Genomic DNA, 115343 nt, shown 5'->3' with positions numbered 1-115343 from the left:
TCTATCTTCTTCTTTTAAAGTATCTACAGTTTTTTGTGAGCTCACCGGCTTTGAAATCCTCCAAAACATTTGATTCGGCGATCACTGCAACCATTGCCCTTTGCTGAGTGCATCTTCCTCTTTTGGAATTCTTTTCCTTCGTTGATGTTGCCTTTCTAATATCAGCTAAATCATATTGAATCATGTCTTCAAGCCTATACTAATCATCGGTTTTGCCCATAACCACCTTTAACTTATGACACAAGCAAACTGTCTGATAACGGGTAAACCCATCTAATGCTGAATTTCTAAGGCACTGAAGCCTTGCTTGGTTGCACTGATGAAAGTGATTTTGCTAATAACCAATCTCTAAGGAAGAGATTACTGTTTTCCATCACTCTACCGCTTTTAAGACTAATTCTAAAAAAGCAACTTTTGCACTGAAAGATGTTTTTCGAGTGAAGCCAGTAATGATCAGTACCTTTACACTTCTTACAGATAACGCCTTCATTAATCCGCTTGAACGTGAAATATTCAATGAATGCTGCTTCATCAGGGAATCTTTCATTAAACTTTAATGAATTCATAATCAGAACTTTTTTTTGATCACAAGTACTATATCTAATCACTACAAATTAAATTATTGTCACAGGCTGTCAATATTAGATTTGGCTACTGGCATAATTCCGTATTTACATAATTATTAAAATCAATTGTGTTAGATATTGAAAATTTACTGCTTTAAATTATTCTTGCTTCAATGTGGAAACTAAGATTTATTGGTTTTAAACTCTCTTTTGAAAAAATAGAATGAGTATCAAAAACAGAAAGTTTAGAAATATTTATTATTTTCTTATTGTCTTCTTGTACATCTTCACCCTTCTAAGGTAAAGGATAATATCAAACACATTAAAAACTTTCAATGAAAAAAAATATAAAATAAAAATTAATGGGAGAAAATAAAAAGCTTCTAACCCTTCAATTTTATTAAAATTAAAAATTATTTCACATAATGATATTATAAAAGATATCACAAAAATTATTTTAATAATAAAAAACAATTCTATTCTAAATAAACCTCCTATAATTTTATTGGATTGATATGTATTCAATAAATAACTAATGACATTAGAAAAAACCAATCCTAGCATAAGGACATTAATATCAGTTTTAATTATACCTAAAACTATTGTTAATGACAATATTATTTTTTTAACAACCTCTAAAACAAGTATCTTTCTCGTTTTATTAAAGACTTTAAAAATCACTCTATTAAGCATTTCATGAAAATAAAAAAAAGACGCGACAGTTAAAAATTTTAAAAACAAAGTAGCTCCAAGCCATTTTTCACCTAACAATAAACTCAGAATATTTTTAGCATATAAAAAAAACAGTAAAGTTATAATTCCCAATATAACTGAAAAAAAAACCATAATTGTTTTGTATTCTTTGATGAACTTATTTTTGTCATCCTGAAGTTTAGACATTGATGAAAAAATAACACTCTGCAAAACACGGCTAATTATATTTCCTGGAACGTCTTGAATTTTTTTTGCTTGAAAAAACAAGCCAACTTGTAATATAGAAAAATATTTACCTAGAATTAGTTGATAAATATTATCAAAGGCAGTATTCAAAAGAGAAGCTAAAGTTGTATTTACACCAAAGGAGTAGAGAGATGAAAATGAGTCAAAACTAAACCTCAATCTTGGCAAAAAACCCTCAAAAGAAATCAGCAATACAGTTGTAATTACGGAAGTTAAAACATGCATGGTTACAAGAGACCATACTCCATATCCAGTTTTGGCAAGTATTACTCCAACAATTGAAGAAAAAAAAACAGCAATGAAATTGTAAAGTGACTTCTGTTTAAATCTCATACTCCTTACCAAAGAAGCATTTTGAGTAATATGAAAGGCATTTACTATTAGAATAATACTGGCAAAAACTAATAGATTTTTAATGACTGGATCACTATAAAATTTTCCAATTGATTCTGAAATTAAATAAATTATACAAAAACATAAAAAACTTACAAAAATGTTAAAAACAAATACTGTAGAATAATCAATTTTTGTTACCTTCTCTTTTCTAATAATTGCACCTGCTAATCCTCCTTCTGAAAAAACATTAGAAATAACAATAAAAAACATGACAATTCCCATTTGCCCAAATTCCTCTGGAGATAATTGTCTTGCCAAATATATATTTGCTAGTAAAGAAATTGCTAGCGAAGATAATTGCCCACCAATTGACCAAAGTGTACCTGAAATTAATTCATTTTTTAAAGATTTAGGCATTTTTTAAGTCCTTAAATAAACTTAAACAAGACTATTCCAATACCAGTCAACTGCACTTGAAATACCTTTATTAATATTAAATAATGGCCTGTAGTTCAAAAGAATTTTACTCTTTTCTATTGAAGCTAGCGAATGAGGAATATCCCCATTCCTTTTAGGTCCATGAATCACTTCAATTTTAGCTATCTCGGGATCTAATTTAGCTAAGTTTTCTTTAAGCAAATTTACCAAAGATACTAATGTGGTCCTATCTCCAACTGCGGTATTATAAACTTGATTAAGTGCCTCTTTATTCTCTGTTGTTAGGCAAAGGAGATTCATTTGAATTACATTATCTATATAGGTAAAATCTCTAGAAAATGTCCCATCTCCATTAATTACCGGACTTTCATGATTCATTAGTTTCTTTACAAATAAAGGGATAACAGCGGCGTAGGCACCATTAGGATCTTGTCTTCTTCCAAAAACATTGAAGTATCTTAAGCCAATAGTATCTAAACCGTATGCCTTGTTGAAAATATCCGCATACAATTCATTTACATATTTAGTAATGGCGTAAGGAGAAAGCGGTTTGCCAATTTCATCTTCTACTTTCGGGAGTTTTTCTGAATCTCCATAAGTGGATGAACTGGCTGCATAAATGAATCTATTTACGCCATTGTCTCTTGCTGCAACAAGCATGTTTAGAAATCCAGAAACATTTACTTCGTTTGAAGTAATAGGGTCATTTATCGATCTAGGTACTGAGCCTAGCGCAGCTTCATGTAATACAAAGTCAACTTCTTGACAGGCTTCTTGACAAGTTTCTAGACTTCTAATATCTCCTTCAATCAATTTGAAATTTGAGTTATTGAAAAACCCTTCAATATTATGTCGGTGTCCTGTTGAAAAATTATCCAAGCAAACTACTTTAGCACCAAGATCCAATAATGCTTCACATAAGTTTGATCCAATGAAACCAGCTCCTCCAGTTACTAAAACTACTTTTCCTTCAAGTTTTCTAAATTGAGGATTCTCCTTAAAGTCTTGCATCAACATCTTCTTTAGATAAAACAGATTTCACATCAAATATTACTTTATCATCTGATTTCTTTAAATCCCATGATTTAAATTTCTTGTGGGCTACTGCAAGAATGATCGCTGAATATTGCGCCAAATTCTGTTGTGTATCTCCATTAACAATTTGAATCCCATATTCATGCATGACTTCAGCAGGGTCTGCCCACGGATCATAAACATCTACTTCCATATCAAAGGATTTTAATTCATTATAGATGTCGATTACTCGAGTGTTTCTTACATCCGGACAATCTTCTTTGAAGGTAAATCCTAGAATTAGAACTTTTGAATCTATCACCTTTAAGTCTTTGCGCATCATGTGTTTGATGGTCTCCGTCGCCACATGCTTGCCCATGGAGTCGTTGAGTCTTCTCCCAGCTAGGATAATCTCTGGGTGGTACCCAACTTCTTGTGCTTTTTGGGCTAGGTAGAATGGATCTACACCAATACAATGACCTCCTACTAAGCCTGGTTTGAATGGCAAGAAGTTCCATTTTGTTCCTGCTGCTTCTAAGACTTCTTGGGTATCGATGTTTAGTAAGTTAAAAATTTTGGATAGCTCGTTGACAAAGGCAATGTTGATGTCTCTTTGGGAGTTTTCGATTACCTTGGAAGCTTCTGCTACTTTGATTGAAGAGGCTTTGTGTGTACCTGCTGTGATGACAGACTTATAAAGGTTATCTACATAAGTAGCAACTTCTGGGGTTGACCCTGAGGTGACTTTTAAGATCTTGGTTACTGTATGTTCCTTGTCCCCTGGATTGATTCTCTCTGGAGAGTATCCTGCAAAGAAATCTTCATTGAACTCTAATCCAGAAACTTTTTCTAAAACAGGAACACATTCTTCTTCTGTAACTCCTGGATAAACTGTGGATTCATAGATTACTACATCCCCTTTTTTCAAAACTCTACCAATAGCTTCTGAGGCCTTGAGCATTGGGGTGAGTACTGGTTTGTTATGTTTGTCTGTGGGTGTGGGTACAGTTACTACATAGATATTGCAGGAAGAAATTGGAAGCACAGCATCAGTAACTTGAAGGCCAAATCCTTTTTCATCTAATTCAACAGGTGTTTTTACTAAGACTTTTTGAAGGTCTTCATCCTCGACTTCCAGAGTTCGATCATGACCTTTTTGCAATTCATCTACTCGTTTGGAGTCGATATCATAGCCTATAGTTTTGTACTTTTCAGCAAAAGCTACTGCCAAGGGAAGGCCTACATAGCCGAGGCCTATGATGGCGATTTTTGATTCATTAAGGGGTTTGAGCATAATTGTATTTGAAAGTTAAAGGCTCTCGCTAAGAGTGCTAAGGTGCAGAGGGAGCGAAAGATTAAGAAATGTTAAGCGTTAATAGTTAAGTGTTAACCGTTGGAGTATGTGTGAATGATAGACTTCCACGTTTTAACGATGAACGATTAACTTTTAACGGTTTCTTACAGCTTCGCCCTTTCAGTCACAGACTTAGCGGGAATGTAAGTTAAGCGTTAATGCTTGCTTCGCTGCGCGTTAAGCGTTAAATGTGGGAGCATGTGTGAATGATAAGGACTTCCACGTTTGAACGTTTAACATTTTAACACTTAACGGCTCCTTTTCGTATTTCTTTAATTTAAAATATTCCTTGTTAAGAGGAGCCCTTAAAGTGAGTAACAAAAGTACTCGGTCGGTTTTGAGAATGCAAGTTTTTAGGGGAAAGGTTATAAAAAAATTGTATGAAGTACGAAGAAACATTTAATGGTTATTTGGTTATTTGCCCCGAGGGGTCGGGGTTGCTTATTTGAAGTGCTGTTTGTCAGAATCAGTTAAACTATTAAACAATTCATTTAGGAGAAAGGAAAAAAGTAAAAGGTGAAAGGTTGGGTTTGAGGGTGGGTAGCGTTAAGCGTTAAAAACGTTAAGCGTTAAGCGTTAAGTGTGGGAGTATGTGTGAATGATAAGGACTTCTACGTTTGAACGATTAACATTTAACGTTTAATGGAAAGATTGTTATGCCTAGATGGACGAGAGACTCAGTTAAGCGATTAAGCAATCCAGTTAGGAGAAAGGTAAAAAGTGAAAGGTGAAAGGTTGGGTTTGAGAGGTTTTGTGGGTTTTGTGACGCTTTCTTTTTTTTGGGGTAACCAGGAGCTTTAAAGTGGTTAGTTGCCCCGAGGGGTCGGGGTTGCCCCGAAGGATCGGGGTTGCTTATTTGAAGTGCTATTTAAGAAGTTCGGTTAAACAGTTAAGCACTTAATCGATTAAACTATTAATGGTTATTTCATATAATTTTTTGTCGAATTTGCTATTTGATTCTTTATTTTATCCCAGTTTGCATCTTTTAGCATTAATGGCGTTGGCTCGGTATCAGCGTCAGCAAAGTAAGAAAGGCTCTTTAATACCAAGAATTCAGATCCATCTTGATATTTATCTCTATAGAACCCAATCAGCTCTTCAAGAGAAAATTCGTTAAGCAGAAAATATAGATCGATGAAATCCTTTTTGCTCCCACGACCAGCTATTGCGTTTAGCTTCATGGCTCCTATATCTTCTTTTGAAGCAAGTCTAAATTCATTAAAAAGTGGATCAGTCATGATCTTGCTTAATAATTCCAGAAGTGCGGGCTGGACTGTCTCCGTGTGTAGCATTTGAAATCTTCTTTCTTTTGTTCAAAAATTGTACATAAAAAGTTAATCGTTACATCGTCTAAGGAATTTAGTTTTTTTGCCAGCTCTAAGATTTTATCTATTCCATAATAGGATTTCAATAAATTCCAATCTTCAAGTTGTCCCAATTGTAAGACTCTCTCGACTATAAAAGGTGCTGATGTATCCAAATCGAGTCTATCGATAGCAACATCCCAAAATAAATAAGAAGAAAAGTTGGTGGGTTTGATTTCTGTTTTTTGAAGATTCATTTGAGAAAATTAATTAAATCTAGGGAAAAAGTAAAGTGGAGTAGTAGATTGACTTATCAAATTTATGGGGATTCCCGAAGGGAATGAATTTTATTAACCCTGCATGGGAATGCGGTGGAGGTGTGAAGTGGGGATTATTACTATCTTTAACTCTGAAGGAGTTGAATTTATCTTATTTAAATTGAAGTTAATTCTTTAGTGAGAGGAGCTCTCTTAAGACTTCAAAGGTTGTTTCTCTTACTTTTTCTCCCGCAATTCTGCGGGACAGGCTATTGATGAAAAAGTAACAAAAAATCTAGGCCTGAGGTGATGCTTTTAAATTGGGATTACTAATGTATTTATTGTTACAGTTGTCGACCCAATTTAATTTTAAGCCAATTGTTACAACCTAAAAATGGGTGGATCTCGCTGCAAGCTTCGCGAGCTAACCCATTTTTTTAACGGTTTCCACAATTAACTTAAAACCAGCCTCACCAAGGGCCGTCTTGATGCTTCTACATCGGTGCGTTAAGCGATAAGCGTTAAACGTGGGGGAATCGAGAGTTTACTAATTTCCCACGTTGAACGATTAATCCGCCGCGGCGGACAAGCTATTTAACGTTTAACGGAAAGAGCGTTAAGCCTAGGTGGACGAGAGGTTCAGTTAAACGATTAAACTTTAAGCGAATAAACTATAAATGGTTATTCTATATACTTTTTTGTAGCATTGAGAATAAGTTGCTTGATACTTGACCAATTATAATCCACTAGCATGACTGGATCAGGTTGAGATTCAGCATCCTCAAAATAAACCAAACTTCTCAAGACCATCATTTTCATTCCGTCTGGATATTTTTCACTGTAGTATAATATCATATTATCCAAACCTACTTCCTTTATCAATAATGCAATATCAATGAAGTCTTTCTTAGATCCTCTATTTGTAATTGCAGCCAATTTCATTGCTGCTATATCTTTTATACTTGCCAACTTGACAGGATTTTCTAGGATTGGATCATCAATCCACTTATATGGTAAAGAAACAAAATCTACTTTGACATCATTTATAAAAAATGAATTGATAAATTTTGACTTAGAGACTACTTCTACTTTTCCTATTGTCTTGATTGAAAATAAGATTTCTTCGTGATCCAACGGTTCTGTACTAAAGAAATCTAAATCTATAGATAACCTATGACCAAAGATTAATGCCAATGCGGTACCTCCAACCAATCTATGTTTTGAAAATAATGGTAAGGAAGAAATACTTTTTAATAAATCCAGTGTCTTGGGTTCGACTGTTTGATATTGTAGCACTTGAATTCAGTGATAGGTGTATCTGAAATTTGGGCTAGAAAGTTTGCTGCTTTAATATCTAGTGACTTCAATTCTTTGGCAACCCTAACGATCTTTGCAATGCCATATTCTGTAACTATCAATTTCCATTCCTCGAGTGTACCTCTTTCTACAACCCTAGCAATTATAAATGCAATATCTTTTTCTGCATCTAGTGATTGAGGATTTACATCCCAAAACAACCGATTTGATAATTTATTGAGCATGACTCATTTAATTTTTCGGATAAGTTAGGTAATAATAAGTAAAAATAAAAAGGTCTGTTAAAGACAGAAAAAAGAGTGTTTAAAATGGTTATTTGCCCCGAAGGATCGGGGTTGCCCCGAAGGATCGGGGTTGCTTATTTGAAGTGCTGTTTGTCAGAATCAGTTAAACTATTAAACAATTCATATAGGAGAAAGGAAAAAAGTAAAAGGTGAAAGGTTGGGTTTGAGGGTGGGTAGCGTTAAGCGTTAAAAACGTTAAGCGTTAAGCGTTAAGTGTGGGAGTATGTGTGAATGATAAAGGCTCCTACGTTTGAACGATTAACATTTAACGTTTAACGGAAAGAGCGTTAAGCGTTAAGTGTGGGAGTATGTGTGAATGATAAAGGCTCCTACGTTTGAACGATTAACATTTAACGTTTAATGGAAAGAGCGTTAAGCGTTAAGTGTGGGAGTATGTGTGAATTATAAAGGCTCCTACGTTTGAACGATGAACATTTAACGGTGAAAATAAAGAGTGTTAAGCCTAAAGGGAAGGCAATTAAACGATTAAGCAGTTAACCAATTAAACATCATTGGTTATTTGCCCAGAAGGATCGGGGCAGTTAAGCGATTAAACATTATTAATCGCTTAACTTTTAACATTTAACCTCTCCTAAACTCCTATTCCGTAGTGTAGCCAGCCGAGGTCTTGGAGGTATTTTTTGTCGTAGATGTTGCGGCCGTCGAAGATGACTTTGTTGTTGAGGAGTTTGCCGAGGGCTTCCCAGGAGGGGATGCGGAATTCGGACCATTCGGTCACCAGCAAAAGGGCATCTGCATCTACGCAGGCATCATAGGCGTCTTTGGCATAAGCGATCTTGTCTCCTACATAGATGTGCTGGGCTTCTTTCATGGCGATGGGGTCATAACCTTTGACTTTGGCACCGGCAGCAATGAGTTCATCGATGATGACAATGGCTGGAGCTTCGCGCATGTCGTCCGTATTGGGTTTGAAGCTTAGTCCCCAGATGGCGAAAGTCAGGCCAGAGAGGTCTTCCCCGAAGTGTTGCTTGATTTTCTTTACAAGGACATGTTTCTGTGCATCGTTGACATCCTCAACAGACTGCAGCACCTTGAGTTCGTAGCCGTATTGCTTGCCTGTTTTGATGATGGCTTTGACATCTTTGGGGAAGCAAGAGCCTCCATAGCCTACACCAGGGTAGATGAATTTGGTACCGATTCTTGGATCAGAGCCTATCCCCTTGCGGACCATGTTGGCATTGGCTCCTACGAGTTCACAGAGGTTGGCGATGTCGTTCATGAAGGAGATTTTGGTAGCGAGCATGGCATTGGCCGCATACTTGGTCATCTCCGCAGAAGGAATGTCCATGAAGATGATGCGGTCTCCATTGAGTTGGAAGGGTTTGTAGAGTCTTTTCATGATGGCCTCTGCCCTTTCGTCATCCACTCCAATGACAATGCGATCCGGCTTCATAAAATCTTCAACTGCAGCCCCTTCTTTGAGGAACTCAGGGTTGGAGGCTACTGCAAAAGGTAGGTCAGACCCTCTCTTATCCAAAGCAGCTTTGATGGCTGCGCGGACTTTTTCACCCGTGGTGACTGGAACGGTGCTTTTGGTAGCTACTACAATGTAGTCAGACATCTTTGCTCCTATCTCGTCTGCTACGGCAAGGACATATTTGAGGTCAGCAGAACCATCTTCACCAGGAGGGGTACCTACTGCGATGAAGGCTACTTCTGATCCTTGGATGGCTTCGCCAAGGTTTGTGGTGAATTGCAGTCTGCCAGAGGCGTAGTTTCTTTTGACGATCTCTTCTAAGCCAGGTTCATAGATGGGCATGATGCCATTTTTGAGGCCTTCGATTTTCTTTTGATCGACGTCTACGCATACTACATTGATTCCTACTTCGGCGAAACAAGCGCCTGAGACTAGTCCGACGTAGCCGGTACCGATGACTGTTATTTTCATACCTTATTCTAGATTATTTAAGTTTGGAAGGGATTTTTTGAATGTTAAGCGTTAAACGTTAAAAACGTTAAGTGTGGGGGTATGTGTGAATGATAAAGACTTCTACGATTGAACGATAATTTCGTTAAGCGTTAAGTGTTAAAACGTTAAACGTGGGGTATGTGTGAATGATAAGGACTGCTAGGTTTAAACTATTAACATTTAACGGTGAACGGAAAGAACGTTAAATGTTAATGCTGCGCGTTAAAAACGTTAAGCGTGGGGCTATGTGTGAATGGTAGGGACTTCTACGTTTGAACGATAATTTCGTTAAGCGTTAAGTGTTAAAACGTTAAACGTGGGGTATGTGTGAATGATAAGGACTGCTAGGTTTAAACTATTAACATTTAACGGTGAACGGAAAGAACGTTAAATGTTAATGCTGCGCGTTAAAAACGTTAAGCGTGGGGCTATGTGTGAATGGTAGGGACTTCTACGTTTGAACGATAATTTCGTTAAGCGTTAAGTGTTAAAACGTTAAACGTGGGGTATGTGTGAATGATAAGGACTGCTAGGTTTAAACTATTAACATTTAACGGTGAACGGAAAGAACGTTAAATGTTAATGCTACGCGTTAAGCGTAGGGATAATCGTAAACTTTGCTTGTACTCTACGTTGAACGCTTAACGAGGAACTTTTAACAATGAACGAACTTCACTTATACCCTTTACCTCCACTATTCTTTAACGTCATTATTAATCCGTTGATTTTGAATTTCAGTGTTTCTGTTATTTTCAAGATTGAATTCAATTGCTCTTGATTGAAAAAATCAGCATCAAATGCCCTGTAAGCTTGAGATCTTACTTCTCCACAAGATCCTTTAGCTATATAAAGGAACTGAATAAATTCTCTGTTTCCATCTCTTTCAAAACCTTCAGCGATATTATCCATTACCGAACCAGCAGCACTATTTATCTGGGATACAAATCTAAAATCATTCTTAAATGACTGATTTGTTGCATTAACTCTAATGAAGCTAGCCAATTCTCTGGCCATTTGCCAAATCTCAAGGTCTTCGAAGGAGTTTATTGCCATGAGGTGGAGGAAGGTTTGTCGTTAAGTGTTAAGCGTTAATACTTGCCTGCGGCTGCGTGTTAAGTGTTAATGCTTGCCTGCGGCTTCGCGTTAAATGTGAGAGTATGTATGAATGGTAAGGACTTCTACGTTTGAACGATTAACATTTAACGGTGAACGGAAAGAACGTTAAGCGTTAATACTTGCCTGCGGCTGCGTGTTAAGTGTTAATGCTTGCCTGCGGCGGCGCGTTAAGCGTTAAACGTGGGAGAATTGTGAGTTTACTGAGTTCTTACGTTGAACGGTTATTTCGTTAAGCGTTAATGCTGCGCGTTAAATACGTTAAGCGTGGGGATAATCGTAAACTTTGCTTGTACTCTACGTTGAACATTGAACGGTTAACGATTAATATCTACACGCTACACTTCCTTCCACTGTTCTTTCACTCCTTTGAGGAATTCGGAGCCGAAGATGTAGGCTAGGGCGAGGATGAGGCCGAGGATGGTGAAGATGACAAGGATGAGGGGTCGCTTGGGGGCGGATTTTTCTGTTGGGATGGTTACAGGTTGGATTACTGAGAATATGGGGGTGTCTTTGGAGACTTGGAGTTTGGCTTGCTCGAGTTGCTTGGCTAGTTCTGTGTAAATGTTGAAGGCAAAGTTGTATTCTGCTTCTAGTCTTTGTAGTTGGTTCATGGCCGTGGCAGAAGAGATGTTTTGGTTCCGGTCACGGAAATTTGCCAGTCGAGCTTGAATTTGATCAAAATCAGCCTTTTTCTCTGCGAAGCGTTCTTCTGTAAAATTCAATTGCTCTCGTGCATTTGATATTTTGTAAGCGATTACCTCGTTTTGCAGGAGTTCTTGGGCGTACTTGGCCATTTGTGCTGCCATCAATGGTTCTGGCATCACGAAAGAGATGGATACAAAGCCTTCTTTTTCGTTTGGAGAAACAGATAATTGAGATTCTAACCTTTTGAAATGCTCTACCTCAGCTTCCGTGAGTTTAATCAAATCACCTTCTTCAGTTTGCAATAGCGTTTCTTCCGACGTTCCACGCAGTGCTTTTAAAATCAGACCTGGAAGACCAATGGTGTATTTTTTGATATTTGCTAAAAGTCCGGGCTGAGCCACTTCTTCATAGTACTTAGCATAGCTGACAGATTCTTTAATTCCCTCCACATTGATAGGTGCTTGAAGCAGGGCTTTTCTGAATTTGACAGAAGAGGTAAACTTTGGATACAAAGCCGGAGGAATTTCAGAGCCACCGCCCATGGAGCCTAGGTTGATTCCTGCTAGGGATGCTAAACCACCGAGGGATCCACCACCTTTGGCAGATTCGGAGGTTTGGGGGATGAAGGTAGAGGATGCTGTAAATTCCTTGGGGGAAAGTATGGCAACCGCTAGGCCAATTAGCATGAAGGTGATGGTGATGGAGATGACTTTCCTGCGTTGGGACCAGATGGTCTTGGCTAGGGCGAGGAGGTCTATTTCGTCGTCGTCTTTTTGGGGAGTTTGGGAAGGGTTTGTTGACATAGATTTGTTTTTTTGAGACGCTTATTTTTTGGGACACAAAGAACTCTAAGGAGCACAAAGACCTCAAAGATTTTTTGTGTGCTTTGAGGGGCTTTGGGAGCTTTGTGTTGCTTTTTTTCTTTTTGGGACCATCCCTAACGGGAGGAAATCCATCCCTTGCGGGAGGCAGGCACGAAGAGCGCTAAGAATCCTCCCTGAAGTGAGGCAGGCACTAAGAGCTCAAAGATTAATTTTTTTTGTGGGCTTTGGGCTTCTTTGTGAGTTTTGTGACACTTTCTTTTATTTAGGGACACAAAGAGCGCTAAGAAGCACTAAGAGCTCAAAGATTAATTTTTTTTTGTGGTCTTTGGGCTTCTTTGTGAGTTTTGTGACGCTTCTTTTTTTTGGGACACTAAGAACACTATGAAGCACTAAGAGCTCGAAGATTATTTTTTTGTGGGCTTTGAGCTTCTTTGCGAGTTTTGAGACGCTTTCCTTTTTTTTGGGACACTAAGACCTCTAAGGAACACAAAGAACACGATGAATTATTTTTTGTGTGCTTTGTGGATCTTTGTGGGCTTTGTGACGCTTCTTTTTTTGGAACACTAAGAGCTCCAAGAGGCACTAAGAGCTCAAAGAATTTTTGTGAGCTTTGTGGAACTTCGTGGACTTTGTGACGCTTATTTTTTGGGATTTTAAAGGATTACTCTTTTAATATTACCTTTTAAAATTTTTGACTTCCAATTTATAATCAGTCCCAATTTATTCTCTGTTAATTTTAAATATGTTAATAGTTGAGCTATATGAACGTCCGTTATTTTTTCTACGGTCTTATTTTCTATGATTAACTTATTTTCAATCATCATGTCAATTCTATAAGCTTTTTCCAGCTCAATTTCTTTATATCTCAGCGGTAATAATACTTCTTCCTCTACTATAAGTCCAACTTTTGTCAATTCATAAGAAAGACACTTTTGATAAGTTGACTCCAGTAATCCAGGACCTAAATTCTTATGAACTTCAATAGCACAACCTATGGTGGTATGAGCTATGTCTTCAGTATTTAGAGATAGGGGAAACATGTTTTTTTTGGGACGCTTTTTTCTTTATTTGGAACACAAAGAACTTAATGAATCACGAAGATCTCAAAGGGTTATTTTTTTTGTGAACTTTGGGGGACTTAGTGGGCTTTGTGGCGCTTTTCTTTTTTTTTGGGATACAAAGAGCGCAATGAAGCACTAAGAGCACGAAGGATTATTTTTGTGGGCTTTGTGCTTCTTTGTGAGTTTTGTGACGCTTCTTTTCTTTCTTGGGCCACAAAGAGCACTAAGTATCACTAAGAGCACGATGAATTAATTTTTTGTGAGCTTTGAGGGACTTTGTGAGTTTTGTGGTGCTTTTTTCCACCTACTCTATATAGCGTTTTTTCTTAGTTCAAGAGGTTATTCACGATTAGGGCTAGGGTGGCGAGGCTGGTTCCTAGGCCGATCCAGGCTTGAGGGGATAATGGTTCTCTTTCTGGTTTTCGGGGAACGATGATTTCGGCACCGGGTTCGATGTGAGGGTAGAAATTGAAGAAAAGGACTTTTCTTGTTCGCTGCACATCTCCATTGGCATAGACTACATAAGAACGGGATTTTCTAGATTTCTCTGTGAAGCCTCCAGCTCGGGAGACGTAGCCTTTGAAGCCTGTGTTGTCTCTATATCTGGCTGTAGTTGGGTAGAGTACCTCACCTCGCATCCTTACTGTTTGCAATTCTTTAGGAATGGACAACACATCCCCTTCTTGGAGGATGAGGTCATTTTTTCCTCCTGGGTTGTTGAGGATGGCTACTAAGTCTATCCCCACCATTTCTTTGGTTCTAATTACAAATTCCTCTGTACTATCACCTTCTACAATTTCCTCGATGGTTTCTTTCCTAAAATCATCAGCCATTAAACCTCCTTTTTTATTGGCTTGATCTCCTCCTTTTTCTTGAATCTTTTGATCGATTCTGTCTAGAAGAATTTTATCGAATTCTGTTCTATCTAAGCTGTCTCTGGCGATGTTTCCTTTGACTGAGGTTAAATTTTGGGTTTTGATGTCATTTTCACTTGGTGCTGTAAAAAATTCATTTCTTCGGATCAAGGTGGCGCCTTTGGCATAGGCGAATTGGTTGAGTCCCCCTGCCCTCTTGAGCACATCAGAGATTCTTTCGTTGGCATTGGCTAGGGCATATTCACCTGGGTAGAAGACTTCTCCTTCTACGCGCACGAGTTTCTCCCTCTGGAAGCCGGGGCTTCTGCGGATGATTACATGGTCAAAGGGTTGCAAGACAATGTCTGCATTGGCACCATTGATGCGGAGGTCTTTGTCTATGTCAATGCGGATGATTTCTGCGAGTTTACCAGAGACGTCATTTTTCACCCTTCTAGCTATTTCAATCTGGGAGGCAGAGGCTGACTCTTTGAAGCCACCCGCTTTGAGGACAATGTCGGCCACTTTCATGTTTTCTCCGTAGGCGAATGCTCCGGGCTTGTTGACTTCACCGGAGATTTTGACATAGTATTCTTCTCTGATGTCGTAGATGCTTGGAATGTTGAGGACATCTTCTCTGCGAAGAATTACATCTTCCGCTTCTCCATTGACCACTGCTTTGATATCTACAGGTAAAACTTCCAGGGAGAAATCAGCCTTTGTTCTGTATAATGTGGCTCTGTTGAGGAAGGCATCTTCTCTGAGGCCTTCGGCTTTGGCTATCAGCTGGGTCACCGTCATGCCTTCTTGGAGCGCAAAGATTCCAGGGCGCATTAAGGCACCCGATACTTGGACTCTGTTTTCGAATCTGTTTAAGATCTGCCCTACTCTGAAAAAGTCACCATCTTGAGGTATGAATGTTTGGAAATTGGTGGCGTCGATGTCTTCTACTTTGAGTTCGGTGCCTGTTTTTCTGGTCACTGTCAGTCTTTCCTTGTAAGCTTCCGATTTGAAACCTCCGGCAAAGGCGATCAAGTTTTCTACTGTCTCGCCTGATTTGACTTCAAACAGCCCTTCTCTTCTTACTGGACCAGTGAGTTCGACTCTGGCTCTTACTGGTAGTACGATGATGAGGTCGTTGTCTCTGAGGGTGATGTTGTTGGTGTTTTCTCCCTTGATGAGGAATTCATAGACGTCAATTTCCATGAGCAGTTTGCTGTCTCTGAATACCTGAATGTGTCTGAAGGATCCATTTTCATTTGGTCCACCCGCTGCGAAGAGGGCGTTGAATGGAGAAGCAAAGGCAGGAAGAGTGTAATTTCCGGGTTTATTGAGTTCACCTGCCATGGCTATGGATACCGTTCTGATGTTGCCCAAACGTAGCTCCATGAAGGTATTTGGGTTGCCACCCCCTAAGCCACTATAAATTTGAGTTAGAGCAGATTTGATCCTAGCTGTTGCAGAAGCGATGGTGGAACCCCCCACTTGGATTGGACCAACATTAGGAACTAGAATTCTACCTTCGGGGCTTACTTTGAGGTCATAGGATTGTTGGGATGCTCCATAGACATCAATCAATAGCTGGTCTCCCCCACCGATGGTGTAATTTTGAGGAGTAGGGATGTTGAGGCTTGGATTGAAATTGAGTTCGCGGTTATGAAAAAGTGTGTAACCGAATATTTTCTTTTGATTTGGTGTGAGGTCTCTGAAAGGGTCTTGATTGCGACTTTCCTCAAAAACATCATTCATCTCCATTCCTTCCACTTGCCTTCCTTGGTTCTGGGTATTGGCAGTGTTGTTTCCTGAGCTCATCCTTCCACTACGAATGGCATTGATTCGAGTTTGGAGTTTGGAGACTTCTTGCGCGGGCATGCCACGTTCGCGGGCCATGGCGATGAGTTGCTGTTCGTTCATGCCGGTGGACTCTGCTTGTTTGATCATTCGTTCCACTTGAGCGTCGGAGAGGTTATCGACTTTGATGGAGGCGATATCGGACATGGATTGAGCGAAAATAAACCCTGAAATCAGGATGAGATTAAGGAGAAGAATTATTTTTTTCATAAGATTTATTAGGGGAAAGGAAAAAGGTTAAAGGTTAAAGGGACGGCTTGAGATGCCATTTTTAACATTGACCATTTGCCTATTTAATTATTTTTGAGGGGAAAGGAAAAAGGTTAAAGGTTAAAGGGATCGCACGAGATTCCTTTTCTAACATTGACCATTTGCCTATTTAATTATTTTTGAGGGAAAAGGTTAAAGGAGAAAGGGATGGCTTGAGATGCCTTTTTTGACTTTGACCGATTGCCTATTTAATTATTTTTGAGGGGAAAGGAAAAAGGTTAAAGGTTAAAGGGATCGCACGAGATTCCTTTTCTAACATTGACCATTTGCCTATTTAATTATTTTTGAGGGAAAAGGTTAAAGGAGAAAGGGATGGCTTGAGATGCCTTTTTTGACTTTGACCGATTGCCTATTTAATTATTTTTGAGGGGAAAGGAAAAAGGTTAAAGGTTAAAGGGATCGCACGAGATTCCTTTTCTAACATTGACCATTTGCCTATTTAATTATTTTTGAGGGAAAAGGTTAAAGGAGAAAGGGATGGTTTGAGATGCCTTTTTTGACTTTGACCGATTGCCTATTTATTATGTTTGAGGGAAAAGGGAAAAGGTTAAAAGGGGAAAGGGATGGCTTGAGATGCTTTTTTTGACTTTGACCGTTTAACTTTTCTTATTTTGAATTGATTTTCGAGATTTAATTAGCCCTCCAATCATTTTGCTGATTTCTTTTGCTTCCTGAATCATGGGCTGACAATTTTCGGGTTTTATGATTTCAACTTCTTGGGCAAACAATAATTGCGTTCTTAACTCACCTATAGAACCTTTCGCAATATCTAAGAAGCGAATATATTCCTTATTTGATTCTCTTTCAAAGCCTTCTGAAATATTAGAAGGAACTGAAAGTGCAGATTTAATTAATTGATCTCTTACACTAAAACTTTTACATGATACAAACTCTTTATATACATCAACCGCAAGTCTAAAGCTTCTTTGCCAAATTGTTAGGTCCTCAAAGGTTTTTATTTCCATGTTTAAATTAGAAAAAAGGATAAAGGTAAAAGGTTAAAGGGATGGTTATTTTAGGTTAAAAGGAAAAGGGGAAAGGTTAAAGGGATCGCACGAGATTCCTTTTCTAACATTGACCATTTGCCTATTTACTATGTTTGAGGGAAAAGGTTAAAGGAAAAAGGGATGGCTTGAGATGCCTTTCTTGACTTTCACCGTTTTCCATTTTATTATTATATTAGTTTAAGAGGAGGGAATCCTTTTTTCTTTTCCTTCGAACCTTTAACCTCTTTATACAGCTTCGCCCGGTCGGTCACATGAGGGGGACCTAGCGGTGGGGTAAAAAGCATAATAATCAGGAAGATAGGGAAAAGCTATCAATCCTGGGTTTGGTAGAGCAAGAGTGCTTCTGGGTCGGTTATGTGGTCTTGAATTTTGAAGATTACTTTTTTGTGAATAATATCTTGGAGTTTGTCTGAGATGGTATCTAAGTATTCTTCATTGAGTTCAAAACCTGTAATTTCGACTTCAATTTTACCTGAGTCCATTCCTCTAGCGTAGTCTCCTACCAGCGCTACTTCATGAACATTTCCCATCCTTTCCAAAACTGTTGCCAAAAGTTTATCAAGACCGAGATATTTTCGGATGAGGTCTTGGATATTGGAGAAGAAGGGGTGGTTGATATTGGCTTGGTAATCGATTTTATTTTTATCGGCTATTTTGAGGAGGAAACCTGCGTCAGATAGGTTGTTGAGTTCCTTTCGGATGGAGTTGGTAGATTCTCCAAATTCGTCGGCTAGCCCGCGCAAGTGACCTTGGTTTTTGGGGTTGCTAAAAAACTTAATTAAAAGTTTCAGTCTAGTCTTGGAAGTGATCAAAGAATCTAACATGAAAGGTGTTTGCTTACCGAGTAACAAAAGTACTCGCTTGAATATAAATAGCAAAGGGAATTTTTAGATTTTTTGGAGGTGCAAAGGGTTGGGAGGGAAAAGGAGGACGGAACGTTAAGAAATGATCCCATTGGATCATTTTAGTGACGGGCCAGTGTCTCGTCCTGAAAAAGGTTTATACACTTTTCGGGATAGTGTCTGGGGATGGGGAAATTGTCATCAGATTATTTACGTTTACATGAAAAAAAGCAGTTTACGTGAAAACACCTATTGTATTTTGATTGTAAAATTTTAATATTTGGAATGATTAGGTTGAAAATGTACTGTTGTGGGGTCATTGGCCTTCTTATCAATACTTTTTAATCATATAACCGTAAGCAAATCAGGCATGACAAATATCAACGAATTTGAAGCAATCTTATTGGTGGATGATGATCCGGTGATCAATATATTAAATTCAAAGTTTCTTAGGCGCACGGGCTACCTTCATAAGATATGGAAATTTGAAGATGGCTTGGAAGCATTTTATTATTTGGGTCAAATCATCCGCTTGCAGGAGGGTTTGGTAAATAAAAATCCTGTTTTGGTTTTGTTGGATTTGAATATGCCAAATTTTAATGGGTGGGATTTTTTGAGGCTTTATAATGATCTAGATAGTGCCACCAAGGATTCTTTTAGGATCGTGGTCTTGTCTAGTTCATGCAACCCTGAGGATATAAATCGTGCGAATATGGATCCGAATGTGCATGGGTATATCATCAAGCCTTTTTCTATAGAATCTATAGATGCTATAGAGAAATTTTTTATGTATTCTTAAGGGATTGCGGATTAAATATTCGTATTGAGACAGTAGGTTTATGATTAACTAGAAGCTAGCAGGTTACTTAACGTCAGAGCAAGCTACTGCATAATCTAGTGTATCATAGGAGTTTTACAGTCGGCCATTGAGATGGACTGCATGCCGTGGGATTCATTTAATCTTTGGTAATGAAGGAGAATCATTTCAAAGTAATGAAGGTTTTCCTCGGGATAATGGCCAAAGTTGTGTGGGTGCCACCAAAGATGGTAAGCTTTGTTCTTATTTGCAGCAATTGATAATTCTTTTTTAATCTTTTCTATCCTGATTTCATGCAGAAAGGAAACCTTTCTAAATGGTCTTAATAAGCGAGATGCTGGAATGGGGAGAATTAAATCTGAATTCTTATCAGGAAGGTCAAAAAGAAAATTATCACTTAGTGCTACAAGGGTATCACCTGTTCTGAACATTTTTTTGAGCATGGTTTCTTCTTGGGTATTTTGCCAAAACCAATCATTGGGGTTGCTTCTGTAGGTTTCAAATCCCACAGCTTGCGCAATATCTAAGGCATTTTGATTGTATTGGTTTCTAGGGAAAACGAGAGATTTTGGCAGTACTCCAAATTTTTCTTTAGCGATGTTTCTAGCTGCTTGCAGGTCAGCTTTGAAGGCCTTAGAGGATTGTCCTTTTTCGCAAGAGTAGTAATGGGAAAATGTGTGAGAAGCAAGTTCTTGGGATTTAAGGTTTACGATCTGTCTGACCAAATCAGGAGCAAAAAGTCCATGAAGGGTTTTGTAGTTGTTGGCTTGGTTCCATGTATAAGGAGAAAACTTAGGGTTATCGTAATTGGGTTTGATAGTTGGGGCAAATTGCGTCCATTCTTCTTCATTTTCGGCTAAGAGCATACCTACAGTAGCCCAGGAGGCTCTGATATTGTAATGATCAAAACGTTCCAACAATCTAGGGACAACATATTTGATGGTATTGAGGTAGTATTTTTGAAAGTCCTGTAATTTATACTTATCAAACCTCCCCCAGTGAAGTTCAAAATCTAAAGAAATAATAAAAGTGGGTTTTGACATATTAATAGGCTATAAAGTTATTAGTGGTTAGTTATTAGTGGTTAGTTATTAGTTGATTGGGTTAAATTAGTTATTGAGAAATTGAGTTTCCCGAAGAATCTCCCGAGGAATCTCCCGAAGAATCTCCCGAGGAATCTCCCGAGGAATCGGGAGGGGTTGACGGTCGATAGCCGACAGCAAGGGGATGATACTGGACGATGGATTTTATTATATATTAGATTCTTTATCATTTGGTATTATGATAAATGCTGCTGTAATATATAAAAATATCATATATGTACTTTTCATTCTCATGATAATCCCGAGATTATTCATGGAGAAAATCAAAAGACTGGCTAGTATGAGACCGTAAAGTACTCCATAAATCAGCGCTGGGGGTATTTGAGATGCATTATTCCTTATGGACTTATAAAATGCAAATATCAGCAATAATAGAAAAGTGGTATTTTCCACGGCCGCTGCAAAGTACCAGAATCCATTGATTTCGTGCCAAAAGGGTCTAAAAAATAGGGCTATTAATTTCTCAAAGAGGTTGTATTGGCCCATAGGGATTTCAGAAGTTGCCTGAAAATTTTCAAGGAATAAGAATTGACTGGAGATGAAATCTTGTAGGCCTTTGAAATCGTAAGCTTCAAGATGCATCATGATCGTGAGTTGGTAGGTGAAATACAACAAGATTGCTGTCACCAAAGCTGAGATTAGGATTTTATGGGACTTTTTAAACGCTGAACTTTGGTATAGGGCGAAATAAAAGACTGGGATGAGTGCTGCACCAAAAACAGGCCTTACCCACCAAGCTAATAAGATAGCAAGGGAGATTTGTAAGTAGTGTTTGTGGATAGCAGTAAAACCTATGAGGGCATAGCAGGCGGCAGTAAAGAGTAAGGCCTCCTTCCCTACTCCAGAGGTCCAGAAATGAATATTTGGAAAAAGTAAAATCCAGAGGAGAAAGCCTTTCCATGAAATGGCTAGGTCTTTATGGCTATTTTTAATCAAGTAGATGAATAAGATTCTAAAGCCTAAGAAAGAGCAAAGGGCATAAAGCATATTTCCTGCCCAGAAGTTGAGTCCGGCGAACTTAGATGGGAGGTAGTTTAACCATTGGATGAAAAAAGTTCGGTTTCCCCAGTATTGCATCCAAGTTTGGGCTTCTTGGGAGGCATCTGCGACAAGGTTCCAATACTTGATTGCGTCTCCACCATGTGAGTTTAGGAAGGAAGTAAAAATCCATGTAAAAAGTAAGTGGTAAATGAAAAGGAATTGAAGGGATAGATTTTCATAGCGGGTAAGGTTATTTCTTTTGGCAATTCTATGGTTCGCATAGGCCATTAGGGTGAAAAGTGGTATGAGGAGGATTAGGTTGATAGTGCTTAGTTATTGGTTATTGGACAATGACAGACGACGGACGACGGTTGGCTTTAGCCTTGAGTTGATCGGTGTTATTTACTACTATTTATCAATATTTTCAAGTTTGCTTCTACAAGTAAGCTATAAAGAGAAAATCTAACTTATAGCTGATTTGTATTGGATAGCTGTTTGGTTGAGGCTGAGTTTGGATTTTGCGAAATCGATGATTGGTTGCTTAGGGAAATTGTTTGTGGTCATCCAGTCTAAGACTTTGTTGAATCGATTGGAGTTAAGATGGTCATAAGTATGCAAGAATGCTTGTTTACTTGCCCATAGATCCAGGTCCCCTATTCCTTTTGAAATGATTGTGGGCAATCCCATCAAGAGGTATTCTCCGAGTTTGATGGGAGCAATACCAGCTAGGCTGGGAGCTGGGAGGCGTAGGCAGAATGCGAAGTCTGCAGCTGAGAGGTATCGAGGAACCACTTCGAAGTTCTTTTGAAGGATGATGGTTGCCCTTCTAATCTGTGAGGGGATTTGGGGGCTGAATCTAACGGGCATTCTAGAGAGCAGGAGGAGTTTGGCATTTGGGTTGGATGCGTGATATGCTGCGAATATTAGGAGCATTTCATCCAGTGCATATTGAGGACCTAAGGAGCCAGTATAAATAAAAAGTTTTGCGTCATTCTCTATTCCCAGTTCTTGTCTAGTCTGAGTTCGTTCCGCTTGATTGAAATGAAATAAGTCTTCATCCCTTCCATTGCTAACGATGTGGAATTTGTTAAGAGGTAAGAGAGGGGTGCGCTTTCTGTGGAATTCAATAGCAGCTTTTGACCTGACCAAGATGCTATCAGCAGCGAGTAGCATTATAGTTTCTTGTTTTTTGAGGAATTTGTATTGAAGGCTATTTGCTGAAAGCGAGGTATAATCGAGTCTTTCCTCTAGGGGTAGTCCATCTGCATCAAAGATCAATTTGATTTGATTGGCTTTGAGCCAGCCATTTATGCGGTTACAGATGAAAGCAGGCATGGTAGATCGAGGCATCAGATGTGTGATGTGGTGATTTTTGATATAGTCCTTGATGATTCGGAATCCCTTGAAAAGGGCAATCAGCACTCCAAGCATACCCCACATATCTTTATTCACATATACATGAGAAAATGTAATTTGTTGAATTTGGGCGATTTGCTGGAGTCTAAGTACTTCTTGAGTTTTGGCCCAAGAGAACTGTATAACATGAATTTGGATATTGGTATTTTTGGTCAATTTATTGAATATCGGGAAGAATAAGGCTTCCAGGTAGTTGCTGGTATCAGCATCCCAAGTGATGAATAAGAGCTTCTTCATGATTCGTATTCTTTTTCTCTGAAGTAGCGTTTTTTAAACTGTGTGCTAACATAGATTAGTAAGGCAAAGAGAAGGGTAGCCATCAAGTAGGTCCAAAAGTTGAAATATTGACCAAAGTGAATGAAATATTTCCAGTCGGCAAAGCTTTGTGGATATGTTCCTTGGGAAAGTGTATTTATCAATTGTTCAGAGTTGATTGGTAACCAAAACGAGCTGAGTAGAATATTGATGACAAAGACAGTATAGAGGTCAGTATTTGAAAGGTTATATCTTCTCAGTGCTTTGAGTATCATCAGGACTAAGAATGGGACAAAGGAGATCAACAGTCTTGATTCTGGGTGGATCGTCAAAAAAGCAATGATGAGGAAAAGGACAAAAAAACCAACGCCTAATTTTGCTATGGCCTTGTTGACCCTGTTAATGAACACAATCAGAATAGGGAATAAAAAGCCATAATAAATAGTGTGAGCAGGGAGGAAGTCAAGCGGGTACCTAAGATTTTTATTCCAAAAATTCTGAAACCACTGGAAAAGGTTAATTTGAGTATTATTACTAGAAATCAAGAGGATGATCAGGGTGATTCCAAGACTAGCGGTGATGACTGTGAATAAATTTTTAAACTGAAAATTCTTCAATAATAATGGCAATGATTTTTCCCAATTGATGGGATTATTGACCATGACATAGCGTAAAAAAAGCGTAAGGGATAGCAGCGAGAGTTTATGCCATATGACCGCATGCGTAGTAAAGTTCTGTCCTACCCTATCAAAACTATAAGACAAGATCACGGCGCAAGCGATTATCACCGCAATAGCAAAGGTTGGAAAAAAGGTTTTGGTTCTTTCCTTTTGGTAGACTTCTAAGGCTTTGTTGGGAAGTATCAGTAAAATCAAGCCTGCAAAGAAAATGATTGGCCATACAAATGCTCCTATTAGAGAGATCAGGAGAAGTTTACTTTTTTCATATCTAATGAAGTAATTCACTTGTCCAATTCCCAAGACAAAAGCTAAGCAATCAGTAGTGAAGGGGTCGTACCAGTATTGTTTGAGTACAGGAAAAGTTAAAAACAAAAGGATAAAACCTAAGGCTTCTAATTTGGAGTTTAGACGAAGTTTTTTGATGATTTTTAAATACCAATAGACTCCCAAGGTGATGACAAGTAGGTTAAAGATCAACATTCCTATTATCAGGGAGTTGCTATCAAAATCAAAACCGAACAAGATATAAATGGCATTCAATAGGGCAAAAGGCAGTATTCTTTGAACTTGAAGAAAGGTATAGCCATCATCAGAGTTGATTTGGTCTAAAAACGCTGTGGCTACCTCCCGGTAGAAAACCCCATTACCAAAAGCACCTTCGTTAACGGGTATTTTCTCAGAGAAAATCTGAAAAAGAATAATGATAAAAAGTAAAGATATGAGCAATGACCTTGGCATATTTTTCAGAATTTCAGGAATTCCTTCCACTTATTTATATTTCCTCTACAATTAACGTAATCAACTTAAAAACTAACTTTCTTTTTCCTTTCTCCTAATTAACCTCATAACTAAGTTCCCTTATTTACCAAAGATCAAAATCCCCATTACATCTGAGGGACTTGATTCCAATATGACTACTTTTACTTTCTTATTGAGTTTTTCGTAGGTTTTTTCTTTTAGAAAATCAAGGTATTCTATATCCAAGTCTTTGCCAATAAGTAGGAGTTCGATGGTTCCAGAGTCAATCCCCATGGCATAATCACCAATGATGTATGCTTTTTCCACATTTCCCATTCGATTTACAATTTTCTCCATGAGTTCGTCAAGGCCTAGGAATTTGGAAACCATATTTTTGATTTCATTAAAGAATGGGTGCGTATTGTTGGCTTTATAGACTTTAGTTTTTCCGTCTTCATCAGCGACTAGGAGTCCGGCTTCTGTGAGTCTATTAAGTTCAACCCTCACAGAGTTGGTGGATTCATCAAACTCTTTTGCAAGTGCTCTAAGGTAACTCGAGTTGTTATTTGAAAAAAACTTAAGGAGTAGTTTGATTCTAGTTTTGGACGTAACGATAGAGTCTAGCAAGATGATTGAGTTATATTATGTGTAGTTTAAGCAATAAAGGTGCGAGTAAAAAATTTACTCAACGCATCAAAAATAAAATCTTATGCTGACAATGCAAAGTGGGTGTGGAGGGAATGTCCCGAGGGATTGGGGTTGGATGTTTGGAAAGTTGGGAAGGTTTGCTACTTTACTTTTAGGTTCGGAGGGTTTGTAGATGATTCCAGGCTTGGGATTGGAATTCGGGGAGGGCTTGATAGGCTTGGAGAATGGTGGATTTGGATTGAGAGGTTATAAAGATTTTAGTTGCTAGTGGGTTTCCGAAATGAATGATCAGGACATTGGGGTTCTGTGATAGCACTTTGATTTTGTCTATGCTTGCTTGATCCATTCCAAATTGATTGATGGGCTTGGCGGATGGTAGGAATATCCCCAGGATACATGCTTGCTCTTCTGTGATTAGATCTAGCTTTTGTTGATTTAAGTCTTCTAATTGATGGGTTTCATGAAAGTTTAAATTATTGAATTCAAGTGTTTTCAAATCCTCTAGGTTGTTGAAAGCTGCGATGAAGGCTATTTTATCTTTGGGTTTTAATAGATGGGTTATTTGGGCTTTATCCCAATGGGTGTTGAATAGTTGCTGCGCTACAATTTGATTGAAAGTATTGGCCTTGTTGTCATTCAGTTTTGAAAAAGTTGGTTTGGAGGCTGTATTGAGTCCAAGCTTGTTTTTTAAATTGTAAATTCGCTGATAGCTGAGATCTATTTGTTCATCTGTAGCATTTTGATTGATGTAATGGATGCCTTCGGTGATGTTTTCAGAGAAACAAAGGATGTCATTTCCAGCATCAAAGGCTTTCCATTCTAATTCCCCTTTGGTTGGATATAGCTCGGAGACTGCTTTCATGTTGAGGGCGTCTGATATGACTATCCCATTAAACCCGAGTTCCTCTCTCAAGAGATTCTTGAGTACATGCTTACTGAGAGAGGCAGGAAGCCTCTCCCCTTTTGTCAATGCTGGAACTGCCAAGTGTCCGACCATGATCATGTCAACACCTTGCTTGATACCTGCTATAAATGGATAAAGCTCCTCTTGCAATAGCTGTTCTTTAGTTTTGTCGATGATTGGTAATCCAAGGTGGCTGTCTACTGCGGTATCTCCATGACCAGGGAAATGCTTGTAACAAGCAGCTATCCCTCCTGCAATCATGCCTTTGTATTGGGCTAATGCAAAGCGGCTGACTTTTTCTTTGTCATCTCCGAAAGCTCGGTAACCGATGACTGGGTTATTGGGGTTGGTATTGCAGTCTGCTACAGGTGCTAGGTTGAGGTGTATACCGATGGCCTTGAGGTCCTCTCCTATCAGTTTGCCTGACTCAAAGATGAGTGGCTCCATTTCAATAGGTAGTTGGCCAAGGGTGATGGCGTAGGGATATTGTGGGGTTTGTTCTATGCGCATGGCAAGACCAAATTCAGCGTCTATGCTAATCAATAAGGGGGTTTTGCTGATGCTTTGGTAGCGTTTTATGAGGGATTTGAGTTTCTCCAAGGAATTGTCAAAGGTTAATTTTTCCTGTCTGCCTTCAAAGTTTGCGGCAGCACTGTGTCTGCTATGAAAAAAGGTGACCCCTCCTATTTGCTGTAATTTGATAAGTTGCTCCAGTTTTTGTATTTCCTCTTCTGAGTCATGGACAAAGGCTGCGGGAGAAAAGAGTTGGGCTATTTTTTGGAGGCGGTTCATGGGGTGTTGGTTAGTTGGTTCCCCGAGGGGTCGGGGGGTTAAGGGTTAAACGTTAAGGGTTAAGTGTTAAGCGTTAAGCGTTAAGTGTTAAAGGTTAAGCGTGGGGGTTGAAGGAGTAATTGTGTAATTGTGTAACTGGGTAGGGATCTAGTCGATTGCATGATTCGGCTTTTTTTGGGTTGTATTTTTGGAATCATCCCTAACGGGAGGAAATCACAAAGCGCTCTAAATTCCTCAAAGAGCTCTAAGATTAGTTCCCCGAGGGGTCGGGGGTTAAGGGTTAAACGTTAAGTGTTAAAGGTTAAGCGAGGGGGTTGAAGGAGTAATTGTGTAATTGGGTAGAGTTTCTAATCGTTACACGATTACAAGGTTCTGCTTTTTGTTGTTTTTTTTGTCTTGCATCTTGCATCTTATGTCTTACATCTTGTGTCTTTTGTCTTGTGTCTTTTGTCTTGTGTCTTGCATCTTGCATCTTGTGTCTTATTGTTTTTTCCCGTAGTCTTTTGGGTAAGTGATGAATCTGGAGAGGAGGATGGCGGGGAGGGCAGCTAGTACTACGATGATGAAGAAGCCTTCGTAGCCTAATGCTTCTTGGATAAAGCCAGATATCATTCCGGGAAGCATCATTCCTAGGGCCATGAAACCTGTGGCAATGGCATAATGGGAAGTCTTGGAAAGTCCTTCTGCAATATATATAAGGTAAACCATAAATGCTGCAAAGCCAAAACCATAGCCTAACTGCTCGATGACTACCACTGCTCCTGCAAACCAAATGGATTCGGGTTGGAGGTTGGCTAAAAGGTAATAAAATAGGTTGGGAACATTCAAGGCTAAGATCATGGGCATCATCCATTTTCCTAGTCCATCTTTCGAAATCACTATCCCTCCTACTATGCCTCCAACAGAAAGGGCTACGATTCCAAAGGTACCATAAATCCACCCCACTTCTGAGGTAGTCAAGGCTAACCCACCCAGGGATTGATCATCTAGCAAAAATGGAGAGGCCATTTTCAGCAGTTGGGACTCCCCTAGCCTATAGGTCAGGATAAAAGCTAGTGCCAATCCGATTTCCTTTTTTCGGAAGAAACTTACAAAGACTTCTAAGAAAGAAAGTGTTTTGGCTTTTTGATAATCTATGGCTGATTCTACCTTTGGGGTGTTGAATAGATTTCCCAATGTAAGCAATAGCATCAAACCTGCAACTGATACCATGGTTAGTGACCAAGCTTGGGTATTGTCTCCAAATTTTTGTTCTAGGAAACCTGCAATGATGACAATCAATCCTTGTCCTGTCAGGAATGCTATTCTGTAAAAGGTGGTACGAAGGCCTACAAAGAAGGCTTGTTGGTCTTCTTTGAGTGCGATCAGGTAAAACCCGTCAGAAGCGATGTCATTGGTTGCTGATGCAAATGCTGCAATCCAAAAACAAGCAAGACTGAGTATAAAAAAGGAGTTGGTCGGTAGCGCTAGTCCAACGCCCAGAAAGGCAAGCACGAGCAGGAATTGCATGGCTAGGAACCATTTTCGCTTGGTAGCAAAAAGATCTACTAAAGGGCTCCAAAAGGGCTTGATCACCCAGGGTAAGTAGAGGAAACTGGTATAAAGGCCTATGTCGGCGTTGTCTACGCCGAGGTTTTTGTACATGATGACAGAGACTGTCATGATCATCACATAAGGTAGTCCTTCGGTGAGGTAAAGCATAGGAACCCAAATCCAGGGTTTATTGGTGGTATTGTTTTGCATGCTAATAAAAGGCCTTTAGAGTTTTTTGAGCAATTCAAAGACCTGAGCTTTGCTCTCTCTTCCAAATCTATCCATGAAGGTCAAAACTAAGAATTGCTGGCTTAAATCCTGTTGATCAAGGATGATTAGATTTTTGTTTCGGTCGTTAAGATAGATTTTTTTGAATGGTATTCCATCTGTTTTTTGACTGACTTGGTTTAAGTCATTGGTTGAATAGACTAAGGCAAACCTATATTGGGGATCGATGGCAAATGGTAGGAATAATTGCGGGATTCCATGCTCTATTTGGAGTTCCGCTTTTGGGCTAGGAAGGAAGTTATTTGTACTTTTTGATATAAAATGAGGGGTCAGGGTTCTGAATCTATAATTCTCCTTTTTGACTAGGTTGGCTACGTCTTTATTTTTTGTATAAAGTGAATTAGCAGAGAAGAAGGCATTTCCAGCTATTTCCTTGAAGTTTCTCGCGAATTCAATTTGGTTAGAAATTTCACTGGGATTGTCCCAAGCCTTATCTGCATTATCTCTGATTTTGTAGGGACTGTTACCGATATAGATCTTGGTTTGATGGGAGTTTCTAGCCCACCAAGACACCAATTCTCGGTGTGCTGCTAAGTTGTAATCCATGCTCCAATACAACTGCGGTATAATGTAATCAATCCAGCCATTTTTCATCCAAGTGATGGGGTCTGCAAAGAGGTCATCATAGTTTGTGACACCGGCGCGGGTATTAGATCCATTTTGATCCTTATCTTTATTTCTCCATACACCAAAGGGGCTGATACCGAATTGTACCCAAGGTTTTTGAGCTATGATTGTCTGATGTACCTCTTTGATCAGGAGATTCACGTTATTTCTTCTCCAGTCTTCGAGAGATTGTCCTTGAGCAAATTTCTTATAGGTATCTTGATCTCTAAAAATTTCCTTTTCGACTTTATAAGGGTAGAAGTAATCATCAAAATGAATGGCGTCGATGTCATAGTTTTGAACAACTTCCTGAATGATGTTGGTCAGGTGCTTGCGCACTTCAGGTATTCCAGGATTGTAATAATACTTGTTCCCATATTTGATCATCCAATCTGGGTGTTTGTAAAAATCATGTTGTGGGCTGAGTTGGTCTGTAGCGAGGTCAAAGGTGGCTCGATAAGGGTTGAGCCAAGCATGAAATTCCATTCCCCTCTGGTGGGCTTGGAGGATCATCCAAGAAAGGGGATCTTCTGTGGTATTAGGTTTTTTGCCTTGTTGGCCTGTTAGATATTTTGACCAAGGAGCAAATCGAGATGGGTAAAAGGCATCCCCAGCTGTTCGGACTTGTACAATGACTGCGTTGAAATTTAGATTTTGGTAGTAATCTAATAAAGCGATAAAGTCAGACTTTTGCTTTTCCCATGAATCCATGCCTGATTTAGGCCAATCAATATTGGCTAAAGTGGCAATCCAAATGCCTCTGAACTCTCTTCTACCTTCTTTAAGTGTGAGTTCGTAGGTGTTGTAGAAGGACGCATTACTGGATTTTTCAGGAAGGCCAATACTTGTGTTAGGTTTAGAGGTTGAGATAGGCTCAGTACTTGGCTTTTGGGTGACAGCAGGCCTTGAGGCAGTGCAGCCACTTAGGTAAAGCAAGGCAAGAAATAAAATGATGGAAATCGTGCTCAGGTTAAATTCATCTAGTACTTTGACTGCAAGAGACTTAAGATAAAAATAGCTTTTTGACATGGTAAGACTTAGGATCTGTATGAAATTGGAAGTAAAAATATAACAGTTCAAGTTGCTAATTGCACGATTGACCCTTTAAAATTCTAAAATTCAATCTGATAGCGAAATAATTCTTCAAACAAAATAAAAACCATGGTGGTTTAACGGTTATCAAATACAAATAACCTAATCTAAACTACACAAAAAATGAAACTAAAAACAAACCAGCTTATTTGGTCAGCGGTGTTGACCATTTTTGCATTAGGGTTTACTGCTTGTGCAGACCTAGAAGAAGTATCACCAACATTGGATGCTGAAGTTGCTCTTTATGACATTCCTACTACCATTGACAGAATGCAGCATGGTATCCCAAGCAATGCGGGTGCAGCGAATGAAAGAAGAAATGCAGGAGCCACCTTCAGCACATTCAATGCAGCCTTGGGTTCTACCGGATTGGCATCTGTATTTTCAAGAAATGATCTGACGGCATTTGCTCCAACGGATGCGGCATTTGCTGAATTAGGATTGAACCCTGGAAATGTGAGAGATCTTCCTGGTCTTAGAGACATCTTATTGTACCATGTTGTGGCTGGAACAGTGCTTTCTACTGATCTTACCAACACTTTCGTACCAACAGTAAATGGACAGTTTATAGGGATTTCGGCTGACAACTTAACAATCAATGGAGCGAACATCGTAGCGGCTGACATCAGAGCAAGAAATGGTGTGATTCATGCAATAGACGCGGTATTGCTTCCGCCTTCTCAAAACATAGTAGAGGTAGCTCTGGGAAATGAGAACTTTTCTATTCTTGTTGAAGCTGTTGTTGCTGCTGGTTTTGTTGATCTTTTGGCAACCACAAATAATTTAACAGTATTTGCTCCAACAAATGATGCATTTGTAGATCTGTTGGGTGAACTAGGATTCGGTTCCTTGGAGGAATTAATAGATGAAGAAGACGGAATTGGACTTGCAGGATTACAGGGTGTTTTGGCTTATCATGTTTTTGATGGGAGGGTTTTCTCCACAGACTTATCTAATGGAACTATCACCATGTTCTCGGGTGATGAAGTGACTGTAGATGTATCTGGCCCAAGTTTGATTGACCAAAATGATAGGACTTCAGGTATTGTAGCAACAGATATCCAAGCGACTAATGGTGTAATTCATGTAATTGATAAGGTTATTTTACCTTAATAGTTGAATATAAATGTGAAATTGAGAAGGCCCTGGGAGACTGGGGCTTTTTTTGTTGGGTCGGATCTTTGGAACACAAAGCTCTCTACATTCCTCAAAGAGCTCTAAAAGGCTTTTTTTGAAATAAAGTTTCTCGCGGCGATCGCAACGATGACGCAACGGACACAACGGAGGGGGATTGGGGCTCGCGGATCCTCCCTGAGGAAGGTAAATACGCAGATTTCGCAGATTTAAGTAGTGATTGGGTGATTAAGTTTCCCGAGGGATTGGGGTGGTTAGGGTTAAGGGTTAAACGTTAAGCGAGGGGATTGAAGGTTAAGCGAGGGGGTTGAAGGAGTAACTGAGTAATTGTGTAGGGGTACTAATCGGTTAGACGGTTACACGATTCATCGGAGGATTTGGGGTTGAAAGATAGCAAGATGTCTTACTTTAAGATTTGATTGAGGGCAGTCCAGATTTGGTTAAGGTAGATGAAGGAAACTAATGAATCATCTGTGTCTAGGCCCATTCTGATTAGGACTAGATTTTGAGAAGGAACAACACAAACGAACTGTCCATCTCTGCCTGCTGCAATGATCATATCGGAGGGTGCATTTGGGATTAAAATTCCGTTGAATTGTGATTGAAGTGTGGGAATCATGAATGGAGATTTACCATTGAGCCACCATAGGTATCCATATGCTGGATTTATGCTTTGGCTAGTTGAGACCATTTGTTCAAAAAATGCTTTGTCGCTGAGTATTTCTTGATTTTGCCACTTCCCTTTCCTTAAAATCAATAAACCAAATCTTGCCATACTTCTGGTATTGCTGAAGTAGACGTTATTGAAATCGATCTTTTGCCAAGTGCCTGCCATTCCAATTTTCGAGGCTATTTTGTCATTGAAATAATCAGTAAAGTTTCTATTGGAGGCATTGCTAATCACTTGTTCCAAAAGGGTGTAGGGGGCATTGTGGTAAGCCCACCTTGTTCCTGGAGCGGCTAGGTATCTCAGGCTTTCTGGACTAGTATTGTCTCTATTGTTGACTCCATCGTCTAGCCCTGTGGTCATGGTAAGTTGATGCCAGACTGTGATCGCATTTTCTTGGCTAGTGGTTGCAGCAGTCCAAGCGGTTCCGAGGTACGTTGAACTTGGAGATTGGATATTTATAAAACCTTCTTGTTGAGCGATGCCTGTTAGTGCGGCAGTAAGTGTTTTTCCTGCAGAGGCCCAGTACCAGATTGAGTTTTGGTTGAAGGGTTGGTTTCCGATCAATTGCGTTCCAAAGTATTTCTCAATGGCTATTTTTCCATCTTTTAAAACAATAAAACCACGGGTATTGCCCGATTCTAGCAGATCGTAGAGTCCTTCTAATTCATTTTCATTCCACCCTAAGGAGGAAGGGGACAGAGATTCCCAGGTTGTTCCAATTAAAGGTGGAAAGTAAGTGTTTTCATTGCTTGGTGTTTCCATTTCCTTGCAAGAAAATAGGAGTACAACTAAAAGGAAAAAGGAGTACTTTATCATGCTTAATTTTAAGGAAAAAAATTGGTAAAGGTAGAGGGGGGGATTGCCAAGAGGGGTCAGGGGATTGGGGCGCGCGGATTTCGCAGATTTCGCGGATTTTGCAGATTTAAATAGTGATTGGGTGATTGGGTGATTGTAAATTTTCTGTTTGTAAAGCTTGGTGATTGGTATGATTTGTACTTCGCTATTTTTTATTAGAAATACTCCGCTTATAATAAATATCAGGGTTGCGGGGTTGAAGTTTTTAAATGATTTGTATCTTAGTGTATTCACCAAATATGACAATTTTTATGAGTAAGGAACAAGCTTATAGTTTATTTGACGATGTGTGTGGTTTTGTGGATGATGCCGCCAAACACATGAATCTCAACGCAGGTTTGATTGAACAAATCAAGCAATGTAATAGTATTTACAAGTTCAATTTTCCTTTAAGAAACGAAGATGGGACCTACGAAACTTTGACTGGTTATCGTGTTCAGCATTCCCATCATAAACTCCCTGTAAAAGGTGGTATCCGTTATAGTGAACACGTGAATGAGGACGAAGTTAAGGGTCTAGCCGCATTGATGACGTACAAATGTGCTCTAGTAAATGTTCCATTTGGTGGTGCTAAGGGAGGGGTTCGCATAGACCCATTAAGGTATAATGAGACTCAGCTAGAGAAAATCACCAGAAGATATACCTCGGAATTGATCAAGAAGAAGTTTATCGGTCCTGCAATAGATGTACCGGCACCTGATTATGGCACGAGTGCAAGAGAGATGGCTTGGATAGTGGATACTTATGAAGCTTTCAATCCAGAGCTGATCAATGCGAAGGGATGTGTAACAGGAAAACCACTTTCACAACATGGTATAGACGGAAGGACAGAGGCAACGGGTCAAGGAGTTTTTTTTGGTATAAGAGAGGCCGTGGAGGTAGAGGAGGATATGGCTGCCATTGGGCTGCCTACCGGTATGAAGGGAAAAACTGTGATAATTCAAGGTTTGGGTAATGTGGGTTACTATTCCGCAAAATATATCATGGAAGCTGGGGCAAAGATCATTGCTGTTGCTGAGTGGAATGGAGGGATTTATGACCCAGAAGGGATAGATATTGAAGCCTTGAAGTCTTATCAATTGAGAACTAAAGGATTTAAGGGTTATCCAAAGGGAGAGTTTATCAAAAATAGTATTGATCTACTCACCTATGAATGTGATATTCTTGTACCAGCGGCATTGGAAAATCAGATTACCAAAGCGAATGCTTCCAAAATCAAAGCTAAAATTATCGGTGAGGCTGCCAATGGCCCTGTCACTCAGGAAGCAGAAAAAATTCTCCTGGAGAGGGGTATCCTGGTTATTCCTGATATGTATTTGAATGCAGGCGGTGTGACTGTTTCTTATTTTGAGTGGTTGAAAAACCTGTCACGTGTTTCTTTTGGAAAGCTTGAGAAGCGTTATGATATGGAGAAGTATAGGAAGCTTTTAGGAACTATTGAAAATGCGACAGGAGAGCAGTTTACTGATCTAGAAAAAGATGCATTGATCAGAGGTGCATCAGAAAGGGATTTGGTATTGTCTGGTCTTGAAGAAACGATGGTAGAGGCCTATCATGCCATGAATAAAACGAGGAAAGATAAAAATATTCAAAGTCTTAGAACTGCCGCCTTTATCCTTGCCATAGAGCGAATCGCGGTGAGTTATATGGATTTGGGAATTTTTCCGTGATTCTATTGGGGTGATTGGGGTGATTGGGGTGCGCGCAGATTACTCGGATTTCACAGATTTAAATAGTTGATTGAGGGATTGAGTTTCCCGAGGGGTCGGGAGTTGCTTAACTGCCCCAAGGGGTCGGGGTAATTAGGGTTAATTGTTAAGTGTTAAACGTTAAGCGAAGGGGGGTGTATGAGTAACTGGGGAAGGGTTCTAATCGGTTGCTCGATTGCACAATTCATCGGAGTGTTGGAGGTTTTGTCTTGTTTCTTTGGTCTTATGTCTTGCATCTTGTGAGATTTTAGATTTTAGATAAGGGTTGGTTATTGGGGAATTGGAGAAGGATGAATTTCAAAAGATAAAGTATTCAATGATTAAGGGCCTCTTCGGTGGAATCGGAGGGGCTTTTATTTTTTTAGAATATCCGCAATGTTACACAATGTGTAAGAAGAGGCATTATATTTTGCGGATACTAGCCTACAGACGACAACTCGTGCGCCGTGGCGTAGCCCTCATGCAACCTAACATAAAGTCGTACATTCTACTTTTACTTGTTAGGCTACGTGCAAGTAAGCGGATTTACATATATTTTTTTGACGAGGGGGGGGGGGGTAAAAATAAAGGGCTAAAAAATATAGCCCTTTGAAGTTTTGTTGTTTGGCGAATGCCAAAGAAAAATTGCTTAATCACCCTTCACAAATGTAGATATATATTTTTTATATCAAAATACCCACAACAGGGTATTTTTGTTTTTTTTTCATTGAAATATTTTAATTTTTGTTGTAATAAAACAAGATTTTGACAATATATGCTTGGTAGCATTGCTTTTGATCAGTGTCAATAGACCGCAGTCAACAATTTCAAGCTGCTTTGATACTTCATGATATAGGTTATGTCATTGATTGCATAAAGAAGCTCAATGAAATGTAAACACTGATTAGAATAAGTAGTACATGAAAAATCCCAATCATTTGAGTGATCGGGCTTTTGAAAATAGATTTTTCGAGATATTTATTCTCTAATTCCTAAGATATCGAAGACGAAGGCATATTCTCGAGCGACTTCTTTGAGTCTTTCGAATCTTCCACTGGCACCACCATGACCTGCATCCATGTTGGTGTAAAGGAAGAGGTTATTGTTGTCAGTTTTCAAGGTTCGGAGTTTGGCTACCCATTTGGCAGGTTCCCAGTATTGAACTTGAGAATCGTGCAAACCTGTAGTTGTAAGGATATGGGGGTAATCTTTGGCTTCTACATTGTCATAAGGTGAATAGGAGAGCATGTATTCGTATTGCTCTTGAATGTTTGGGTTCCCCCACTCTAGCCACTCGAAGGTGGTCAATGGGATAGATTCATCCATCATGGTAGTCACCACATCAACAAAAGCTACAGCTGCAATCACTCCACTATAGAGTTCTGGAGCCATGTTAAGAATTCCACCCATCAGCAATCCACCTGCACTTCCTCCAGAAGCAAATAGTTTATCTTTGGCAACATAGCCATTGTCTTGCAACCATTTAGAACAATCGATGAAATCATAGAAGGAGTTTTTCTTATTCATCATCTTTCCATCTTCATACCAGTCCCCTCCCATTTCTTGACCTCCACGGATGTGAGCGATGGCATAGACCATTCCTCTATCTAATAGGCTTAATCTAGAAGAACTAAAGGAAGCATCCATGGAGTAGCCATAAGAACCGTAGGCATAGATCCAGCCGGGCATGCTGCCATCCTTTTTGAATTTATCTTTTCTGTAGACAATAGACATAGGGACTTTTTTACCATCTCTAGCAGTGACCATGACCCTTTCGGTTTGATAGTTATTTTTATCAAAATCACCCAAGACGGGCTGCTCTTTCATCAATTCCTTTTCTCTATTATCCATGTTGTAATCATAAATAGAGTTTGGAGTAGTCATGGAAGTATAGGAATATCTCACTACGTCTGTATCAAAAGCTGGATTGTATCCTAAGCCAGCAGAGTAGGCTGCTTCGTCGAATTGGATTTCGTGGTCAGAATTATCAGCATATTTGATAATTCTGATTTTGGCAAGTCCTTCTTTGGTTTCTTGCACCGCCATGTAATCTTTGAAATAATCCACCCCTTCCAAAAAGATATCGGAGCGATTAGGAATTACGTCTGCCCAATTAGACTTTATAGGATTAGACACAGGAGCTTTTACCAATCTATAATTAACCGCATCTTGATTGGTATAAATGAAGAAATCTTCTCCTCCTGCGTGGTCTACATCATATTGCACATTATCTTCAATAGGAGCAATCAGTCTAGGCTTGCCAGGCTTGTCCGCATCTAAGTAGTAGGCATAAGAAGCGTCTGTTCGGCCTGAACCAATGATGATGTATTTTTTGGATTTGGTGATGCCTACTCCACAGTTGAGTGTTTGGTCATTTTCTTCAAAGACCACTTCATCTTGGGAAGGGTCTTGCCCAATAATGTGCCTTTTGACTTGGTAGTTTCTGAGTGTAACTGGATCAGGAATCGAGTAATAGAAGGACTTGTTATCCGTAGTCCACACAGCTGAACTCCTGATATTTTCAATTTTGTCAGGCAACATCTCTCCAGTTCGGAGATCTTTGATCATGACAGTGTAAAAGTTCCTTCCTTGGGTATCCATGATGATTGCTGCGAAGTTGTGGTCATGGCTGACAGAAGTAAAGAAGTTGAGGAAAGATTTCCCCTTCCCTAATTCATTTCCATCCATGATGATTTCTTCTTCAGCCTCGAGAGAACCTTTCTTTCGAGCATAGATGGGGTATTCTCCACCTTCCACATATCTAGAATAATAGTAAAAATCATCTAGTTTATAAGGAACAGAAGCGTCATCTTCTTTGATTCTGCTTCTCATTTCATTGAAAAGTTGTGCTTGAAAGTCTTTGGTATGTGCCAACATGGTATCCATGTATGCATTTTCAGCATTGAGGTAGTCAATGACTTCTTGATTTTCACGGTCATTGAGCCAATAGTAATTATCGACACGTACATGACCATGCTTGGCTGTGATTTCAAAAGGCTTGACAGTGGCTGTGGGCGGCTGTATATCCGGATATTGAAACTCCGGTTCTTGTTGGGAACATGCTATACTCATTCCTGCGCTTAGAATTAAGAGGTTTTGAATTGATTTATTCATGGTTTTAGTGGTTAGGAATGTAAAGATACACAAAAGAAAATCCCTTTGTGACTTATCAAATCATCATCCTTTCAATAAAATCATCCTTAGAAATATAACCTGACTTAACTTTACTAAGATAAGCGGAAACAATTTTCGATGTAGCTTTCCTGTAAGCTTCAAGCACCATAGGGTGTAAACTTATATCTCCTAACACTTCGAGTTCTATCAGCAATCGCATCAAGAAAAAAGCAGCCCTAATTTGTCCTGTCATTGAATAGTAATAGATCCATGGAGAATAAAAGGCTAATAGCTCTGTCGTATGGAATTTTTTCCTTTTGGGATCTAAATCCTGAAGTTTATGCAAATTATTCATAGCATCAGGGATTTCATCTACTTTTTCTAATTCAATTAGGGTTTGGGCGTGACAAGTGAGTCCAAAAAGGTAATCCGGGAATTTCCTTTTCATCTCAAGAGCTATCTCAATGGTTTTTTCATCTGCTTGAATTCTATGAAAGTATTCCCATTTGTATTGCAGTAGGATTCTATTATTTGGCGATTGCTTTAATTCATTTTCAATTTTATTGATGATAGTGGGGTTTGGTTCAGTGTCAATAGCGTCCCAATCTTGCAGTAATTCAAAGATTTCATGCATTTTTTCTCTCTCCCTTTTACTATAGTCTGATTTAGAAGTTGGTTTATCAGTTGACTGGATTTTGGTAAATGGAGCAAAGAGTTTTTCTTGCTTCATTTTCTCATAATCATAATCAGGCAATCTGGGGATAATGTGATAAACGATATCTATTGGCAAATCCTCCAAATCTATATTTTCATAATAATCCTCCCAATCTTCTTCTTCCCAAAATAGACAGGAGTTCATCAAGTAATCTTCAAATTCTTCATCGTCCTCGAAGTCATCGTCAAAAACACCCTCATGATCATGGTAAAATATTTCATAGGTACCTTCTTTGCCGTATTTGAGGATTTGATGCTCGAAATATTTAATTCTATCATCCCCTTCATTGAGGTGTAAATGAGCCTTGCCATTTTCACCCAATGGAACATCTATCCTTGGAAAGTCATCTGTATCTTCTTCCAGGATCATCTCCACAAATCTAAAATCTTCATGAGGTGCGATGCCATACTCCTCGGCAAAAGCAACAGATTCAAAAATGATATTATGAATCAATTCATAATTCACAGGAACGAACTCGACTAATAAGTTTTCCTCGTAAGTCTCCAAAATTTCATGATAGATAAAATCAGGTTCATTAACAAAAAACAATACATCTTTGGCACCTGTGCATAGTAAATCCACTAACACAGACACAAAAGTCAAGTTCCCATTGACATGTTTTCTTGAAAATAGGATCGGGAATTTCTTGTCTTCCTGCCAGCTTTTAGGAATCAGGCATTCATGCATAGGTAATTTACGTGCATTGCCAGACTTAAGATAGCTAATGGGGTTAAAAGTGGTCTTTTGAGGTTTGGATTTTCTAGCCATTAATTTTGAATGGTTGAATTATTGAGTGGTTGAATAATTGAATGGTTGAATTGATGTAAATTAAGAAATTGCGATTTACAGCACTTAGCGAGCAAATCATACTAAAACCGATTTAACTTTGCATTGAAATTGATTGATACCTGCCCGAGTCATGCCGGTTGAATCTAATTGATTATTTGTTCCGATTTTTTGGAATTTACTAATAGCAGCCAATTTTACCAATAAATCGATATTACTGGTAAAGAATAGTATATTCAATTTAGGAATTAAAATTACGAATAGAAATGTATAGATGGAAGGTAAAAGTAAAAAAAGGGTATATTAACTTTTTGAATATGAATTTATGAAAAAACATCTGAACTTCTTTTTATACGCAATTATTTCATCCTTCCTAATAAGTTGCAGCAAGGATTCTTCTTCAAACGCTATCCGGATTGATTTGGATCAAGGGGAAGCGTATTTAGCTTCTGAAATTTTCGAAGAGCTTGATTATGTGCTTTTGGACTATCCTGATGAAAAACCCATAGTGAATGCTTTCAAGATGTTATTCACGGATGATCATATCATCGTAGAGAGTCGTGAAAATGCCAGTATTTTTATATTTGACAATGTGGGTAATTTAGAAAACATGATTCGAAACTACGGAGATGGGCCTGGAGAGTTCAGGATTTTTGATGGGATGTCGTTGGTTGGAAATGATCAGATAAGAGTGGATGTAGGATACCTGAAAAAATCCCTTGTATTTGATTTCAAAGGAAACTTATTGGAAGAAACCAAAAATCAGATCGCTGAATTTGTATATCATGGGCAAGATTTTATGTTGAAACATTTCCCCTACGGAGAATTAAATGAACAATATACTTTCATCCGGACATCAGAGGTGGATACTGTGGGATTTGTACCTGTCCGAAAAGGAACAGAACAAATGATACCCTTTGGCTATGTTCATACCTATCTCAAAGGGCCATCGAATGACATTTATTTTCTTGAACATTTTACCAATAATGTCTATTTCTTTAATCAGGATGGCTACTTAAGGGACAGTATCGTATTTGATTTTGGTAAATATCAAACAGACTGGGAAACAAAAGTTCGTCTGGGAAAAGACACGAAAGCCTATACAGAATATTTTATTGAAAACAAGAAAATTAGCTATGTTAGTAGCTTCTTCCCTTTGCCTTTTGGTTATTTTCTTTCAGCTACCTACGACTACAAAAGGCCTCATTGGATTTTTTTGGACTTCGACTTGAATATCAGGAAAATGATATCAGGTATAGAAAACGATATTGATCAATTTCCATTGAGACAACTTTCATGGACATACCATGAGGATTGGATCATTTATCAAATGGACTCTCGTACTTTCTTCAATAGCTACGTTGAAACATTCCAAGGTCAATCCGTCGATACCAAAAATGTTAATCTTCATGCCTTTTTTAACCAAAAAAAGGATGTTTTGAAAGAGGAAAAGATTGTTTTGGTGAAGATGCGGTTGAAGCAATTTTAAAGACTTTTGTCAAAAAACTATAGCTGCTTTTGATAGACCTTTACATAATCTATAACAAACTGCTGTGGCAGAACCTTATCATCTATTGGCCCAGGCCAATTGGCTCCCATGGCAAGGTTGATGATCAAAAAATGGGGTTTGCGAAAAGGGTTATCTGGTCCAATGCCAGCATGATCAATTATGAATGAATGATACAGGTCATCATTGACATAAAAGTCGATTTTCTCCGCTGACCATTCAATCGCATACACATTAAACTTCCGTGCCAAATCCTTTTGGACATGAAGTCCCCCATTGGACAAATATTCCTCATCATTGCCGACAGGATAATGTACGGTTCCATGAATTTCTAAGGGTTCTTTGCCAACTTGCTCCATGATGTCAATTTCACCTGCAAAAGGCCAACCAACTTCATCAATATCAGTTCCCAGCATCCATATCGCAGGCCACAGGCCTTTCCCTTTTGGGAGCTTGGCACGTACCTCAATCCTGCCATAAGTCCAAGCATGCAATCCTTGAGTACTGATACTTGCTGAGGTATAGGACGCATAAGGTTCCGAGGTTCTCCAATTGGTCGATCCGGGTTCGAAGGCAGCGTTCGGATATTTTTCTTTTCTTCCTGTAATGAATAATTTCCCTCGTTGTACTTCTGCATTGGCAAGCCTGCTTTGGGTATAGTATTGTTGCTCTTGATTTCTCACATGACCTAGTTCGTAAGTCCATTTTGAAGAGTCGGGTAAGCCTTTATAATTGAATTCATCAGACCAAATTAATGTCCACTCTTTTACTTGAGCTTGTGCATCGAAGAAAACCGCATTGAAACACCCCAAAAGCAAAACAAAAAAAGTTCGCTGTATCATGCAGCAAAGTTAATTAAAATACCATCCAAGTATTCATTAGAGATAAGGATGGGAATTAAAAAACCACTCTCCTATTTGGGTGAGTGGTTTTTAGAGCTAAGCAAACTTTTTTAAAGCTATATGCTTTAAATTAATCCTCTGCTGGAACACCCTCAATATTTGAAATTTGATCCAAATATGGCCTAATTGGACTCCAATCCTCAACAGTAAGCTGTCTCAAATCCAAGGTAGCACCACCATTTTCTGCTGCACCTGGAGTAGAATCTAGTAAGGCACCAGCAGCCATCATTTCTGCTAAGATTGTTACATTGGTAACTCCAGTGTTTCTCATGTTGATTCTATAGAGTGTGGTGAAATTTCTGATGGTATTCAGACCAGCATTTCCCATTGGTACTTCTCTAAGGATTATTTCTTTCAGTCCAGTATTTTTAGAAAGTGGGCTAATATCAGTAATCCCTCTAGCTGTATTCGCATTGAAATACGTAAGCGTAGTATATTCTGACACAGGGCTCAGATCAGTGACATCTGTATTGTTCATTCTGAGGTATTCCACCTTTTTTAAGTCCTTGATCGGTGTAAGGTCAGACACCTTGGTACTCCCAAAATGAAGATAAGTAAGGTTCTCAGCATATTCTAACCCTGTAAGGTCAGCTATTTCGGAGATTGATCCTGAGAAATCAGAACCACCATCTATTGTCAATTCCTCTAGTCTCAACATATCCTCAGATGTGATCTGAGCATTTGCTTCAAGGTCTAGTGCTAGACGAATTTGAGTAGCGAGATTGGTATCTGGCACATTGACGATGGTAGGCATTTCTGGCTCGGGATCATCAGAACAGCTTATTGTTCCGATAGATAAAATAAACAGTGCTAAAATAGACCAAGTTTTGAATGTAGTTTTCATAATTTTGCTATTAATTTGAAAGTAAATATTTATAAAGGTTCGGTGGTGTTGAACTATTCAACTCTTCGCTTACAGTGTAATAATTATTATTTGGATCCAGGCAAATTGCTTCCCCTTGTGGTTCTCCTATGTAAGGTGCTCTGACGGGTGTTCGGGCTAGCATCTCTACCATTGTCTCTCCCAATTGTCTCTCCCAGAAGAAGATTTCCTGTCTATTTTTGATCAATACCTTATCCCCTTGAAGGTTAGTAGTAGTGATAGATTGAAAAATATTGCTGAATCTAGTTATTGGATAGACTGCGTAATCTGTAGTAGATACAAACGATTCCCTTCTCACTTGATCCCTTACTCTAAATTCATTCAGGAGATATTGACCTAGGTAGAGACTAATGCTGTGCTTAGGATTAATAGCATAATCTAATTTACCATGAAAAGCAGTTCTTTGAAGCTGAGAGCTAGTTTCCCTTTCGATCAACTCCCGCATCAAAAGTGGGTTTCCAGGCAAGAAACTAACACCTGGATCATAAAAGTAGTTGGAAACAGGCCTGTAGGAATTCTGAAAACTACCTCCAAGCATCACACCAAGTTTATTGTCTAGATATCTATTACCAAAAGTTAAATTTGCGAAAATATCAGGAAGCGTTGTAATACCTTTATTGATCATATTTTCAACAGGAAAGTCAGCTGGGGTCGCACGATAATTGTCCCCAAATCTCTCCTTTGGTGAGCGTCTATTGAGATAAGACCTATCGTAGGTTTGAAAAGGTCGATCTAAGTTCAATTGATTATAGCCTAATTGAATATCACCTTCTAACATCAATTGATTTGGAGCGCTCTTCATGATCATATTGACCGTTCCGCCTATTGCGTCAGCTTCCATGTTGGCTGTAAGGGATTTATAAACCTCCAATCTCTCAAGTAGTACAGCTGGAAAAATATCTAAGGGAACAAACCTGTTTTCGTTATCAGGAGAAGGGATTTTGATTCCGTTGACCAAGGTGTTGTTGTACCTTTTGTCCATACCTCTGACGATTGCATACTGAGGGTCACCGCTGGCGTTTCTTTCAATAGACAAACCTGACACTCTCTGAATCACGTTGGCAACTGTAATGTCAGGCGAAAGCTGAATTTGTCTTGCTGAAATGATATTCAAAACACTAGCTGAGTTTTTTTCTAGTTGTCTCGCTTGAATATCTGTACCCTTTACACCAGCTGACACAATCACTTCAGAAAGTACCGCGTCATCAGATTCCAAATCAAAATCTATTGATAAAGTCGTATTATCAGTAGTAAATTCAATGATTTCGCGGAAACTAGCATACCCCATGAAAGAAACTTCCAGGGAATAGACGCCTTTAGGAATATTTGATAAATTGTAGGTACCATCTAAGCCAGTGATGGTTCTATAAACTTCCTGGCTTGAATTATTGGTGATGCTGACGTATGCTCCTATGAGCAGCTCCTTACTTGATGTATCTCTGATCTTTCCAATGATTTTGGCAGCAAACGAATCAGAAGAACCAATCAGTAAAAATGATAATAACAATAACTTGATCTTCATGCGACAAATGTAGTCGTCGAAGATTACCTCCTTATTTTCTTAATATTTTCTAATCATTATCTTATACAAATTTAATGTTAACATAATATAAACAACACTGGAGTTGTATTAGTAATATGTAATTGAGGATGGTAAAAAAATGATCTTATTCGCTCATAAGACCTTTTTATTTCTTAACATTAAATCAATCTTTATTTTTGCTCAATTCCCCTATTCTTTTCCCCAAACCCTCAGCTTTTCTCAAAAAAATCTCATGAACCTCTATACCTTCAAAATCTCCTTCTCCTGTAATTGCCGAAGCACCGAAAGCAGCTTCCAACTCATCTCCTCCTACGATGATCATTCCATGGATCATCATGGCCCTGATCATACTGAACATCACTGCTTCTTCTCCAATCGAAAAACCTCCTCCAGTCACAAACACTGCTCCTAGTTTGTTTTTCATAGGGCGACCTTCAAAAGGCCAAGAATTGATAAAGGATTGTACTTCGGGTGTCATATTGGCATTGTAAACAGGAGAACCTAAGATGATTGCTGAGGCCTGTAGAATTTCGTCTTCAGTTACCTCCGCTATGGGTTTGAGGATATATTCAACGCCTTGGACTTCGGCCACACCTTTAGCTACTGACTCGGCCATGGCTTTGGTTTTACCGGATAGGGAGTGGTAGGTGATCAGAATGGTGGGCTGGGACTGGGCCTGTATGGGATGACTCCATATTAAAATCAATCCTACAAATAAAAACACTCTTCCAATTTTATATTTTGTCATAATCTAAATTATCTAAGTCATCCAAATCCTTATATCTCCCGGATACCTTTCTGATGGCGAAAAGGTCGGATATACTCAAAAGATTGATTCAATAGTAAGTATTACTTTTTCCACTTTTCAATAAGGTTCTTTACTCAAATCGTCAAACGTAATATGCAATTCAAAGACGCTCTAGATTTACTTCAAAATCTCATTGATTGCTTAGTAATGGGAAATAATCCTCCCATCCTCCATCCAAATTGTTCTATCAGTCTTTTCAGCTAACTCTGCATCATGGGTAACCATCAACATGGTCTGGTGAAATTCTTGAACCAAGTCCCGAAAGATTCCAAAAACCAAGTCGGAGTTTTTCTTATCCAAATTCCCCGTAGGTTCATCACTCATGATGATCAAAGGGTTATTGATTAAGGCCCTTGCGATAGAGACCCGCTGTTTTTGACCTCCTGATAATTGATTCGCTTTTTTCAAGGCATGGTCTTGCATATCGAATATACGGAGTTTTTCCATGGCCTCGTGCTCAACTGCTTCTCTGGATAATTTATTGAGCTTCAGTCCAGGAATCATTACATTTTCCAAAACTGAGAATTCATGAATCAAATAATGAAACTGAAAAACAAAGCCTATTTTTTCATTCCTTAAAATGGAAAGGTTATGAGAAGGCTGACCTGTAATCAGTTGGTCATTTAATAATAGCTTGCCTTCATAATCCGTATCCATTGTCGAAAGCACATATAGAAGAGTTGATTTGCCACAACCAGACTTTCCCATCACAGAGACAAACTCACCTTTATTAACTGAAAAAGAAACATCCTTGAGCACCTGAACTTTTACTGGACTGTAAAAGTACTTGTTGATGCTGATAGCTTCTATGACTTTTTGCTTTTGCATGCTATTTTCCTCGGATGATTTCTACTGGATCAATATTACTTGCTTTACGAGAGGGAAAAAACCCTGCAAAATAGGTCGTTACCAAACTGAAGATCGCTCCTATCATATAATACTTTGGATTGAAGTTAACTGGAAAAGTCTTAATCGTAGGTAATGCCTCTGTCTCAAAAGGAATCCGCTCAATTCCCAAGCAAACCATATAGCCAAAAAATAGTCCAAGTAATCCTCCAACAAAACCTATGCATAAGGCAATTGTCGTAAATATATGTTGTACATCCATACCAGAAAATCCTATAGCTTTTAGAATGGCGATGGTATCCATTTTTTCATAGATCATCATGTTGAGGATATTGTAAATCCCAAAACCGGATACCACCAAAAGCGTAATTCCCACCGCATAGCTGATCATAGAGCGGATGTCTGAACCTGTTTCAAATTGGGCATTGACCGTCTGAATATCATCTGCCTGGATATTAAAAATTGCACTATACTCTTTAGCAGTCTTAGGAGCCAATATGAAATCATGCATTTTGACTTGAATATCAGTAACGAAAGAAGATCCCTCCCCTATCATTTTTTGGGCTGTACCTAGCGAAACATAGGATTGAATATTATCCAGTTCTCCCAAACCTGACTGATAATAACCAACGACTTTCAAAAGCAGTCTATTTCCCTGAGCTGTGGTCACTTGTACATAATCTCCAATTTCGGCCATTATGCGGTCGGCGGCTCCTTTTCCAAGAATGATACTGTTTGTGGTGTATTGCAACTCCATAAAATCGCCTGCTACCACGTAATCACTGAATGCAAAGAGTCTGTCTTCTTCAGCTACATCAATCCCATTTAAGGACCCTGGAATATCCACTTTGCCTACGTTGAAAAAGACCTGTACGTTGATTTTGGGAGCTACACCCAATACTCTTGGATCATCTTTGAGTGTTGTTATGATGGCTTCATTATTGTAAATATTTACCCTTGCACCTGAAGGCTTTACTGATCGGATTATGTTATAATAACCTTGTAATTCTTCAAAAAATTGAACTGGTTGCTCTTCACTAGGTTTAATTTCATTATAAAAGCGGATATGTGGTGTACGGTTTAGGATCAATCCATCCAAGAGGTCATTGAGTCCATTCATAAATCCTAAAAGTGCTATAAACATCGTAATGCTAAAGGTTACACCAACTGCGGCAACCATTGTCTGCTTCATGCGGGCAAGCATCAAAGCTTTGGCTATTTCGAAAATCAAAGCAAACCTCATAAGCTAGGTTTTATCAATATGGTCTGCTCTGAAATCCCACTTTTAATCTCCACAAGTTGGTAATCCTTGAGACCAACTTCCACTTGTATTGTATCTTTATTTGAGTCAATGACATATTGATCTTTAAAAAGATAAGCACGAGGGATCGTCAGTGCATTTTCTTTGGTTTGAATCAAAATATTAGCTTCAAAATTCATATTAGGATAAAGCACTTTAGGCCCTTTTACAAATTCAGCTTCTGCGGTAAAGCTTTTGGTTTGTTCATCCATGATGGGATTGATTTTTGTTATCTTAGCTTCAAAAACTTCGCCCCTGTAACTATCCATTTTGATCAAAACCCTTTGATTAGATTGTATTTTCACTACATCGTACTCGTCTATTTGCATCTCAAGGATAAAATCCTCGTCACTACCAATGATTGCCAATGGAGTTTGAGGATTGACCATTTCACCTTTTTCTACCAAAAGAGCATACACTTTTCCATCAATTTTACTTTTTAACATCAAGTCCCCTTCCAAGGACTTTGAAATCGCTAAATTTTTGGATGCATTGCGCTCATTAAACTCTAGTTCCCTCTTATAATCTTGATATCGAAGTTGGGCTGATAAAAATTGAGTTTTAGAATTTTGGAAATTTAATTGCCTTTGTTCCAGCTCATTTGCAGTACCAATACCCTTTGACCAGAGGTTTTTTTGTCTTATCAGAAGCAAAGAATCATTTTCAAACTTATTTTTCGCAAACTCTATACTTACTTCCAGTTCTTTGATCTTTAGTTCATTCTCTTTACGATCATTGAAATTTCTAGCCAGTTCGGCCGACTCTCGCGAAAATTTTGCAGATTCGTTGGAAACCTCCAAAAGAATTTGCCCCTCTTTTACAAGCTGGCCTTCTTCCACTAATATTGATAGGAGAATTCCATTGGAATTGGCATAGGCGCGGTACTGATTTTTAGCCTTTATTAGTCCTGAAGCAAAAACTGATTCTGAGATATTTTTTTTTGTTGGCTGTATGGTTTCTAAAGGAGGATTACATGCGATTACCAATCCGCAAATAAAAAATATTCTGAAAATTGCTGATTTCATAGTTTGTTCATTGGGATGGATTAAAGATACATGCTAGAAAAGAAAAAAAGAATAGGAGGCGAATTTATTGATACCTACCCATTCATCTTCGCCATCATCTTCCTCAATATTCCTGGAACTAATCTTGAAATAGCATACATCACTTTTCCATGACCTGTGATAACTACCATCTTTTTCCGTTTGGAAATCGATTTAACCATGGCTACAGCTGCTTTTTCTGTGGGCCATATCAGATTCGCAGGTCTAGGATCCTTGGCTTCTGGATGAAAATTTCCATCATTATCCACCCGTGTGATATTGCTGTCCACAAATCCAGGATGGATCGTCGTACAACTGACCCCCGAACCCAATAACTCAGATTGTAAAGTCTCTCCGATGTTTTGTACTGCCGCCTTGCTAGCTCCATAAGCACCTAGATTGGGATTGGGAACGAAAGCTGCTACACTTCCAATTAAAGCAAGCCGGCCATTAGTTTTTCGAAGTTCGGGAAGGGCATATTTGGCTGTAAGTGCAAGTCCTGTCACATTCAACCGTAATTGTCTATCCCATTCGTCTGCAGAAAGCTTTTCAATTTTCCCCATAACCCCTCCACCTGCATTGGCAACACAGACATCCAATTTTCCAAAAGCTTGAACAATATCATGCATGCACTTTTCGATGGATTGCTCATCCATCACATCACAAAAAAAAGCTTGTGCACTTCCTCCTTCCTGTTTTATTTCCAGAACAAGCGCTTCAAGTAATGCCATTCTTCTCGCCGAGGCTGCAATGATGGCACCTTCTTTAGCAAAAGCTTTTGCCAAGTGGAGTCCTATCCCTGAGGAAGCTCCTGTAATCCAGACGATGTGGTTTTGAAATTTCATTGTATCATTTTTTAAATACGTTTATTTCTCTATAAGTCAGCACTCTCCACAGCCACTCTAGTGGACCAAACCTATACTTACTCAGCCACCATTTGCTAAAGGATATTTGGAAACTAAAAATAGCTAAAACCAACAAAATCCCCTGCCACACTTCAAGTTCTCCAAATAACCCAAAAAAACCTAATCTAAAAAGCAACAAAGCGATCACTGAATGTGAAATGTAATTGGTAAGTGCCATTCTTCCTACGGCTGAAAAGCCCGAAAACAGTCCTGCAAACTTCCCTCGATTGTACAACATGATAAAACCTGAAACATAAGTAAACATCATCACTATCCCTCCTAAAATTCCCGTGGTCCTTCCGATAAAAGCCCAATGATCCAAAGAAGCCGGACTGGCATTGGCAAGAGAAAGTAAGAGACCTAGATTTAAAAATACACCAAAGGGTAGTGTTAGCCAAAAGACTTTCTTGAGTTGCTGTTCATACTCCTTGGTTCGGGTAAAAAAACCACTTCTTCCTATCAACAAGCCCATCAAGAACATGACCATACAGGTGGGATAGAAAATAATAATCCCAGATATAAGGAAAAGCCATTGCTCAATATTCATCTGAATAACTTCGTTGTAAGATCCGGAATTGTACACCAGATACGCTCTTTGGGCTAAATCTTGGGTAGCAGCCAATTGCTCCATACTGCCTTTCTCCATTGCCTGCGATGCTTCTGGGTTGGAAGCCAAAAATTGAGGCAGCATGCTGATCAAACCTACAAAAACTATTGGGATCAATAAAAATACCAGCATCCAGATGATGATTTTCTTGGTAGAGGACTTTCTGAACAGGATCAATAAAAATCCAAATAGTGCATAGTAAAATAGAATATCCCCTTCCCAAATCAATACAATATGTAAAATGGCAATAATCAAGAGCCAAAAAAGCCTCTTCCGAAACAAACTGATACTCTCTTTGCTTACCTCTCCGTCTTTATGAAGGAAGATATAGAATCCAAATCCAAATAAGAGCGAAAACAAGACAAAGAATTTTCCAGTGAAAAAGAAGTAAATAAAACCATTGGAAAGGATCTCCATGGTACTTTCTCCAAAAGAAGGTAACATAATCAGCTCCACGGCTGGTTTGAAAAAAGCTGGCATGTTGACCATAAGAATTCCGAAAATAGCAAATCCTCTCAAGGAATCTACCAAGTCGATTCTTCTGGATGGTGACAAAGGGGTAAGTGTTTCCATAGTGTATAGGTTTAGGGTTAAACTTTTCCAAAGTTCAAAACTTTGGAAAAGTTTCTTGTTATTGGGAAAAGTTAGGTTTTTTTCATTTGATTTTGGTTTTGGGTTTCACGCGGCGGGCGCAAAGGGAAACGCAACGGACTCAACGATTTAATTATATCATTCAGGTGCGTTCTCCCAATTTTGAGGACAAGATTCTCTTTTTTTCGTTGCGCTCTCCCGATGCTCGGGACAAGGTGTGCGTGAAACCATTTTCCTAAATTTCCCTGAAATTCATCACGCCCACAATACCCTAATCATGTGATAGATAGTATTGAAAGTGAAATTTGTTCACCTCAAATGACTTCTAAAAAGCGATGTCCAAAATTCAAAAGATGGCAACAGAAAGGTCAAGGTTATCATCATTATTAGCGCCAACAGCCCCCATAAGGGATACTTGGGAAATTTCTTTTCTTTCTCCCAATCGTGTATCACAACGGACAATGGAAATAAAACAAATACCAGCACCGTACCTTCCATAAAAAGTGCAGGAGCCATCCATTCAAACAATCTGCCTGTGGCAGGACCTGTAAAAGCCATGGAAGCAAAAAGCATCATGGTACGGTGTAAACTCTTGTTTTTCCGATTGAAAAATCCAATACCCACCATACCTGAGAAAGTAATCAAAGCCAATAAATCATTCGTCCACATCACATTTTGAAGCCATAGTCTTTCTGCATTATTGACATCCAAGAACCCCAATGACATCATCCTTGGCGCAAAGCCCATCATCACAGGAATTGCAAATATGACAGCAAGAATGGCAATCACGCCCAATACCCAGCCCAGCCTCATGTGTAGTTTGATGTTTTTGGTATTCACCAAGGCAGACTGTACCAGGAGCAAAATGTACCACAAAGTCATCAACATTCCATGAAGGATTAAATAGATAGGCAATTGCGCCATTTGCAAATGCCTTGGCTGATCGAAAAAAGGTCGCAGATAAAACCTAGGACCAAAGCCTAACAACACCAATAGCAGAAGCAGGATGGTGATAATCAAGTAAAAGCTGGAGTTTAGGTGTTTCATATAAACCTATTCTATTGATCATCAAAACTCTCCAAAAATGCATTTATACTCATATCCCTTCCCATAAAGTTTTTGAATAACTCTCCTGGATGAACAGTACCGCCTTTCGACAATATCTCCTTTTCCAGCCTTTTGGCTGTGGTTGGATCGAAAATGCCATTTTTTCTAAACTCATTGAAAATATCCCAAGACATCATGTCTGACCAAGTATAGGTGTAATAACCGGAAGCATACCCATTGGAAAATATGTGACGAAATGACGGGATATAGCATGCGTTTTCTACCGAAGGAAACAAGGAATAGTTTTGGGTAAAGTCCCTTTCCCAACCGCAAAGATCACCTTCAAAAGGCATACGCATATCGTGCAGGGCAATATCGAGGGCAGCATCAGCAATAGTTAACCGCATTTCTGAAAGTGCCCTGCCTTCCTTTTCATTGCGTATGATTTTATCAATCATTTCTTGTGGGAGCGCTTCACCTGTTTGGTAATGCCTGCCCACCCTTGCCAGAAAATCCGGTTCATAAGCCCACTTTTCCAGCAACATGGAAGGAACCTCTATAAAATCACTGTACTTTAAGTTTGTACCAGATAGGTTTCTATAGGTTACATCTGACAATATATAATGCAAGGCATGACCCAATTCATGCAGAAAAGTACTGAGTTCACCTAAACTTAAAAATGCCTCATTATCTATGGAAGGATTTCTAAAGTTACACACAAGGCCTATCAAAGGAATTTCATTTTGCCCGCTTTCTTTATTTTGTGCACGGATTGCCCCGGCAAATGCTCCACCTACTTTTCCTGCTCTCTCATAAAGGTCAAGATACAATACCGCTTTTACATCCCCGTTTGCATCAAACACCTCGTAAGGAAGCATTTGGGGATGCATTTTTGGCAAGCTTTGGTTTTCCCTGAACTCCAGCCCCCACATTTCAGATACCATAGAAAAAATTTCCTCGATGGCATGTCCCACAGGCAACCAGGGCTTAACCTCGTCGGTGTTAAATTCAAAAATCCCCTCCCTGTATTTCCTGTTGAAATAAGCAAAATCCCAATGTCGGATCACATCATCAAAGCCTTGAGAAATGGCAAATGCATGCAGATTTTCTATTTCCTTTTCTGCTATGGGTTTTACCTTGTCCTTGAATGTGTCAAGAAAAGTCATTACTTGCTCTGGCGTTTCTGCCATACTTTCTTCAAGCTCATATTCGGCAAAAGAATTGTAACCTAGCAGTTGGGCCATTTCAAGACGAAGGTTCAATAGCTCTTTGGCAATATCAAGATTATTGAATTCATTGGGGTTGTTTCCGATTTGCCACGATAACTTCAAAAGCTTTTCTCTTGATGCTCTATTATCTGCGTACCTCATGAAGTCTCCTGTTGAAGGGCCTGAAATAGGGAAAGCCCATCCATCAGTATTTTTACTCTTCGCATATTCTGCAGCTGAAGCAATTATCCTTTCGGGCAGTCCGGCCAGGTCTTCTTCTTGTGTAAGGTGGAAAAATGTACGGTCCCTATCCTGTATAGCATTCTGACCAAAAATGGTGCTCAGTTCAGTCAAACGACTTCTTATCTCTTTCAGACGCTCTTTTTCTTTTTCTGAAAGGTCATTGCCATTTCGGGCAAACCAGCGGTAATAGTTCTCCAGCAGGGTCAGTTCCTCCGGAGTCAATGACAAGCTTTCCTTTTGTAGATAAACCTCCTTTACCCTCTCGAAAAGTTTTTCATTGAAAAGCAATTCATTAGAAAAGGCGCTGCTTAGGTGGCTGACCATGCCTACCGTCTGATATATCTCGGGATTGCCATTGACAGCAGCCATTGCATTTGCATAGCCTGATATCATGCCTGTATTTCTCCCAATCTTTGCATATGCGGCGATGATATTGTTGAAAGTGGCGGTCTCTGAGTTATCAATAATTGCCTGTACCTGCTTCCTATCTTCTTCCAAGGCAACATTAAAGGCAGGTAAAATATGCTCCGGTTCCACCTTATCGAAAGGGATGATGCCGTGGGGGGTGTCGAAGGGTTCGAGTAAGGGGTTTTGGGCGAGTGAAGGTTTTATGATTAGCAAAAGCCCAAAAATAAGAAATGTAAATTTTGTGTTCATTTTTTTAATATTTTATGGTTTTCATCAATTCATTAAAAGCTTTTGTTCTCAATTCACTTTAGGCACCTGCTTAGTATAGCAATGTATTCCTCCACCTCCCCAATTATAAACTGTAGCATCTATCCAGACCAATTGTTTATCAGGGTATAAACTTGAAAAAATCTCTTCGACGTGTTCTTCTTTTTCTGTAGAGCTACCAACTGCCAAATAAGTTGGCAAGAGCACCTTATCATTGGAAATCAAAAAATTGAGGTAAGAGGAAGCAGAAAGGTATTGCAGGGTATCTCCTAATGCCACCTTTTGGTGGGGGAGAAAATACTTGTTCCCAATAGTCGAATCACTTATTGCCCAGCCCTCTACAACAATATTAGGCCTGTACCGCAGATCCGGCAAAGGAACTTTGATGATCTTGAATGGTTTTCCATCCTGATCTTTTGTTTTGACCAAAATATCATACGTTTCCTGTAGCCTTCGGTAGTTTTCAGCATGAACAGGATGTACATCTTTTTCTTCTTCATCCACCCAAGCCAGCAAAATGGTATTCGCATTGGCAAATCGAATATATTCATCGGTATGACCGGCGGTACCAACGGCAACATATCCAGGAACAATGAATTCCGTTGGATCACTATCTTCGACCAAACCTTTTCCTACCCAAATAAAATGATGGACCCCTAAAGTACGCTTGAGTTCCTCTTCAATGCTGAGTTTGGACAATTCCGGATTAACCTTAAACATCCAATCCTCATTCAACAAAATACTTCCTTTCCCATTCACCTCTATTGCACCACCATCTAAATTCAAAGGAGAGACAAGCACCTCTAGTCCCTCTCTTGCAGCTATCAAACTGTCCGTTTTTTGATTTCTGTTGAAAAATGAAGCATCGGCCTTAGCTGTGTCCGGATCCACACCTTTCTCGATTAAAAACCGTTCGAAAAAATCCTGAAACGACCACCTATAGTCCACTGCTTTTGTGTCCCCCAGCCCATTGATCAGGTACACTGGGCCAACGTCTCTTAGTGCCACAGCTTGCCATACGGGTAAAGATATAAAAGTATATGCTGCAGTATCTAAGCCATTTTCCAATAGGTATTCTTTGAAAACCACAGGATTTTCACTGGTATCTGATACAAAAATGACAGATGTAGAACCTTCAAGTGCGCGTGCCAAATCGACAACCAATGGAAAAAATTCCGGTTGCCTTTCCGTCCAACCCATTAACATAGCTTCCTGTGGTTCCCATTCAGCCGGATAGTAAAATATGGCAGGGTCTCTTTGCTCTTTCTTGCAGGAAGAAATTAAAACTATCAAAAAGACAAAGATTATTGAGTTTTTCATGGTTTGATGATTTTTGTTTCACACAGCGTGAGCAAAGAAAAGCGCAGAGAACGCGGCGATTATAAAACAATCCCGTTGCGCCCGTTGCGTTTTTATCTTTGCGTCCGTTGCGTGAAACCATACCCCTAAATTTCCCTCAATTTCAAGTTGCCTACAATACCCTAATGATGTGACTCGATTTTTAAAAATATACTAACATTAGCTCCTAATTAATAGAATCAACTATTATCACCACTCTTCCATCAAAACTTTGAAATAGGGATGAACTTCTGAGGTAAGTTTATTTTTCAGTTCATCTTCAAACAGTTTCTCTTGGTATTCCCCAAGAAAATCCCAAAGTTTCTTCATAACCTCTACCCCAGCTTCATCATATAGCTGACTAGCCGCCTGAATGAATCGGAATTGGTACCAACCGTAATTTTGGGGAGCTTCCATTACAATTTTCATTCTATTCTCTTCAAAAGTCTCCAAACTCCTATATTGATGGGGAGCTTTATCATTCGCAACCTGGTAATCGGCCAATACTTTTAACCCACTTACCCACTCGGGTCTTTCTGTTTGTGTATAGGCGAAAGCAGCCAGGTTACAAAATATTTCTTCCAGCCATATCCGCTGCGATTCTCTTTGACCATTAAAAAGCCATAGATGAAACAATTCATGGATAGTGCCCAGATCGAAAAAAAACCTGGCACTCATTCCTCCATTTTCCGTTCCATATGTTTCTTCAAATAACTCCTTGTCAGGAGATTGTAGCGTATTGGGATTTGGCAAATGGGCAGCCCAAAAAAAATTATCATCAGAAGACACGATGATAGCATTGTCTGTACGACGCCAATGGGGCATTCCATAAATCAACTGCTTACTGGTATATATCCCCCAATCGTCCTTGTTTAGGACAAGCAAATTTACTTTCAACTCCTTTTCTCCCAGAGTTTTAGAATAGAACCTATTTGCATCATTGGTCAATACACCTAAAAACAAAGGATTATCTTCTGTTTCATGCGAATAGAAGAGATTGATATTACCAGCTTCATAATATCTCAGGTCGGAAAAATCCTGAGAAAAACTTTGAAGGCTTATCAATACCAGAAAGGGGGGGAAAAGAAGCGTCTTCATGGATATAATTTGTTTTTTAGATTTATTTAAGAAATTAATTGATTTGTGACCATGATTTCCAAGTAGTTGGATTCACACAGCGAACACTATGAATTTAATAAAATCCCGTTACGTAATATCCTTCGTGATCGTCGCGTGAAATATCACCCATAAATTTCCCTGAAATTCCAATAGCTAACAATACCCCAATGATGTGATGTGTGAAGTTTTGAGAAGTAGAAAAATTAATCAAAAAGCAGCCCCTACACCAATTTCACCAAAGTAGCAGCAATCGCCTCAGCAAGCTTTGCATTCACCTTATACTTTCCGGCATACTCTATCCAATTGGAAACAATCTCCTGCACTCCTTGGATAATGCCTTGAGGGTTTCGGATGGAGTTTTGCTTGGCAATGGTCAAAAAATCATCCATCACAAAATCTTTCCTTTTGCCATTGATACTCAAGCAATGCTGACTGACCCAAACACTATCTGGTCTATACGCATGGCAAATATCATAGGCAGGAGAAAGACTCCATTTTCCCTCCTGATCCATCAGAAAAGCAAAGTTCTTGGTATGGTCATCACAGTTGCGCGCTAGGACATTGAATGCCATCCTGCGGAACAATTGCTCTGCCTCGGCATAGGTAAGCCGCAGTTGGCGCATGGTCTGAAACAACTGCTCGTAGCTGTAGCTACTGACATTGTTAAAATCAAAATGCTGCAAAGCACAAAAAGTCTGCATGTGGAGCTTGTCAGTTCCATTCACCCTGTCAAAACGCTTGGTCATAAAATGTGCCCTGCCCTCTTCTTCAATCAGCCTGCTTTGAGCCATTTCAATACCCGCATCTATCGCCATAGCATAATAAGCCATCTCCACCCGTCCATAACCAAAGGTCTCACCAAACTGCGTGTCATTGACCCCGTCAAACTTGATCAACCAATGCTCAAATCCAGCATCCTGCAAAGTCTGACCCGATCGGATCATCCCTGTAGATTCATTGTACGCGATGATGGCTTTTGGTCTTGCCCCTCCTGCTGAAGTCCCCATCTTCAATACATTCAGCATGACATCTCGCATACCTTGATCTGTGTGCATTTCAAATTGCTCCCTACTCTCCAACAACTTTTTGGTAGTCTCGATCAGACTCGATAGCTCCAATAATTGCCCTTGCTCTTGAGCCGGCAGCGTAGAAGGCTCAAACTCCAAAGCACCCAAGCCTCTATTTCCGATGAAACAAAGTAATTCTACAGGATTCAGGGAGTTTTCTGGCCTACCATTGCGGGCAAGCCATCCATTAATCAATTCATTCCCATAGCGATCAGGTAAGGAATCCGCCAACAAACCAGGAAGACCTTTGAATGTTGCATTTCTCCTCAATTCCGGGAAGCTGTAAATGCGAGTTCCCAGCGGCATCCGAACAGGGGAGATATCCAGTTTCCCTGAGGCAAACCTTCGGTCGTATTCGAAAAAAGCCAACTCCTGACTTTCATCCCATACCACCGCACCTATGCGCTGACCCCAGAGCTTGACAAATGCCGTCCTTACCATCCCAGATCATCTTTAGGTGAAGACTTTTTGCTTTTGGAAGCCCTTTTCCATTTCACTTCGTCTTCTTTGGCGAGCTGCATAGGACTTATAGGCTTAACCTCTTGAAAATGCTCCAACACATACAGTGCATCCAATACCCGCAAAACTTTCAATAGATTGGTCAGGGCAATATTCTCTCCCCTTTCCAGTAAACTAAGCGTAGACCGACTGATCGCAGCCCGGTCTGCCACCTCGTCTTGCGTGAGGTTTTGCTCAATCCTGCGGGATTTGACAAAGCCCCCTATTTTTTTGAGAAGCGCTCCATCACTTATATATGATATGTATGAAAAGTCATTCATTATAATATTAATTTAGCTATTATGACTTATTTTTCATACAAATATATAAATTTTATTCAAATCAACAAAAACAATTTGAGTGATATTTCATTCATTAATATATTAAATTGGTCTCAATGAATGATTTTTCATTCAAAACATTCATATAAAAACCTTCTATTAAACGTCTGTTTAGAACTCACAATCAGTACAGCATTCCAAATAGGCATAAAGGGATTCTTTTGCCATTTCCACTTTCGATGTCAAGGGCAAGGTAAGCGTTGGGGATCCCTTGGATTTGGTCGGTGGTTTTGCTGCCTCCACCTACCTCAAAAACATAAGTATCATCCATCATGAAGTCCCCAAACTTTGGACTAGTAACATGATGGACAGCACTCGGTTGATTAATAAAATAGTTTTTACAAAAAGCATTTTTATAAAATAGTTTTTCAAGAAAGCATGATGTAAGCCCTGCTTTACTTCAATCCTCTCCTTTTGGGTTCCTGTTGTGTACTGCAATGAATGCCTCCACCCTGCCAATTCAGCGGCATGGCATCAACGAACACAATTTCACGTCCGGGAAATGCTTGTTTGAATAATGCTTCTACTTCCTTTTCCCGCTTGACAGAAGCTTCATCTCTGGCATAGGAAGATGTCACCACTACGCCATTTGTGACCAAAAATTCACTTGGCTACCAATACACTAATGATGTGAGGTGAATTATTCCATCAGGTTAATTCTTAAAATTTTTCAGTTATTTATCGAAATATTTATTATTTTAATGTCGGAAAAATAAAAGTATTGAAACCATCAATTCCAGAGCAGTACTTAATATCCCTAATGATTGATATAACTTAACCTTTTTTCCCATGAAAATCCACTTCCCAAACCACGTACTTATTTTATTTTCCCTCCTATTGATATTTGGCTATTGTACACCAAAAGGAGAAAATCATAATGATTTTGATGTTGTAATTTTAAATGGGAGAGTTATTGATCCGGAAACTGAGCTAGATGGAATAAGAAATATAGGAATCAAAAATGGGTCAATTAAAATCATTACAGAAAGCACAATAGAAGGATTAAAAACAATCGATGCGGAAGGGCTGGTGGTAGCACCCGGCTTTATTGATCTCCATGCTCATGGGCAAACTTTAACAGCTGATCGAATGCAGGCTTTTGATGGAGTAACCACTGCCCTTGAGTTAGAGTCCGGCATCTTGCCCGTGGATCCGTGGTACAAACAAATGGAAGAGCAAGGAAGAATACTAAACTATGGAACAGCAGCCGCATGGACTTTTGCAAGAATTGAAACCTTAGAAGATATACCTATGGAGCCAAATTTGAAATGGTTTCAGGAAGCATTTTCATTAAGAAGCTGGGTAAGAGATGCTGCAAGTCCATCCCAAATAGAAAATATTATCCGACTGATAGAAGAAGAAGGGATTAAACAAGGCTCAATTGGTATTGGAATCAATGCTGGTTATGCTCCAGGTGGTGGATTCAAGGAGCTTTTGGCCGTTCATCAATTGGCGTCTGATTATGGTGTCCCAACATTTACGCATATCAGCGGAGATTTTCCAAATGATCCCAAATCTGCTGCGGAATATGTTGGGCAAATCATTGCATTTTCTGCTGCTACCGGTAGTCAGAGCCACATCTGCCATCTAAACAGTAGTAGTTTGAGAGATGTGAAAACGACAAAAAACATGATCATAAGCGCCCAAAACGCAGGACTTCCTATTACTACTGAAAGTTATACATATGGAGCTTCGAGCACAACAATAGGTGCTGCTCTTTTCAACGAAGAGGCAAGAGAAAAAAAAGATATCAAGGCTGAGCAGATTGAATTAAATGGCAAGCCTTTAACTGAAGATGAATTTCAAAAGGTCAGGAATGAAAAGCCTGGTTCTGTTGTGGTTTTTAGGTTTTTGTATATGCCGAGAGACGAGTCTATTTTGGATGAATCTGTTTTATTTCCCGGAGGAGTAATTGCTTCGGATGCTATGCCTTGGGTAGATATTGAGACAGACGACTATTTTGATGATAACATATGGCCCTTAAATGAAAATGCCTTCGCACATCCGAGAAGTGCAGGCACTTACACCAGGTTGTTGAGTCACTATGTAAGAGAAAGAGGGGTCTTGAGTATGATGGAAGCAATTGCCAAATCCTCCTTGTATCCAGCAAAGATTTTAGAGCAATCTGTAGATCAGATGAAATACAAGGGACGAATCCAAACCGGAATGGATGCTGATATCATAATTTTCGATGAAAAAACTGTACAGGATAAGGCAACTTTCACAGAGCCTCAATTGCCTGCTGTTGGAATGAAATTCGTACTTGTGAATGGTGAATTGATCATTGAAAATGGGGATTTGGTGTTAGACGCGAGACCTGGAAAAGCCATAAGAAGAACTGTGAATGAATGATTAATTTAATCCGTAATTTAAGGTACCCTTTGCATTTTTTCAGATGTCACTTTAGCAATTCTAGGCCCTTCAATTTTCTGTAGTTCAGCGGACTTTTGTTCCACTGCTTCAAAGACCCTTAAAAAGTTCTCTTGGGTCACCTTTTTCAGCTCCTTTTCTGTCCAACCTCTGTTGGCCAACTCCAAAAGGATATTCGGAAATGTACTGGCATCCTCTAACCCCTCAATCAAGTAACTCATCCCATCAAAATCACTTCCAATACCTATATGATCTACACCGATCATATTTTTCACATAATCAAAATGATCTACAAAATCCTTGACCGTTACTTTAGGATGTGGATTGGCTGCTTCCCAAGCATCCCATTCAGCATCAGCTAATTCAATCTCTTCGTCAGACATCTGGTCAGGATTAGGATACTTTTCTTGAAAGGCCTTGCCCATGCTATCGAGCTTCACCAAAAAATAATCATGGGCTTCTTGAGTGGTAAAATAGTTGACCGGTGTCAACATAATCAATCCTCCGTTTTCCTTCAATTTCAAAAGTACCTGATTTGACGCATTTCTTTCGGTATCGGTAAGGGCTCTTGCATTGGCATGGCTGAATATGACAGGAGCCCTCGTGATTTCCAGTACATCCAGCATTCCTTTTTCTGTAATATGGGAAAGGTCGATCATGATACCCAGGCGGTTCATTTCCAATACCAATTCTTTCCCATAATCGCTCAGACCATCATGAATGGGTTCATCGAAAGCCCCATCTGCAATGTTATTGTTGTTATAAGCCAAAATCACAGAGCGTAAACCCAATCGGTATAATGTCCTCAATCTCCCCAGATCATCCACCAATTCATAGGTATGTTCCATGGATGGAATGATGGCAATCTTGCCACTTTTCATCACCTGCCTGACTTCAGAAGAAGTAACTGCAACCTTGAAATCATCGGCATACTTCTCCTCTATTCTATAGATCAAATCCCAACCTTGCAGATATTCATTCATCTCTTTGCCTCTACCAAAAATATTGATCAGCAGTGCCCCCACACCTCCCTTGCGCAATCGGGGAATATCAATATGACCATCCGAAATGGTATCTAATTTATAGTCATCCAACTCTCTCGGACATGCTTTACACCAGATAAAATGGATCAATAGATCATTGTGTCCATCAATCAGCGGAGCTTCTTTCAGCACTTTGGCAACCAAATCTTCATGACTTAGCTCTACATGGCTAGTGCAGGAAATCAAAAGGATTAAAATCAACCAATAAATTTTAACTTGCTCAAAATTCATAAAACCAATAGTTTTTATTAAGGCAATTGCCAATTTCATAATTCATTGGTAAAGTTTTCAAACTGAATCATTCTCTCTAGAAAGCTATTACCACTCATTCCATAATTCTTCAAAAAAAGGATGCACATCATCTCGTAATCCGGACAACAATGCATCATCGTCCAAAGTCTCTTGGTTATTCAAAAGAAACAACCAAAGATTGATTAATACATCTGCACCACCTTCATTGTAAAGCTTTCTAGCAGCATCATGAAACCTATACTGATACCATGCATAATTCCGAGGGGACTGCGTTCCTATTTCCCAATAATTGTCTTGAAACTGTTCAAGGGATCTGAAGGTATAATTGTATTGGTCCTCTTTGGACCAATACATGGGTAAGAGCTCCAAAGCCCCTAGGAATTCCCCCCTTTCTTCCGCAATAAAAGTATGTAGCATCAGGTTACACAGTATCTCTGAAAGCCAGTTTCTTTGGGTATTAAGCCCTGCTTTAGAAGCCCATGCATGCCCGAGTTCGTGGACTGGCAATAAATCAAAAAAGTACCTGCTACTTACTTCATCATTTAGACTATAAGTCATTGGAAAAAGCTCCTTGTAAGGTGAGGATAATGAAGAAAAGTCAGGAAGCTGCATCCTCCAAAATGTATTATCCTCCGCCGCCACTAATAATCTTTTTTCGTTAGGTATAAAGTGAGGCATTCCGTAAATCAAATTTGGGTCAGTGTAATGTGGCCAATCCTCCTTGGAAAGCACATAAACCTTGAATTCAACTTCCAATTCCTCCAAGGTTCTTTGGAAAAAACTATTGGCTTCATAGCAGATTTCACCTGAAAACTGGGCAGAAACCTCCTGGTCCTGGCTGTAAAAAACAGCCGTTTCGCCAATACTCCATTCCAAGAGTAAAGGTTTATCTTGGGCTTTGCTTAAGTAGCAAAATCCCAGCAAAACCACATAGAGTATCAAAAACTTAATTTTCATCTTTAAGCAATAGGAAGATTTCAAAATCATAATTTCCTGCAACGTTTTGTACCTAAAGCTACGCAATGAAATTACTAACAAAAATACCCTAATCATGTGATTCTTTGGGGATTTCGGTCTATAAATTGGTTAAGAAAATATTTATTCCTCAAACAAGCGTTTCTGAAATCATAAAAGGCAATAGAAAAATAACCGCAGACACCACACTTCGATTCGGTAAATTTTTCGGCACAAGCCCAAAATTTTGGTTAGGATTACAAGATGAATATGATCTTGGAAAAGAACAAAATCAGAAAGTTAATGAACTGGATAGGATCATTCCAATCGAGGATTCTGCTGCTTGAGAATATTATTTCACGCAGCGACCGCAACGATGAATGCGGCGGGCGCAACGAGTCACATTTTCAACTTCGTTGCGCCCGTTGCGTAATTCCGTGGCGCCCGCCGTGTGAACTCTTTTCCAGTTAAAAAAAAATAAAATGCAGGGCTTAATTGAACCAATAAACTAAAGGTTATTGGCTATTCTATGAATCCCATCTTTCAGGTATTTTACATTAAAATTTAACAGCAATCCCAGCTTCTTAGCTGAAAGTTTCAAATAGGTCAAAGTTTGAGCAAAGTGGACAGGGGCTAAGCCATCATTGGCTTTGACTTCTATGATGACTTTATTTTCTACCAGCAAATCTAAACGAAACCCTGCTTCAAACTTTATTTCTTTGTAAATTAATGGAACCGGCACTTGGGATACTACGAAAACACCAGCCTGAATCAATTCATACTCTAAAGCTTTTTCATAAACAGACTCTAGTAATCCTGGTCCCAGGTTTCTATGAATTTCAAAAGCCTTATCAAGGATTATCTTTGCTATTTCATTTTCATTCATCCTTTAAAAAAAGTAAATAAATATCTAAGATCAATGATTTCACTTTTAGATAAACGTTTAAATAATCGAATAAAAAGTTCACGCAACGTGCGCAACGATGAACGCCACGAGCGCGACGTAATATAGAGTTCCTTACCGTGGCGACCTTTGCGTTTCTCCCGTTGCGGCCGTTGCGTTAAAACCGTTGCGCTCGCCGCGTGAAACCAAAACCTAAAACTCAATCACCACCTTCACTTCATCCGAAAGCACCAAACTCTTTTCCCCTAAACCATAATCCAAGCGATCAATTGTGAACTCACCTTTAAACTTCTGTTGCTTTCCCGTTTGGGTTAGGGTAAAAGGGATCTCAATTTCCCTTTTCACATCCCGGATCTGCAACTCAAAAATCCCAATAAAAGCATTCTTCCCATTTGATCGTAAAGACTTTGATTCTAAGCTAATGAAAGGAAATTTTTGGATATGAAAATACTCTCGTCCATGTAGGTGCTTGTCCCTTAACTTGATTCCGGTTTGGATACTCTCAGGATTCGCTTTTCCCCGAATGCTCGATTGAGCTAATTTCTTTGGATCAAAATCAACCATTACTTCCCAATCTGAGATCGTTCCATCCACGATTATGCCTGCATTTTTGATTTTAAATTGAATAGGGTTTGTAGGTTTTATAGACTGTGCAGGAAGTAGAAGCGGCACTATCAAAAAGAATATTAGCATAAATAGTAACAAACGACTTCTAAAGTCAATTTTCTCACTTAAGTAGTTAAAGTTCTCGCAACGAACGCAATGATTACCTGACGATCGCCACGGGGCTACGACAATATCTAAATATCCAATATCCATCAATATCAATGTTTAAAGCGTTAACAAATAAGCAATCAACGCCTTCTTGTCCATTTCATTCAAATCCATCCCAAATTCATGTCCCTTGACTGCCTTGGTCTTCACATCATGGGGCTTGAAGGCTGTAGGTACATAGTCATCTCTCAATCGTGCCGGATCAAACAAGTCCTCCAATTTGGCCAAGGAAGCATCATGCAGGAAAGGTCCTCTGTACCATAAACCCAATAAAGAAGGTACTTTGTAATAACCCGTCCCTCTTCTGGTCTTCATGGTATAATCCGGATCAGTGCCCACAGAAATACCGAAGATATCATATTTGTCATAGTGTTCATCCGGTATTTCAAAATCATCGGAGGGCGTCAATTTATTATTGGTAAAAAGCGGTGGGGTGTGGCAGGTCACACAACCCTGCTCGGCAAAAATGATTTTACCGCTTTCGCTGATGGCTGAAGGCTTGTTTGGGTTTTCAGGTGGCGTCAAAGAATACACGTACTTGGCAAGGGCATATAACTGCGCATCAGAATGTCGGTCATGGGTTCCAGGAAAAAAAATGGGTTCACCACTTTTGAGCCTTTCTTTGGTCAGTCCAATGGAATTGTAGTCCCCATAAAAATTCAAAAAGTCCAAAGCCTGGTTCATGGCGATATAGCGCATCATGTCCTCTATATTTCGATGCTGCCCCAAACCTCCATGGTCAAGGTATTTCCTGTCTTTTACACCAATAAGATTCGGGGCTTGAGGTGGATATAGGATACTGGTCCCTTGTCTACCAAAGGCTCCTTCGGGTACAGCTTTATACGCTTCAATAATTGCTTCTCTTCCACTGGAAAGGAGTTTCCCATGCGGATCACCATCTGCAAAAGGGCTTCCAAACAGAATATTGGTAATCCCCTGCACTCCCCTTTCAGAAACCCCATCAGATTCCAGGGCAAAGGCAAAGGCCTTATCTCCAGGCCAGTTGCCTTGGGCACCTTTCAAAAGGGATCCATCATCCATTACCCGGGTATGGCACATGGCACAGGACAAATTCCCTAAATAGACTTTCCCTTTTCCACCCACGATCCACTGCGCAAAAGGCATGATTCCTTCAGGAGTCAAGGGCATATTTGTGGCTGAATAAAAATCCTTGTTTCGGACATGTTGGGTATTGATCACCGCCCCTAAAGTGTCAATGGGATAATCAAAAAGCAATTCCCCGGCCTTGATATAATCCTCCTCTGTCAGCAATTTACTTTCATCCAATACAATCTCTGCTTCCTGTTCATGCAACCATTCCCAATACCCTTCCGGTTCATGGTCAGGGTGATAGACAGGATAAGTCTTGTAGATGACCCTTTCAGGGAGTTTATAATAAAACTCCTCCGATACTGGCTGTGCTGAATATTCCGGGTTTGAATTGGGCAACTCCCAATCCTTCATGGCTTCATCCGTCCAGATGCGGGGGATATCTGAAAAAGAAAAATAGGAAGCATCTTGTTTGCTCAACCCAAAAGCGAGTAGAGGTAGCAGCATGCAGCCATACAGCCACAAGGGGAGTCTAGAAAGCCATTCTTTGATTTTCATCTTAACACTTTATTTTCAATCACTTACACAAGTTACAGCTTTCAAAAGTCCTTCACAATACCCTAATCAGGGGATTAGACCTGGCAGGTCTCAACCAATACCCTAATCCCGATACCCGGGACAAGTTATCTAAGAGTATCAACTCATATTTTTTTTTAATCAATCTCAAACGCCTGCTACTCTTCAACCATTGAGTCCGTCGCGACGGACTCAATGGTTTTTAAACCAATCCTTCATTAATCGCCTTGGAAACTGCCTCTGTCTGACAATGCACCTGAAGCTTTTCATAAATATGCTTGATATGCGTACGGACGGTATCAATACTGATTTTGCAGTCGGCAGCAATCAGCTTGAAGCTATTGCCTTTACTCAATGAAAGCAGCACATCTTTTTCTCGTTCAGTCAAACCATAATCAACCGTATGTTGAGGTTTTTGCATGGACTGTATCACTAACTTAGCTACAGCAGGAGACATGGGAGCACCTCCCTCCATAATTTCCTCTACCGCCGAAAACAACCGTGTTGCAATGTACTTTTTCAATAAATACCCTGAAGCTCCTGCTTTAATGGCATTCAGCACATTTTCAGAATCATCAAAAACAGTCAGGATCAACACAAAAGTTTCGGGCAAAAATTTCTTCACTAATTTAGTAGCCTCTATGCCTGACCTTCCCGGCATCTCAATATCCATCAAAATCAGATCAGGCTTAAAGCTCTTTACTTGTTCTTCCACCTCATTGGCATGACCATAAGCCCCCAACAACTCCATACCCTCATCCAACACCACCATGCTGCTGATGCTTTCGCGGAGAAGGTCGTTGTCTTCGTATAATAAAACCTTATTGGACATATTCTTGGTATTCAATGGAACTTTGTTTTATGGCAAACTCCTCTTATTGAAATAAATATCATAAAAATCAATATGTTAGGAAATACCACAATCATGTGATGGAGAGGAATCATGTAATAGGAGCTCTTAGTTGAATGGAGGTACCCATCTCTGGGTAGCTTTCGATGGTCATACTGCCCCCCATCATACTGGCTCTTTGCTGCATATTGAAAAGGCCATTGCCTTTTTTTGTTTGGTGAAGGTCAAAGCCTTTACCATCATCTTTGATCAACAAATTGAGTTTGTGGTCTTCCACCTTAAGTTTGATTTCAAGGTGTTTACTGTCAGCGTACTTTGCGGCATTGTTTAAGGCCTCCTTGAAAATCAAGAAAAGGTTTCTTCTTTTTTCCAAATCGAGTTTGACATGTTCAGCCCCCTTTCCCACTTCAAATTGGCAAGTAATGCCTTTGGGTTCTAAGATCTCTGCTGCAAACTCTTGCATTTTGCTAAGTAATTGATCAAGATCATCATTATTGGGGTTAATGGACCAGACGATATCGCTTAATTTGTCCATCATAGAGGCCGTCTGGGTATTGATTTTTGAAAAAAGGTTTTTGCTAGCCTGATCCTCTTTTTGCAATGCCATCTGAGAAAGAATGTGGATACTGGAGAGGGTACTTCCCAAGTCATCATGAAGGTCCCGTGCTATGGAATTTCGCAGTTTTTCCACTTCCAAAAGTCTCTTGGTTCGCCCCACAATCCGGTATTTGTTGACCAAAATACCTGCCAGTAAAATCAAAAAGATAAAGACAGCAAGAATCAGGTTTTGGTTCGCTTTTCGCCTATCAAGTTCTACCCTATCCAGTTCTTTTTCTGTCTTTAGCAGGCTGATTTCATTTTCTTTCAGATCAAGCGCATACCTTGATTCCAGTTCCTTGAGCTGTGCCTGCAATGCACTGATTCCAATGGAGTCCCGATAAGCATATTCTTTGGATTGGGCTTCCAAGGCTTGCCGATATTCACCTTTTTCCTGGTAGTATTCTTTGAGATTTTTATAAGCCGTCACGGCATTCCCGTAGTCCTTTTCATTTGAAGTAATTTTAGAAGCGGCCAATAAACTGTTGTATGCTTCTTTGTCTTTAGAGAGCAATCTTTGAACTTTGCCCATATCAGCAAGAATAACGGCCTCATAGGTTTTGATCCCCGCTGTTTCGAACACATTTTGGGCTTCTTGAAAATGCGATAAGGAGGATTCATAATCACCCATCTTTTCATAATTCTTGCCTAAATTGATCAGGTTTTCCCCAACCTGATTGTTCAGACCCAATGATTCATTTATCTCTTTGGCTTTTGAAAAATAAGTAATGGCTTCCTCAAAATAACCCATATCCGAATAGATATTGCCCAAATTCCCAATCACTACAGCCTCCCCTCTTTTATCCCCTAGGAGCTTTCTATACTCAAGAGATTGTAGGAATTTCTTTTCCGCTTCATTATAATTTTTCAAATGATAATATACATTTCCCAATAAATTATAGGCGAAAGACAAGCCTGTTTTATTTTGGGTCTTTTCAAAAATCTCCAAAGCTTTGTATGCTGATTGCATTCTGGAATTCTGGTCATTCAAACTACTATGTACATTGGCCAAATTGATATACAGTCCTGCCACATTATCTTGTCCAATGATTTGATGGTCTAGAGCTAGAGCCTTTTGATAATTCGATAGCGCAATATCATATTTCCCGATTCTGTTATAATGAATCCCTTTCCCAATATATAGCGCATAGGCGAGTTTCAAGTCATTAGGATTGAATTGTAGCAGTGCTTCGGCTTTTTCAAAATAATAATCAACAGAATCCAGCTTACCTGTTGCTGAATAATTCCCTGCCAATCGGACTGCTGCAGTGGTTTTGAATTTATTGAAAGCAGGATCATTCTTCATGTTCAAAACTGCCCAGTAGCTTTCCGTGGAGCGCTTCAGATCTGATCGTTCTAGGTTGATTCCTAGATTTAAAAGGGCCTTGGCATGGACCGTATCTTTTTTATTTTGGGAAACAATAGTCTGAAGACTATCTAATTTTGCCGTTTGAGCGATAGACTCAAAACAAGCAAAAAAGAAAAAACACACCAAATATCTCATGGTCAAACAATTGAATACCCAAACAATTTAACAGTATTTTCTAAAAGCAAAAAATATCCATCAAAAAGAAAGAGGTTTATATGGTAAACCTCTTTCTGTAAATTAGGTCAACCCATCAATCCATCCTGTAAACTTTACCTTCTTTCATCACAAATATTACATCTTTCATGACATTGATATCCTTCCCTGGATCTCCAGAAACAGCAATGATATCAGCCAATTTTCCTTTTTCTATGCTACCAATTTTATCTTCCATTCCCAACAATTCTGCGGACCGAAGTGTGGCTGTTTGAATCGCCTCCAAATTTGGCATTCCAACTTCAGTCATATAGAGGAATTCGCGGTAGTTTTCTCCATGAGGAAACACACCTGCATCAGTTCCAAAGGCAATTTTAACTCCTCGTTTATAAGCTTTTTCAAATGTACTCTGTATCAACGGCCCGATAGTTTCTGCCTTCGTCTTGACAGGAGCAGGATAGTATCCCGGAATACGAGCATAATCTGCGACCGATTTTCCTGCTGTGATGGTTGGTACATACCAAGTGCCAGCTTTAATCATCATATCCATGGTTTCCTCAGACATATAAGTTCCATGCTCGATAGAGTGGACACCACCAATTACTGCCCTTTTCATCCCCTCATCACCATGAGCATGTGCTGCTACATGAATACCAAAATCTGTAGCTGTTTCAATCACTGCATTGATTTCATCTTGTTGAAATTGAGGTGCATTTCCATCTTTGGCTACGCTCAAAACACCTCCTGTAGCTGTTATTTTGATTACGTCAGAACCATTTTTCACTTGTTGTCGGACAGCCTTTCTTGCATCTGCTACACCATTGATTACACCAATTTCAGGGCCAGGATCTCCCATTAAATCCCTGCGCATTCCATTAGTAGGATCTGCATGTCCACCTGTAGGGGCTATAGATTTCCCAGAAGTAATTATCCTAGGTCCTTCTACCTTGCCGGCATTAATGGCGTTTCGAAGTGAAATATTCACCCCTGAACCTCCTAAATCCCTTACTGTAGTAAATCCCGCCATAAGGGTAGTTTTGGCAAATATGACAGAGTTAAATGCTATATCAGCTTCATTATCAACAAATCTATCCAAATACCTTCTCGGACTTGTTTCGTTTTCCATGTGTACATGCATATCCATTAAGCCTGGCATGACTGTTTTTGTCTTCAAATCAATCAATATATCAGATCTACCAGGAGTCGTATAACCTTTTTGAACTTCAGTTATGACTTCTCCTTCTATGATGATGGTCATTTCTGAGAGCATTTGATTATTCTTCACATCAATTAGCTTTCCTGCATGGATAAAGGTTCTTTGGGCAAAGGTAAACTGGGTGATCAGCAGCATTGCCAAACTTAGCATTAGTGTTCTCTTCATATTTTTGGATTTATTTTGGTTGCCTAGCTAAGCTACAAAATTTCATGAAAAAAATCTAAGTTGGGTTAAGATATGGATTGGAAAGAATTATCCGATTTAATCGTTTATAAACGGTTATAAACACTTAATGCCCGACAATTAAAAGGGAAGTGATAGAAATTCGAGTCGTTGATCCATCAACAGTTATTCAATTCATCTTTAACCAAATAAAAAAATCATGGGCGGAATCAAAAACAGAGTTCAGCTAATCGGGAGATTGGCAGCTAAGCCAGAAATCAATCACTTCGAAAGTGGTAAAATCAAAGCCAACTTCAGAATGGCTACCAATGAGTATTACAAAAACGCGAAAGGCGAGCGGGTAGAAGAAACTACCTGGCATAATGTATCTGCATGGGACAAAGCTGCATCTATTATTGAAAAATATACAGATAAGGGCTCAGAAATAGGAATCGTTGGTAAGCTTAGCAGCAAGTCGTATGAAGATAAGGACGGCAATAAAAAATACTACACTGAAGTAATTGCCGACGAGGTGCTCCTTTTAGGTGAAAAATCAACCGTAGAGTCCTAAATCGAGCGAGCCAGCCCCCTTTTGGGGACTGGCTATTTCAACCCTGTTTTGAAGACATTTCTATTGATTTTATGAACTTTTAATATGTAGTGGACTGTAGACATGTAGACAAATTCACATCAATAAGATTAATGACAGAAGTGATTTTGAAGGATTACAAAAACCTATTACCTCATTCTACTAATAACTCGTACACCATTAAAACTTTTCCTCTTTTCTAAACAAAGACATTGAATTAATAGTATTTTTGAGGTTCAAAAACCTATTAAAACAATGAAAAAAATTGCAGTTTTTACCTCTGGGGGAGATGCTCCAGGAATGAATGCCTGTATCAGGGCTGTTGTTAGAACAGCTATTTTTCATGGACTAGAGGTCTATGGCATCACATATGGCTATGACGGCATGATTAGCGGTAATATTAAAAGGATGCATTCTCACTCCGTAAGTAATATTATTCAAAGAGGGGGTACAATCTTGAAATCTGCAAGAAGTGAGGAATTCCGGACCAAAGAGGGAAGAGAGAAAGCTTATCAGCAGTTAAAATCTCTAGGAATAGATGGGATTGTGGCAATCGGTGGAGATGGAACTTTCACTGGTGCCAAAGTTTTTTATGAAGAATATGGAATTCCAACTATTGGTTGTCCTGGAACTATTGACAATGATATATATGGTACTGATTATACCATTGGCTTTGATACTGCTGTAAATACAGCTTTGGAAGCAATCGATAAAATCAGAGATACTGCTGCTGCTCATGATAGAATTTTCTTCATCGAAGTGATGGGTAGAGATAGTGGTTATATTGCAGTGGAATGTGGAATCGGAGGGGGAGCTGAATTTGTAATGGTACCAGAAACAGAAACCGATCTCAAGAAAGTAGTAAAATCTCTTAAAAATCTAAGAAAATCTAAATCCTCAAGCATTATCGTAGTAGCAGAAGGGGATGAAGAGGGTAATGCGGATCTCATCATGGAAAAGGTGAAGGTTAAAATCAATGACGAGGATAAAGAGTTCAAAGTAACGACACTAGGGCATATTCAGCGAGGAGGTAACCCTACAGCAAGAGATCGCGTCTTGGCTTCAAGGTGTGGGATGGCTGCTGTAGAAGGATTACTAAACGGAGAGGCTAATTGTATGGCAGGTGTAGTAAATGGAGATGTAGCCTATACCTCTTTTGCAGATTGCATAGGAAAAACGAAACCCCTTAAAGGCGATCATTTGAGATTAATTGAAATATTAAGTATTTAAAAAATAAAATGGGTTTTATTCCAATATTCTTGACTTTGGGTGGTGCAACGATGCTTTTCATGATGGTTGTTAGGCAGTCATTTGTAAACAAAAAACAACAATTTGATTCCTTATTGGAAAGTGTGGTCGTAGGCTTAAGCAAAATATCAGGAAAGCCTGCATGTAATGCTGACTTAGCTTCAATTCAAGCCTCTATCCAAGAAGTCAAAACCAAGCTAAACACAGCAAATTTAACTGAATATGACACTTTTGTAAAATCACCTCTCAATCAAGCCAAATTGATTAGACTACAACACAATCAATTAATCACAAAAAAACCATATAGCTTTGTAGCCAAAATATTTGGCTACAAAGCTATATGACCTTTAATAAAATCTAAGATATCCTTTTCTTGATTAGGTAAAAACCATCTGATACTTTCATCTTTTCTAAACCAAGTCAATTGCCTTTTGGCATAACGACGAGAATTCCTTTTGAGCAACCTGACAGCCTCTTCCTTATCATACTCTCCGTCTAAATAACCGAAAATCTCCGAATACCCAACTGTTTGCAAAGCATTTAGGTGCTTGTAAGGATATAATTCGGCTGCTTCTTCAAACAAACCTTTAGCTATCATCAAGTCCATGCGATGATCAATCCTATCGTAGAGTTCTTCTCTATCTCGTTCCAGTCCTATTTTGATAATATGAAAAGGCCTTTCTATTTTCTTTCTCTTTCTGAAACTGCTAAAAGTATGACCTGTCCCATCGAATACTTCTATTGCCCGCATGAGTCTTTGTGGGTTGTTTTTATCTACAATTTCATAATAATCAGGATCGATGTTAGCAACCCTATCTTGAAGATAAGTCAAGCCTTTTTCTTCAAACTTTTTGATAATGCCTGCTCGTATTGTAGGGTCTATATCAGGAATATCATCGAATCCATTGCAAATAGCATCAATATAAAGTCCAGACCCTCCGGTCATGATTGCTACATCTTTTGAAGAAAATATATTTTCGAGTATAGTTAAAACATCTTTTTCAAAAGCCTTGACATCATAAGGTTCGAAAATTGAATGTGAATTAACTAAATGGTGCTTCACTGATTTCAATTCATCAAGGCTTGGTTTTGCCGTTCCAAGGTTCATTTCTTTAAAAAACTGTCGACTATCAGAAGAAATAATTTCTGTCTTAAATATTTTACCTAAATTTATGCAGAGATCTGTCTTACCCACCGCAGTAGGCCCGACAATTACAATCAAATATTTCTTATCCTTCACAATTTCTCTTATTCAAAAGCACCAATAAAGCCACGAAATTACCAATAATTGCAAAATGAAAAGCAAAAATGTCTTAATAGTCGATGACAATGCATTGAACAGACGAGTGTTTGAGCATATTATTGGGCAGGTGTATAATTTTGACATTGCTCAAAATGGGAAGATTGCATTAGAGAAATTGAAAAATGGGAATTTTGATCTTGTATTGATGGATATTCAAATGCCTGTAATGGATGGGATCACTGCTATGAAAAAGATAAGAAATGAAAACCTGACAGATTCACCTATCATTGCCATCTCTGCTTACGCGGAGCAGAATGACAAAGATTATTTCTTGTCTACAGGATTCAGTGATTTTATTGCGAAACCTATCAAACCAAAATTATTTCTTGAGACTATCTCGCAACACCTGAAAGAGGAAATTAAAATAGATGGAGAAATATCAGGAGTAGAAAGAGAAAATCTGGATACTTTAGACGAAAAGGTGCTAAAGCAGTTGCAGAAGTACAATTCCATAGAAAATATCCATGCGGTCTATACTGACTTCATCGAAGAGACTGAATCCCTACTTCATGAAACAGAACAGCTTTTAAAGACAAAAGACTATGAGTCCATTGGAGAGAAGCTTCACATCATCAAGGGCAACTCAGGCACGTTGGGCGCACAAAAAGTCTATAATTGTTGTAAAGAGTTTGAAAAAAATATAAAAAATGGCATTTTTGATAATACTTTAAAAGATTATCTAATTTTGAGGGAGTTATTTGACTCGTTTAAAACCTACATCAACCAATCTGAACATTTTAATCCATGATGGAAGCAAAAAAAGTACTCGTTGCAGAAGACAGTTCTGTAATCATCAACTTGACAAAGAATGTATTGATGTTTGAAAAATACAGCATCACTGCGGTCAAAAATGGTAAACAAGTAATGGAGAAACTTGAAAAAGAGGATTTTGACCTTATTTTGATGGACATCAATATGCCTATTATGGATGGCATAGCATGTACAAAGGCAATCCGACAACTGGATGACAAGAAAAAATCATCAGTTCCAATTATCGCGATAACTGGTAATTATAAAAATTACACTTTGGATGATTTCAAAAAAGCTGGACTGAATGACTACGTCCAAAAGCCTTTGGATTATGATAAGCTACTTGCTACTGTCAAAAAACATTTATCCTAGTATTTTGTAATATTGATGAATCATGGCAGTTAAGTATACAAAGAACTACCTCGACAAACTCGAGAACTTATTTGCCTCGTCTGAATATATTCTGAGATATGAAAAAGGGAATTTCAAATCAGGATATTGTATCCTAAAGGATAACAAAATCGTCATCATCAACAAATACTACACCTTGGAAGGAAAGATTAATACTTTGGTAGATATCATCAAAGAGCTAAGTTTCAAGCCCAATGAATTTACAGATAAAAAGAATCAAGACTTCCTCGGTGAATTACAACAAACCGTTTTGAAACTTTGAGAGTAACATTTTTAGGCACAGGAACTTCACAGGGCGTACCAGTCATCGGTTGTAATTGCCCTGTATGTGCTTCCCTCGACTTTAGGGACAAAAGACTTAGATCCTCCATTCATATAGAGATTGAGGGTAAAAGCTTGGTCATAGATACTGGGCCAGACTTCAGAGCTCAAATGCTAAGAGAGCAATTCAATAAGTTAGACGCTGTGATATTCACTCATGAACACAAAGACCATACTGCAGGATTGGATGACATCAGGCCTTTTAACTTCATGCAAAAGAAAGACATGCCAGTCTATGCTACAACTAAAGTATTGAATCAGATCAAAAGAGAATTTTCTTATATTTTTGAAGAAGTCAAATATCCAGGCGTACCTCAAGTAATGGCCAAAACGATATCTAAAGAGAAGATCTTTGAAGTAGAAGGTGTCAAAATCCAGCCTATAGAAGTCATGCATTATCGCTTACCTGTATTGGGATTTAGAATTGGGGATTTCACTTATATCACAGATGCAAAGACTATTGCTCCCAGAGAGCTAGAAAAAATAAAGGGTAGTAAAGTTTTGGTACTCAATGCGCTCCAATTGAACCATCATATTTCTCATTTCACTTTAGAAGAGGCTGTTGCTATGGTTGAACTTTTGAAACCTGAGAAGGCATATTTCACACACATCAGCCATAAATTGGGTACCCATGCTGATGTTGAAAAGCAATTGCCAGATCATATTAGATTAGCTTTTGATGGATTGAAAATTGATATTGCCTAATGCATCTCAATTATCATTTTCTTAGATTCCTTTGTCCTCAACTCAATGTTTCTTTTCGGGATGCAGAGATTGTCACGTGTTTTTCTCAAAATAAAGATGAATTGGTGATTGGGTGCATCATAGATGATTCAGAAATCTACATTCGAGCTAATTTACTACCAAGTATCTCTTGCCTATCTTTTCCGGATGAATTTAAACGAGGCAAACGAAATACAGTATCCTTGTTCCCTGAGTTACTAGGCCAAAAATTTTCAAAAATAGAAGTAATTCCTTTTGAAAGGGCATTTGTATGTATAATGGAATCGGGTGATAAGTTACTTTTCAAATTGCATGGAACCAGGAGCAATGTGATCTACTATCGAAAGGGCGAGGATTTGCCTACACGAGTTTTTAGAAATGAAATCAAAGATGATCATCAGCTACAGCTTCATGTTTTAGCAAAAAATCTAGACTTGAGTAAGGCTAATTTCATAGCTCTAGAAGGTAATGCTTCAAAATTTCTTCCTACACTTGGGAAAATCCCGAGAGAACATTTAAAAACTCAAGGGTACATTGAAGCAAGTCTTGATAAGAAGTGGGAATTGATGCAGTCAATGATGGATATGCTGGATTCACCTTTGTATTCCATTGTCAAAGGTCATACAGGGCATAGCTTAAGCTTGCTACCGGAAAAAAAGCCTTTATATCAATCATCTAACCCAATTGCTGCATGCAATGAATTGTTCAAATACTTGGTAGTCATTCAGGCATTTGAAAAAGAAAAGCAGTATTGGGTAAAAAGCTTTGAAGATCAAAAGAAGAAGTCTCAAGCTTACATTCTCAAAACAACTGAAAAGCTCAATTCACTTGAAAAAGAGACTGCTCCCTCGCAGCTTGCGGATGTGATTATGGCCAACTTACACCAAATCCCTAAAGGCGCTGAAGAGGTCGAGCTTTTTAACTTCTACACCCAAGAGCAAGCGATATTTAAGCTCAAAAGAGGTCTTAGCCCACAAAAATTTGCGGAAAATCTATACAGAAAATCAAAAAACAGGAAAATAGAGATCGATCAACTTTACCAAAATTTAGCTGATAAAGAAGCTCTCCTGGAAAACATCCAAGCTATGTTAGCAGAGCTTTCGGATATTACTCACTTCAAGGATTTGAAAAGTTTTATCAAACAAAATCAACTTCTATCGAAAGAAAAAGAAAAACAAGAGCAGGTTCCTTTCAAGAGGTTTGAGTTTGAAGGATTTGAGATTTTGATTGGGAAATCAGCAAAATCAAATGATGAGATGCTGAGGTATTTTGCTTGGAAAGAGGATTTGTGGCTGCATGCCAAAGATGTCTCAGGTTCTCATGTCATCATTAAATATAAGTCTGGGCTAAATTTCCCAAAAACTGTATTAGAAAAAGCAGCAGAACTTGCAGCCTATTACTCCAAAAACAAAAATGAAAGTATAGCTCCGATCATCTATACACCTGTGAAATTTGTCAGAAAAGTAAAAGGAGCTGCTCCTGGTGCAGTAATGGTCGACAAAGAGAAAGTTATGATGGTCGTGCCTCGAGGACCCCAAGATTAAGGTTGTAAAACATAATCAATGACATGCATGTACCCATTTTTAAAATTATTATCAATACTTAAAATAGATACGGCATTCCCTTTGAGATCATAAATCAAGCTTGCAAAAATTGATCTCCTTATATGAACAGGAAAACCATTCATTGTTTGAAATGCATATTCAAAATTTCTTTCAGGAAACCATACTACTTTTGGTATAATGTGATATAACATCATTTTTTTAAAATTTTCGTACCCCATGGCTGCAACCAAATTTTCGATACTATCAACCCTGTATTGATTAAGAAGTCTTTGAAATGCTGCATTGGTAGGAATAAATATAGTAACCTCTGAAAGATCCAACAAAGTATCTCTAAGGTCATCTATCAAAGTCAAGGCAGTCAAAAACTGGTGAAATCCTAATCTATTGGCTTCTTGTATCAAGTCCCTTTCAACAAATGAAGCATAATTTGGTCTCAATACCCGGTGAACTTTGTGGATAATAGAACTTCCTTGGTGAACAGGAATATCATATTGGATAATAGCGGAGGAGCCAAAAAATCCATCCCTGATAATTCTCAAAGTATCATTTAGATATGAAAGCCTCAATTCATGACCATGGATAGAATATGCTCTAGCCCCTTTAAACTCTAGAAGTCTCTTCCTTTCTGGAAGAATATGAAACTCTAAGACTTCATCAAAATATTCTTTCCCTCCTACTCTTCTATGAAGCTCCTCTATTGTGGAGACCTTATATGTTGCAAATAAGTTTTCAAATGCTTCATCAGATGGTGCGAAAATAGTTTTACCAGTTGTGAAATCTATGGTGATATGACTATTAAATATTTCTGAGAATTTTGATAAATCTTCAAACTTAGCTAATTCATCTACAGGGAAATGAGATGTGTCTTCTTCCTTATCAAAAATTCCACAAGAATTATTAATAATCAAAATAAGACAAGACATAAAAAGGAAGGTTAGATTTTTCATATTTAAACAATTTAAATGAAAACAAAATAATGAAAGCCCTAGCCTGAAAAATTCATATGTACTTGAATTACAGTTAAATATAAAAAAGATCGGTAATAATTAAAAAAAATCAATAATTTCTTCAGTAATGGACTCTTTTTCTTGGTGGACCAAGGGAGATTTTATTGAAGCCCCTCACCAATGTATAAGTTCCTCCTATCCCAATAGCTCCACCAGTATAAAGTAAAGTTTTTCCCAAATCAGGATTAGACCCGAGTAGTTGTCCTCCTAAGATGGTTACAGAGTATCCTACTGTGGCGATAAAAATACCCGTTTTGAGTTGTTTTTGAGATTGATTCAAATTCAATTGAACTTGATACAATTCTTGATCGAGTACAATTACCTGTTTGATCAAGGAATCTAAATTAACCTTTTCTGTACTTTGACAAAAACTAGAAAAAGACAGCCCAAATACCAACACTATTGTGAAAAAGAACCTATACATATGTTATTGATTTATCCAGTTTTTAAAATCATTCACTCGATCTCTTGCTACGATAATATCGGTTTCAGGTTGTGTGTTCATCATCAGCATCATCCTTCCATTTTGATAAGGTTTCATTTCCACCAAATCATCCAATTGAATAATAACAGACCTACTAACTCTAAAAAATTTGGAAGGATCTAAATGCTGTGCTTCGAGCTCACTTAAAGTGAAGTCTATGATTGATTTCTTTTTGGTTTCTTTTTCGTAGACATATGTTATCCCTTCATAAGAATAGAAATAGGCTATATCTTGAGCGTTAACAAATCGGATTTTACTTCCTGATTTTGTCAGGAATCTTTTTTTGAAATCTTTTGACTGATAGCCCAAAATCATATTTTTCAATAAATCAGCATTGATTTGAGTTAAGTCTAAGGATTGAGACTTCAAGTTTTTTACTTTATCAAATGCCTTGAGCAAACGTTCTTCCTGAATGGGTTTAAGGATATAATCTACACAATTATGATCAAAAGATTCAAGAGCATACTTGTCATATGCGGTCACGAAAACTATTGGAAAAGAAATAACATTGTCTTTAAGCACATTGAAACTTAAGCCATCTGCCAAATGTATATCACAAAGCATCAAATCAATCTGAACATCACTGCGTAAAAGCTCTAAAAGTTCTTTGTTGCTTTGAGCTGTAGCAACGACTTCAAGGTCTGAATTTTGAGCATTAATTATATTTCGAATCCTATTCAGTGTAAGTGGCTCGTCTTCTACTATTGCTATCTTCATGGATCAGTGGTAGGCTTATTTGGAAATAGTCTTTTTCATCATTTATGATAATCTTCTTATCTAAAAATGAATATCTCTCCGAAATGTTTTGAAGTCCTATACCAGAAGAATACTCTACAACATCTTTTTTCTGCTTTTTATTGTGAATTTTTATCAGTTCACAATCAGATGTTATCGATACTGTCAAAGGTTCTTTTTCTGTGAAATAGTTATGTTTGACAACATTTTCCACCAAAAGTTGAAGTACTGAAGGAGGTAAAAATAAGTCTTTACAATCCTCAGAAATATTTTTTGAAAATTTCAAAGATTTTTGAAATCTGATACTTAAAAGTGAAATATAATTATCTAAAAATGTCAATTCTTCCTTTAATGGAATCAATTCTTTATCTCTAGTCGAAAGTATATGTCTGTATATGATCGAAAGCTTTTGTAAGTACTCGTCTGCCAACTTTGGATCTTCATGAATCAAAGAAGAAATAGTACTCAGATTATTGAAAAAAAAATGAGGGTTTACCTGTGAGTTTAAAGAAACAAGTTGAGCCTCTATATTGAGAGAATGAAGTTTTTCCGCTTCTACAGCTTTTTCTCTATATCTATTACTGAAATAGATTATCGCATTAACACAATTGAGGAATAAATTGATTCTAAAAGCAAAACCACTGGTCAAAAGCAAGTTCTGAAACGAATAACTGAAAGGCTCACCCAGAGCAGCTTCGGTAATTAATATAGAAGATAAACTGATAAAAAATACTCCTATGATACTGAGCCCAAATTGTAATAAAAGTGGCTGTATCTTGATTTTTATGTTGGTTTTGTACTTTTCAATAAATGAATTAACAAACCAAACAGCATAACAAAGTATAAAAATGATGTAAAATAGTTTATCAAGTGGCAAGTCAGCTTGATATAGCCGATCTCCATCAAGCACCTTTATATTGATGAAGGAATAAATGGCCAATAAGCCCGGAAAAAGAAATTTATATGGGCCGTTGAACATGACTTTAAATTTGTTGGGTTTGAAATTCTGCAGAAATTTAGATTAAAAAATTAATTATTAAGTAAAATAATGCAGAGAAGATTTAACCTTCTCTGCATTAATATTCAATAAATTTAATCCAAGTTTGGAAGTACTACGCCATCGATTACGTGTACAACACCATTTGATATTACTACATCAGCTGCCACCACATTATAAGTTGTTCCCGCAGAATCAGTTACAGTTACATTATTACCTGTTCTAGTTACTGTCAAGTTTTCGCCAGCTAGCGTAGGTACCTGTTGAGAACCTTCATTCAAATCAAAAGAGAAAGCAACAGCCGGTACAACATGATAACCTAGTACTTTAACAACTGCCTCAGCACCTAATTCTTCAATTAGCTCTTCAAGTGATGAAACTTCCAAGGCAGTAAGTAAATTTCCAAAAGCTTCGTTGGTAGGAGCAAAAACTGTGATTTCTTCAGCTTCAAGCAAAGTACTTCCCAAGCCAGCAGCTGTCACCGCTTCTAATAGAATAGATAGCTCAGCAGCTGTTGCCGCTTCCACAACGTTTGGAATATTCAATTCTGGAAGGAGCACACCATCAATCACGTGTACAACACCATTTTCAATAGCTACATCAGCTGCGACTACATTTACTGTATTCCCTGTTGCATCAGTGACTGTTACAGTAGAACCTGATACAGTTACTGTCAATTCTTGACCTGCTACTGTAGTAAAAGTATTTGATGCTTGTAGGTCAGAAGAGAAGGCTACAGCAGGCACTACATGGAACCCTAAAACAGTTTCTAGGTTATCAATTCCACCAATTCTTGCTACTAATTGTTCTAGGTTTGCAGCGTTGAAAGCTTCTAAGGCAGCAGCAAACGCATCATTAGTAGGAGCGAATACTGTTATTGCATCCAATCCAAGTAATGTAGTTGCCAAACCATCAACAGCAGTAACTGCAGCCAATAATGTGGTCAAACCTGCTCCCGTTGCAGCATCTACCAAGTTTGGAGCTGGCTCCTGTGGAAGATCGATTTCCGGTAACAATACTCTATCGATTACATGTACCACGCCATTTGAAATTGCTACATCGGCAGCTACAACGTTGGCAACATCACCATTTGCATCTGTTACTGTCACTGCATTACCGTTTCTAGCTACGGTTAAGGCCTGTCCAGAAACAGTGGTAAAGTTATTAGTCGCATTCAAATCAGCTGCGAAAGCAATGGCAGGAACTACGTGAAAACCTAAAACAGTTTCGAGATTTTCCACACCACCCAATTTCTCTACTAATTCGCCAAGGTTAGAAGCTTCAAAAGCGGTTAGCGCATTTGCAAAAGCATCATTGGTAGGAGCAAAAACAGTAATTGCTTGCGCGTTTAATAAAGTAGGTGCTAATCCAGGCACAGCTTCTACCGCAGCAAGAAGTGTTGTCAATCCAGCGGCATTAGCAGCTTTTACTAAGTCTGGGGCTGGCTGTGGTGCTGGTTCATCTTCTTGACAAGAAGCTGCAAATAAAAGGATTGCACCAGCAAGGAAAAGATTGAATATTTTTTTCATAGTTGATATAGTTTATGTTCGATTGTATAACCCCAAAGAATAAAAAATGGATGTATATACATATATCAACGGGGTATTACCTAGGTTGAATTGTGGATTTTTCAGGGTCAATTGTAAAAGCAAAAGGTCACCCCGTAAAGAATGACCTTTTGCTTTTAGATTAATTTAACCTTTTCTTAATCCACTACATGGACTTTCATCATATTGGTTTTCCCTTTTGCCTTTAGTGGCATGCTAGCCGTGTTGATAATGACATCACCTTCTTTGACATGGCCATCAGTTTTTAGTTGTCTTTGAATATCCATGAAAGTAGCATCAGTAGATACATTACTTTCATAGTAATAAGCCCTCACACCCCATACCAAACTTAATTGAGTAAGGAGTGGCTTATTTCTAGTAAAGATAAAAGTATTTGCTTTTGGTCTATGTGAAGCTATTCTAAACGCTGTAAATCCAGAGGATGTAATACCTACAATAGCCTTTGCACCAACATTTCTAGAAATTCTAGATGCCATTAAGATCAAGTTGTTTGAAAGGAAAGTCTTATCATCTTCTGGGATTTTATAAAGATTGTGATAAACATCTGCATTAGCTTCAATATGAGAAATAATAGAGCTCATTGCTTTCACAGCATTGATGGGGAAATTACCAGATGCTGTCTCTGCAGAAAGCATCACTGCATCAGCACCATCCAATACTGCAGTAGCCACATCATTGGTTTCAGCTCTTGTTGGACGGGGATTGACAATCATACTTTCAAGCATCTGTGTAGCAATGATCACAGGCTTACAAGCCAACTTACATTTCTCTACCATTTTCTTCTGCCAAAGTGGAACCATCTGCATCGGTACTTCAACTCCCAAATCGCCACGAGCTACCATGATGGCATCAGTAGCTTCAATGATCGAATCAATGTTCTCAAGAGCTTCTGGTTTTTCGATTTTAGCTACGATTTTGCAATTCTTACCAGCTTTTTCAATTCGCTTTCTGAGGTCATAAATATCTTCAGCAGACCTTACAAAAGACAAAGCAATCCAGTCCACTTCATTTTCAAGACCAAAGGCTAAATCTTCAATATCCTTTTCAGTGAGTGATGGTGCAGATACTTTGGTATTAGGAAGATTGATCCCTTTTCTTGACTTCAATATACCACCATGGATTACAGTACAGTTTACATTTTTGCCATCTGTATCATTCACCACTAATTCCAAGTTACCGTCATCGATCAAAATTCTATCCCCCGTAGCTACATCATTTGGAAGATTTTGATAAACTGTGCTGACAAGCTTAGATGTTCCGATCACTGGATCATTGGTAATGGTAATCAGATCTCCGGGATTGATTTCCACACCATTATTTTCCACTTCACCTACTCTTATTTTTGGACCTTGAAGATCCTGAAGGATTCCTAGCGATAAGTTTTGGTCTTTATTTATTTTGCGGATCATGCTGATTACTTTGGCATGACCTTCATGATTTCCATGTGAAAAATTCAATCTAAACACATTTGCACCAGCATTTGCGAGGTTATATAATGTTTCTTCATTATTAGAGGCTGGGCCTACAGTAGCCAAAATCTTCGTCTTGTTAAAGTTGGTTACACTCATGGGTAATTTTCGTTTTAATAGGTTAACAGGTTTTCTTTTGATTTAATCTTGTTGATATCCAATTTCACTACATTTTGAATGTATTGACTCTTGGATAGGCGCTCAATATACGTATTAATATCCAATTCAAAGGTCAGATCCTGAAGCAGGAGGAAGTAATCGATCATTCTAAGTTCGGGTACGAGATACCTAATACTTCCATTTTCATTTAGTGATCTATTTTTAAGAAGTTGGAGGTAGCCATGATCTTTTTCAATCATATATTGAGAAATGATTAAGGCAGTATCATCCATAAACTGAAGCTCAAAATCCTTGGATCTAATCAAATTGATATTAAGGCAATTGTTGATCACCCAAGCCATTTTATAGTCTTTGAGGGGAGCTACAAAGCCCAAAAGTTCAAAATCAAAGGGGTTGTCGACAAGTAATTTTGTTTTCTTCATTCAGGAAGAATTTAAAAAACAAAGTTAAAAATATTCCTTCAACTTCAAGGTGGTACGGGAATATCTTGAATTTACTTGTGTGTTTTTTTTGGCAATAAGGGGATAAATATATTTCTTTGCGAAGTGTTATAAAATAAACTGATAACAAAATGTCTGAAATTGCACAAAAAGTAAAAGCCATTATCGTAGATAAGTTAGGCGTAGAAGAATCTGAAGTTACTCCTGAGGCTAGCTTCACAAACGATCTAGGTGCTGACTCTCTAGATACGGTAGAACTTATCATGGAATTCGAAAAAGAATTCAACATTTCTATTCCAGATGACCAAGCCGAGCAAATCGGTACTGTGGGTCAAGCAATCAGCTATCTGGAAGCAAACGTAAAATAATATAATCACTTAAAATTCATTTATGAATTTAAGAAGAGTTGTAGTAACAGGTATAGGTGCCCTCACACCAATAGGAAATACCGCTCCTGAATTTTGGGAGGGGTTAACTAATGGTGTGAGCGGTGCTGCGCCTATTACTAGATTCGATGCCTCTCTTTTCAAGACGCAATTCGCCTGTGAGATAAAAAATCTCAATATCGAAGACTTTATTGATAGAAAAGAGGCTAGAAAGATGGATCCGTTTACACAGTATGCAATGATTGCTGTGGAAGAGGCCATGAAAGATTCAGGTTTAGATCTAGAAAAAATCAACCTACACAAAGCTGGGGTAATTTGGGGCTCTGGAATTGGAGGTCTTAAAACTTTCCAAGATGAAGTAGTAGACTTTGCCAAAGGTGATGGAACTCCGAGATTCAACCCATTCTTTATCCCTAAGATGATCGCTGATATCAGTGCAGGATTCCTTTCCATCAAGTATGGATTCAAAGGTCCGAACTTTGTCACAGTATCTGCTTGTGCTTCTGGCACCAATGCTTTGATAGATGCATTCAATTACATCAGGTTAGGCAAAGCAGATATTTTCATCTCAGGCGGTTCTGAAGCAGCAGTGACTGAAGCTGGAATAGGTGGTTTTAATGCTATGAAAGCACTTTCTCAAAGAAATGAAGATCCTCAATCTGCTTCAAGACCTTTTGACAAAGACAGAGATGGATTTGTATTAGGTGAAGGAGCTGGAGCTATCATTCTTGAAGAATACGAGCATGCAAAAGCAAGGGGTGCTAAAATCTATGCTGAGTTGGTAGGTGGTGGAATGACTGCGGATGCCCATCATATTACTGCGCCGCATCCAGAAGGAGAAGGTGCTGCCAATGTGATGAAATTTGCACTGGAAGATGCAGGAATGAATCCTGAAGAGATTGATTATGTAAATGTTCATGGTACTTCTACCCCACTGGGTGATGTGAGTGAAGTAAAAGCTATTCAAAAGGTTTTTGGAGAGCATGCTTATCAACTCAACATTAGTAGTACCAAGTCCATGACAGGTCACCTTCTTGGAGCCGCAGGTGCAATTGAAGCGATTGCTTCTATTTTATCTGTACAGAACGATATTATTCCTCCTACAATTAATCATTTTACTGATGACGAAAGTTTTGATAGTAATTTGAATTTGACTTTCAACAAAGCTCAAAAAAGAGAAGTTAGAGCTGCCTTGAGTAATACTTTTGGATTTGGTGGACACAATTGTTCTATCATTTTCAAGAAAATCACTGAGTAACCTTGAGACTATCACGTTTACTCAGAATTCAAGCGCTGTTTTATAATAAAAATGAAAAAAGGCTTGCTGCCGCCATCAAACATATGGTCGGTAGCAAGCCTTTTAATTTATCTCTGTATAAACTCGCTATCAAACACGCTTCGATTGCAGAAGAAAGTATTAATGGTCTCAAAATATCCAATGAAAGATTAGAGTTTTTGGGCGATGCTGTGCTTGGAACAATTGTGGCTGAATTTTTATTCATCAAATTCCCCTACAGAGATGAGGGCTTTTTGACTGAAACCCGCTCTAGGATGGTCAATAGAGAAGCACTAAATCAGATTGCAGTTAAGATTGGCCTTGCTAAATTGATCAATGAAGAATTGAAAGGACGAAACATTGCTGGGCACAAGTCCATCAATGGAGATGCTTTAGAAGCATTGATTGGAGCCATATATTTGGATAGAGGTTATGCTTTTACCAAACGCTTTGTCCTAAAAAGGATTATAATTCATTTTGATGTCGATGACATTATTTCTACAACGAGTAATTTCAAAAGTAAGCTAATAGAATGGGCTCAAAAAGAGTCAAAGGATATTGATTTCAACTTACTTTCCATTAGTGGATCGCAGCGTTTCAAAGAATTTTTGATAGAAATCAAAGTGGATGGAGAGTCCATCGCTCAAGGAAAAGGAGCCACTAAGAAAAAAGCCGAGCAGGAAGCTTCTAAAAACGCCTGCGAAAATCTAAATATCCCTATTTAGAACACTATCTTTGAATTTCCTGTTTCTAGGTATCAAGTCATTATTATGTCAAGATTGAAAATTGCCTGCGCTACTGTCAACCAGACTCCTTTGGATTGGACAGGAAACTTAAAAAATATAACCGTCGCCATTGCTGAAGCTAAAGAAAAAGATATAGAACTCCTTTGCTTTCCTGAACTAGCTATAACTGGCTACGGAAGTGAAGATTTATACCTTAGTTATTGGTATCCACAAAAGGCAGTAAAGCAGCTAAGGCATATTATCCCACTTTGTGAAGGTATCACAGTAGCTATAGGATTGCCAGTTCGTATACAGCAACATGTATATAATTGTATGGCAATCATAGAAAATACTGAACTAAAGGGATTTGTAGCCAAGCAGTTTATGGCAATTGATGGTGTTCATTACGAATTCAGATGGTTTACCCCATGGGAAGCACATCAAATTGTTTCATTCGATTTTTTTGGTCAAAGCATACCTCTAGGAGATCTAATTTTTGAAAAAAATAGGGTTAGATATGGGTTTGAGATCTGTGAAGATGCTTGGCGTGGAGAGGTCAGACCAGGGTTTAGGTTGAAAGACCGAAAAATGGACGTTATTTTCAATCCCAGCGCAAGTCACTTTGCCATGGGAAAGAGTATTCAAAGAGAAGAGCTTGTAAAGAACTCTTCTTCACTTTTGAATGCAACTTACTTTTATATCAACCTACTTGGAAACGAAGCTGGGAAGATGATTTTTGATGGTGAGATGCTTGTCGCAAAGGATGGAGAATTACTTCTCAAAAACAAACTACTATCCTACCAAGACTACCAAATAGTTTGCTTTGAATTTGATAAAGACAAAGAAAACTATCCTTCAATCTCAAGCATTCACAATAAAAATCAGGAATTCGTACAAGCAGCTTCGCTCGGTTTATTTGATTACTTACGAAAAAGTAAAAGTAGAGGATTTGTCTTGTCCCTGAGTGGTGGAGCTGACTCTGCAACTTTAGCTATCCTAGTAGCCGAAATGGTCAAAAGGGGGATTGCAGAATTAGGGATTGAGGAATTTTTAAGAAAAATCAATTTTAGTTTAGCACCTAAGACGGATAACCCTGCAAAAGAAATCGTACACGAATTGCTCAGTACTGCTTACCAGGCCTCAGACAACTCTTCCTATGCTACTTTTCAAAGCGCCAAAGGACTTGCAGATAGTTTAGGTGCGAAATTTTACAATTGGGAAATTACAGACGAGGTAAAGTCATACACCGAAAAGATCGAAAATGCACTTGGTAGAAAGCTTACGTGGGAAAAAGATGATTTGGCTTTACAAAATATCCAAGCGCGATCTCGATCACCCATCATCTGGATGCTAGCTAATATCAACAATGCCCTCTTACTTACTACATCAAACAGAAGTGAAGGTGATGTAGGCTACACAACAATGGATGGTGATACTTCTGGAAGTATAGCTCCTATAGCTGGTGTTGACAAATCTTTCATTCTTCAATGGCTTCGCTGGGCAGAGACAGAATTGGGACATACCGGACTAAAACATGTCAATGCACTTCAGCCATCAGCCGAACTTAGACCAAGTGATAATCACCAAACCGATGAAGATGATTTGATGCCCTATGGTATCATATTAGAAATAGAAAAACTCGCTATCCGAGACAGAAGATCTCCTATGGATGTATACCTGATTTTAAAAGAAGATTTGGAATTAGAAGAACCACTTTTGAAAAGTTATATCAAAAAATTCTTCAGGTTGTGGTCAAGAAATCAGTGGAAAAGAGAAAGAATTGCACCTTCTTTCCATTTAGATGAGTTCAGTGTGGATCCTAAAACCTGGTATAGATTTCCGATTTTATCAGGAGGATATGAAGAAGAGTTAAGGGAATTGGATACTATCTAAGAGAAAAATTCAGTAGGTTTTTTTCGGGAAATGTCTGATTAATCTACATCTTTGAAAAAGAATCAACCAAAAAATGATAAATAATATTTTGAACTATGTGGTTTGGAGTCCAGACCCAGCAGTTTTTCCTGGATTTGAAAGATTAAGATGGTACAGTTTGCTATTTGCACTGGGCTTCATCATTTCCCAACAGGTCATGGTTTACATTTTTAAGAAAGAAGGACAAAACCCTCAATTAGTTGACAAGCTGACCATATATATGGTTTTAGCTACAATTATAGGTGCGAGGCTTGGCCATGTCTTATTTTACGAACCAGAAAAGTACCTCAGCAATCCAATTGATATTCTGAAAGTATGGGAAGGTGGACTGGCTAGCCATGGTGCCGCCATTGCTATTTTGCTGGCTCTATTCATGTATGCCAAGAAGACACCTGGGCAGTCTTACCTTTGGGTAGTAGATAGGATTGTTATTGTGGTGGCTATGACGGGAGCCTTGATCAGAATGGGCAATTTGATGAATTCTGAAATTGGGGGTAAACCAACGGATTCTGACTCTGGGTTTGTTTTTGCTAGAGATACAGAAGAGGCATTGGAAACACTTAGGATTCCTCTAATTGATGTCAATGCCTACAAGCCTGCAGATAGACAAAGTGAATTGGTAGGCAAGGGAATTGTTCCAGTAAATTTTGATATCAAAATAGAAAAAGGGGGCTTTGAGGAAGATGTTTTGAGAAAGGCTATAGAAACCGATGTCAAATATGTATTGACGAGATTCAGGAGTTCTCAAAAATACCTATCAGAAGATCCGAGCTTAGCTCTAAACTACGACTTAGTTGACCGTGGAGACCATTATTTAGCCACCATCAAAACTTTCGGGATCACTAGATACCCAACTCAGATCTATGAATCCATATCTTATCTTCTGATTTTCATTATCTTATATTTGATCTGGAACAGATATAAGGAACGACTCCCTGATGGTCTTTTCCTTGGATTATTCCTAATTTCAGTGTTTGGGATGCGTTTCGTTTGGGAATTTTTGAAAGAAAACCAAGTAGATTTCGAAGAAGGGCTTCAGTTCAATATGGGTCAGACTTTAAGCATTCCTTTGGTCATTGGAGGAATTATACTGATTATCTTAGCAACTAAAAAAGGACTTAAGCCGAAGAGTGAAAAAAATCAAGGAACAGGGTCATGACCATGACCTCCCCAAGGATGACAACTTGCTATTCTCTTGATTCCAAGCCATCCGCCTTTGAATACACCATGTTTCATAATCGCTTGCTTCATGTAGTTACTGCAAGTAGGCGTATATCTACATGCAGCAGGAAAAAGCGGAGAGATCAAGTATTGATAAATCAATACGGGGAAGATGGCAATTTTTCGAATGATAGTTTTCAAGGTTATTAGCTATTTGGCAAATTTATGGAATAACATCAGGTTTACTTCTTATAATTCCAACTTTCAACAAACTTATAAGAAAGAAATCAGTACCTCTTTCGTAAATATCTAGATGAAGCCTTATATTTCAGTTTGCAAAAAAAATAAAGCCCATTCGATAGTGGAAACTTAGAATCAAAATAATTGGCAATAAGGAAGGAATGGTTTCTAAAAGGAAAAATCAAACAATGCTATTCAGGAACTTCTTTTTCATATTTTTCTCGGTGACAATTTTGAGTATAGTTCGGGAGGGATATGCTCAAGGTAATTCTTTTGAAGATAGTCTGAGGTTGGCTGTAGATATTCCTGAGCAAGTTACGATCAATAATATTTTTGTAGTCGGAAATCAAAAAACCCGTAAGAATATTATCCTTAGAGAACTCAACATAAGTCCTGGATTGACTTATGATTGGGAAGAATTGATCAGCATCATCGAGGCAGATCAGAAAAAAGTCTTTAATCTCCTACTCTTCAATTCTGTAGAAATCACTCCTTTGATTACAGGAGATGAACAAATTGAAATATTGGTTACTGTAGATGAAAGAAGGTATTTTATCCCCTCTCCTATTTTTGAATTAGCTGACAGAAACTTTGCAGAATGGTGGACCAATCAAAACAGAAGTCTCAAGCGGGTAAATTATGGTGCAAGATTCTATCACAATAATGTAGGGGGTAGAAACGAAAAACTAAGACTAACTACTCAATTTGGGTTTACACAAGCTTTTGATTTACTCTATAGCTTTCCATTTATTGACCGAAAGCAAAAGCACGGGCTAGCGTTTCAATTTTCCTATCTAACAAATAAAACCATTGCAGTTAGATCAGCTAACAATCGACAAGTATTCTACACCAATGAAAATGAGGATGTGCTGAGAAGAAACTTCTCCTCTTTCATCCGATACAGTTATAGAGGTAGTTTTTATAATTTTCATTTTGTGACTTTAGGGTATAACAATATCAGGATCAATGAAGATGTCTTTACCCAAAATGAAAATTACTTCCTTCATGGTGATAATACCTTAAGTAATTTTGTCGCTTCCTACAATTTCAGACATGATAGAAGAAATTACAATGCTTATCCCACACAAGGAGCCCTTTTGAATCTGGGGTTGACCAAATTTGGTTTGTTTGGATTCGATGATTTCAAAGACTGGGAGTTTACAGCAATCGCCAATCGATATTGGGAGCTCAATGACAAATTCCATCTTGCTTCTGGGCTTACAGTCAATAGTTTTTTCGGGAAGAGACAGCCATTTACTTCAGTAAGAGGAATTGGTTACATGCCCAATTTCGTCAGGGGTTATGAATTTAATGTGATTGAAGGGCAGCAATTACTAGTTCATAAAAACAGTTTGAGGTTCAAACTCTTAGATCTTGAATATGCCATTGCGGATTTTGTACCACTTGATGGATTTTCAACATTACCAATAAAGCTATACCTGAGCGGAAATTTTGACCATGGATATGTCAATGACCGCAACAGATTACCTGAAAACCTACGGCTGACTAATAAATACCTATTTGGCTATGGACCAGGTCTTGATTTGGTGATTTTTTATGACATTGTATTTCGACTAGAATATTCTATGAACAATTTGGGTGAGGGTAATTTCTTTTTCAACTTCAAGGCTCCATTTTAAAAATCGCAAATTTCAGCTAACCGATTTAAGTGTTTAAAATCGGTTAATGCCTTCCCTTTACCTTATAAAAGAAGTAAATTCATAGTTCTTGTTTCATCGCTATCACTTTTTGCCATGGCTAGAATATGGACTTTTCTTGGATTCATACTTTTCCCCTTACATCTTTATGCTCAGGGTGGTTTAGATACCTATGCCAAAGGAGCAAGAAGTATGGGTATGGGCAATGCAAATCTAAGTTTGGTAGATACCTGGTCAGTTTTCAATAATATAGGAGCATTAGGAAGAATTACAGAACCTTCCATCGTAGTGGGCTATGACCATAGATTTCAGCTAAATGAACTAACCACCTTATCAGCGGGCACCGTAATCGTCAGTGATCGATTCAATTTTGGACTTAGTGTTTCTTCTTTTGGGGACGAAGATTTTAATCAAAGACATATAGGTTTTGGTATTTCTAATCAAATGGGAATTGCAAGCCTTGGTGTCAAAGTCAATTATGTACAGACCAATATTGAAGGTTTTGGAAGAAGCGCTGTCCCTGTAATAGAGTTTGGTGGGCTTGCTGAATTAAGCCCCAACTTGTTTTTTGGCGCTCATATTTACAACCTAACCAATGCCAAGGTCAGTAAACTATCCAATGACCATATTCCTACCGTGGTCAAATCAGGGCTATCCTACTTACCTACTGACAAGCTGATCATCAATTTGGAAGCTGAGAAAGACATACTGCTTGAACCGGTGCTGAAGCTAGGCTTAGAATACAATTTGATGGAAAAGTTGTGGATGCGCACTGGAATTAATACCAACCCAAGTAATCTGTTTTTTGGATTAGGGTTTAGGCCGAAGAGCTTTGTGATTGATTATGCAATGACTCAAAATCAATATTTGGGTGCCACACATCATTTTTCTTTTGGATATATTTTTTCAAAAAAATGACAAAATGGATATTGATAGGGATACTTGTACTAGTGAGTCTAGAACTTCCTGCTCAGACCTACCGCAAAGGTGAAATTAATATAGAAGCATTTATTGAAGAATTATTTGCTATGCAGCAAGGGGAGGAGGAGTTTGAAGATATGTACGAAAGTCTCCTTCAGCTTTTTCTCAATCCCATTCATCTCAACAAAACTACTCCAGAGGAACTCAAGTCCATCTTCATTCTAAACCCCTACCAAATCAACTCCTTTTTTACTTACAAAGAGAGTTTTGGTCAACTAATCTCCATTTATGAACTTCAAGCCATACCTGGATTTGATATGGAGACTATTTACAAAATCCTCCCCTTTGTGACTTTGTCTGAAAACGAAGGATTTGTTAATCGTTCTTTGTTAAAAAGAATCAAAACTGAGCGAGATGCATACTTTATTTTTAGACAAAATAGAGTTTGGGAAACAAGGCGCGGATTTACCCCTCCTGATACGCTGAGCAATGGCCGACTAACTAGCAGATATTTGGGTGATCCAAACAATCTTTACGCAAGGTTCAGGATTCAACATAGCAAAGATTTCAGCTTGGGATTTACAATTGACAAAGATCCTGGTGAAGAATTCGTATGGGATCCTACTACCAAGCGTTATGGATTCAATTTCCTTTCTTACCATTTTACACTGTACAATCAGAAAAAATGGAAAGCAATCTTGCTGGGGGATTTTCAGGCACAGTTTGGACAAGGATTAGTCTACGGGGCTGGATTTTCTGTGGGCAAAGGGGCGGAGACAATTACGACAGTAAGAAGAAGTAGCATCGGTCTAAGACCTTATACAGGAGCGATGGAGTTTGGGTTTTTCAGAGGAATTGGGACTACATACCAAGAAGGAAACTGGACTGCCACAATCATAGCATCCCATGCACCTAGAGATGGGAGGCTACAAATCGCTGTTGATACTTTGGAGCGAGAGGAAATATTGATCAGCTCTTTACAGCTTTCTGGGTTGCACCGTACACCTACTGAGATTGCTTACAAGGATCAAATCAGAGAAAGTAATCTAGGTGGAAACCTTCAATTCAATCATCCCAATAAAAAATTGCAACTTGGGTTCAACAGCCTATTCACTAGATTCAGCCAACGCTTTCAAAGGAACCCACAAGTGTATAATCAATTTGAATTTTCAGGACAAGAAAATCATATTCACAGCACCTATTTCTCTTATAATTTTCAAAATTACTTCTTCTTCGGCGAAAGTGCTGTATCAAAAAGTGGTGGGACTGGTCATGTCATAGGGCTTATGAGTAGCTTGAGTAAAGCCGTAGACCTCTCAATTCTTTGGAGGAAGTTTGATAGAAATTTCCATACCTTCTATGGTAATGCTTTCTCAGAAAACACCCGACCTATCAATGAAGAAGGCATATACATTGGCCTCAATTTCAAACCTTCTATTCGCTACAATTGGTCATTCTACTACGATCAATTCAAGTTTCCTTGGCTTAAGTTCAGAACCTATGCTCCTTCCGAAGGGCATGAATGGCTCAGTAGATTTACGTATCGACCTTCCAAGGCTGTATTGCTTTTCGCACAGTTTAGAGAAGAGTCAAAATCCAGAAATATCAGCGAAATGCTCGGGCCTCAAAGTACTTATCAATTGGCTGTAGGAAAAAAATGGAACTATGTCATCAACTTAGATTACCGGATCAATCCCCATTGGAGTATCAAATCGAGAGTAATGGGAAGCAGATTTGATTTCAACAAACAAGTCAGCAATGGCTATGCGATCAGCCAAGATCTCAATGCTGATTTTCAAAAATGGAGAATCTCCACTCGATTTGTACTTTTTGATACTGATGATTTTGACAATAGGCAGTACATCTACGAGCGCAATGTACTGTGGGCATTTTCAATTCCAGCTTTGCATGGACAAGGAATGCGCTACTATCTCCTTGGTCAATACCGAGTCAATCCTAAACTAACTCTTTGGGCTCGATTTGGACGAACGACCTACACAGACAGGGAGCAAATTGGGTCAGGCTTACAAACAATTGCTGGAAACACACAAACTGAAAGCACTTTTCAACTCAGGTACCAGTTTAATCGATAAAATTCCACCATCGGTAATTGATGCAAGATTACGTTTTGTAATTTAAAGCATCTAAAATCAAAGACCTATGAGAACACTTTACACTTTGGTTTTTGCTATCCTTATGACCATAAGTTCAGCAACAGCCCAAAACCTTGATCTTTCTAAATTACAGAAAAAAGAAGGCTTTGTAGACTTCTATTTGGATGATGAAAAAGGAAAGATCTATCTTGAAATTTCAAAGCTTGAAAACGAATTCCTTTACGTAAACTCCTTACCAGCAGGTGTAGGCTCCAATGACATCGGATTAGATAGAGGTCAATTAGGTAGAACTAGGGTCGTAGAATTTAGAAAGGCTGGAAATAAACTTTTTCTGGTTCATAAAAATTATGATTTCAGAGCATACAGTGACAATCCAGATGAAGTCAAATCTGTCAAAGACGCCTTCGCAGAGTCTATCATTTGGGGCTTTGAGATCAGTAAGACAGAAAATGGAAAGCACATTGTAGATGCTACCAACTTTTACTTACAAGATGCACATCAAGTCGCAGAAAAATTAGGATCTGCTCGTCAAGGAACATATAGACTAGATAACTCTAGAAGTGCCATCTATGAGCCTATGACCAAAAACTTCCCTCAAAATACGGAGGTCGAAGCTACTATCACGGTAACAGGTACTCCCTCAGGTAGCTATATTCGCTCAGTAACACCTTCACCAGAAGCTGTTACTGTAAGGCAGAGGCATTCATTTATTCAATTACCAGATGATCAGTATCAGCCAAGAGAATTCGACACAAGAGCAGGATACTTTCATATCAGTTATTTAGACTTCACTAGCCCAATCGGTGAACCAATGGAAAAGAAATTTATTTCCAGACATCGATTAGAAAAGAAAGACCCAAATGCTGCTATTTCTGAACCTATCAAGCCGATCGTATATTACTTAGACAGAGGTACGCCTGAGCCAGTTCGTTCTGCATTGATCGAAGGGGGCAACTGGTGGAGTGAAGCCTTTGAGGCGGCAGGATTTAAAAATGCCTTTCGGGTTGAATTGATGCCTGAAGGAGCTGACCCCATGGATGTGAGGTACAATGTCATCCAATGGGTGCATAGATCGACTAGAGGGTGGTCTTATGGGTCCTCAGTAAGAGACCCAAGAACTGGTGAAATTCTCAAAGGGCACGTGAGCCTTGGTTCGTTGCGGGTGAGACAAGATTACCTGATTGCCCAAGGGCTATTGCAGCCATTCGAGGATGGAAAACCAAAAGACCCAAAAATGTTGGAAATGGCTTTGGCAAGATTGAGACAGCTTTCAGCACACGAGATTGGACATACCATCGGTCTAGCCCACGCATACGCTTCCTCTCCTACTAACCGCGCCTCTGTGATGGATTACCCTTATCCTTATATCACAATGAATAATCGAGGTGACTTAGATTTCTCTAAAGCCTACGATGACAAAATCGGTGATTGGGACAAGTGGGCAATCAAATACGGTTATGCCACCGTGCCAGAAGGACAGCCAGAGAAACAGTTTTTGAATAAAATATTGGAAGACACTTATGCTGCGGGACATACCTTTATTTCTGATTCTGATTCTAGGAATTCTAGTGGTAGCCATCCACAAGCACACCTTTGGGACAATGGCGAATCTGCATCAATTGAGCTTGCTAGAATGATGGATATCAGGGCCAAAAAGTTACAAAGCTTCGGTCTAAATGCTTTAGAAAATGACCAGCCAGAGGCTTTAATTGAAGAAGTGCTAGTTCCGCTCTATATGATGCATCGCTACCAAGTAGAAGCAACAGCCAAACTAGTTGGGGGTGTGGATTATACTTACAAGGTCAAAGGAGATAACCAAAGAAAGCAAAGCAGATTGGATGCCAAGGCACAACAGGATGCCTTGAATGAATTAATTACCGTCATCAAGCCAGAAAACTTGGCTTTACCTAATGAAATCATTGAGTTAATTCCTCCGCGTCCAATGGGCTATGGGAGAAACAGGGAGACTTTTCCTTCTCGAACAGGACCTAATTTCGACCCGATTGCTCCCGCAGAAAATGTAGTGGATATGACTTTCAGTTTCCTTTTTGATGCCGCGAGAGCTAACCGAATCTCACAACAAAATGCCTTTGACAGTAAACTCCCATCCTTGGATGCTGTTTTGGGTACCATAAGAACTGGAGTATTTGCTACAGCTTCCAAAAATGACTACCACAGCCAGATTCAGCTGATGACTCAAAACAAAATGATTGATCACTTAATCAAACTTGCCAAAGATTCTAGAGCAAGCTCTATGGTCAAAGCAGAGGCTAGAGCAATATTAAAAGACATCAGTAGCAATGAACTCAATACCTATGGAGATAAGAGTGCAAAAAAAGGCAAAGTAATAGAAGAAAGCCACCGCATGTATCTGGCAGATAAAATTTCAGCATTCTTGAGACTACCAGAAGAATTGAGTACTCCAACTCAAATTAGTATACCAGATGGGGCTCCTATCGGTAGTGATGACATGAGCTGTGATTTTGAAATGGTAAACTTTACATCTTCCAAATAAACTCAATCATGAAATAAGCTTCTTTTCAGGAGATTTTCTTGAATATTCATCCTTCAGACGAACGATATCCTCCTCGTCTGAAGGTTTTTTTGGATCTATATGAACCCATATTTCAGCAATAATCCCCCAATTATCCAAACCGATTAGTCTATGCCTCTCTCGTTGAGCAAGCTTGATTACTTCTCCCTGAATCATATTTATAGGTTCGTTTTCCTCATCAGTATATGAACGGCAGTAGGATGCATTTCCTGCAATTAAATTCCATAATTCATATCTCCTGTAATGATATTGCCAAGAAAGCTTTTGAAAAGGAGCAACAAGTAAAATTTTTGGACTGAAAGAAGAACTACCAGATAGGTCAAGGATTTCTTTTTCAAAAAATATAGATGTGAAACTTTCTATCTGGTTAGGTTCAATCACAAAAAATCCTCCCCAAGGTCTATTTTGATCTAAAGCAATAATTTCTAAATGAAATTCTTTTAATTGGAATTCAATTTGAGAAAAAATCTCACTTTTAGTCGAATCTTGTTTTAATGTATTAAACATAAAATTTAAACTTTACTAAAGGTAAAAGAAATCTAATTTAGATCTATACTTGGCTTCTCTTGCGACGAAAGAAAACCAAAAAACACATAAATCCATTATTTCACTAAAAAAGCAAGTTTTATTTGTACGGTAGTGAAGATCTAAAAACTCCTTATCGGCCTGACCCAAAACTCTAGATCTTTATTCTCAAAAGTAGTCCGCCCAGTTCCGAAGTTGTGGACAATAGCTTGTCGTCTGATTTCAAATTGGGAAGAAGACCAATAAGGTTCCCAGGTTCCATTACGCATATTGCCAATAAAATCTTTGTTTTCATACATCAAAAGCAATTCATCTTTTGATGGTAAGTACCAATCGTCAAAGCCATTGACTTCCAATGCTGCGCACATACTCGCAGCTGTGACTTCTTCACAAACTTCTACTATTCTGTTGGTATTTCTCTGTCCCGCACCTATAAAAGTAAAATTTGTGCCTGGAATAATTCTACTAGTACAGCCCCAAGGAAATCTACCAGATAAATCTTCTGGTGCCGCTATAAGTCCATGTTTCCCTGTCTTATCTATATAGAATATCCTCCCCCCCTGATATTCCATACCTAAAACCAAAAGTGGCTCCCTGTCACAAGAAGTCAATACAATTGCAAAAACGACGATTAATACTCTTAATACCATATTCATCACCAAATATAGGACAATCGGAAATTTTATCTATTAATGCTGGTTATCAAATTTGATTTTTTTAATCCTTTGTAACAAATATCATATCATTAGTAGCTCAATCTATTTAAGTTTAACTCCATTAATCTAATTTTCTTCAAAATTGGAAGTTAGGTTTGTTCTTCTTCAAAAGTCTATTATGAAAATAAAAAATACGATTTCGATTATTGTCTTCATATTCACTTCTGCTTCGTTGCAAGCTCAAAGTGTGGTCGTATCAGGTATGGTGAAAGATACAAAAAAGAGAGAACCCCTGCCTTATGTTAATATTTTGGTTAAAAATCAAAATGATAGCAGCTTTGTGGTTGGTACAGTCACAGATGAATCAGGTGTTTTCAAACTCTCTCCAATCAAATCTGGTCAATACTTTATCACTTATTCTTATGTGGGATACAAACCTAAATCCGAGAAATTGGAGATAGGTCGCTTAAGTGAATATTTGGACCTCAGTTCTATATTTTTAGAAGAAATGGCTGAAGAGCTTAGTGAAGTGATTGTTTCTGGCTCAAGAGAGGAAGTTGAAGCAGCTTTGGATAAAAAAACATTTTCATTGGAAGAGAATATCAGCCAACTTGGTGGATCTGTCTTACAAGCACTACAAAACCTCCCAGGCATCACAATAGATCAAAATGGAACCGTATTCCTAAGAGGAAGTGATAAAGTGGCCATTCTTCTAGACGGAAAACAGACTGCAATTACTGGAATAGGTGCACAGTCTGGATTAGAAAATTTCCCAGCTTCTTCTATTGAAAAAATCGAAATCATCAATAACCCTTCTTCAAAATATGATGCTACTGGAAATGCTGGAATCATCAATATCATTTTCAAAAAAGAAAAAGAAGAGGGGTGGAATGGTAAAGTAGGAATGATTGCAGGGCTGGGAAATCTATTTGAAAAAAGAGAAAGCCTTCCAGGACTTCGAGATCAATATAGATTCACCCCTAAACTCAATCCTTCACTTTCCCTAAACTATAAAAAAGACAAAATCAATTTCTTCTTTCAAGGAGATGTACTCTGGCATCAGCAGATGATGAAAAGCGAATTTACGGATAGAGTCTTTGAAGACGGTACGGCAATAAGGCAACAGTATATTGAAAATAGAACACAACCCATCTACAACTTCCGTACTGGGCTTGACTGGAATCCAAACGAAAACAACTCCTTTACTTTCTCAGGATTGTTCAATTACAGAGCGTATACTGACCTAGGTGATATCCTCTATCAAAATGCTCTCACCAATCAGCAACAAAGGTTGTGGCAATACTTCGAAAACGAGGTCAATCAAACATTGTTTGCCACCATCACCCATACCTACAAATTCAAGCAACCTGGTCATCAATTGACTTCTTCATTCAATTATTCTTTTAGAAGAAAAGATGAAGTGTTTTATTTCACCAACGAAGAATTAGACTTTATTGGAACGGATACTACAGCATTGATTGCTGACGAAAATATTTTTGACCTTACTATGGATTACATTAAGCCGCTGAGAGCTGGAAGAATGGAATTGGGCACCAAGCAGAGAGCACGAGTTTTTCCTAATTTGATCACTTTCTCTCCAGGGAACAATTCAATCTTAGATCCTGGCTTGGCAGGAAGTGCCGAGTATCAAGAGTGGCTATCTGCAGTCTACGGGAACTATATCTATGAAAAAAATAAATGGGAACTAGAGACAGGTTTGAGGGTAGAGTATGTAAAAGTAGACTATTTGGTAGATCCAAATCATGCGGTCTTTGAAAGTGCTGGTTTTGATTACTTCGAACCATTTCCAAGCCTGAGAGCGTCCTACTACATCAATGACCTGAGTAATTTCTCAATCTTCTATAATCGTAGAGTAGACAGGCCAGAAGAAAAAAATCTCAGAGCCTTTCCAACCTATGCAGACCCCGAAATCTTAAGTATTGGTAACCCAACCTTAATTCCTCAATTCACACAAAGTGTAGAAGCTGGCTACAAAAAATCCAATGACCAAGGGTATTTCTATGGAGCCATATACCATCGAGCATCCACTAATCTATTGACAAGAATCACAACCGAAGTACCAAATTCTACTAGATTGGTTACCATAGATCAAAATGCGGGACGGGGTTGGAATACAGGTATAGAACTAGTCATTTCTCAAAAAATAGGAGATATATTCACGCTAAACTCCAATGCCAACATCTATCAAAACAGAATTGGTGCTTTTTCATTGAATAATGCCTATCCTTCTGATATCAATTTCAGTAGATCTGAAGAAAGCAACTTCACAGGAAATGTAAAAGTCAATGGGCTTCTAAAGCTACCGAAAAGCTTAGATGTTCAGCTGACGGCAATCTATCTTGCTCCTGATATAGTTCCCCAAGGAAGGATTCTATCACGGTATCATTTGGATGGAGGAGTTACCAAAAAAATCCAAGAAGGAAATGGAGAGTTATTTCTCAACGCGACAGATATATTCAATACCTTGTTGATCAGGTACAGGTTGGAAGGGAATGATTTTACACTCAATTCTAATGACTATTTCGAAACGCAAGTATTCAGATTGGGGTATAGCTATAGGTTCTAGCGTTTTTATTCTTTGAAAATTATTCCAGAAAATGACAATCCTCGATAAACAAACTCTATAGAATCAAAAAATCGATTAAGTAATTTTTATCACAAAGTCCAAGGCCTAAATTCCCTAAAATTGTATTGTCAAAAGGGAATAGATCCTTAATTTCCCTTTTTGATTTAAATAGAAAATAACAGCAACGAATAAAATTAGAGACTATGTTTTTCGAATTAGTTTATGACAAAAGTTTGGCACAAGCCAGTTACGTAATCGGTTGTCAAGCAGGCGGTGTAGCAGCAGTGATTGATCCTAAAAGAGATGTGGACACTTATCTACAAATCGCTAAGGCCAACAACATGAAGATCACACATATCTTCGAAACACACATTCATGCAGATTTCTTAAGTGGTGCTAGAGAGTTGGCTGCATTGACTGGTGCAGAGATGTATCTTTCTGATGAAGGCGACAAAGATTGGAAATATGAATTCCCTCACAATAAGATCAAAGGTGGAGATAATGTTAAGTTGGGTAACCTTAATTTTGAAGTGATCCACACTCCTGGGCACACACCTGAAAGTGTGAGTTTCCTATTGACTGACAAGCCTGCATCAAGTGAGCCTGTGATGTTATTTACAGGGGACTTTGTATTTGTAGGTGACGTTGGCAGACCAGATTTGCTTGAACAGGCAGCTGGGATTAAAGGCACACAGGATATCGGAGCAGCACAGATGTTTGATTCCTTGAATGACTTCGCCAAGCTGGGTGATTTTATCCAAGTTTGGCCGGGACACGGTGCAGGTTCTGCCTGTGGCAAAGCCCTAGGAGCCGTACCTAGTACCACCGTTGGCTATGAAAAAATCCGAAACTGGGCACTACAACTGCTCAATGATAAAACAGCCTTTACCAAAGAACTCTTAGCAGATCAACCTGAGCCGCCAAGATACTTTGCGATGATGAAGAAGCTGAACAAAGTTGATAGAAGGCTTTTGACTGAAGTGCCACAAGTGAAGAATTTGAGCAAAGCAGATTTTGATCAAGTCAAAGCTTCAGGGGCTAAAGTAATCGATACCAGACCTTGGCAAGACTACGCAAAAGGATTCCTGAAAGGCACGCTCAGTATTACTAACAACAACTCTTTCTCCACATGGATGGGTTGGTACATCAACTATGAGGAGAGCTTCTACCTAATAGCTGAAGAAGCCCAGATCGAAGACCTTACACGCAAGCTAATGAGAATTGGATTGGACAATCTAGCTGGCTATATCACCCCTGCTCAGCTGGCAGCTTATGAAGCGGGCAACCTTGCTTCTTTTGAACCCATTGACAAAGCAGCAGTAGAAGCTGCTAGAGCAAAAGGTGACACCCAAATCGTAGACGTAAGAGGTGCAGCTGAATTCAAAAAAGGACATATCGAAGGTGCTGAAAATCATTTTGTAGGCAAACTCGATCAAAACTTAGACAAAATTGCCAAAGATAAGCCTGTGATCATTCACTGTCAAAGTGGTGCCAGAGCAGCGATCGCATACTCCGTTTTAGTTGCCAATGGATTTGACAACATTCAGAACTATGCAGGTGGCTGGGCTGACTACAGTGCTTAAATTTTAGATTTTAGTATTGGTTAATTGAATTGAAAAAACCCACCTTGGGAGGCAAGGTGGGTTTTTTGTTCTCTATAAAAAACACTTTTGCTTTTTGTTTTATGCAAAAAACAAAATGAAAGATTAATTGAGATCAAGCGAAAATCATAGTGGAAATGAATTCGACCCCTACGGGGTCGCATCGTGTATCGTCGGAATGTTGCTATAAACATATGATCCCATTCGGGATCAAGGTAAAGAAAAGACCTCGTAAAGTTTAGATGCTTACTTAAATCACCATTCCCTTATACCCACAAATCACTTTTTCTGATGTCTATCTATCAGCACTTCCATCACTTCATCGAGTTCATAGCCTTTGGCCTCTAATAAAATGAGGTAGTGGAAAAGTAAATCTGCAGCCTCTCCCATAAACAGGTCTTTGTTGTCATCCTTGGCTTCAATCACAATTTCTACAGCTTCCTCTCCTACTTTCTGAGCTATTTTGTTGATGCCTTTTGCAAAAAGTGAAGCGGTATAAGACTGGTCTGTCGGATTGTTTTTCCTATCCTTAATGATTGCTCTCAATTGATCGATAAAAAGCGTTTTACTCTTGTTTTCCTCTGCGAAACAAGTATCATCTCCTGTATGACAAACTGGCCCAACGGGCTTGGCTTTAATCAAGATGGTGTCATTATCGCAGTCAACAGTCAAAGAAACCACATTGAGAAAGTTCCCCGAAGTTTCTCCTTTGGTCCAAAGTCTGTTTTTGGTTCTAGAAAAAAATGTAACTCTCTTTGTTTCCAAAGTGATGTCTAAAGCTTTCTGATTCATATAACCTAGCATCAATACCACATTGGATTCTGCATCTTGAATAATGGCTGGTACAAGGTCATTCACCTTCTTAAAATCTATGTTCAGTTTGTTCATATCTTATATATTCGAACCTGTCAACTAAATGTCAGGAATTCAATCGTCTGTCTCTAAAATTTTATATCACCACATACTGCTTTGTACTTTGTACATGGTACTTCGTACAGTTTCTTTCCTCTTGGTTCTTGCTTCTAGTTTTTTGCCTCTCGCCTCACTTTCTAATCGCAATATCTTCCCCACCAAGATAGCTCTTCAAATTCGGAATTGGAATTTCTTTGAAATGGAAAATGCTTGCAGCTAAAGCGGCGTCCGCTTTCCCAAAGGTAAACACATCTTTGAAATGCGCCATATTTCCTGCTCCTCCAGATGCAATTACTGGGATAGAAAGCATACTGGATATTTCAGCGGTGATTTCGTTGGCAAAGCCTCCTTTTGTACCATCATGATCCATGGAGGTCAAGAGAATCTCTCCAGCACCTCGTTCACAGACTTCCTGTGCCCAAGCTTGTGTTTGCAAGATAGTTGCTTTTCTTCCTCCGTGTGTATGCACAAAGTCAATTCCATCGACATTTCTTGTATCTATAGCTACCACAATACATTGGCTCCCAAATTCAAGTGCCATTTCATTGATGATGTCTGGATTTTTTACTGCTGCGGAATTGATGGAGATTTTATCTGCCCCTGCGTTTAGCAAAATTTTTACATCCTCCACAGTTGAGATTCCTCCTCCCACAGTGAATGGTATATTGATGGCTTTTGCTACTTTGGTCACGAGTTCTGCCAATGTTTTTCGCTTGTCCACAGTTGCAGTGATATCCAGAAATACCAATTCATCTGCGCCTTCATCTGAATAAATCTTAGCTAATTCTACAGGATCACCTGCATCTCTTAACTCCACAAAATTAACTCCTTTGACCGTGCGGCCATCTTTGATATCTAAGCAGGGAATGATTCTTTTTGTTAGCATTTTGGATTGAGGGATTGATTTAAGGTTGGAAGGTTTGAAAGTTAAAAGGTTTTAATGTTTTAAAAGCTTGTCCGCCGTGGCGGATTGGCTTGCGTCTGATTGTGAGATTTTAAGAACTTGTCCGCCGTCGCGGATTGGTCCCCTCGATAGTTATCGGGGTTATCGGCATGGAAAATTGATATTCTATTTTAAAAACTAGCGTCTTGTGTCTCATATCTCACGTCTCATATCTATTTTCTCAAAAAGAAGCTAACTCCTCAAGACTAATTCTACCTTCATAGTATGCTTTTCCTACAATAGTTCCGTAAACACCTGTTTTTTGGAGTTCTTCAAGATCTTTAACACTGGATACTCCTCCACTAGCAATCAATTTGATATTTGGGATTTCTTGAAGGATCTCTTTGTACAAGTCCACTGATGGCCCCTGAAGCAAACCATCTTTGGCGACGTCTGTACAGATTACATAGCTGATTCCCTTGGCATGATAATCTTTGATGAAATCTATCAAGTCCATGGAGGTCGTTTCCTCCCAACCTGAAATTGCAATTTTCCTATCTTTGGCATCTGCTCCTAGAATGATCTTTTCTCCGCCATATTTTGCTATCCATGATTCAAAGAGCGTAGGATTTTTCACTGCAATACTACCACCAGTCAATTGATGCGCTCCCAATTCGAAAGCCAATGCAATGTCTTCATCTGATTGCACCCCACCACCAAAATCTACTTTAAGTGACGTGCCAGAAGTGACAGAGCTCAAGACTTCTTTATTGATAATTTTCTTCGCTTTTGCACCATCTAAATCCACTAAATGCAATCTCTTAATTCCAGCATCCTCGAAACGCTTGGCCATTTCCAATGGGCTGTCATGGTATTCTTTCTTTTGGTTATAATCACCTTGTGTAAGTCTAACACACTTACCTCCGATGATGTCTATGGCGGGAATAATGTACATTTAATTGTAGATTTTAGCCCCGAGGGGTCGGGGAGATTGTAGATTTTAGATTAGGGAAAATAAAGAATTGGGAAAATTTAAAATCACAAGATTCTTGGAAAATTAGAAAGTTTTAAGATTTGAAGACCTCTCTCCCAGTGCTCTCAAGATTGAGGTGACGTAGTCGCAGATACACTTATATCTCTCGCTATCCTGTCTTGACTCTCGCTTCTTGATTCTCGCATATCGTCTCTTGCCTACTTATGTTGCTTCTCGTTTCTTTGTAAATTATACTTTGTACTCTGTACAGTTTACAGGCTCAAGAAATTTCTCAAGATTCGCTCTCCTACCAATCCGCTTTTCTCTGGATGGGCTTGCATTGCGTAGAAATTATCCCTGTGCATCAATCCAGCAAAGTCCAACACATAATTAGTCGATGCTATAGTATACTCACTCAACTCGCAGTAATAGCTATGCACATAATAGACAAATGATTCATCATTCAGGCCTGCCAAAAGTGGGGTTTTGAGATCGAATAAATTGTTCCAACCTACATGGGGCACTTTAAAATCCATGGGATTTTCAGGTACAAATTTCTTCACTTTAACAGGAAATACACCCAAACACGGGGTATCATTTTCTTCAGAGTGCTCACAAAGCAATTGTTGTCCCAAGCAAACGCCAAAAAACGGCTGCTTCAAGTTGGGAATCAATTGATCTAGTTGTTTTTCTTTGAGGTAACGCATGGCCGTACTTGCTTCCCCTTGTCCAGGGAAAATGACTTTATCAGCTTTTGAAATTTGCTCCAAATCATCTGTCAGAATGGCCTCTGCTCCCAGCCTTTCTAAGGCATAAAGCACTGACTGAACATTACCTGCGTTGTATTTTATTACTGCTACTTGCATGGATGCAATTTTGATTTTAGGCCCGAAAACTACCAGAGAGATCTTGGGGTTTTCAGTACCCGATTTCTCAAGTCCTGTACTTTCATTTCTTAAGCCTGCAAATTTAAAAATAATTCATCCCGATTAGGGATTTAATCAAATAGATTTCAAAAAAGATTATTTTATTTCTTATTCAAGAGAACAGACACCAATGTCATCAAATAAGTATTTATAACTATTCCTCATATCCACTTTTGATCACCGTTGTAATCATTTTAAACTGTTCATTAGCTGTAAAACTATGTTGTGAATGCGCTGGAATCACTATACCTTCTCCCAAATTAAGATAGATGGTCTTGTCATCAATATTCACCTCTGCAGCTCCATCGATAATTTGAACATAGGTATCAAATGGAATTGTTTTTTCTTCCACTTCTTCACCTATAGCTATCGAAGTTGCTGTAATATTCCCAGTAGTTTTTTTGATTATTGTCTTACTAACTACTGCATTAGGAATATATTCAATGATTTCGATGATGATGTGTACTTTACCTTTTTCTACTACTTCAATATTTTTCATTATCTCTGATTTTAGACATTTATACATCTTAATAATCTAATTTATTAGTAAAAGATTTCGAATTTTCTATACCATTTTCTATCGAGTATCGAATTTACTTTATTCATAAATTCTCCTTCAAAACAATAAATAAAATGCTATTACTTGAAAATGTTACCTAGTCTAAAGGTGAGCATAAATACAGGCTTTATCATTATAGAATTAGGGTAGATTGTTGTATGATTAGGAATATAAATTGAATCAAACTTATAAATCCTCCAAGTTGAAGCGTTGCCTATGGCTCATGGATTTGAAAAAAGAAGGAGTCAAACCAGTCACCTGCTTAAACTGCCTAGACAAATGTGAAATACTATTATAATGCATGATGTGGGAGATTTCGGTAAAATTCAGTTCATCATATATGATAAGTTCTTTGATTCGCTCCACCTTATGATTGATGATGAATTGTTCAATTGTCATGCCTTTAGTTTTTGAAAAAATTCCTGCCAACTTGTGGTAGTCCTGTCCCATTTTTTCACTAAGAAATACTGAGAAGTTTACCTTAGGTACATCATCAGAGTAATGTACCATTTCTACAATGATGTTAATAATCTTTTCGATCAACATAGAATTTTTATCATCCATCAGCTCCAATCCTGATCTATGCAATCCCTTTTTTAGTTTCTCTTTCTTGGTTTTTGATAAATTCTTGAAAAGCATAACTTCTCCGAGTTCTACCGACTTATACTTGATATTCAATTTTTCAAGTTCAGACTTAACCATCAACTTACATCGTAGGCTAACCATGTATTGGATGAAAATTTTCATATTTATCTTTTAAGTCAAAAATTGAACAGTAACAATATCAAGTTTTAATATGTCCCTAATTCTAGCTGTAGAAAAAACGCTTAAATAAAGTCCAGCCCTTCTATTGAAAGGTTAAGTCAGTCAAAATCTTTCACTAACCTGTTGTAGGTGATTGCAGATTCTCCCTGTTTTCATCGAAGTATACTAAGTTGTATTTGAATCCATTACTTTGTTTAGAAGTATTTCTCAAAAGATCCAATCGACAGGGATTCTCCACCTAAAGTGTGATAAATATAAAAAATTAAAAACACAGCAAATTAAACTTGCTCAATAATAGGGATTTAGAGTCTTATAAAAGTTTTTAAAAATCTAATTAAGATTATTTTCACCTTAAAATAACATTAAAAATATTAGCAGTCAGGAGTTTATATCACTGCAACTTTTTAAAACCGATTTGATAAAAGTCAAAGTAAGGAAATCACTTTTGCCATTGTTGTGGTTAACCATGACTTTGCTTTTATCATTACAGCAAAGGGAAATAAATCAAAGACCTTCAAGGTTTGAAAAACCTCAAAGGTCTGAATAGTTTCCTATGTTCTAATTTCCTGATTCTTGATACTTATATCTTTAATCTAATTGCCTGAACATTGACTTAACCTATTTCGCTTCTTCCGCTACCATCTCCTCAAGTACGGACTCAATTTCCGGTAAGGACTGATAAAGTTGCTCGTAGCTTTCGATGATGAAGTACTTATCTTGGAATTTATCTTTCCAATAAGGCGTGTTCATAATGCGTCGAACATCATATTCATAGTGAGCAGGCTCGTCTGACAAACTATACTTGGTCTCTCCGGCTGAGCTTAATATTCCTGCGCCATAGATACGAAGCTCTCCATTTTCTCTTATCAAGCCAAACTCTATGGTGAACCAATAGATTCTAGACAAAACTTCTATAGCCCACTTATTCTCAATATGCTTCAAAGCTAAACCACTTAAATTCTCTAAGAAGTCTACATAGGGTTGATTGGTCAACATTGGCATATGCGCAAAAGCATCATGGAACATGTCGGGCTCTTCGAGGTAGTCCAATTGCTCCATTTTTCTCAACCATGTTGATGAACAAAAGTGCTTATTATTCATCAAGCCAAAGAAGAGATCATCATCAATCAATCCTGGCACTACTTGAATGGCCCAACCTGTACTTTCAGCTAATCGCCTATTTACATCCTCAAAATCAGCTATCTTATCCGCTGTGAAATTAACTTCTTTGATCCCTTCAAGGTAGGCAATAGAAGCAGCTTTTGGAAGATTGACAATTTGTCTTTCAAATAAGATTTTCCAGACTTTGAAGTCCTCTTCTGTGTAAGCAGCATAGTCCTGCTTCATCTCTTGTAATCGTGGGTCAGTGAAGACCCAGTCTTTTGGCTTATTTGTCATTTATATTTGGGTTATATTCGATTCAAACTTCAAGTAATCTCAATCTTACTTTCCTCAAATTTAATCAATCTCCTTAACTCTACCATTATTTTTATGCGAGAGGCGATTAGAGCAAAGCAAATGTTTTTCTCATGGCGAAAGTCTTTCTAATCTGATCTGCAAGCAAGGCACTTTGAGCAAAGTCTAAGGTCTGCTGACCATCTGAATAAGCTTTTTCAGGAATCTCGTGTGTTTCGTAGATAATTCCGTCAGCTCCTGACATCACGCCCGATAATGCCATCTGTGGTACGTATGCACGAATACCAATACCATGAGATGGATCAACCACAACTGGCAGATGAGATTTGGCTTTCAAGATAGGTACGGCATTTAAATCAAGTGTGTTTCTGCTCGCCTTTTCATAAGTCCTAATGCCACGCTCACAAAGGATCAATTTTTCATTTCCTCCTGAGAATACATATTCCGCAGATTGCAACAATTCTTCAATGGTTCCTGAGATGCCGCGTTTAATCATCACAGCTTTATCTACTTTACCCAATTCGTCGAGTAAATTGAAGTTCTGCGTATTTCTTGCACCTACTTGATAGATATCTACATAAGGATACATTTCCTCTATTTGAGACACTTGCATCACTTCTGTTACGATCTTGATACCCGCTTCTTGAGCTAGTTCATACCATAGTTTCAGTCCATCCAAACCTAATCCCCTGAACGCATATGGACTAGATCTGGGTTTGAAAACCCCACCTCGCATCATTTTGATATTGTTCTCTTTGAGGTGTTGGATTACTTTTCTGATTTGCTCTTCTGATTCAATTGAGCAAGGCCCGGCCATAATGGCCATATCACCGTCTTTGATAAACACACCATCACCTAGGTCAATAGAAGTAGGTTTAGCTTTCCATTTTTTGGAAACCAACTTATATTCATCTGACACGATATGGATATCTTCGATACCTTCTTTTTGTCCGATTCGACGAATATCAAAATCACTTTTACCTATCCCTACAAGGTAGTCCCCTAGTTGTGTTTTCACTTCTGTGATTTTATAACCGATCTCATTGACCTCTTTGATCAATGATTCTTTTTGCCTTTCGGTAATATCCTGTTTTAATTGAATAATCATAACTTAATGGATTACAGACTTGATATAAGCGTGAATATCAGCTTTCAAGTCCTTGCTGTCTTTTACTTTTTTAATAAATGCACTTCCTATGATGGCTCCGTTGCTGTATTGTGATGCAGTGCCAAAGGTCTCTGCGTCCGATATGCCAAACCCTATCAACCTAGGATTTTTTAGATTCATTTCTTTAACACGCTTAAAATAAGCTATTTGATCTTCCGTGATTCCAGTCTTGGCTCCGGTAATGCTATGGGAAGAGACCATGTAAATAAATCCATTGGAATGCTCATCGATCTCTCTGATACGCTGCTCACTAGTCTGGGGAGAAATCAAAAAGGTATTGCTCAGCCCATATTGTTCAAAGAGCATTTTAAATTCATCTAGGTATTGCTGCATGGGTAGGTCAGGCAAGATCAATCCATCTACACCCACTTCTTGGCATTTCTTTAAAAAATCTTCCATACCATATTGGATAATTGGGTTAAGGTACCCCATCAATACAACAGGAATGCTCACCGTCTGACGCATATCATTGATTTGTTCAAAAAGCTTCTTCAAACTCATGCCATTTTCAAGGGCAATCATGTTACTATCTTGGATGGTCGGTCCATCTGCGATCGGATCCGAGTAAGGCACTCCTATCTCTATAATATCAGCACCAGCAGATTCTATGGCTTGCATTGTCGGCAAGGTATCTTCTAATGTGGGAAATCCGGCTGTAAAATAGATCGATAGTACCCGCTCTTTTTTATTTTTAAATAATGTGTGTATTCGATTCATTGAAACTCTAAGATTTTAAAATTAGTTGGAAAGTTTTAATGTTTTAATGTTTGAAAGTTAATTGGAAGATTTCAAAATTATAAGATTGGCGAAAGCGGAATAAAGATTATTGAGTTATTAGATTATTGTTGATCTGTGTCTTTTATATCAAGTCTCATATCTCACATTTGTTTTTACTTCTTGACTCTCATTTCCGAACTTCAAAATTCGAAGTTTGACATTCAACATTCGACATTATATTATTTTTGAATTCAGAACTCCGAATTATGAATCAAGAAGTCTGGATTATGGAGTTATTAATTGATATCATCCTTAATTCCTCAAACCTCTACCTTCATCCTTCATCCTTCTTTTCGGTTGCCACAAAGACACCAAGGAGCAAAGGGAATATTTTCGGTTTTATGACTGCAAAGCGGTTTTAACCCTTCATCCTTCTACCTTTATCCTTATTTCCAGTTGCCACAAAGACACCAAGGCGCAAAGGGAATATTTTCTGTTTTATGATTGCAAAGCGGTTTTAATCCTTCATCCTTCTAGCTTTATCCTTATTTCCAGTTGCCACAAAGACACCAAGGTGCAATAGGAATATTTTCGGTTTTATAACTGCAAAGCGTTTTTAACCCTTCATCCTTCTACCTTCATCCCTCAATATCCACCCCACTTGATATAAGTATCTAGGTCCTTATCTCCTCTACCAGAAAGGTTGATTACGATGATATCATCTTTTTTGAATTCGATCATATTCAGCGCATGAACAGCATGGGCTGTTTCAATGGCCGGAATGATTCCTTCCATCCTACTCAGCTCTATACCAGCTTTCATCGCGTCTTCATCTTCTACAGCCACAAACTCTGCTCTTCCGATGTCAAACAAATGTGCATGAACAGGTCCTATACCTGGGTAATCCAAACCAGCTGAAATGGAATGTGGCTCAACAACCTGTCCATCTTCTGTTTGCATCAGTAGGGTTTTGCTTCCATGCAAAATACCTGGGGTACCCAAAGCCGTAGTAGCAGCAGACTTACCCGAACTTACTCCCAAACCTGCGGCTTCGGCAGCAACCAATCTTACTTGTGGTACATTATAATAATGGTAAAAAGTGCCCGCAGCATTACTACCTCCACCTACACAAGCAATTAGGATATCTGGATTTTCTGTTCCCTCTTTCTCTAGAAGTTGTTTTTTAATCTCGTCTGAAATCACAGATTGGAACCTCGCCACCATCTCAGGATAAGGATGAGGTCCTACTACAGAACCAATGATGTAATGTGTATCCACGGGATTATTGATCCATTGACGCATGGCTTCATTCGTAGCATCCTTGAGGGTTTGACTTCCCGATGTGGCAGGTACTACTTTTGCGCCCAGAATTCTCATACGCTCTACATTTGGGCGCTGCCTCTGTATGTCCAAAGCACCCATATAAATCGTACAGTCCATGCCCATCAAGGCACAAACTGTCGCTGTAGCAACACCATGTTGACCTGCGCCTGTCTCAGCGATGATGCGCTTTTTACCGAGTTTCTTGGCTAAAATAATTTGACCCACGGTATTATTTACTTTATGCGCTCCTGTATGGCAGAGGTCTTCTCTTTTGAAATAAATTTTTGCACCATACTTTTCGGACATGCGCTTCGCGAAATATAAAGGGGTAGGTCTTCCCACAAAATCTCTCAACAAGGACTGAAACTCCTCTTGAAATTCAGTAGTGGCCACGATTTGCTCGTAGTTATCTCTCAATTCTTCTATGTTAGGATGTAACATTTCAGGGATATACGCCCCACCAAACTTCCCATAAAACCCTTTTTCGTCTACTTTTATCATCACTCAATCATTTAAGATCTTTAATTAATCGATTTTTTAATTCAGTTATTCACCAGTTCCTTGAACTCCCTGATTTTTTCTATATCCTTCATGGCAGGTTCGATCTCAAATTTGGAATTGATATCCAGACCTACAAGCTGAGGCAGCTTATTTTGTAGCCTTTTGATATCAGTAACATTTTCAATTGATAAACCACCGCTCAGCAGAAATGGCTTATCAAAAGGATAATTTTCTAACAAATGCCAATCGAAAACCTGTCCACTTCCCCCGTATGCCTTGGTGAAGGTATCGAATAGGAAATAATCTACAATCGGTAAATAAGGCTCTAAAACTCTCCAGTCAATTGACTCTTTGACAGCAAAGACTTTAAAGATTTCAAGCCCCGTTTGAGCCTTTAGGTCTTTTGTAAATGCCACAGATTCATCTCCATGAAGTTGAATGGTCGTCAATCCAAAATTCATGATGCATTTTTGAATTTCTTCCAAGCTTGCATCAACAAAAACACCAACTTTATTTACTGGCAATCCCCCTAAAGCTACATGTGCTTCCTCTGAAACAAACCTAGCTGATTTGGAATAGAAAATCATTCCCATCCAATCCGGTTGTACTTTATCTATCAAATCTTGCGCATTTTCAAGGGAGCGCATACCACATACTTTCAATTTCATTTTTCCTGAATCATTCCTTCTTGGAGCATCAGCTCTCTGAATTCTTTCATGAAGTTATAGGCCGCTTGATGAGGCCTGCTAGACTTCATGAAATTCTCTCCTATAAGAAACCCTTCAAAACCAATTTTTTTCAATTCTATTAGTGTTTGTGGTTGAGAGATCCCACTTTCCGATACTTTAACAAATTGTGAAGGAATTTGATCTACCAAATCATAAGAAGTTTGCAAAGAAACTTCAAAAGTCTTCAAACTGCGATTATTTACGCCCACTAAGTCCAATGAATCATTGAGAGCAGCTTGTAATTCTTCCGCATCATGTACTTCCATCAAAACCTCTAGCCCAAGCCCTTTGGCAAATAATGCCAATTCTTCCAGTCTAGCTGGTTCCAATGCCGCTGCTATCAAAAGGATGCAATCAGCCCCAATAGACTTAGCTTCAATGATTTGATACTCGTCAATAATAAAATCCTTTCTTAAAATCGGGCAGAAATTGAATTTTCTAGAAGTGATTAAGTCTTCATTTTTCCCTCCAAAGAAGTCTTGATCGGTAAGGATTGAAAGAGCAGAAGCTCCGGCTTGCATATAGCCGATGCTTGTAGCTTCCACTTGCGCATTGGCATTGATGATACCTTTGGAAGGTGACTTTCTTTTGAACTCTGCAATGATCCCTGTCTTCTCCGGATCATTGATGTAGTCTTTCATAGACACCACCGGGGAATCAAAGAAGATGCTTTTTTCCAAAAGTTTCACAGGAACCAAACTGCTTTTCTCTGCTACTTCTTGTTTCTTATGGGCAATGATTTTATCTAAAATATTCATATTGTATTTGATTATGCAAATGAAATGGAGGTCTTTGGGTTGACCAATTTATTGAATTTTTCCAGTGCTTTTCCAGTCATCAATGATTCTCTTGCATTAGCAACTGCATCTACGAATGAAAGTGCTGGATCAGCTGTATGTAATGCCGCAGCTGCATTGGCAATCACAACTGCGTTTTGGGCTTCTGAACCTTTGCCTTTAAGGATGTTGTCAAAGATTTGAGCAGATTCAGGGATAGTCTCTCCTCCTTTAATCAATTCTGCAGAAATAGTTGGCAAATTGATCGCTGAAGGGCTGAAGAGTTTTTCTCCATCTTGGGTAATCATCTTAAAATTTCCCGTCAAAGAAATCTCATCATAGCCATCCAAAGCATGCAAAATACTGAACAGGCCTTCTTGATTTTGGTAGAGATAGGCATAAAGTCTAGCCAATTCTAAGCTAAACACACCTACCAATTGTTTTTTAGGAAAACTAGGGTTTACCATTGGACCGAGCATATTGAAAAAAGTCTTCACTCCTAGCTCTCTTCGGATAGGGCCTACATTTTTCATAGCAGGATGAAAAAGTGGCGCATGCAAAAAGCAAATTCCAGCTTCATCTAGACTTTTTCTGATCTTGTTCACATCATTAGTAAACTCGTAACCAAAACTTTGCAACAAATTGGACGAACCACAAATTGAAGATACCCCTGTGTTCCCATGCTTGGCAACATTTTGACCGGCTCCTGCTACTATAAAAGACGCTAGTGTAGAGATATTGAATGTATCTTTGCCATCACCTCCGGTACCACAAAGATCCATGGCATCGTATTCAGCTATTTCTACTGGTATACATTGCTCTAGCATAGCTTCTCTGAAACCACCCAGCTCTTCTACGGTCACAGAACGCATCATATAGACAGTCAAAAAAGCGGCGATCTGACTTTGATTATACTCACCTGAAGTGATTTTTAATAATACCTCCTTAGCCTGCTCCTTGCTCAGCGTCCGGTGTTCGATCAGGTGATTGAGTATTTCTTTCATTTTCTTTTGCGTTGAAAGGTTAAAGGTTTTAAAGTTTTAAAGTTGGTCCTTTGTTTCTTAATTGTTGCTTATGAATCATATGTCTAAGGTCGCATCAGCGGCTGTGGACAAGTATGCTCACTTTTCAAATCTGATTCATCAACTCAGCCAATTTTTCATCATTTCTATACCATGCTCTGTCAAGACTGACTCTGGGTGAAATTGGAGGCCTCTGACCTTGAAGGCTTTGTGCCTCACTCCCATAATCTGTCCATCTGGTGTTTTGGCGATAACTTCAAGATCAGAGCTTAGTGTCTGCTCATTGATAACCCATGAATGATACCTGCCAATATTAAACTTAACCGGCAAACCTTCAAAGAGCAGATCTTTTTGTACAGTGACCTCTGAGGCCAATCCGTGGACTACCTCTGACAAATTAGTCAAAGAAGAACCAAAAGCCTCACCAATCCCTTGGTGCCCAAGACATATTCCAAGGATGTCTTTGGAAGCAGCATATTTTTTGATCAGATCTGGCATGATACCAGCTTCAGAAGGAATGCCTGGACCTGGGGAAAGCAGAATCTTATCATAAACTTCGATTTGCTCTAAATTGATTTTATCATTTCTATATATATCCATTTCATAACCCAGCTGTCTGATGATATACACCAAGTTGTAAGTAAATGAATCGTAATTATCAAGGACAAGTATTTTCATTTTTTAATAAGGTTGGAAGATTTAAATGGTGGAAAGTTTGAATGTTTGGGGTAATTAAAGCTCTTATTTATAGATACCGATAATAATCACCAAGAAGCTTTATAGTTTTTAAGTTTTAGGGCTTTGATTACTTTTTTGATTATA

Annotated in this window: 101 protein-coding genes and 1 pseudogene (2 of these 102 running past the window's edge); 25 read left to right on the top strand and 77 right to left on the bottom strand. The window is 38.6% G+C overall.

Features of this window, described 5'->3' with window-relative positions; genetic code table 11:
* The 15 genes and pseudogenes from CHB66_RS07080 to CHB66_RS07005 all read right to left on the bottom strand — a co-directional run.
* Nucleotides 1-566: pseudogene (locus CHB66_RS07080) on the bottom strand (IS1595 family transposase) (it extends 341 nt beyond the left edge of the window).
* 258 nt (nucleotides 567-824) lie between these two features.
* Nucleotides 825-2279 (bottom strand): lipopolysaccharide biosynthesis protein, encoded by a 1455-nt coding sequence (locus tag CHB66_RS07075; RefSeq protein ID WP_089239407.1) that lies wholly within the window; start codon nucleotides 2277-2279, stop codon nucleotides 825-827.
* Nucleotides 2280-2300: 21 nt separating this feature from the next.
* Nucleotides 2301-3311 (bottom strand): SDR family oxidoreductase, encoded by a 1011-nt coding sequence (locus tag CHB66_RS07070; protein WP_089239483.1) that lies wholly within the window; start codon nucleotides 3309-3311, stop codon nucleotides 2301-2303.
* Nucleotides 3298-4608: a nucleotide sugar dehydrogenase gene (locus CHB66_RS07065; RefSeq protein ID WP_089239405.1), complete on the bottom strand. Its 1311-nt coding sequence runs from the start codon at nucleotides 4606-4608 to the stop codon at nucleotides 3298-3300. Before CHB66_RS07065 ends, CHB66_RS07070 begins: the two co-directional genes overlap by 14 nt.
* Before the next feature lie 980 nt (nucleotides 4609-5588).
* On the bottom strand, nucleotides 5589-5906 hold the full coding sequence (locus tag CHB66_RS07060) for a nucleotidyl transferase AbiEii/AbiGii toxin family protein (RefSeq protein WP_089239403.1): 318 nt from the start codon (nucleotides 5904-5906) through the stop codon (nucleotides 5589-5591).
* A gap of 8 nt (nucleotides 5907-5914) precedes the next feature.
* On the bottom strand, nucleotides 5915-6229 hold the full coding sequence (locus CHB66_RS07055; RefSeq protein ID WP_089239401.1) for a DUF6922 domain-containing protein: 315 nt from the start codon (nucleotides 6227-6229) through the stop codon (nucleotides 5915-5917).
* Between the two features lie 681 nt (nucleotides 6230-6910).
* Nucleotides 6911-7525 (bottom strand): nucleotidyl transferase AbiEii/AbiGii toxin family protein, encoded by a 615-nt coding sequence (locus tag CHB66_RS07050; RefSeq protein WP_089239399.1) that lies wholly within the window; start codon nucleotides 7523-7525, stop codon nucleotides 6911-6913.
* Nucleotides 7480-7770, bottom strand: a complete 291-nt coding sequence (locus CHB66_RS07045) for a DUF6922 domain-containing protein (protein ID WP_089239397.1) — start codon at nucleotides 7768-7770, stop codon at nucleotides 7480-7482. Before CHB66_RS07045 ends, CHB66_RS07050 begins: the two co-directional genes overlap by 46 nt.
* 652 nt (nucleotides 7771-8422) lie before the next feature.
* The gene (locus tag CHB66_RS07040; RefSeq protein WP_089239395.1) at nucleotides 8423-9739 is read right to left on the bottom strand and encodes a UDP-glucose dehydrogenase family protein; all 1317 of its coding nucleotides are present in this window, start codon (nucleotides 9737-9739) and stop codon (nucleotides 8423-8425) included.
* A gap of 693 nt (nucleotides 9740-10432) precedes the next feature.
* Nucleotides 10433-10813, bottom strand: a complete 381-nt coding sequence (locus CHB66_RS07035) for a four helix bundle protein (protein ID WP_089239393.1) — start codon at nucleotides 10811-10813, stop codon at nucleotides 10433-10435.
* A gap of 398 nt (nucleotides 10814-11211) precedes the next feature.
* A complete protein-coding gene (locus CHB66_RS07030; RefSeq protein WP_089239391.1) occupies nucleotides 11212-12324 on the bottom strand; it encodes a Wzz/FepE/Etk N-terminal domain-containing protein in 1113 nt (370 codons plus the stop codon).
* A 674-nt stretch (nucleotides 12325-12998) separates the two neighbouring features.
* Nucleotides 12999-13385 carry a GxxExxY protein gene (locus tag CHB66_RS07020; protein WP_089239387.1) on the bottom strand — a complete coding sequence of 129 codons (387 nt, stop codon included), beginning with the start codon at nucleotides 13383-13385 and terminating at the stop codon, nucleotides 12999-13001.
* A 347-nt stretch (nucleotides 13386-13732) separates the two neighbouring features.
* Nucleotides 13733-16321, bottom strand: coding sequence for an SLBB domain-containing protein (locus tag CHB66_RS07015; RefSeq protein WP_089239385.1), 2589 nt, complete (start codon nucleotides 16319-16321; stop codon nucleotides 13733-13735).
* A gap of 656 nt (nucleotides 16322-16977) precedes the next feature.
* Nucleotides 16978-17346, bottom strand: a complete 369-nt coding sequence (locus tag CHB66_RS07010; RefSeq protein ID WP_089239383.1) for a four helix bundle protein — start codon at nucleotides 17344-17346, stop codon at nucleotides 16978-16980.
* A gap of 353 nt (nucleotides 17347-17699) precedes the next feature.
* Complete coding sequence (locus tag CHB66_RS07005; RefSeq protein ID WP_089239381.1) at nucleotides 17700-18212, bottom strand: transcriptional regulator; 513 nt, start codon at nucleotides 18210-18212, stop codon at nucleotides 17700-17702.
* Nucleotides 18213-18600: 388 nt separating this feature from the next.
* On the opposite strand from CHB66_RS07005, the gene CHB66_RS07000 reads away from it, so the two are divergent.
* Entirely contained in the window at nucleotides 18601-19029 is a 429-nt protein-coding gene (locus CHB66_RS07000; protein WP_089239379.1) for a response regulator, read from the top strand.
* 95 nt (nucleotides 19030-19124) lie between these two features.
* On the opposite strand, the gene CHB66_RS06995 is transcribed toward CHB66_RS07000, so the two are convergent.
* The 8 genes from CHB66_RS06995 to CHB66_RS06960 form a co-directional block, all read right to left on the bottom strand.
* Nucleotides 19125-20090 (bottom strand): polysaccharide deacetylase family protein, encoded by a 966-nt coding sequence (locus CHB66_RS06995; RefSeq protein ID WP_089239377.1) that lies wholly within the window; start codon nucleotides 20088-20090, stop codon nucleotides 19125-19127.
* Between the two features lie 207 nt (nucleotides 20091-20297).
* Nucleotides 20298-21419: a hypothetical protein gene (locus CHB66_RS06990; protein WP_089239375.1), complete on the bottom strand. Its 1122-nt coding sequence runs from the start codon at nucleotides 21417-21419 to the stop codon at nucleotides 20298-20300.
* A 174-nt stretch (nucleotides 21420-21593) separates the two neighbouring features.
* Nucleotides 21594-22784 carry a glycosyltransferase family protein gene (locus CHB66_RS06985; RefSeq protein WP_089239373.1) on the bottom strand — a complete coding sequence of 397 codons (1191 nt, stop codon included), beginning with the start codon at nucleotides 22782-22784 and terminating at the stop codon, nucleotides 21594-21596.
* The gene (locus CHB66_RS06980; RefSeq protein ID WP_089239371.1) at nucleotides 22781-24250 is read right to left on the bottom strand and encodes a hypothetical protein; all 1470 of its coding nucleotides are present in this window, start codon (nucleotides 24248-24250) and stop codon (nucleotides 22781-22783) included. The genes CHB66_RS06985 and CHB66_RS06980 overlap by 4 nt, the downstream gene beginning before the upstream one ends.
* Before the next feature lie 90 nt (nucleotides 24251-24340).
* Nucleotides 24341-24847 (bottom strand): winged helix-turn-helix domain-containing protein, encoded by a 507-nt coding sequence (locus CHB66_RS06975; protein WP_089239369.1) that lies wholly within the window; start codon nucleotides 24845-24847, stop codon nucleotides 24341-24343.
* Between the two features lie 172 nt (nucleotides 24848-25019).
* Nucleotides 25020-26564 carry a glycoside hydrolase family 3 protein gene (locus tag CHB66_RS06970; RefSeq protein WP_089239367.1) on the bottom strand — a complete coding sequence of 515 codons (1545 nt, stop codon included), beginning with the start codon at nucleotides 26562-26564 and terminating at the stop codon, nucleotides 25020-25022.
* A gap of 480 nt (nucleotides 26565-27044) precedes the next feature.
* Nucleotides 27045-28307: an MFS transporter gene (locus CHB66_RS06965; protein ID WP_089239366.1), complete on the bottom strand. Its 1263-nt coding sequence runs from the start codon at nucleotides 28305-28307 to the stop codon at nucleotides 27045-27047.
* Between the two features lie 15 nt (nucleotides 28308-28322).
* Nucleotides 28323-30020, bottom strand: coding sequence for a glycoside hydrolase family 10 protein (locus tag CHB66_RS06960; protein WP_089239363.1), 1698 nt, complete (start codon nucleotides 30018-30020; stop codon nucleotides 28323-28325).
* A gap of 186 nt (nucleotides 30021-30206) precedes the next feature.
* Here CHB66_RS06960 and CHB66_RS06955 point away from each other — a divergent pair, with 186 nt between their 5' ends.
* A complete protein-coding gene (locus tag CHB66_RS06955; protein ID WP_089239361.1) occupies nucleotides 30207-31196 on the top strand; it encodes a fasciclin domain-containing protein in 990 nt (329 codons plus the stop codon).
* A gap of 424 nt (nucleotides 31197-31620) precedes the next feature.
* On the opposite strand, the gene CHB66_RS06950 is transcribed toward CHB66_RS06955, so the two are convergent.
* Nucleotides 31621-32703, bottom strand: a complete 1083-nt coding sequence (locus CHB66_RS06950) for a serine hydrolase domain-containing protein (protein WP_089239359.1) — start codon at nucleotides 32701-32703, stop codon at nucleotides 31621-31623.
* 290 nt (nucleotides 32704-32993) lie between these two features.
* Here CHB66_RS06950 and CHB66_RS06945 point away from each other — a divergent pair, with 290 nt between their 5' ends.
* The gene (locus tag CHB66_RS06945) at nucleotides 32994-34412 is read left to right on the top strand and encodes a Glu/Leu/Phe/Val family dehydrogenase (protein WP_089239481.1); all 1419 of its coding nucleotides are present in this window, start codon (nucleotides 32994-32996) and stop codon (nucleotides 34410-34412) included.
* Nucleotides 34413-35408: 996 nt separating this feature from the next.
* Here CHB66_RS06945 and CHB66_RS06935 read toward each other — a convergent pair.
* Nucleotides 35409-37544: a S9 family peptidase gene (locus CHB66_RS06935; protein ID WP_089239355.1), complete on the bottom strand. Its 2136-nt coding sequence runs from the start codon at nucleotides 37542-37544 to the stop codon at nucleotides 35409-35411.
* A gap of 55 nt (nucleotides 37545-37599) precedes the next feature.
* On the bottom strand, nucleotides 37600-39027 hold the full coding sequence (locus CHB66_RS06930; RefSeq protein WP_089239353.1) for a hypothetical protein: 1428 nt from the start codon (nucleotides 39025-39027) through the stop codon (nucleotides 37600-37602).
* Nucleotides 39028-39370: 343 nt separating this feature from the next.
* Between CHB66_RS06930 and CHB66_RS06925 the strand changes: the two genes are divergently transcribed.
* Nucleotides 39371-40534, top strand: coding sequence for a 6-bladed beta-propeller (locus CHB66_RS06925; protein ID WP_089239351.1), 1164 nt, complete (start codon nucleotides 39371-39373; stop codon nucleotides 40532-40534).
* Nucleotides 40535-40551: 17 nt separating this feature from the next.
* On the opposite strand, the gene CHB66_RS06920 is transcribed toward CHB66_RS06925, so the two are convergent.
* The 17 genes from CHB66_RS06920 to CHB66_RS06840 all read right to left on the bottom strand — a co-directional run bounded on the left by CHB66_RS06920 (nucleotide 40552) and on the right by CHB66_RS06840 (nucleotide 58115).
* Entirely contained in the window at nucleotides 40552-41394 is an 843-nt protein-coding gene (locus tag CHB66_RS06920; RefSeq protein WP_089239349.1) for a glycoside hydrolase family 16 protein, read from the bottom strand.
* Nucleotides 41395-41524: 130 nt separating this feature from the next.
* Nucleotides 41525-42298: a leucine-rich repeat domain-containing protein gene (locus CHB66_RS06915; protein ID WP_089239347.1), complete on the bottom strand. Its 774-nt coding sequence runs from the start codon at nucleotides 42296-42298 to the stop codon at nucleotides 41525-41527.
* Between the two features lie 10 nt (nucleotides 42299-42308).
* A complete protein-coding gene (locus CHB66_RS06910; protein ID WP_089239345.1) occupies nucleotides 42309-43859 on the bottom strand; it encodes a TonB-dependent receptor in 1551 nt (516 codons plus the stop codon).
* 184 nt (nucleotides 43860-44043) lie between these two features.
* The gene (locus tag CHB66_RS06905; RefSeq protein WP_089239342.1) at nucleotides 44044-44628 is read right to left on the bottom strand and encodes a flavodoxin family protein; all 585 of its coding nucleotides are present in this window, start codon (nucleotides 44626-44628) and stop codon (nucleotides 44044-44046) included.
* Between the two features lie 201 nt (nucleotides 44629-44829).
* Nucleotides 44830-45516, bottom strand: a complete 687-nt coding sequence (locus CHB66_RS06900; protein WP_089239340.1) for an ABC transporter ATP-binding protein — start codon at nucleotides 45514-45516, stop codon at nucleotides 44830-44832.
* 1 nt (nucleotide 45517) lies between these two features.
* Nucleotides 45518-46777 (bottom strand): ABC transporter permease, encoded by a 1260-nt coding sequence (locus CHB66_RS06895; protein WP_089239338.1) that lies wholly within the window; start codon nucleotides 46775-46777, stop codon nucleotides 45518-45520.
* Nucleotides 46774-47859 carry an efflux RND transporter periplasmic adaptor subunit gene (locus CHB66_RS06890; protein WP_089239336.1) on the bottom strand — a complete coding sequence of 362 codons (1086 nt, stop codon included), beginning with the start codon at nucleotides 47857-47859 and terminating at the stop codon, nucleotides 46774-46776. The genes CHB66_RS06895 and CHB66_RS06890 overlap by 4 nt, the downstream gene beginning before the upstream one ends.
* A gap of 74 nt (nucleotides 47860-47933) precedes the next feature.
* Nucleotides 47934-48722: an SDR family NAD(P)-dependent oxidoreductase gene (locus tag CHB66_RS06885; RefSeq protein WP_089239334.1), complete on the bottom strand. Its 789-nt coding sequence runs from the start codon at nucleotides 48720-48722 to the stop codon at nucleotides 47934-47936.
* 4 nt (nucleotides 48723-48726) lie between these two features.
* Nucleotides 48727-49962, bottom strand: coding sequence for a DUF418 domain-containing protein (locus tag CHB66_RS06880; RefSeq protein ID WP_089239332.1), 1236 nt, complete (start codon nucleotides 49960-49962; stop codon nucleotides 48727-48729).
* A 327-nt stretch (nucleotides 49963-50289) separates the two neighbouring features.
* Nucleotides 50290-51027, bottom strand: a complete 738-nt coding sequence (locus CHB66_RS06875; RefSeq protein ID WP_089239330.1) for a hypothetical protein — start codon at nucleotides 51025-51027, stop codon at nucleotides 50290-50292.
* Between the two features lie 11 nt (nucleotides 51028-51038).
* Nucleotides 51039-53135, bottom strand: coding sequence for a M3 family metallopeptidase (locus CHB66_RS06870; RefSeq protein WP_089239328.1), 2097 nt, complete (start codon nucleotides 53133-53135; stop codon nucleotides 51039-51041).
* A gap of 48 nt (nucleotides 53136-53183) precedes the next feature.
* Nucleotides 53184-54473: an agmatine deiminase family protein gene (locus CHB66_RS06865; RefSeq protein ID WP_089239326.1), complete on the bottom strand. Its 1290-nt coding sequence runs from the start codon at nucleotides 54471-54473 to the stop codon at nucleotides 53184-53186.
* 228 nt (nucleotides 54474-54701) lie between these two features.
* Entirely contained in the window at nucleotides 54702-55589 is an 888-nt protein-coding gene (locus CHB66_RS06860; protein ID WP_089239324.1) for a hypothetical protein, read from the bottom strand.
* A gap of 242 nt (nucleotides 55590-55831) precedes the next feature.
* On the bottom strand, nucleotides 55832-57118 hold the full coding sequence (locus CHB66_RS06855) for a type II toxin-antitoxin system HipA family toxin (RefSeq protein WP_089239322.1): 1287 nt from the start codon (nucleotides 57116-57118) through the stop codon (nucleotides 55832-55834).
* Nucleotides 57112-57456: a helix-turn-helix domain-containing protein gene (locus CHB66_RS06850; RefSeq protein WP_089239320.1), complete on the bottom strand. Its 345-nt coding sequence runs from the start codon at nucleotides 57454-57456 to the stop codon at nucleotides 57112-57114. The genes CHB66_RS06855 and CHB66_RS06850 overlap by 7 nt, the downstream gene beginning before the upstream one ends.
* A 184-nt stretch (nucleotides 57457-57640) precedes the next feature.
* Nucleotides 57641-57790, bottom strand: a complete 150-nt coding sequence (locus CHB66_RS06845; RefSeq protein ID WP_089239318.1) for an AAA family ATPase — start codon at nucleotides 57788-57790, stop codon at nucleotides 57641-57643.
* Between the two features lie 121 nt (nucleotides 57791-57911).
* A complete protein-coding gene (locus CHB66_RS06840; protein WP_089239316.1) occupies nucleotides 57912-58115 on the bottom strand; it encodes an agmatine deiminase family protein in 204 nt (67 codons plus the stop codon).
* Nucleotides 58116-58305: 190 nt separating this feature from the next.
* On the opposite strand from CHB66_RS06840, the gene CHB66_RS06835 reads away from it, so the two are divergent.
* On the top strand, nucleotides 58306-59868 hold the full coding sequence (locus tag CHB66_RS06835) for an amidohydrolase family protein (protein WP_089239314.1): 1563 nt from the start codon (nucleotides 58306-58308) through the stop codon (nucleotides 59866-59868).
* 17 nt (nucleotides 59869-59885) lie between these two features.
* Here CHB66_RS06835 and CHB66_RS06830 read toward each other — a convergent pair whose 3' ends face one another.
* Nucleotides 59886-61199, bottom strand: coding sequence for a dipeptidase (locus CHB66_RS06830; protein ID WP_089239312.1), 1314 nt, complete (start codon nucleotides 61197-61199; stop codon nucleotides 59886-59888).
* 48 nt (nucleotides 61200-61247) lie between these two features.
* Nucleotides 61248-62138: a hypothetical protein gene (locus CHB66_RS06825; protein WP_089239310.1), complete on the bottom strand. Its 891-nt coding sequence runs from the start codon at nucleotides 62136-62138 to the stop codon at nucleotides 61248-61250.
* Between the two features lie 104 nt (nucleotides 62139-62242).
* Here CHB66_RS06825 and CHB66_RS06820 point away from each other — a divergent pair, with 104 nt between their 5' ends.
* Nucleotides 62243-62482 carry a HigA family addiction module antitoxin gene (locus tag CHB66_RS06820; protein WP_089239308.1) on the top strand — a complete coding sequence of 80 codons (240 nt, stop codon included), beginning with the start codon at nucleotides 62243-62245 and terminating at the stop codon, nucleotides 62480-62482.
* 161 nt (nucleotides 62483-62643) lie between these two features.
* On the opposite strand, the gene CHB66_RS06815 is transcribed toward CHB66_RS06820, so the two are convergent.
* From CHB66_RS06815 to CHB66_RS06790, 6 genes are all read right to left on the bottom strand, one after another.
* Nucleotides 62644-63021 (bottom strand): GxxExxY protein, encoded by a 378-nt coding sequence (locus tag CHB66_RS06815; RefSeq protein WP_089239306.1) that lies wholly within the window; start codon nucleotides 63019-63021, stop codon nucleotides 62644-62646.
* Between the two features lie 210 nt (nucleotides 63022-63231).
* Entirely contained in the window at nucleotides 63232-63732 is a 501-nt protein-coding gene (locus tag CHB66_RS06810; protein WP_245812681.1) for a YceI family protein, read from the bottom strand.
* 138 nt (nucleotides 63733-63870) lie between these two features.
* On the bottom strand, nucleotides 63871-65421 hold the full coding sequence (locus tag CHB66_RS06805) for a hypothetical protein (RefSeq protein ID WP_089239302.1): 1551 nt from the start codon (nucleotides 65419-65421) through the stop codon (nucleotides 63871-63873).
* A gap of 220 nt (nucleotides 65422-65641) precedes the next feature.
* On the bottom strand, nucleotides 65642-66286 hold the full coding sequence (locus CHB66_RS06800; RefSeq protein WP_245812680.1) for a response regulator: 645 nt from the start codon (nucleotides 66284-66286) through the stop codon (nucleotides 65642-65644).
* 94 nt (nucleotides 66287-66380) lie between these two features.
* Entirely contained in the window at nucleotides 66381-68390 is a 2010-nt protein-coding gene (locus tag CHB66_RS06795) for a tetratricopeptide repeat-containing sensor histidine kinase (protein WP_089239298.1), read from the bottom strand.
* A gap of 115 nt (nucleotides 68391-68505) precedes the next feature.
* Nucleotides 68506-69789, bottom strand: a complete 1284-nt coding sequence (locus CHB66_RS06790; RefSeq protein ID WP_089239296.1) for a metal-dependent hydrolase family protein — start codon at nucleotides 69787-69789, stop codon at nucleotides 68506-68508.
* 217 nt (nucleotides 69790-70006) lie between these two features.
* Between CHB66_RS06790 and CHB66_RS06785 the strand changes: the two genes are divergently transcribed.
* The 3 genes from CHB66_RS06785 to CHB66_RS06775 all read left to right on the top strand — a co-directional run bounded on the left by CHB66_RS06785 (nucleotide 70007) and on the right by CHB66_RS06775 (nucleotide 71967).
* Nucleotides 70007-70357: a single-stranded DNA-binding protein gene (locus CHB66_RS06785; RefSeq protein WP_089239294.1), complete on the top strand. Its 351-nt coding sequence runs from the start codon at nucleotides 70007-70009 to the stop codon at nucleotides 70355-70357.
* Nucleotides 70358-70630: 273 nt separating this feature from the next.
* Nucleotides 70631-71605 carry a 6-phosphofructokinase gene (gene pfkA / locus CHB66_RS06780; protein ID WP_089239292.1) on the top strand — a complete coding sequence of 325 codons (975 nt, stop codon included), beginning with the start codon at nucleotides 70631-70633 and terminating at the stop codon, nucleotides 71603-71605.
* Between the two features lie 8 nt (nucleotides 71606-71613).
* Nucleotides 71614-71967 carry a hypothetical protein gene (locus CHB66_RS06775; protein WP_089239290.1) on the top strand — a complete coding sequence of 118 codons (354 nt, stop codon included), beginning with the start codon at nucleotides 71614-71616 and terminating at the stop codon, nucleotides 71965-71967.
* Here CHB66_RS06775 and miaA read toward each other — a convergent pair.
* Nucleotides 71952-72866: a tRNA (adenosine(37)-N6)-dimethylallyltransferase MiaA gene (miaA, locus tag CHB66_RS06770; RefSeq protein WP_394335277.1), complete on the bottom strand. Its 915-nt coding sequence runs from the start codon at nucleotides 72864-72866 to the stop codon at nucleotides 71952-71954. The genes CHB66_RS06775 and miaA overlap by 16 nt on opposite strands.
* A 52-nt stretch (nucleotides 72867-72918) precedes the next feature.
* Here miaA and CHB66_RS06765 point away from each other — a divergent pair, with 52 nt between their 5' ends.
* From CHB66_RS06765 to CHB66_RS06745, 5 genes are read left to right on the top strand one after another with little or no spacing between them, the layout of a single operon-like run.
* Nucleotides 72919-73674: a response regulator gene (locus CHB66_RS06765; RefSeq protein WP_089239286.1), complete on the top strand. Its 756-nt coding sequence runs from the start codon at nucleotides 72919-72921 to the stop codon at nucleotides 73672-73674.
* On the top strand, nucleotides 73671-74048 hold the full coding sequence (locus CHB66_RS06760) for a response regulator (RefSeq protein ID WP_089239284.1): 378 nt from the start codon (nucleotides 73671-73673) through the stop codon (nucleotides 74046-74048). The genes CHB66_RS06765 and CHB66_RS06760 overlap by 4 nt, the downstream gene beginning before the upstream one ends.
* A 22-nt stretch (nucleotides 74049-74070) precedes the next feature.
* On the top strand, nucleotides 74071-74349 hold the full coding sequence (locus tag CHB66_RS06755) for a hypothetical protein (RefSeq protein ID WP_089239282.1): 279 nt from the start codon (nucleotides 74071-74073) through the stop codon (nucleotides 74347-74349).
* A complete protein-coding gene (locus tag CHB66_RS06750) occupies nucleotides 74346-75113 on the top strand; it encodes an MBL fold metallo-hydrolase (protein WP_089239280.1) in 768 nt (255 codons plus the stop codon). Before CHB66_RS06755 ends, CHB66_RS06750 begins: the two co-directional genes overlap by 4 nt.
* On the top strand, nucleotides 75113-76675 hold the full coding sequence (locus tag CHB66_RS06745; RefSeq protein WP_089239278.1) for an NFACT RNA binding domain-containing protein: 1563 nt from the start codon (nucleotides 75113-75115) through the stop codon (nucleotides 76673-76675). Before CHB66_RS06750 ends, CHB66_RS06745 begins: the two co-directional genes overlap by 1 nt.
* On the opposite strand, the gene CHB66_RS06740 is transcribed toward CHB66_RS06745, so the two are convergent.
* The 7 genes from CHB66_RS06740 to CHB66_RS06710 all read right to left on the bottom strand — a co-directional run bounded on the left by CHB66_RS06740 (nucleotide 76672) and on the right by CHB66_RS06710 (nucleotide 83498).
* The gene (locus CHB66_RS06740) at nucleotides 76672-77643 is read right to left on the bottom strand and encodes a fasciclin domain-containing protein (protein ID WP_089239276.1); all 972 of its coding nucleotides are present in this window, start codon (nucleotides 77641-77643) and stop codon (nucleotides 76672-76674) included. The two genes, CHB66_RS06745 and CHB66_RS06740, sit on opposite strands and share 4 nt — an antisense overlap.
* A 121-nt stretch (nucleotides 77644-77764) precedes the next feature.
* Nucleotides 77765-78127: a hypothetical protein gene (locus CHB66_RS06735; protein ID WP_089239274.1), complete on the bottom strand. Its 363-nt coding sequence runs from the start codon at nucleotides 78125-78127 to the stop codon at nucleotides 77765-77767.
* A 3-nt stretch (nucleotides 78128-78130) separates the two neighbouring features.
* On the bottom strand, nucleotides 78131-78904 hold the full coding sequence (locus CHB66_RS06730; protein WP_089239272.1) for a LytR/AlgR family response regulator transcription factor: 774 nt from the start codon (nucleotides 78902-78904) through the stop codon (nucleotides 78131-78133).
* The gene (locus CHB66_RS06725) at nucleotides 78861-79901 is read right to left on the bottom strand and encodes a sensor histidine kinase (protein ID WP_089239270.1); all 1041 of its coding nucleotides are present in this window, start codon (nucleotides 79899-79901) and stop codon (nucleotides 78861-78863) included. The genes CHB66_RS06730 and CHB66_RS06725 overlap by 44 nt, the downstream gene beginning before the upstream one ends.
* Nucleotides 79902-80014: 113 nt before the next feature.
* Nucleotides 80015-81448 (bottom strand): fasciclin domain-containing protein, encoded by a 1434-nt coding sequence (locus tag CHB66_RS06720; RefSeq protein ID WP_089239268.1) that lies wholly within the window; start codon nucleotides 81446-81448, stop codon nucleotides 80015-80017.
* 176 nt (nucleotides 81449-81624) lie between these two features.
* A complete protein-coding gene (gene pyk / locus CHB66_RS06715) occupies nucleotides 81625-83055 on the bottom strand; it encodes a pyruvate kinase (RefSeq protein WP_089239266.1) in 1431 nt (476 codons plus the stop codon).
* A gap of 14 nt (nucleotides 83056-83069) precedes the next feature.
* Complete coding sequence (locus CHB66_RS06710) at nucleotides 83070-83498, bottom strand: IPExxxVDY family protein (RefSeq protein WP_089239264.1); 429 nt, start codon at nucleotides 83496-83498, stop codon at nucleotides 83070-83072.
* 149 nt (nucleotides 83499-83647) lie between these two features.
* Here CHB66_RS06710 and CHB66_RS06705 point away from each other — a divergent pair, with 149 nt between their 5' ends.
* From CHB66_RS06705 to CHB66_RS06685, 5 genes are all read left to right on the top strand, one after another.
* Nucleotides 83648-83884: an acyl carrier protein gene (locus CHB66_RS06705; protein WP_008629501.1), complete on the top strand. Its 237-nt coding sequence runs from the start codon at nucleotides 83648-83650 to the stop codon at nucleotides 83882-83884.
* Between the two features lie 22 nt (nucleotides 83885-83906).
* The gene (fabF, locus tag CHB66_RS06700) at nucleotides 83907-85160 is read left to right on the top strand and encodes a beta-ketoacyl-ACP synthase II (RefSeq protein ID WP_089239262.1); all 1254 of its coding nucleotides are present in this window, start codon (nucleotides 83907-83909) and stop codon (nucleotides 85158-85160) included.
* Between the two features lie 2 nt (nucleotides 85161-85162).
* Nucleotides 85163-85903 (top strand): ribonuclease III, encoded by a 741-nt coding sequence (rnc, locus tag CHB66_RS06695; RefSeq protein WP_089239260.1) that lies wholly within the window; start codon nucleotides 85163-85165, stop codon nucleotides 85901-85903.
* Between the two features lie 45 nt (nucleotides 85904-85948).
* Nucleotides 85949-87796, top strand: a complete 1848-nt coding sequence (nadE, locus tag CHB66_RS06690) for an NAD(+) synthase (RefSeq protein ID WP_089239258.1) — start codon at nucleotides 85949-85951, stop codon at nucleotides 87794-87796.
* A 73-nt stretch (nucleotides 87797-87869) separates the two neighbouring features.
* The gene (locus CHB66_RS06685) at nucleotides 87870-88994 is read left to right on the top strand and encodes a prolipoprotein diacylglyceryl transferase (RefSeq protein WP_089239256.1); all 1125 of its coding nucleotides are present in this window, start codon (nucleotides 87870-87872) and stop codon (nucleotides 88992-88994) included.
* Here CHB66_RS06685 and yidD read toward each other — a convergent pair.
* Nucleotides 88976-89203 (bottom strand): membrane protein insertion efficiency factor YidD, encoded by a 228-nt coding sequence (gene yidD, locus CHB66_RS06680; RefSeq protein WP_394335276.1) that lies wholly within the window; start codon nucleotides 89201-89203, stop codon nucleotides 88976-88978. The genes CHB66_RS06685 and yidD overlap by 19 nt on opposite strands.
* Nucleotides 89204-89424: 221 nt before the next feature.
* On the opposite strand from yidD, the gene CHB66_RS06675 reads away from it, so the two are divergent.
* The 4 genes from CHB66_RS06675 (at nucleotide 89425) to CHB66_RS06660 (ending at nucleotide 96444) form a co-directional block, all read left to right on the top strand.
* Complete coding sequence (locus tag CHB66_RS06675) at nucleotides 89425-90876, top strand: BamA/TamA family outer membrane protein (protein ID WP_245812679.1); 1452 nt, start codon at nucleotides 89425-89427, stop codon at nucleotides 90874-90876.
* Between the two features lie 114 nt (nucleotides 90877-90990).
* A complete protein-coding gene (locus CHB66_RS06670; protein ID WP_089239250.1) occupies nucleotides 90991-91812 on the top strand; it encodes a PorV/PorQ family protein in 822 nt (273 codons plus the stop codon).
* Nucleotides 91809-93908 carry a helix-hairpin-helix domain-containing protein gene (locus CHB66_RS06665; protein WP_089239248.1) on the top strand — a complete coding sequence of 700 codons (2100 nt, stop codon included), beginning with the start codon at nucleotides 91809-91811 and terminating at the stop codon, nucleotides 93906-93908. The genes CHB66_RS06670 and CHB66_RS06665 overlap by 4 nt, the downstream gene beginning before the upstream one ends.
* A 67-nt stretch (nucleotides 93909-93975) precedes the next feature.
* Nucleotides 93976-96444, top strand: a complete 2469-nt coding sequence (locus CHB66_RS06660; RefSeq protein ID WP_089239246.1) for a zinc-dependent metalloprotease — start codon at nucleotides 93976-93978, stop codon at nucleotides 96442-96444.
* 6 nt (nucleotides 96445-96450) lie between these two features.
* Here CHB66_RS06660 and CHB66_RS06655 read toward each other — a convergent pair whose 3' ends face one another.
* Both CHB66_RS06655 and CHB66_RS06650 read right to left on the bottom strand, forming a co-directional pair.
* Nucleotides 96451-96990, bottom strand: coding sequence for a cupin domain-containing protein (locus CHB66_RS06655; protein WP_089239244.1), 540 nt, complete (start codon nucleotides 96988-96990; stop codon nucleotides 96451-96453).
* A gap of 140 nt (nucleotides 96991-97130) precedes the next feature.
* A complete protein-coding gene (locus CHB66_RS06650) occupies nucleotides 97131-97664 on the bottom strand; it encodes an Lcl domain-containing protein (RefSeq protein ID WP_089239242.1) in 534 nt (177 codons plus the stop codon).
* A 178-nt stretch (nucleotides 97665-97842) separates the two neighbouring features.
* Here CHB66_RS06650 and CHB66_RS06645 point away from each other — a divergent pair, with 178 nt between their 5' ends.
* Both CHB66_RS06645 and CHB66_RS06640 read left to right on the top strand, forming a co-directional pair.
* Nucleotides 97843-100251: an outer membrane beta-barrel protein gene (locus CHB66_RS06645; protein WP_245812678.1), complete on the top strand. Its 2409-nt coding sequence runs from the start codon at nucleotides 97843-97845 to the stop codon at nucleotides 100249-100251.
* A 203-nt stretch (nucleotides 100252-100454) separates the two neighbouring features.
* Nucleotides 100455-101834, top strand: coding sequence for an MBL fold metallo-hydrolase (locus CHB66_RS06640; RefSeq protein ID WP_089239240.1), 1380 nt, complete (start codon nucleotides 100455-100457; stop codon nucleotides 101832-101834).
* 297 nt (nucleotides 101835-102131) lie between these two features.
* On the opposite strand, the gene hisIE is transcribed toward CHB66_RS06640, so the two are convergent.
* The 15 genes from hisIE to CHB66_RS06565 form a co-directional block, all read right to left on the bottom strand.
* The gene (gene hisIE / locus CHB66_RS06635) at nucleotides 102132-102740 is read right to left on the bottom strand and encodes a bifunctional phosphoribosyl-AMP cyclohydrolase/phosphoribosyl-ATP diphosphatase HisIE (RefSeq protein WP_089239238.1); all 609 of its coding nucleotides are present in this window, start codon (nucleotides 102738-102740) and stop codon (nucleotides 102132-102134) included.
* A 154-nt stretch (nucleotides 102741-102894) separates the two neighbouring features.
* On the bottom strand, nucleotides 102895-103650 hold the full coding sequence (hisF, locus tag CHB66_RS06630) for an imidazole glycerol phosphate synthase subunit HisF (RefSeq protein WP_089239236.1): 756 nt from the start codon (nucleotides 103648-103650) through the stop codon (nucleotides 102895-102897).
* 238 nt (nucleotides 103651-103888) lie between these two features.
* On the bottom strand, nucleotides 103889-104602 hold the full coding sequence (hisA, locus tag CHB66_RS06625) for a 1-(5-phosphoribosyl)-5-[(5-phosphoribosylamino)methylideneamino]imidazole-4-carboxamide isomerase (protein WP_089239234.1): 714 nt from the start codon (nucleotides 104600-104602) through the stop codon (nucleotides 103889-103891).
* A gap of 290 nt (nucleotides 104603-104892) precedes the next feature.
* On the bottom strand, nucleotides 104893-105486 hold the full coding sequence (gene hisH, locus CHB66_RS06620; RefSeq protein ID WP_089239232.1) for an imidazole glycerol phosphate synthase subunit HisH: 594 nt from the start codon (nucleotides 105484-105486) through the stop codon (nucleotides 104893-104895).
* Between the two features lie 214 nt (nucleotides 105487-105700).
* On the bottom strand, nucleotides 105701-106045 hold the full coding sequence (locus CHB66_RS06615) for a cupin domain-containing protein (protein WP_089239230.1): 345 nt from the start codon (nucleotides 106043-106045) through the stop codon (nucleotides 105701-105703).
* Nucleotides 106046-106291: 246 nt separating this feature from the next.
* Entirely contained in the window at nucleotides 106292-106852 is a 561-nt protein-coding gene (locus CHB66_RS06610) for a helix-turn-helix domain-containing protein (protein ID WP_089239228.1), read from the bottom strand.
* A gap of 636 nt (nucleotides 106853-107488) precedes the next feature.
* Complete coding sequence (locus CHB66_RS06605) at nucleotides 107489-108268, bottom strand: phenylalanine 4-monooxygenase (RefSeq protein WP_089239226.1); 780 nt, start codon at nucleotides 108266-108268, stop codon at nucleotides 107489-107491.
* Between the two features lie 106 nt (nucleotides 108269-108374).
* The gene (gene aroF / locus CHB66_RS06600; protein ID WP_089239224.1) at nucleotides 108375-109394 is read right to left on the bottom strand and encodes a 3-deoxy-7-phosphoheptulonate synthase; all 1020 of its coding nucleotides are present in this window, start codon (nucleotides 109392-109394) and stop codon (nucleotides 108375-108377) included.
* A 3-nt stretch (nucleotides 109395-109397) separates the two neighbouring features.
* Nucleotides 109398-110171 (bottom strand): tryptophan synthase subunit alpha, encoded by a 774-nt coding sequence (gene trpA, locus CHB66_RS06595; protein WP_089239222.1) that lies wholly within the window; start codon nucleotides 110169-110171, stop codon nucleotides 109398-109400.
* Between the two features lie 645 nt (nucleotides 110172-110816).
* Entirely contained in the window at nucleotides 110817-111995 is a 1179-nt protein-coding gene (gene trpB, locus CHB66_RS06590; protein ID WP_089239220.1) for a tryptophan synthase subunit beta, read from the bottom strand.
* A 41-nt stretch (nucleotides 111996-112036) separates the two neighbouring features.
* Entirely contained in the window at nucleotides 112037-112663 is a 627-nt protein-coding gene (locus CHB66_RS06585) for a phosphoribosylanthranilate isomerase (protein WP_089239217.1), read from the bottom strand.
* On the bottom strand, nucleotides 112660-113481 hold the full coding sequence (gene trpC / locus CHB66_RS06580; protein ID WP_089239215.1) for an indole-3-glycerol phosphate synthase TrpC: 822 nt from the start codon (nucleotides 113479-113481) through the stop codon (nucleotides 112660-112662). Before trpC ends, CHB66_RS06585 begins: the two co-directional genes overlap by 4 nt.
* Before the next feature lie 11 nt (nucleotides 113482-113492).
* Complete coding sequence (gene trpD / locus CHB66_RS06575) at nucleotides 113493-114503, bottom strand: anthranilate phosphoribosyltransferase (protein ID WP_089239213.1); 1011 nt, start codon at nucleotides 114501-114503, stop codon at nucleotides 113493-113495.
* A gap of 138 nt (nucleotides 114504-114641) precedes the next feature.
* Complete coding sequence (locus CHB66_RS06570) at nucleotides 114642-115199, bottom strand: anthranilate synthase component II (RefSeq protein WP_089239211.1); 558 nt, start codon at nucleotides 115197-115199, stop codon at nucleotides 114642-114644.
* A 108-nt stretch (nucleotides 115200-115307) separates the two neighbouring features.
* Nucleotides 115308-115343, bottom strand: partial view of a four helix bundle protein gene (locus tag CHB66_RS06565; RefSeq protein ID WP_089239209.1) — the 3' end only. Its footprint extends 360 nt past the window's final position; the window shows 36 of its 396 coding nt (coding positions 361-396); the start codon falls outside the window, past its right edge; it ends in the stop codon at nucleotides 115308-115310.

This window comes from Belliella buryatensis (assembly GCF_900188245.1).
In the GTDB taxonomy this organism is placed as follows: Bacteria; Bacteroidota; Bacteroidia; order Cytophagales; family Cyclobacteriaceae; genus Belliella; species Belliella buryatensis.
Note: the sequence above shows the minus strand (reverse complement) of the source record. Positions and strands in the feature narration are given on the sequence as shown.

Bases quoted from the DNA above. Each gene is read 5' to 3' on its own strand.
- CHB66_RS06995 (WP_089239377.1), bottom strand. From the start codon at position 20,090: ATGTCAAAACCCACTTTTATTATTTCTTTAGATTTTGAACTTCACTGG.
- CHB66_RS06670 (WP_089239250.1), top strand. From the start codon at position 90,991: ATGGCTAGAATATGGACTTTTCTTGGATTCATACTTTTCCCCTTACAT.
- CHB66_RS06880 (WP_089239332.1), bottom strand. From the start codon at position 49,962: ATGGAAACACTTACCCCTTTGTCACCATCCAGAAGAATCGACTTGGTA.
- CHB66_RS06930 (WP_089239353.1), bottom strand. From the start codon at position 39,027: ATGGCTAGAAAATCCAAACCTCAAAAGACCACTTTTAACCCCATTAGC.
- CHB66_RS07005 (WP_089239381.1), bottom strand. From the start codon at position 18,212: ATGTTAGATTCTTTGATCACTTCCAAGACTAGACTGAAACTTTTAATT.
- CHB66_RS06785 (WP_089239294.1), top strand. From the start codon at position 70,007: ATGGGCGGAATCAAAAACAGAGTTCAGCTAATCGGGAGATTGGCAGCT.
- CHB66_RS06860 (WP_089239324.1), bottom strand. From the start codon at position 55,589: ATGAAGACGCTTCTTTTCCCCCCCTTTCTGGTATTGATAAGCCTTCAA.
- CHB66_RS06645 (WP_245812678.1), top strand. From the start codon at position 97,843: ATGAAAATAAAAAATACGATTTCGATTATTGTCTTCATATTCACTTCT.
- CHB66_RS07040 (WP_089239395.1), bottom strand. From the start codon at position 9,739: ATGAAAATAACAGTCATCGGTACCGGCTACGTCGGACTAGTCTCAGGC.
- CHB66_RS06855 (WP_089239322.1), bottom strand. From the start codon at position 57,118: ATGGTAAGGACGGCATTTGTCAAGCTCTGGGGTCAGCGCATAGGTGCG.
- CHB66_RS06755 (WP_089239282.1), top strand. From the start codon at position 74,071: ATGGCAGTTAAGTATACAAAGAACTACCTCGACAAACTCGAGAACTTA.
- CHB66_RS06985 (WP_089239373.1), bottom strand. From the start codon at position 22,784: ATGAAGAAGCTCTTATTCATCACTTGGGATGCTGATACCAGCAACTAC.
- CHB66_RS06970 (WP_089239367.1), bottom strand. From the start codon at position 26,564: ATGAACCGCCTCCAAAAAATAGCCCAACTCTTTTCTCCCGCAGCCTTT.
- CHB66_RS06910 (WP_089239345.1), bottom strand. From the start codon at position 43,859: ATGAAGATCAAGTTATTGTTATTATCATTTTTACTGATTGGTTCTTCT.
- CHB66_RS07035 (WP_089239393.1), bottom strand. From the start codon at position 10,813: ATGGCAATAAACTCCTTCGAAGACCTTGAGATTTGGCAAATGGCCAGA.
- CHB66_RS06675 (WP_245812679.1), top strand. From the start codon at position 89,425: ATGCTATTCAGGAACTTCTTTTTCATATTTTTCTCGGTGACAATTTTG.
- CHB66_RS07065 (WP_089239405.1), bottom strand. From the start codon at position 4,608: ATGCTCAAACCCCTTAATGAATCAAAAATCGCCATCATAGGCCTCGGC.
- CHB66_RS06845 (WP_089239318.1), bottom strand. From the start codon at position 57,790: ATGATGGATGATACTTATGTTTTTGAGGTAGGTGGAGGCAGCAAAACC.
- CHB66_RS06745 (WP_089239278.1), top strand. From the start codon at position 75,113: ATGCATCTCAATTATCATTTTCTTAGATTCCTTTGTCCTCAACTCAAT.
- CHB66_RS06875 (WP_089239330.1), bottom strand. From the start codon at position 51,027: ATGAAACACCTAAACTCCAGCTTTTACTTGATTATCACCATCCTGCTT.
- CHB66_RS06660 (WP_089239246.1), top strand. From the start codon at position 93,976: ATGAGAACACTTTACACTTTGGTTTTTGCTATCCTTATGACCATAAGT.
- CHB66_RS07055 (WP_089239401.1), bottom strand. From the start codon at position 6,229: ATGAATCTTCAAAAAACAGAAATCAAACCCACCAACTTTTCTTCTTAT.
- CHB66_RS07030 (WP_089239391.1), bottom strand. From the start codon at position 12,324: ATGTCAACAAACCCTTCCCAAACTCCCCAAAAAGACGACGACGAAATA.
- CHB66_RS06725 (WP_089239270.1), bottom strand. From the start codon at position 79,901: ATGTTCAACGGCCCATATAAATTTCTTTTTCCGGGCTTATTGGCCATT.
- CHB66_RS06765 (WP_089239286.1), top strand. From the start codon at position 72,919: ATGAAAAGCAAAAATGTCTTAATAGTCGATGACAATGCATTGAACAGA.
- CHB66_RS07010 (WP_089239383.1), bottom strand. From the start codon at position 17,346: ATGGAAATAAAAACCTTTGAGGACCTAACAATTTGGCAAAGAAGCTTT.
- CHB66_RS06870 (WP_089239328.1), bottom strand. From the start codon at position 53,135: ATGAACACAAAATTTACATTTCTTATTTTTGGGCTTTTGCTAATCATA.
- CHB66_RS06795 (WP_089239298.1), bottom strand. From the start codon at position 68,390: ATGAGATATTTGGTGTGTTTTTTCTTTTTTGCTTGTTTTGAGTCTATC.
- pfkA (WP_089239292.1), top strand. From the start codon at position 70,631: ATGAAAAAAATTGCAGTTTTTACCTCTGGGGGAGATGCTCCAGGAATG.
- CHB66_RS06990 (WP_089239375.1), bottom strand. From the start codon at position 21,419: ATGGCCTATGCGAACCATAGAATTGCCAAAAGAAATAACCTTACCCGC.
- CHB66_RS06915 (WP_089239347.1), bottom strand. From the start codon at position 42,298: ATGAAAACTACATTCAAAACTTGGTCTATTTTAGCACTGTTTATTTTA.
- CHB66_RS06925 (WP_089239351.1), top strand. From the start codon at position 39,371: ATGAAAAAACATCTGAACTTCTTTTTATACGCAATTATTTCATCCTTC.
- CHB66_RS07000 (WP_089239379.1), top strand. From the start codon at position 18,601: ATGACAAATATCAACGAATTTGAAGCAATCTTATTGGTGGATGATGAT.
- CHB66_RS07075 (WP_089239407.1), bottom strand. From the start codon at position 2,279: ATGCCTAAATCTTTAAAAAATGAATTAATTTCAGGTACACTTTGGTCA.
- CHB66_RS06655 (WP_089239244.1), bottom strand. From the start codon at position 96,990: ATGTTTAATACATTAAAACAAGATTCGACTAAAAGTGAGATTTTTTCT.
- CHB66_RS06900 (WP_089239340.1), bottom strand. From the start codon at position 45,516: ATGCAAAAGCAAAAAGTCATAGAAGCTATCAGCATCAACAAGTACTTT.
- CHB66_RS06815 (WP_089239306.1), bottom strand. From the start codon at position 63,021: ATGAATGAAAATGAAATAGCAAAGATAATCCTTGATAAGGCTTTTGAA.
- CHB66_RS06585 (WP_089239217.1), bottom strand. From the start codon at position 112,663: ATGAAATTGAAAGTATGTGGTATGCGCTCCCTTGAAAATGCGCAAGAT.
- trpD (WP_089239213.1), bottom strand. From the start codon at position 114,503: ATGAAAGAAATACTCAATCACCTGATCGAACACCGGACGCTGAGCAAG.
- CHB66_RS06810 (WP_245812681.1), bottom strand. From the start codon at position 63,732: ATGCTAATATTCTTTTTGATAGTGCCGCTTCTACTTCCTGCACAGTCT.
- CHB66_RS06760 (WP_089239284.1), top strand. From the start codon at position 73,671: ATGATGGAAGCAAAAAAAGTACTCGTTGCAGAAGACAGTTCTGTAATC.
- CHB66_RS06835 (WP_089239314.1), top strand. From the start codon at position 58,306: ATGAAAATCCACTTCCCAAACCACGTACTTATTTTATTTTCCCTCCTA.
- CHB66_RS06955 (WP_089239361.1), top strand. From the start codon at position 30,207: ATGAAACTAAAAACAAACCAGCTTATTTGGTCAGCGGTGTTGACCATT.
- aroF (WP_089239224.1), bottom strand. From the start codon at position 109,394: ATGATTATTCAATTAAAACAGGATATTACCGAAAGGCAAAAAGAATCA.
- hisH (WP_089239232.1), bottom strand. From the start codon at position 105,486: ATGCAAGTAGCAGTAATAAAATACAACGCAGGTAATGTTCAGTCAGTG.
- nadE (WP_089239258.1), top strand. From the start codon at position 85,949: ATGTCAAGATTGAAAATTGCCTGCGCTACTGTCAACCAGACTCCTTTG.
- CHB66_RS06685 (WP_089239256.1), top strand. From the start codon at position 87,870: ATGATAAATAATATTTTGAACTATGTGGTTTGGAGTCCAGACCCAGCA.
- CHB66_RS06570 (WP_089239211.1), bottom strand. From the start codon at position 115,199: ATGAAAATACTTGTCCTTGATAATTACGATTCATTTACTTACAACTTG.
- trpA (WP_089239222.1), bottom strand. From the start codon at position 110,171: ATGAATCGAATACACACATTATTTAAAAATAAAAAAGAGCGGGTACTA.
- CHB66_RS06775 (WP_089239290.1), top strand. From the start codon at position 71,614: ATGGGTTTTATTCCAATATTCTTGACTTTGGGTGGTGCAACGATGCTT.
- CHB66_RS06730 (WP_089239272.1), bottom strand. From the start codon at position 78,904: ATGAAGATAGCAATAGTAGAAGACGAGCCACTTACACTGAATAGGATT.
- CHB66_RS06830 (WP_089239312.1), bottom strand. From the start codon at position 61,199: ATGAAATTGGCAATTGCCTTAATAAAAACTATTGGTTTTATGAATTTT.
- CHB66_RS06895 (WP_089239338.1), bottom strand. From the start codon at position 46,777: ATGAGGTTTGCTTTGATTTTCGAAATAGCCAAAGCTTTGATGCTTGCC.
- CHB66_RS06605 (WP_089239226.1), bottom strand. From the start codon at position 108,268: ATGACAAATAAGCCAAAAGACTGGGTCTTCACTGACCCACGATTACAA.
- CHB66_RS06740 (WP_089239276.1), bottom strand. From the start codon at position 77,643: ATGAAAAATCTAACCTTCCTTTTTATGTCTTGTCTTATTTTGATTATT.
- hisIE (WP_089239238.1), bottom strand. From the start codon at position 102,740: ATGAACAAACTGAACATAGATTTTAAGAAGGTGAATGACCTTGTACCA.
- trpB (WP_089239220.1), bottom strand. From the start codon at position 111,995: ATGATAAAAGTAGACGAAAAAGGGTTTTATGGGAAGTTTGGTGGGGCG.
- CHB66_RS06950 (WP_089239359.1), bottom strand. From the start codon at position 32,703: ATGATAAAGTACTCCTTTTTCCTTTTAGTTGTACTCCTATTTTCTTGC.
- CHB66_RS07045 (WP_089239397.1), bottom strand. From the start codon at position 7,770: ATGCTCAATAAATTATCAAATCGGTTGTTTTGGGATGTAAATCCTCAA.
- CHB66_RS06945 (WP_089239481.1), top strand. From the start codon at position 32,994: ATGAGTAAGGAACAAGCTTATAGTTTATTTGACGATGTGTGTGGTTTT.
- CHB66_RS06920 (WP_089239349.1), bottom strand. From the start codon at position 41,394: ATGATACAGCGAACTTTTTTTGTTTTGCTTTTGGGGTGTTTCAATGCG.
- CHB66_RS06885 (WP_089239334.1), bottom strand. From the start codon at position 48,722: ATGAAATTTCAAAACCACATCGTCTGGATTACAGGAGCTTCCTCAGGG.
- CHB66_RS06965 (WP_089239366.1), bottom strand. From the start codon at position 28,307: ATGCAAAACAATACCACCAATAAACCCTGGATTTGGGTTCCTATGCTT.
- CHB66_RS06790 (WP_089239296.1), bottom strand. From the start codon at position 69,789: ATGAAGAGAACACTAATGCTAAGTTTGGCAATGCTGCTGATCACCCAG.
- CHB66_RS07070 (WP_089239483.1), bottom strand. From the start codon at position 3,311: ATGCAAGACTTTAAGGAGAATCCTCAATTTAGAAAACTTGAAGGAAAA.
- CHB66_RS07015 (WP_089239385.1), bottom strand. From the start codon at position 16,321: ATGAAAAAAATAATTCTTCTCCTTAATCTCATCCTGATTTCAGGGTTT.
- pyk (WP_089239266.1), bottom strand. From the start codon at position 83,055: ATGAGTGTAACCAACTTTAACAAGACGAAGATTTTGGCTACTGTAGGC.
- CHB66_RS06960 (WP_089239363.1), bottom strand. From the start codon at position 30,020: ATGTCAAAAAGCTATTTTTATCTTAAGTCTCTTGCAGTCAAAGTACTA.
- hisA (WP_089239234.1), bottom strand. From the start codon at position 104,602: ATGTACATTATTCCCGCCATAGACATCATCGGAGGTAAGTGTGTTAGA.
- CHB66_RS06640 (WP_089239240.1), top strand. From the start codon at position 100,455: ATGTTTTTCGAATTAGTTTATGACAAAAGTTTGGCACAAGCCAGTTAC.
- trpC (WP_089239215.1), bottom strand. From the start codon at position 113,481: ATGAATATTTTAGATAAAATCATTGCCCATAAGAAACAAGAAGTAGCA.
- hisF (WP_089239236.1), bottom strand. From the start codon at position 103,650: ATGCTAACAAAAAGAATCATTCCCTGCTTAGATATCAAAGATGGCCGC.
- CHB66_RS06905 (WP_089239342.1), bottom strand. From the start codon at position 44,628: ATGACAAAATATAAAATTGGAAGAGTGTTTTTATTTGTAGGATTGATT.
- CHB66_RS06720 (WP_089239268.1), bottom strand. From the start codon at position 81,448: ATGAAAAAAATATTCAATCTTTTCCTTGCTGGTGCAATCCTTTTATTT.
- CHB66_RS06610 (WP_089239228.1), bottom strand. From the start codon at position 106,852: ATGAAAATTTTCATCCAATACATGGTTAGCCTACGATGTAAGTTGATG.
- CHB66_RS06710 (WP_089239264.1), bottom strand. From the start codon at position 83,498: ATGAAGAAAACAAAATTACTTGTCGACAACCCCTTTGATTTTGAACTT.
- CHB66_RS07060 (WP_089239403.1), bottom strand. From the start codon at position 5,906: ATGACTGATCCACTTTTTAATGAATTTAGACTTGCTTCAAAAGAAGAT.
- CHB66_RS06850 (WP_089239320.1), bottom strand. From the start codon at position 57,456: ATGAATGACTTTTCATACATATCATATATAAGTGATGGAGCGCTTCTC.
- CHB66_RS07020 (WP_089239387.1), bottom strand. From the start codon at position 13,385: ATGTTTCCCCTATCTCTAAATACTGAAGACATAGCTCATACCACCATA.
- CHB66_RS06890 (WP_089239336.1), bottom strand. From the start codon at position 47,859: ATGAAATCAGCAATTTTCAGAATATTTTTTATTTGCGGATTGGTAATC.
- CHB66_RS06615 (WP_089239230.1), bottom strand. From the start codon at position 106,045: ATGAAAAATATTGAAGTAGTAGAAAAAGGTAAAGTACACATCATCATC.
- CHB66_RS06705 (WP_008629501.1), top strand. From the start codon at position 83,648: ATGTCTGAAATTGCACAAAAAGTAAAAGCCATTATCGTAGATAAGTTA.
- CHB66_RS06735 (WP_089239274.1), bottom strand. From the start codon at position 78,127: ATGTATAGGTTCTTTTTCACAATAGTGTTGGTATTTGGGCTGTCTTTT.
- CHB66_RS06935 (WP_089239355.1), bottom strand. From the start codon at position 37,544: ATGAATAAATCAATTCAAAACCTCTTAATTCTAAGCGCAGGAATGAGT.
- CHB66_RS06865 (WP_089239326.1), bottom strand. From the start codon at position 54,473: ATGAAAAACTCAATAATCTTTGTCTTTTTGATAGTTTTAATTTCTTCC.
- CHB66_RS06825 (WP_089239310.1), bottom strand. From the start codon at position 62,138: ATGAAAATTAAGTTTTTGATACTCTATGTGGTTTTGCTGGGATTTTGC.
- CHB66_RS06650 (WP_089239242.1), bottom strand. From the start codon at position 97,664: ATGAATATGGTATTAAGAGTATTAATCGTCGTTTTTGCAATTGTATTG.
- CHB66_RS06665 (WP_089239248.1), top strand. From the start codon at position 91,809: ATGACAAAATGGATATTGATAGGGATACTTGTACTAGTGAGTCTAGAA.
- CHB66_RS06805 (WP_089239302.1), bottom strand. From the start codon at position 65,421: ATGAAAATCAAAGAATGGCTTTCTAGACTCCCCTTGTGGCTGTATGGC.
- fabF (WP_089239262.1), top strand. From the start codon at position 83,907: ATGAATTTAAGAAGAGTTGTAGTAACAGGTATAGGTGCCCTCACACCA.